At 60.3% G+C, this 113349-nt stretch carries 104 protein-coding genes, 2 tRNA genes and 11 pseudogenes (1 of these 117 only partly in view); 66 read left to right on the top strand and 51 right to left on the bottom strand.

Translation table 11 applies throughout. From position 1 onward, the window contains the following. On the top strand, positions 1 to 856 hold the 3' portion of the coding sequence (locus tag AC0L2C_RS02810) for a cation diffusion facilitator family transporter (RefSeq protein WP_473522644.1). 74 nt of this gene lie to the left of the window's left edge; only the last 856 of its 930 coding nucleotides appear in the window; the start codon falls outside the window, past its left edge; its stop codon occupies positions 854 to 856. A gap of 309 nt (positions 857 to 1165) precedes the next feature. On the opposite strand, the gene AC0L2C_RS02805 is transcribed toward AC0L2C_RS02810, so the two are convergent. Further along, on the bottom strand, positions 1166 to 2275 hold the full coding sequence (locus tag AC0L2C_RS02805; protein ID WP_473522643.1) for a hypothetical protein: 1110 nt from the start codon (positions 2273 to 2275) through the stop codon (positions 1166 to 1168). Between the two features lie 111 nt (positions 2276 to 2386). Here AC0L2C_RS02805 and AC0L2C_RS02800 point away from each other — a divergent pair, with 111 nt between their 5' ends. The 3 genes and pseudogenes from AC0L2C_RS02800 to AC0L2C_RS02790 all read left to right on the top strand — a co-directional run bounded on the left by AC0L2C_RS02800 (position 2387) and on the right by AC0L2C_RS02790 (position 3992). Next, a complete protein-coding gene (locus tag AC0L2C_RS02800; protein WP_473522642.1) occupies positions 2387 to 2824 on the top strand; it encodes a DsrE family protein in 438 nt (145 codons plus the stop codon). Between the two features lie 137 nt (positions 2825 to 2961). Then, a pseudogene (locus AC0L2C_RS02795) lies at positions 2962 to 3637 on the top strand (SDR family NAD(P)-dependent oxidoreductase). A gap of 46 nt (positions 3638 to 3683) precedes the next feature. Further along, the gene (locus AC0L2C_RS02790; protein WP_473522785.1) at positions 3684 to 3992 is read left to right on the top strand and encodes a putative quinol monooxygenase; all 309 of its coding nucleotides are present in this window, start codon (positions 3684 to 3686) and stop codon (positions 3990 to 3992) included. A 40-nt stretch (positions 3993 to 4032) separates the two neighbouring features. On the opposite strand, the gene AC0L2C_RS02785 is transcribed toward AC0L2C_RS02790, so the two are convergent. Continuing rightward, on the bottom strand, positions 4033 to 4398 hold the full coding sequence (locus AC0L2C_RS02785) for an endonuclease domain-containing protein (protein ID WP_473522641.1): 366 nt from the start codon (positions 4396 to 4398) through the stop codon (positions 4033 to 4035). A gap of 98 nt (positions 4399 to 4496) precedes the next feature. Continuing rightward, positions 4497 to 5657: pseudogene (locus AC0L2C_RS02780) on the bottom strand (IS4 family transposase). Between the two features lie 308 nt (positions 5658 to 5965). Here AC0L2C_RS02780 and AC0L2C_RS02775 point away from each other — a divergent pair. Then, positions 5966 to 6580, top strand: coding sequence for a transposase (locus AC0L2C_RS02775; RefSeq protein WP_473522640.1), 615 nt, complete (start codon positions 5966 to 5968; stop codon positions 6578 to 6580). After that, positions 6532 to 6975: a transposase gene (locus tag AC0L2C_RS02770; protein WP_473522639.1), complete on the top strand. Its 444-nt coding sequence runs from the start codon at positions 6532 to 6534 to the stop codon at positions 6973 to 6975. The genes AC0L2C_RS02775 and AC0L2C_RS02770 overlap by 49 nt, the downstream gene beginning before the upstream one ends. 195 nt (positions 6976 to 7170) lie before the next feature. Here the strand turns inward: AC0L2C_RS02770 and AC0L2C_RS02765 are convergent, their stop codons facing one another. Next, complete coding sequence (locus tag AC0L2C_RS02765; RefSeq protein ID WP_027154393.1) at positions 7171 to 7485, bottom strand: YMGG-like glycine zipper-containing protein; 315 nt, start codon at positions 7483 to 7485, stop codon at positions 7171 to 7173. Between the two features lie 326 nt (positions 7486 to 7811). Here AC0L2C_RS02765 and AC0L2C_RS02760 point away from each other — a divergent pair, with 326 nt between their 5' ends. From AC0L2C_RS02760 to AC0L2C_RS02730, 7 genes are all read left to right on the top strand, one after another. Beyond that, positions 7812 to 8627 (top strand): hypothetical protein, encoded by an 816-nt coding sequence (locus AC0L2C_RS02760; protein ID WP_473522638.1) that lies wholly within the window; start codon positions 7812 to 7814, stop codon positions 8625 to 8627. A 185-nt stretch (positions 8628 to 8812) separates the two neighbouring features. Next, a complete protein-coding gene (locus AC0L2C_RS02755; RefSeq protein ID WP_473522637.1) occupies positions 8813 to 9052 on the top strand; it encodes a hypothetical protein in 240 nt (79 codons plus the stop codon). 486 nt (positions 9053 to 9538) lie between these two features. After that, entirely contained in the window at positions 9539 to 9856 is a 318-nt protein-coding gene (locus AC0L2C_RS02750; protein ID WP_287065145.1) for a phage connector family protein, read from the top strand. Then, complete coding sequence (locus tag AC0L2C_RS02745) at positions 9853 to 10026, top strand: hypothetical protein (protein WP_288142232.1); 174 nt, start codon at positions 9853 to 9855, stop codon at positions 10024 to 10026. The genes AC0L2C_RS02750 and AC0L2C_RS02745 overlap by 4 nt, the downstream gene beginning before the upstream one ends. Beyond that, positions 10026 to 10415, top strand: a complete 390-nt coding sequence (locus AC0L2C_RS02740) for a hypothetical protein (RefSeq protein ID WP_288142233.1) — start codon at positions 10026 to 10028, stop codon at positions 10413 to 10415. Before AC0L2C_RS02745 ends, AC0L2C_RS02740 begins: the two co-directional genes overlap by 1 nt. 20 nt (positions 10416 to 10435) lie before the next feature. Further along, positions 10436 to 10861: a hypothetical protein gene (locus AC0L2C_RS02735; RefSeq protein ID WP_288142234.1), complete on the top strand. Its 426-nt coding sequence runs from the start codon at positions 10436 to 10438 to the stop codon at positions 10859 to 10861. A 309-nt stretch (positions 10862 to 11170) separates the two neighbouring features. Further along, positions 11171 to 11533: a VanZ family protein gene (locus AC0L2C_RS02730; RefSeq protein WP_287065151.1), complete on the top strand. Its 363-nt coding sequence runs from the start codon at positions 11171 to 11173 to the stop codon at positions 11531 to 11533. Between the two features lie 338 nt (positions 11534 to 11871). On the opposite strand, the pseudogene AC0L2C_RS02725 reads toward AC0L2C_RS02730, so the two are convergent. Next, positions 11872 to 12692: pseudogene (locus AC0L2C_RS02725) on the bottom strand (reverse transcriptase domain-containing protein). Between the two features lie 264 nt (positions 12693 to 12956). Here AC0L2C_RS02725 and AC0L2C_RS02720 point away from each other — a divergent pair. From AC0L2C_RS02720 to AC0L2C_RS02700, 5 genes and pseudogenes are all read left to right on the top strand, one after another. Then, a pseudogene (locus AC0L2C_RS02720) lies at positions 12957 to 13304 on the top strand (transposase); the annotation flags it as partial. A 1368-nt stretch (positions 13305 to 14672) separates the two neighbouring features. Further along, complete coding sequence (locus AC0L2C_RS02715) at positions 14673 to 14963, top strand: acyltransferase family protein (protein WP_473522636.1); 291 nt, start codon at positions 14673 to 14675, stop codon at positions 14961 to 14963. Continuing rightward, positions 14924 to 15901, top strand: coding sequence for an acyltransferase family protein (locus AC0L2C_RS02710; protein WP_473522635.1), 978 nt, complete (start codon positions 14924 to 14926; stop codon positions 15899 to 15901). Before AC0L2C_RS02715 ends, AC0L2C_RS02710 begins: the two co-directional genes overlap by 40 nt. A gap of 17 nt (positions 15902 to 15918) precedes the next feature. Beyond that, entirely contained in the window at positions 15919 to 16620 is a 702-nt protein-coding gene (locus tag AC0L2C_RS02705; RefSeq protein WP_288142236.1) for an SGNH hydrolase domain-containing protein, read from the top strand. A gap of 163 nt (positions 16621 to 16783) precedes the next feature. Further along, the gene (locus tag AC0L2C_RS02700; RefSeq protein WP_473522634.1) at positions 16784 to 18601 is read left to right on the top strand and encodes a right-handed parallel beta-helix repeat-containing protein; all 1818 of its coding nucleotides are present in this window, start codon (positions 16784 to 16786) and stop codon (positions 18599 to 18601) included. An 18-nt stretch (positions 18602 to 18619) separates the two neighbouring features. Here AC0L2C_RS02700 and AC0L2C_RS02695 read toward each other — a convergent pair whose 3' ends face one another. Together AC0L2C_RS02695 and AC0L2C_RS02690 are read right to left on the bottom strand one after the other, a co-directional pair. Further along, positions 18620 to 19285 carry a class I SAM-dependent methyltransferase gene (locus AC0L2C_RS02695; RefSeq protein ID WP_288142237.1) on the bottom strand — a complete coding sequence of 222 codons (666 nt, stop codon included), beginning with the start codon at positions 19283 to 19285 and terminating at the stop codon, positions 18620 to 18622. A gap of 250 nt (positions 19286 to 19535) precedes the next feature. After that, entirely contained in the window at positions 19536 to 20915 is a 1380-nt protein-coding gene (locus tag AC0L2C_RS02690) for a hypothetical protein (RefSeq protein WP_473522800.1), read from the bottom strand. A 24-nt stretch (positions 20916 to 20939) separates the two neighbouring features. Here AC0L2C_RS02690 and AC0L2C_RS02685 point away from each other — a divergent pair, with 24 nt between their 5' ends. Then, positions 20940 to 22049 carry an acyltransferase family protein gene (locus tag AC0L2C_RS02685; RefSeq protein ID WP_287065258.1) on the top strand — a complete coding sequence of 370 codons (1110 nt, stop codon included), beginning with the start codon at positions 20940 to 20942 and terminating at the stop codon, positions 22047 to 22049. A gap of 190 nt (positions 22050 to 22239) precedes the next feature. On the opposite strand, the gene AC0L2C_RS02680 is transcribed toward AC0L2C_RS02685, so the two are convergent. The 10 genes and pseudogenes from AC0L2C_RS02680 to AC0L2C_RS02635 all read right to left on the bottom strand — a co-directional run bounded on the left by AC0L2C_RS02680 (position 22240) and on the right by AC0L2C_RS02635 (position 32067). Next, the gene (locus tag AC0L2C_RS02680; protein ID WP_353685252.1) at positions 22240 to 23415 is read right to left on the bottom strand and encodes a glycosyltransferase family protein; all 1176 of its coding nucleotides are present in this window, start codon (positions 23413 to 23415) and stop codon (positions 22240 to 22242) included. Further along, on the bottom strand, positions 23346 to 24128 hold the full coding sequence (locus tag AC0L2C_RS02675; RefSeq protein WP_473522633.1) for a methyltransferase domain-containing protein: 783 nt from the start codon (positions 24126 to 24128) through the stop codon (positions 23346 to 23348). Before AC0L2C_RS02675 ends, AC0L2C_RS02680 begins: the two co-directional genes overlap by 70 nt. Positions 24129 to 24147: 19 nt before the next feature. Continuing rightward, a complete protein-coding gene (locus AC0L2C_RS02670; protein WP_128248005.1) occupies positions 24148 to 25419 on the bottom strand; it encodes a lipopolysaccharide biosynthesis protein in 1272 nt (423 codons plus the stop codon). Further along, positions 25401 to 25580: a hypothetical protein gene (locus AC0L2C_RS02665; RefSeq protein WP_128248006.1), complete on the bottom strand. Its 180-nt coding sequence runs from the start codon at positions 25578 to 25580 to the stop codon at positions 25401 to 25403. The genes AC0L2C_RS02670 and AC0L2C_RS02665 overlap by 19 nt, the downstream gene beginning before the upstream one ends. Before the next feature lie 145 nt (positions 25581 to 25725). Next, the gene (locus tag AC0L2C_RS02660; RefSeq protein ID WP_128248007.1) at positions 25726 to 26499 is read right to left on the bottom strand and encodes a glycosyltransferase family 2 protein; all 774 of its coding nucleotides are present in this window, start codon (positions 26497 to 26499) and stop codon (positions 25726 to 25728) included. A 30-nt stretch (positions 26500 to 26529) separates the two neighbouring features. Beyond that, a pseudogene (gmd, locus tag AC0L2C_RS02655) lies at positions 26530 to 27610 on the bottom strand (GDP-mannose 4,6-dehydratase); the annotation flags it as partial. Between the two features lie 107 nt (positions 27611 to 27717). Further along, positions 27718 to 28995 (bottom strand): sugar transferase, encoded by a 1278-nt coding sequence (locus AC0L2C_RS02650; RefSeq protein WP_473522632.1) that lies wholly within the window; start codon positions 28993 to 28995, stop codon positions 27718 to 27720. A gap of 39 nt (positions 28996 to 29034) precedes the next feature. After that, positions 29035 to 30354, bottom strand: a complete 1320-nt coding sequence (locus AC0L2C_RS02645) for a UDP-glucose dehydrogenase family protein (protein ID WP_128248010.1) — start codon at positions 30352 to 30354, stop codon at positions 29035 to 29037. A gap of 139 nt (positions 30355 to 30493) precedes the next feature. Continuing rightward, complete coding sequence (gene nusG / locus AC0L2C_RS02640; RefSeq protein ID WP_287246604.1) at positions 30494 to 31021, bottom strand: transcription termination/antitermination protein NusG; 528 nt, start codon at positions 31019 to 31021, stop codon at positions 30494 to 30496. 461 nt (positions 31022 to 31482) lie between these two features. Next, positions 31483 to 32067, bottom strand: a complete 585-nt coding sequence (locus AC0L2C_RS02635; protein WP_287065171.1) for a biotin transporter BioY — start codon at positions 32065 to 32067, stop codon at positions 31483 to 31485. A 125-nt stretch (positions 32068 to 32192) separates the two neighbouring features. Between AC0L2C_RS02635 and AC0L2C_RS02630 the strand changes: the two genes are divergently transcribed. After that, the gene (locus AC0L2C_RS02630; protein WP_473522631.1) at positions 32193 to 33101 is read left to right on the top strand and encodes an MBL fold metallo-hydrolase; all 909 of its coding nucleotides are present in this window, start codon (positions 32193 to 32195) and stop codon (positions 33099 to 33101) included. A 35-nt stretch (positions 33102 to 33136) separates the two neighbouring features. On the opposite strand, the gene AC0L2C_RS02625 is transcribed toward AC0L2C_RS02630, so the two are convergent. The 5 genes from AC0L2C_RS02625 to AC0L2C_RS02605 all read right to left on the bottom strand — a co-directional run bounded on the left by AC0L2C_RS02625 (position 33137) and on the right by AC0L2C_RS02605 (position 37840). Then, positions 33137 to 34051 (bottom strand): phosphorylase family protein, encoded by a 915-nt coding sequence (locus AC0L2C_RS02625; protein ID WP_287238842.1) that lies wholly within the window; start codon positions 34049 to 34051, stop codon positions 33137 to 33139. 14 nt (positions 34052 to 34065) lie between these two features. Continuing rightward, positions 34066 to 34764 (bottom strand): ABC transporter permease, encoded by a 699-nt coding sequence (locus AC0L2C_RS02620; protein WP_473522630.1) that lies wholly within the window; start codon positions 34762 to 34764, stop codon positions 34066 to 34068. 85 nt (positions 34765 to 34849) lie between these two features. Next, entirely contained in the window at positions 34850 to 35737 is an 888-nt protein-coding gene (locus AC0L2C_RS02615; RefSeq protein ID WP_287238837.1) for an ABC transporter permease, read from the bottom strand. Then, positions 35734 to 36771: an ABC transporter ATP-binding protein gene (locus AC0L2C_RS02610; RefSeq protein WP_287238835.1), complete on the bottom strand. Its 1038-nt coding sequence runs from the start codon at positions 36769 to 36771 to the stop codon at positions 35734 to 35736. The genes AC0L2C_RS02615 and AC0L2C_RS02610 overlap by 4 nt, the downstream gene beginning before the upstream one ends. Before the next feature lie 28 nt (positions 36772 to 36799). Beyond that, a complete protein-coding gene (locus AC0L2C_RS02605) occupies positions 36800 to 37840 on the bottom strand; it encodes an ABC transporter substrate-binding protein (RefSeq protein WP_287395077.1) in 1041 nt (346 codons plus the stop codon). 146 nt (positions 37841 to 37986) lie between these two features. On the opposite strand from AC0L2C_RS02605, the gene AC0L2C_RS02600 reads away from it, so the two are divergent. Next, positions 37987 to 39036 (top strand): LacI family DNA-binding transcriptional regulator, encoded by a 1050-nt coding sequence (locus AC0L2C_RS02600; protein WP_287238831.1) that lies wholly within the window; start codon positions 37987 to 37989, stop codon positions 39034 to 39036. An 88-nt stretch (positions 39037 to 39124) separates the two neighbouring features. Here AC0L2C_RS02600 and AC0L2C_RS02595 read toward each other — a convergent pair whose 3' ends face one another. Both AC0L2C_RS02595 and AC0L2C_RS02590 read right to left on the bottom strand, forming a co-directional pair. Beyond that, positions 39125 to 39910 (bottom strand): DUF1499 domain-containing protein, encoded by a 786-nt coding sequence (locus AC0L2C_RS02595; RefSeq protein ID WP_287238828.1) that lies wholly within the window; start codon positions 39908 to 39910, stop codon positions 39125 to 39127. A gap of 75 nt (positions 39911 to 39985) precedes the next feature. Next, positions 39986 to 41614 (bottom strand): fatty-acid--CoA ligase, encoded by a 1629-nt coding sequence (locus AC0L2C_RS02590; protein ID WP_287065187.1) that lies wholly within the window; start codon positions 41612 to 41614, stop codon positions 39986 to 39988. A 196-nt stretch (positions 41615 to 41810) separates the two neighbouring features. On the opposite strand from AC0L2C_RS02590, the gene AC0L2C_RS02585 reads away from it, so the two are divergent. Together AC0L2C_RS02585 and AC0L2C_RS02580 are read left to right on the top strand one after the other, a co-directional pair. After that, positions 41811 to 42167 (top strand): hypothetical protein, encoded by a 357-nt coding sequence (locus AC0L2C_RS02585; protein ID WP_023797902.1) that lies wholly within the window; start codon positions 41811 to 41813, stop codon positions 42165 to 42167. A gap of 164 nt (positions 42168 to 42331) precedes the next feature. After that, positions 42332 to 42721: a DUF427 domain-containing protein gene (locus AC0L2C_RS02580; RefSeq protein ID WP_287246289.1), complete on the top strand. Its 390-nt coding sequence runs from the start codon at positions 42332 to 42334 to the stop codon at positions 42719 to 42721. Positions 42722 to 42817: 96 nt separating this feature from the next. On the opposite strand, the gene ppdK is transcribed toward AC0L2C_RS02580, so the two are convergent. After that, positions 42818 to 45496 carry a pyruvate, phosphate dikinase gene (ppdK, locus tag AC0L2C_RS02575; protein ID WP_287065191.1) on the bottom strand — a complete coding sequence of 893 codons (2679 nt, stop codon included), beginning with the start codon at positions 45494 to 45496 and terminating at the stop codon, positions 42818 to 42820. Positions 45497 to 45984: 488 nt separating this feature from the next. Between ppdK and AC0L2C_RS02570 the strand changes: the two genes are divergently transcribed. After that, positions 45985 to 46059 (top strand) — tRNA-Gln (locus AC0L2C_RS02570). A gap of 123 nt (positions 46060 to 46182) precedes the next feature. Here the strand turns inward: AC0L2C_RS02570 and AC0L2C_RS02565 are convergent. From AC0L2C_RS02565 to AC0L2C_RS02555, 3 genes and pseudogenes are all read right to left on the bottom strand, one after another. Continuing rightward, a pseudogene (locus AC0L2C_RS02565) lies at positions 46183 to 46896 on the bottom strand (helix-turn-helix domain-containing protein); the annotation flags it as partial. A 1142-nt stretch (positions 46897 to 48038) separates the two neighbouring features. Further along, positions 48039 to 49307, bottom strand: a complete 1269-nt coding sequence (locus AC0L2C_RS02560; RefSeq protein ID WP_287065193.1) for a cation:proton antiporter — start codon at positions 49305 to 49307, stop codon at positions 48039 to 48041. Positions 49308 to 49577: 270 nt separating this feature from the next. After that, positions 49578 to 49697: pseudogene (locus AC0L2C_RS02555) on the bottom strand (SLC13 family permease); the annotation flags it as partial. Position 49698: 1 nt separating this feature from the next. On the opposite strand from AC0L2C_RS02555, the pseudogene AC0L2C_RS02550 reads away from it, so the two are divergent. Beyond that, positions 49699 to 49845 (top strand): annotated as a pseudogene (locus AC0L2C_RS02550) (transposase); the annotation flags it as partial. A 293-nt stretch (positions 49846 to 50138) separates the two neighbouring features. Next, on the top strand, positions 50139 to 50456 hold the full coding sequence (locus AC0L2C_RS02545) for an MlaD family protein (RefSeq protein WP_128248024.1): 318 nt from the start codon (positions 50139 to 50141) through the stop codon (positions 50454 to 50456). A gap of 64 nt (positions 50457 to 50520) precedes the next feature. On the opposite strand, the gene AC0L2C_RS02540 is transcribed toward AC0L2C_RS02545, so the two are convergent. The 6 genes from AC0L2C_RS02540 to AC0L2C_RS02515 form a co-directional block, all read right to left on the bottom strand. Next, positions 50521 to 51084: a DUF995 domain-containing protein gene (locus tag AC0L2C_RS02540; RefSeq protein ID WP_128248025.1), complete on the bottom strand. Its 564-nt coding sequence runs from the start codon at positions 51082 to 51084 to the stop codon at positions 50521 to 50523. Between the two features lie 132 nt (positions 51085 to 51216). Beyond that, positions 51217 to 52161 (bottom strand): glycoside hydrolase family 26 protein, encoded by a 945-nt coding sequence (locus AC0L2C_RS02535; protein WP_128248026.1) that lies wholly within the window; start codon positions 52159 to 52161, stop codon positions 51217 to 51219. A gap of 15 nt (positions 52162 to 52176) precedes the next feature. Then, complete coding sequence (locus AC0L2C_RS02530; RefSeq protein WP_128248053.1) at positions 52177 to 52683, bottom strand: DUF995 domain-containing protein; 507 nt, start codon at positions 52681 to 52683, stop codon at positions 52177 to 52179. 165 nt (positions 52684 to 52848) lie between these two features. Next, positions 52849 to 54693, bottom strand: a complete 1845-nt coding sequence (locus AC0L2C_RS02525) for a glycosyltransferase family 2 protein (RefSeq protein WP_128248027.1) — start codon at positions 54691 to 54693, stop codon at positions 52849 to 52851. Then, on the bottom strand, positions 54690 to 55676 hold the full coding sequence (galE, locus tag AC0L2C_RS02520; RefSeq protein ID WP_128248028.1) for a UDP-glucose 4-epimerase GalE: 987 nt from the start codon (positions 55674 to 55676) through the stop codon (positions 54690 to 54692). Before galE ends, AC0L2C_RS02525 begins: the two co-directional genes overlap by 4 nt. Further along, on the bottom strand, positions 55676 to 56689 hold the full coding sequence (locus tag AC0L2C_RS02515) for a UDP-glucuronic acid decarboxylase family protein (RefSeq protein ID WP_287065199.1): 1014 nt from the start codon (positions 56687 to 56689) through the stop codon (positions 55676 to 55678). The genes galE and AC0L2C_RS02515 overlap by 1 nt, the downstream gene beginning before the upstream one ends. Before the next feature lie 544 nt (positions 56690 to 57233). Between AC0L2C_RS02515 and AC0L2C_RS02510 the strand changes: the two genes are divergently transcribed. Next, the gene (locus AC0L2C_RS02510; RefSeq protein WP_287065201.1) at positions 57234 to 58373 is read left to right on the top strand and encodes a helix-turn-helix domain-containing protein; all 1140 of its coding nucleotides are present in this window, start codon (positions 57234 to 57236) and stop codon (positions 58371 to 58373) included. 19 nt (positions 58374 to 58392) lie between these two features. Here the strand turns inward: AC0L2C_RS02510 and AC0L2C_RS02505 are convergent, their stop codons facing one another. Then, the gene (locus tag AC0L2C_RS02505) at positions 58393 to 60165 is read right to left on the bottom strand and encodes an SLC13 family permease (RefSeq protein WP_128248030.1); all 1773 of its coding nucleotides are present in this window, start codon (positions 60163 to 60165) and stop codon (positions 58393 to 58395) included. 279 nt (positions 60166 to 60444) lie between these two features. Here AC0L2C_RS02505 and AC0L2C_RS02500 point away from each other — a divergent pair, with 279 nt between their 5' ends. Together AC0L2C_RS02500 and AC0L2C_RS02495 are read left to right on the top strand one after the other, a co-directional pair. After that, on the top strand, positions 60445 to 61014 hold the full coding sequence (locus AC0L2C_RS02500) for a peroxidase-related enzyme (protein WP_128248031.1): 570 nt from the start codon (positions 60445 to 60447) through the stop codon (positions 61012 to 61014). A 97-nt stretch (positions 61015 to 61111) separates the two neighbouring features. Further along, complete coding sequence (locus tag AC0L2C_RS02495; RefSeq protein ID WP_128248032.1) at positions 61112 to 61330, top strand: rhodanese-like domain-containing protein; 219 nt, start codon at positions 61112 to 61114, stop codon at positions 61328 to 61330. 44 nt (positions 61331 to 61374) lie between these two features. Here the strand turns inward: AC0L2C_RS02495 and AC0L2C_RS02490 are convergent, their stop codons facing one another. Next, positions 61375 to 61611 (bottom strand): hypothetical protein, encoded by a 237-nt coding sequence (locus tag AC0L2C_RS02490; protein WP_023797920.1) that lies wholly within the window; start codon positions 61609 to 61611, stop codon positions 61375 to 61377. Positions 61612 to 61722: 111 nt separating this feature from the next. After that, positions 61723 to 62844: a complex I NDUFA9 subunit family protein gene (locus AC0L2C_RS02485; RefSeq protein ID WP_473522629.1), complete on the bottom strand. Its 1122-nt coding sequence runs from the start codon at positions 62842 to 62844 to the stop codon at positions 61723 to 61725. A 422-nt stretch (positions 62845 to 63266) separates the two neighbouring features. Between AC0L2C_RS02485 and leuA the strand changes: the two genes are divergently transcribed. The 4 genes from leuA to AC0L2C_RS02465 all read left to right on the top strand — a co-directional run bounded on the left by leuA (position 63267) and on the right by AC0L2C_RS02465 (position 68594). Then, a complete protein-coding gene (gene leuA, locus AC0L2C_RS02480; RefSeq protein WP_473522628.1) occupies positions 63267 to 65003 on the top strand; it encodes a 2-isopropylmalate synthase in 1737 nt (578 codons plus the stop codon). A 182-nt stretch (positions 65004 to 65185) separates the two neighbouring features. Next, positions 65186 to 66958, top strand: coding sequence for a tetratricopeptide repeat protein (locus AC0L2C_RS02475; protein WP_128248035.1), 1773 nt, complete (start codon positions 65186 to 65188; stop codon positions 66956 to 66958). A gap of 87 nt (positions 66959 to 67045) precedes the next feature. Next, positions 67046 to 67849 carry an alpha/beta fold hydrolase gene (locus AC0L2C_RS02470; protein ID WP_473522627.1) on the top strand — a complete coding sequence of 268 codons (804 nt, stop codon included), beginning with the start codon at positions 67046 to 67048 and terminating at the stop codon, positions 67847 to 67849. Between the two features lie 124 nt (positions 67850 to 67973). Further along, on the top strand, positions 67974 to 68594 hold the full coding sequence (locus AC0L2C_RS02465; protein ID WP_023797926.1) for a hypothetical protein: 621 nt from the start codon (positions 67974 to 67976) through the stop codon (positions 68592 to 68594). On the opposite strand, the gene AC0L2C_RS02460 is transcribed toward AC0L2C_RS02465, so the two are convergent. Beyond that, positions 68584 to 69498 (bottom strand): metallophosphoesterase family protein, encoded by a 915-nt coding sequence (locus tag AC0L2C_RS02460; RefSeq protein WP_023797927.1) that lies wholly within the window; start codon positions 69496 to 69498, stop codon positions 68584 to 68586. The genes AC0L2C_RS02465 and AC0L2C_RS02460 overlap by 11 nt on opposite strands. A 53-nt stretch (positions 69499 to 69551) precedes the next feature. On the opposite strand from AC0L2C_RS02460, the gene AC0L2C_RS02455 reads away from it, so the two are divergent. Continuing rightward, positions 69552 to 70052, top strand: a complete 501-nt coding sequence (locus AC0L2C_RS02455; protein WP_031254497.1) for an NUDIX domain-containing protein — start codon at positions 69552 to 69554, stop codon at positions 70050 to 70052. Position 70053: 1 nt separating this feature from the next. Here AC0L2C_RS02455 and AC0L2C_RS02450 read toward each other — a convergent pair whose 3' ends face one another. Further along, complete coding sequence (locus AC0L2C_RS02450) at positions 70054 to 71043, bottom strand: glutathione S-transferase family protein (protein ID WP_023797929.1); 990 nt, start codon at positions 71041 to 71043, stop codon at positions 70054 to 70056. 311 nt (positions 71044 to 71354) lie between these two features. On the opposite strand from AC0L2C_RS02450, the gene AC0L2C_RS02445 reads away from it, so the two are divergent. The 6 genes and pseudogenes from AC0L2C_RS02445 (at position 71355) to AC0L2C_RS02420 (ending at position 76454) form a co-directional block, all read left to right on the top strand. Next, a complete protein-coding gene (locus AC0L2C_RS02445) occupies positions 71355 to 71891 on the top strand; it encodes a GNAT family N-acetyltransferase (protein WP_473522626.1) in 537 nt (178 codons plus the stop codon). 172 nt (positions 71892 to 72063) lie between these two features. Next, positions 72064 to 72825, top strand: coding sequence for a 3-hydroxyacyl-CoA dehydrogenase (locus AC0L2C_RS02440; protein WP_023797931.1), 762 nt, complete (start codon positions 72064 to 72066; stop codon positions 72823 to 72825). Between the two features lie 6 nt (positions 72826 to 72831). Further along, positions 72832 to 74022, top strand: a complete 1191-nt coding sequence (locus tag AC0L2C_RS02435; protein WP_128169354.1) for a CaiB/BaiF CoA transferase family protein — start codon at positions 72832 to 72834, stop codon at positions 74020 to 74022. A 38-nt stretch (positions 74023 to 74060) separates the two neighbouring features. Next, complete coding sequence (locus AC0L2C_RS02430; protein ID WP_473522625.1) at positions 74061 to 74822, top strand: HugZ family pyridoxamine 5'-phosphate oxidase; 762 nt, start codon at positions 74061 to 74063, stop codon at positions 74820 to 74822. 173 nt (positions 74823 to 74995) lie between these two features. Further along, positions 74996 to 75334: an ArsR/SmtB family transcription factor gene (locus AC0L2C_RS02425; protein WP_023797933.1), complete on the top strand. Its 339-nt coding sequence runs from the start codon at positions 74996 to 74998 to the stop codon at positions 75332 to 75334. 316 nt (positions 75335 to 75650) lie between these two features. Continuing rightward, positions 75651 to 76454: pseudogene (locus AC0L2C_RS02420) on the top strand (TrmH family RNA methyltransferase). A 29-nt stretch (positions 76455 to 76483) separates the two neighbouring features. Here AC0L2C_RS02420 and AC0L2C_RS02415 read toward each other — a convergent pair. Beyond that, a complete protein-coding gene (locus AC0L2C_RS02415; protein WP_473522624.1) occupies positions 76484 to 77632 on the bottom strand; it encodes a coiled-coil domain-containing protein in 1149 nt (382 codons plus the stop codon). A 148-nt stretch (positions 77633 to 77780) separates the two neighbouring features. Then, the gene (locus AC0L2C_RS02410; protein ID WP_023797936.1) at positions 77781 to 78389 is read right to left on the bottom strand and encodes a DUF1134 domain-containing protein; all 609 of its coding nucleotides are present in this window, start codon (positions 78387 to 78389) and stop codon (positions 77781 to 77783) included. A gap of 355 nt (positions 78390 to 78744) precedes the next feature. On the opposite strand from AC0L2C_RS02410, the gene chpT reads away from it, so the two are divergent. Together chpT and AC0L2C_RS02400 are read left to right on the top strand one after the other, a co-directional pair. Then, positions 78745 to 79374: a histidine phosphotransferase ChpT gene (chpT, locus tag AC0L2C_RS02405; RefSeq protein ID WP_287065216.1), complete on the top strand. Its 630-nt coding sequence runs from the start codon at positions 78745 to 78747 to the stop codon at positions 79372 to 79374. 247 nt (positions 79375 to 79621) lie between these two features. Then, a complete protein-coding gene (locus tag AC0L2C_RS02400; protein ID WP_128248043.1) occupies positions 79622 to 79990 on the top strand; it encodes a response regulator in 369 nt (122 codons plus the stop codon). A 120-nt stretch (positions 79991 to 80110) separates the two neighbouring features. On the opposite strand, the gene ctrA is transcribed toward AC0L2C_RS02400, so the two are convergent. After that, on the bottom strand, positions 80111 to 80806 hold the full coding sequence (gene ctrA, locus AC0L2C_RS02395; protein ID WP_006203583.1) for a response regulator transcription factor CtrA: 696 nt from the start codon (positions 80804 to 80806) through the stop codon (positions 80111 to 80113). A gap of 450 nt (positions 80807 to 81256) precedes the next feature. On the opposite strand from ctrA, the gene AC0L2C_RS02390 reads away from it, so the two are divergent. Continuing rightward, positions 81257 to 81634, top strand: a complete 378-nt coding sequence (locus tag AC0L2C_RS02390) for a flagellar export protein FliJ (RefSeq protein ID WP_029349790.1) — start codon at positions 81257 to 81259, stop codon at positions 81632 to 81634. A gap of 414 nt (positions 81635 to 82048) precedes the next feature. On the opposite strand, the gene sciP is transcribed toward AC0L2C_RS02390, so the two are convergent. Next, positions 82049 to 82324, bottom strand: coding sequence for a CtrA inhibitor SciP (gene sciP, locus AC0L2C_RS02385; protein ID WP_006203587.1), 276 nt, complete (start codon positions 82322 to 82324; stop codon positions 82049 to 82051). Positions 82325 to 82597: 273 nt separating this feature from the next. Between sciP and mnmA the strand changes: the two genes are divergently transcribed. Continuing rightward, positions 82598 to 83788 (top strand): tRNA 2-thiouridine(34) synthase MnmA, encoded by a 1191-nt coding sequence (mnmA, locus tag AC0L2C_RS02380; protein ID WP_473522623.1) that lies wholly within the window; start codon positions 82598 to 82600, stop codon positions 83786 to 83788. Positions 83789 to 83844: 56 nt separating this feature from the next. Here the strand turns inward: mnmA and AC0L2C_RS02375 are convergent, their stop codons facing one another. Further along, positions 83845 to 84810: a Gfo/Idh/MocA family protein gene (locus tag AC0L2C_RS02375; RefSeq protein ID WP_473522784.1), complete on the bottom strand. Its 966-nt coding sequence runs from the start codon at positions 84808 to 84810 to the stop codon at positions 83845 to 83847. Between the two features lie 329 nt (positions 84811 to 85139). Between AC0L2C_RS02375 and AC0L2C_RS02370 the strand changes: the two genes are divergently transcribed. The 4 genes from AC0L2C_RS02370 (at position 85140) to AC0L2C_RS02355 (ending at position 87236) form a co-directional block, all read left to right on the top strand. After that, positions 85140 to 85216 (top strand) — tRNA-Met (locus AC0L2C_RS02370). A gap of 276 nt (positions 85217 to 85492) precedes the next feature. Continuing rightward, positions 85493 to 86272: a DNA-methyltransferase gene (locus AC0L2C_RS02365; RefSeq protein WP_473522622.1), complete on the top strand. Its 780-nt coding sequence runs from the start codon at positions 85493 to 85495 to the stop codon at positions 86270 to 86272. Between the two features lie 242 nt (positions 86273 to 86514). Continuing rightward, positions 86515 to 86955, top strand: a complete 441-nt coding sequence (locus AC0L2C_RS02360) for a hypothetical protein (RefSeq protein WP_473522621.1) — start codon at positions 86515 to 86517, stop codon at positions 86953 to 86955. Next, the gene (locus AC0L2C_RS02355; RefSeq protein WP_473522620.1) at positions 86952 to 87236 is read left to right on the top strand and encodes a hypothetical protein; all 285 of its coding nucleotides are present in this window, start codon (positions 86952 to 86954) and stop codon (positions 87234 to 87236) included. Before AC0L2C_RS02360 ends, AC0L2C_RS02355 begins: the two co-directional genes overlap by 4 nt. Before the next feature lie 164 nt (positions 87237 to 87400). On the opposite strand, the gene AC0L2C_RS02350 is transcribed toward AC0L2C_RS02355, so the two are convergent. From AC0L2C_RS02350 to AC0L2C_RS02340, 3 genes are all read right to left on the bottom strand, one after another. Further along, complete coding sequence (locus AC0L2C_RS02350; RefSeq protein ID WP_287065227.1) at positions 87401 to 87961, bottom strand: DUF1003 domain-containing protein; 561 nt, start codon at positions 87959 to 87961, stop codon at positions 87401 to 87403. Positions 87962 to 88050: 89 nt separating this feature from the next. After that, positions 88051 to 88956, bottom strand: a complete 906-nt coding sequence (locus tag AC0L2C_RS02345) for a DMT family transporter (RefSeq protein ID WP_287065229.1) — start codon at positions 88954 to 88956, stop codon at positions 88051 to 88053. 324 nt (positions 88957 to 89280) lie between these two features. Beyond that, positions 89281 to 89772, bottom strand: a complete 492-nt coding sequence (locus AC0L2C_RS02340) for an inorganic diphosphatase (protein WP_473522619.1) — start codon at positions 89770 to 89772, stop codon at positions 89281 to 89283. Positions 89773 to 90286: 514 nt separating this feature from the next. Here AC0L2C_RS02340 and AC0L2C_RS02335 point away from each other — a divergent pair. Further along, positions 90287 to 90526, top strand: a complete 240-nt coding sequence (locus tag AC0L2C_RS02335) for a hypothetical protein (protein WP_287065233.1) — start codon at positions 90287 to 90289, stop codon at positions 90524 to 90526. A 300-nt stretch (positions 90527 to 90826) separates the two neighbouring features. Here the strand turns inward: AC0L2C_RS02335 and AC0L2C_RS02330 are convergent, their stop codons facing one another. Further along, entirely contained in the window at positions 90827 to 92086 is a 1260-nt protein-coding gene (locus AC0L2C_RS02330) for an MFS transporter (RefSeq protein ID WP_473522783.1), read from the bottom strand. A gap of 338 nt (positions 92087 to 92424) precedes the next feature. On the opposite strand from AC0L2C_RS02330, the gene AC0L2C_RS02325 reads away from it, so the two are divergent. The 13 genes and pseudogenes from AC0L2C_RS02325 to arcC all read left to right on the top strand — a co-directional run bounded on the left by AC0L2C_RS02325 (position 92425) and on the right by arcC (position 107992). Further along, positions 92425 to 92991 (top strand): recombinase family protein, encoded by a 567-nt coding sequence (locus AC0L2C_RS02325; RefSeq protein WP_473522618.1) that lies wholly within the window; start codon positions 92425 to 92427, stop codon positions 92989 to 92991. 60 nt (positions 92992 to 93051) lie between these two features. Further along, positions 93052 to 93498 (top strand): annotated as a pseudogene (locus AC0L2C_RS02320) (cation efflux transmembrane domain-containing protein); the annotation flags it as partial. A gap of 126 nt (positions 93499 to 93624) precedes the next feature. Beyond that, positions 93625 to 94260 (top strand): VIT family protein, encoded by a 636-nt coding sequence (locus AC0L2C_RS02315; protein WP_473522617.1) that lies wholly within the window; start codon positions 93625 to 93627, stop codon positions 94258 to 94260. A 536-nt stretch (positions 94261 to 94796) separates the two neighbouring features. Beyond that, positions 94797 to 97058: an Orn/Lys/Arg family decarboxylase gene (locus AC0L2C_RS02310; RefSeq protein ID WP_473496017.1), complete on the top strand. Its 2262-nt coding sequence runs from the start codon at positions 94797 to 94799 to the stop codon at positions 97056 to 97058. Continuing rightward, positions 97055 to 99418, top strand: coding sequence for an ornithine decarboxylase (speC, locus tag AC0L2C_RS02305; protein ID WP_287246231.1), 2364 nt, complete (start codon positions 97055 to 97057; stop codon positions 99416 to 99418). The genes AC0L2C_RS02310 and speC overlap by 4 nt, the downstream gene beginning before the upstream one ends. 32 nt (positions 99419 to 99450) lie before the next feature. Beyond that, positions 99451 to 100791, top strand: a complete 1341-nt coding sequence (gene potE, locus AC0L2C_RS02300; RefSeq protein ID WP_473522616.1) for a putrescine-ornithine antiporter — start codon at positions 99451 to 99453, stop codon at positions 100789 to 100791. 183 nt (positions 100792 to 100974) lie between these two features. Further along, the gene (locus tag AC0L2C_RS02295) at positions 100975 to 101769 is read left to right on the top strand and encodes an amino acid ABC transporter substrate-binding protein (protein ID WP_287246229.1); all 795 of its coding nucleotides are present in this window, start codon (positions 100975 to 100977) and stop codon (positions 101767 to 101769) included. A gap of 143 nt (positions 101770 to 101912) precedes the next feature. Continuing rightward, on the top strand, positions 101913 to 102770 hold the full coding sequence (locus AC0L2C_RS02290; protein ID WP_473522615.1) for a TorF family putative porin: 858 nt from the start codon (positions 101913 to 101915) through the stop codon (positions 102768 to 102770). A 302-nt stretch (positions 102771 to 103072) separates the two neighbouring features. After that, the gene (locus AC0L2C_RS02285) at positions 103073 to 104356 is read left to right on the top strand and encodes an amino acid permease (RefSeq protein WP_473522782.1); all 1284 of its coding nucleotides are present in this window, start codon (positions 103073 to 103075) and stop codon (positions 104354 to 104356) included. Between the two features lie 60 nt (positions 104357 to 104416). Continuing rightward, positions 104417 to 104779 carry a hypothetical protein gene (locus AC0L2C_RS02280; RefSeq protein ID WP_473522614.1) on the top strand — a complete coding sequence of 121 codons (363 nt, stop codon included), beginning with the start codon at positions 104417 to 104419 and terminating at the stop codon, positions 104777 to 104779. A 13-nt stretch (positions 104780 to 104792) separates the two neighbouring features. Then, the gene (gene arcA / locus AC0L2C_RS02275) at positions 104793 to 106019 is read left to right on the top strand and encodes an arginine deiminase (protein ID WP_287242168.1); all 1227 of its coding nucleotides are present in this window, start codon (positions 104793 to 104795) and stop codon (positions 106017 to 106019) included. Between the two features lie 32 nt (positions 106020 to 106051). After that, positions 106052 to 107053 (top strand): ornithine carbamoyltransferase, encoded by a 1002-nt coding sequence (locus AC0L2C_RS02270; RefSeq protein WP_128245725.1) that lies wholly within the window; start codon positions 106052 to 106054, stop codon positions 107051 to 107053. 3 nt (positions 107054 to 107056) lie between these two features. Then, positions 107057 to 107992 (top strand): carbamate kinase, encoded by a 936-nt coding sequence (gene arcC, locus AC0L2C_RS02265; protein ID WP_473496011.1) that lies wholly within the window; start codon positions 107057 to 107059, stop codon positions 107990 to 107992. Positions 107993 to 108036: 44 nt separating this feature from the next. Here arcC and AC0L2C_RS02260 read toward each other — a convergent pair. Then, positions 108037 to 108360 (bottom strand): annotated as a pseudogene (locus tag AC0L2C_RS02260) (alcohol dehydrogenase catalytic domain-containing protein); the annotation flags it as partial. 764 nt (positions 108361 to 109124) lie between these two features. On the opposite strand from AC0L2C_RS02260, the gene AC0L2C_RS02255 reads away from it, so the two are divergent. Beyond that, positions 109125 to 109814, top strand: a complete 690-nt coding sequence (locus AC0L2C_RS02255; RefSeq protein ID WP_473522613.1) for a recombinase family protein — start codon at positions 109125 to 109127, stop codon at positions 109812 to 109814. Between the two features lie 85 nt (positions 109815 to 109899). Here the strand turns inward: AC0L2C_RS02255 and AC0L2C_RS02250 are convergent, their stop codons facing one another. Further along, on the bottom strand, positions 109900 to 110247 hold the full coding sequence (locus AC0L2C_RS02250; protein WP_473522612.1) for a nucleotidyl cyclase domain-containing protein: 348 nt from the start codon (positions 110245 to 110247) through the stop codon (positions 109900 to 109902). Between the two features lie 776 nt (positions 110248 to 111023). Here AC0L2C_RS02250 and AC0L2C_RS02245 point away from each other — a divergent pair. Continuing rightward, positions 111024 to 111209 carry a hypothetical protein gene (locus AC0L2C_RS02245; protein ID WP_128186764.1) on the top strand — a complete coding sequence of 62 codons (186 nt, stop codon included), beginning with the start codon at positions 111024 to 111026 and terminating at the stop codon, positions 111207 to 111209. A 734-nt stretch (positions 111210 to 111943) separates the two neighbouring features. Here the strand turns inward: AC0L2C_RS02245 and AC0L2C_RS02240 are convergent. Next, positions 111944 to 112162, bottom strand: coding sequence for a KTSC domain-containing protein (locus tag AC0L2C_RS02240; protein ID WP_287246223.1), 219 nt, complete (start codon positions 112160 to 112162; stop codon positions 111944 to 111946). On the opposite strand from AC0L2C_RS02240, the gene AC0L2C_RS02235 reads away from it, so the two are divergent. Together AC0L2C_RS02235 and AC0L2C_RS02230 are read left to right on the top strand one after the other, a co-directional pair. Then, a complete protein-coding gene (locus AC0L2C_RS02235) occupies positions 112161 to 112370 on the top strand; it encodes a hypothetical protein (protein WP_473522611.1) in 210 nt (69 codons plus the stop codon). The two genes, AC0L2C_RS02240 and AC0L2C_RS02235, sit on opposite strands and share 2 nt — an antisense overlap. Before the next feature lie 178 nt (positions 112371 to 112548). Continuing rightward, complete coding sequence (locus AC0L2C_RS02230) at positions 112549 to 113103, top strand: DNA-3-methyladenine glycosylase (protein WP_287246220.1); 555 nt, start codon at positions 112549 to 112551, stop codon at positions 113101 to 113103. Positions 113104 to 113349 lie beyond the last annotated feature (246 nt).

Here is a 113349-nt window from a genome sequence, read left to right as displayed (position 1 = left end):
CTTCGTCGTGCTCGGCCTGAAGCTGGCGGCCTGGTACGTCACCGGCTCCGTGGCGCTGTATTCGGACGCGCTGGAATCGATCGTCAACGTCATTGCCTCTGCCGCCGCCTATTGGGCGATCCAGGTCAGCCACAAGCCGGCCGACCAGGATCATCCGTTCGGCCACCACAAGGCCGAGTATTTCTCGGCTGTTTTGGAAGGCGTGCTGATCGTGCTGGCAGCCCTGCTGATCCTCAACGAAGTGTGGTGGTCCTTGCGGCACCCTGTCCCGCTCGAACAGCCCTGGACCGGCCTCGCCATCAACGGCGTCGCGACGGTGATCAACGCCTTCTGGGCCATGACGCTGATCCGTGCCGGCCGTGCCGAAAAATCACCGGCACTGGTCGCCGACGGCAGGCACATCATGACCGACGTGGCGACCTCGGTCGGCGTGTTCATGGGTGTGGTCGGCGCCGTGCTGACCGGCTGGCAAGTCCTTGATCCCGCTCTTGCCGTCATCGTTGCGCTGAACATCCTGTGGCAGGGCTGGCACGTCATCGGCTCGTCGATGAACGGTCTGATGGACCGCGCCGTCGACACGCAGGAGCACATGCGCATCCGCGACATCATCTCGGCCAATTGCAAAGGCGCGCTGGAAGTCCACGATCTGAAGACGCGGATTGCCGGCCGCGCCACCTTCATCGAGTTCCACCTGGTCGTCGACGCCGACATGTCGGTGGGCGCCAGCCACGTCATCTGCGACCGCATCGAGGATGCGCTGAAGGCGGAAAACCGCTCGGTGCGCGTCACCATCCATGTCGAGCCCGATGACGAGGCAAAACTGCCCAGGGGCACGACGGCCGTGCCGTTCGCGTGAGGCCTGAGAGACGCCGGCTTCCCTGCCATGACATCAAAAACGTCGAGCCGGTGCAGAACCTCTATGCCGGCGGGACAGCGCCCCCCTCTGTCCTGCCCTCCCTTTGCCAAAATATGTCATCTCCCCCACTTGGGGGGAGATCGGCCGTCTTCCCGGCTTTCGCCAATCTCTGATGGTGCAAGAGTGGGCGGGACGCTGAAGCCGCCAATCTCCCCCCTCGTGGGGGAGATGCCAAGTGGGGGCAAAGACGGCAGGACAGAGGGGGGCGAGAAGGATCGCTGCCGCCGCCATTCTGATCCGAGGATCCGATCAAAGCGCGCAGGCAGCCTGCGGCATCGGCTCCAGCCGATAGACCTTGTCGTCGGATGCGGTCTCGCCGTCGGCCGCCTTCGAGCACAGGTCGACGATCGGCAGGCTGCTGTTGGGGTTGGCCAGCATCAACGTGCCGTTGGCGCCGCGGCGCAGATAAATCTCCCTGGCCGCGATGTCGCAGGAAAAGTCGCTCGTCCTTGCGCTCGCCACACAGCGCCACTGGTCCGCTTCGCCGTCACAACTGTAGCTCTGCGTGACCCTGGCGGAATTCTGGCGCGTGGTGACGGAAACGACTATCTCGGCGCCATCAGGCCAGCTTGCCGTCTCGCCGTCCTTGGCGAAGGCGGCCAGTTCGATCGGGCCCCGGAAAACCCGGATGGTGTGGGTAAGCTGATCGGGATGCGAGCCGAGATGCGCGGCATCGTAGTCGCGCCCGTAGCAGAACGGCTGGTCCGATTTCAGCCGCTCGCGCAGCGGTGCTCCCAGCGCCGGATCGACCGGAGCGATGCGCGCGAATTCGGCCTTGCAGGTCTCACCCGGCATGCGGTCGAGCCGGAAGCCGTCGTCTTCCGTGCCGAGTGCCTGCCTGGCGAACTCCTTTTCGCCAAGTTCATCCTCGGCGCCGGCATCGAGATAAAGGTTGCGATGCACGCCGGAGACGATCAGCCGGCCTTTTTCGTCGACGTTCACCAGGGCCATGGTGCGGTCGCATTCCATGCCGCAATGGATCTCGCCCGACCGCGGATCACCCTTGCCGCACCAACCGCCGACCCATTCAGGCTTGTTGGCGCCGCGCACCGTCGTCGCCAAAAAACCGTTGTAGCCGGACGGAGCGCTGCTCGGCTCCTCGTTCGGAGGGCTGACCGGATCGCTGCCATAGTAGAAGAAAATCCGTCCCACCTTCTGGTTCGGGTGCACCTTGAGATGCGCGGCATCGTAGATGCGCCCGAAACAGGCATCCTTGCCGTCCGGGCTGAGTTCGGTGAGCTGAGGCGTATCGTCGGCAAGGGCCGTGCTGGCGACAGCGGCCAGCAAGGCGACAGCAAGTCCGGCGCCCACAATGGTCTTCCCCCCAATGGTCTTCCCCCCAATGGTCTTCGATATCATGTGCCCCTCCTCGCCCGACCCCTCTTTGCCCGACCACGACGCAACTTCAATTTATGCTAGGATCGGGGCCGAAGCCACGCAATTTGCGAGGACATACTGGAGAACGACAAAATGCGACGCCGCGATATTTTCCGCGTCGGCCTTGCCGGAGCCGCCGGTCTTCTCGGGCAGCGCCAGGTCAAGGCGGCGGCCGTGCAAGAGGAAAGGCAGAAGGTCGCCTATCACCTCAGCGACCTCGACAAGGTCGGCTTCGTTTTGGGCAATATCAAGAACCACTATGAGGGCACCGGCGGCAAGGTCGACATCGTGCTGGTCGTGCACGGACCGGCACTCGCCGCGTTCAAGTCGAAGAGCGCGTCGGCTGCCGTTTCCAGCCGTTTTTCCGGCCTGGTCCGCGACGGGCTGGCCCCGCATGCTTGTGCCAATACCATGCAGGGCATGGACGTTGCGCTCACCGATCTGCTCGACGGCTTCCATGCCGCCGAGACCGGCGGCGTCGTCAAGCTCGCCGAATTGCAGCGCCAGGGCTACGCCTATTTGCGGCCCTGAACCTCTACGGACTTGAACATGAGGGCGGCGAGGCCCTACGAAGAGCAGGAGAGTCCCGGAGGAATGCCAGCCACCACAACCACCCGTGTCACTTCCGCCCTTGTCACTCCCACTTTGGCGACCTCGCCGGCAAGGCGGTGCTGGTCACCGCGACCGGCATCGGGGCGGCACTTGCACTGGCCTACGCCGCGCAGAGATGCCGCGTCGCGCTGCATTACAATTCAAGTCGGCGAAAACCTGGCCAAAACCATCCGCAACGGCGGTGGCGAGGTATTCCCGGTCCAAGGCGATTTCTCGATCGCTGCCGATGTCGAGCGCGTCGTCGAGGACAGCGCGCAGCATTTCGGCCGGCTCGATGGGCTGGTCAACAATGCCGCCTCGGCCGCGTGCCTTTATGCCGAACAGACCGAGGCGCATTACGACGCGGACCTCAACGCCCGCTCCGTGCTGACCGCATCACGCCAGGCGATGCCATGGCTGAAGCGCCAGGGCGGCTTCATCGTCAACACCTCGTCGATCGCGGCACGCAATGGCGCCGGCGGCGGCGCCGGCCCTTGTGGCTCGGCTCGTCTCCAATGTGACCCGCGGCATGGCCAAGGAACTGATCGGCTCGCGTCAACGCGGTGGCGCCGGGCACCATCGCGACCCCTTTCCATGAGCGCTATTCGACCGAGGAGCAGGCCATGGTTGCCACCATTCCGCAGAGCCGCGCCGGCACGCCGCAGGACTGCGTCGGCGCCGTTCCTCTCCACCGCCCTGTTGAGCGGTTACATCACCGGCCACGAGGTGAATGGTGGCCAGTTGATGCCGTGAGCGGCGGCCTGCATACTTGTCGCAGCAAGCAACGGAGAAACCGGCACTGTATGGTCTGATCGGCAAGATGCGGGCGACGCGCGGCCAGCGCGACGCAATGATGGACGTCCTGCTGGCCAGCACTGGCGCCATGCCGGGCTGCCTGAGCTATATCATCGCCACCGATCCGGCCGATGCCGACGCGATCTGGGTGACCGAGGTATGGACCGACCAGGCAAGCCACAAGGCTTCGCTGCAATTGCCGCAAGTCCAGGCGGCGATTGCCAGGGCGCGGCCGATCATCGCCGGGTTCGAGTTCCAGGTGGAAACGCATCCTGTTGGTGGGTTTGGGTTGCCGGAGGCCAAGGCGGGATAGGCTGGGGGGACAGCGCCCTGGGCGCTGTCTCGCCGGCGTGTCAAGTCGTACCGGCGAGCCCTGCCTCGACCACAATATGCTGGCAGATATTGTCGATGTCGCGAATGACGTCGTCATTCAAGAAGCGCAGGAGGGTCCAGCCGTCCTGTTCAAGACGCTTTGTTCTTGCCTCATCGCCTGTATTGGCGTCGGCATGCTGCGAACCATCGACTTCGACGACGAGCTTCTTGTGCGGGCAAGCGAAGTCGACAATGTAACCGGCGATCGGAAATTGTCGGCGGAAGCCAAGCCCCATCAGGCGATGCGTGCGAAGCTCGTTCCAAAGCTTCAGTTCGGCGTCGGTCATGGCTTTGCGCATCGACTTGGCATTTGCGCGATTTCGCGGAGGCAATGGCGTGTGAGGCATTGGTCAATGCTCGGTCGCAATTGAGGTTGGTGCTCTACGGCGCCCCCCTCTGTCCTGCCGGACATCTCCCCCACTTGGGCAGGGCTGTCCGGGGAAAGTTATTCATATATGAAGGCCATCTGATTGGGAGAGGCTCGGTCTCTCGGTCGGCTTGGATTGACCGGTGGCGGCTTGGTGATGGTGTGCATTTTCAACCGCCCGAACAAGTATTGAGCGACCAGTTCTGTGAACCTCAAGATAGAAATAGGGACGCGGCGGGCGCGCGCGACAATGCGCAGCAGCGCAAAGGCGATCATTGCGGCCAAGAGTTGCAGGCGGATTGCATTGCCGTTGTTGCCGAGGAACTTGCGGATCTTGAGGTGCTGCTTGATCCATCGGAACAGAAGCTCGATTTGCCAGCGGCCTTTGTAGAGCCGTCCAATCTCGACGGCGGAGCGCTCCAGATCGTTGGTCAAAAGCGTGATAGTGTCGCCCGCTTGGCGCTGAACGCGCAGGCGACGCAGGCGCATCGGCAGCTTGCAAGGACCCTTGCTGACCTGGCTTACCTCACTGTCTTCCACAACCAGGAAGCCGTCGCCCTGCGGCTCGGCTATAGGGCGATCGCGCACCAGCGCCAGCCCCATGTTGGATTTGGGCCGCGTCACGAAGATCGATCCGGGTTCGGCGATCGCTGTCCACCGGCCATAATGGCAGTAGCCCTTGTCGAACACGTAGGTCGCTCCAGCTTCGATCGTGATCTGGCGACCGACCTAGGCGTCGTTGACGTTGGCGTCGGTGATGTCGAGGATGCGCGGACAGTCGGTCTTCGGGTCATAGACAACATGCACCTTCATGCCGCGGATGCGCCCGTTCGACTTGGCCCAATCGCACAGTTTGCCGAGCGGAATGGGGTCGAGTCGATCAGCCGCAGCATGGCTTCGCCCTCGCGCCGCGTTTGCCTGACGAGCAGGTTCGCCACCAGACCGAACGCCTCGGCAAAGACGGCGACCGGACGCCGTCTGTTGGCATCCGACAAGGTCGAACGCATCAAGGGACCGCTGCCCAGGTGATAATGATGTTGGCTGTTGGCGTTCCAGCCGGCTTCCAGGCCACGCAAGCCGCTGCTGCCGCAGGACTGGGCATAGATCAGCGCCACCAGATGATCCCAGCTTCTGAACGATTTGTGTAAGCATCCCGTGGTGGCGATCCACAATTGCTTGGAATTGACGCCGACCGATGCGTTCAAGAAGCTGCCCGAAGATGCTAGGTGCAAAGCGCATGCCCCGTTCCTTTTCTGAGTCTCGACAACCAGAGAGAAGACGGTCAAACCCCTTTTTACGGGGCATGCACATGTGGCATTTCGATTCACTCAAAACTTTCCCCGGACAGCCCTGCCACTTGGGAGGAGATTGGCCGTCGCCGCTGACTTCGCCGATTGCCAACGCAAGAAAGGGGCAGGCGTTGGTGTTCCCTGGAACACCCCTCATCCGGCCGCGGAGCCTGTCTTCGGGCTTGCCGGAGGCAAGACCCGTGGGCGGCCACCTTCTCCCACAAGGAGGGCTTTGCACAGAATCGGATTGGTGATTCCGTGGGCAAGGAAGAGAGGGAGATGATTCGGATGGTCGATCGTGTTCTTGGTCAACTGAGTCTGGCGGACGGGCTGGCGTGGTCGGATACGACGCAGCTCGACCAGATTGCGACTGTCATCGACTGGATGCCGATCCGGGCACTTCTTGGTCAGCGCAGCGGGCCGGGCAAGGGCAACACCAGCTATCCAGCCGAGACATTGCTGCGCTGTCTGTTTTTGGGCGTGTGGAACAATCTCAGCGACCCCGCCCTTGAGATGCAACTGCGCGACCGGCTGTCGTTCCGCCGCTTTGCCGGCTTCAGCCTGTCGGACCGCACGCCGGACCATTCGACGCTGTGGCGCTTCCGCGAAGAGCTGAAGCGCGACGGGCTGATTGATCGGGTGTTCGAAGAGATCACCCGGCAGTTTGAGCAGAAGGGCCTGATCCTCAAGCGCGGCACGCTGATTGATGCATCGTTCATGCGGGCCGCCGCCCGCCCACCGGTGAAGCCGAAGAAGGGTGAGGAGACGTCGGCGAGGCCATCGGCCGACCCCGATGCGCGTTGGGGACGCAAGGCAAAAAGACGGTGTTCGGCTATAAGGTGCACAACGGCGTCGACGAGGCTCACACGCTGATCCGGCGGATGCACTTCACCGATGCTTCGATCACCGACACCGAGCCGGCCGACACGTTGATCTGCGGCGACGAGGAGGCGGCCTATGGCGACCAGGCCTATTACACCCATGCCCGGCATGCCCGGCTTAAGCAGGCCGGCATCAAGGACCGGTTGATGCATCGGCCCAACAAGCACCATCCGCTGACGCCGCGCCAGAAGCAGCGCAACCGCCTGATCTCCAAGGTGCGGGCGGCGGTGGAGCGGCCGTTTGCGGTGTTCAAGCAGCGCTACGGCATGCGGCGGCTGCGCTTCTTCAACCTGGCGACCAACCGGACGCAGTGCGTGCTTGCCGGCTGCAGCTACAATCTGCAACGGGCGACCGCCGTTCTCTTCCCGGTGAGGAAGCCGGCATGAGGGGGCGGAGTCTGCCCAAAATCCGCCGAGGGGGGCCAATTGGGCCCCCGAGGCGGCAAAAATGCCCTGCAACCGGGCGAATGTGGCTTGATTGCGGTTCAAAAAACGCCCCATGCGCCATCTGCGTCAAACTTCGGCCCCCGTGCAAAGCCCTCACAAGGGGAGAAGGGAAGACCAGCGCCGGGGCTACGTGTCTCAATAATCGCCGCGGTAGTAGCGGTCGTCGCAGCGGGCGGTGTAGATGCGGCCGTAGCGGTCCTGATAGCGGCAAAGCTGTTCGCCGCGCCGCTGTGGCGTCGTCGCGCTGCCGACGACCGCTCCCAGCAGGGCGCCGCTGGCTGCGCCGATAACCGTGCTCTTGGTGTCGCGGCCCAGGGCCTGACCGACGAGAGCGCCGCCGGCGCCGCCGACCAGGGCCCCCGTGGTGGCTCTTTGCTGCCCTTCGGTCTGTGCACATCCTGCCAGTGCGGCAGTCACAAGCAGGGCGGCAATGGCTTTGTACATGGTCATCGTCTGATACTCCGTTGAAGCCTATGAACTAATACACTGGCTGGTTTTGCCAAGTGTTTGCCAAGTGCGGTTGCATTGCGGCGGAACCGCGGCAACCGCTTGTCACGAAATGCGACATGGTTTCTTTCGTCTTGACGGTGCGTGCCTCCGACTCTGAAAGATCGTATTCGAACAAGACGATAGGGCCAGGTTCTGTCGAAAAGAATCAGGCTGCGGCCGCAACGATTCCGCCGGCTCCAGCCGATCCCTCAACAATCCAATAACACGCCTGGCTGAACTGGCCAGTGCTCGTTTCCATTTGCAAACAACAAGAAGGAATCTTTCTCATGACAGATCTGGCAGACGCCGGGTCCGTGGTGGCGTCGCCACCGGCGGGCAACCTTGCAGGGCCACCGGCCGCCGGGGACAACGGGTCCGTCCCGCCGGCCGGCAAGTGCTGGTTTGACGGTCTTTCCGAAGGCAACCGCAAGCTCGCTGAAACCAAGGGCTGGACCAAGCCTGAAAACCTCGACCGGGTTCTCACATCCTATGCCGAGCTGGAACGGCAGCAGGGCGAAAGCCTGCGCATTCCGGCAGCGGACGCAGCTGCGGAAGACTGGGACAGGTTCCATGCCCGGCTGCCTGAGGCGATGCGTCCGCTGACATCGCCCGACAAGGTCGAGTACAGGCGCCCAGACGGGCTTTCCGAAAACTTCGCCTATTCGGACGAACTCGCCAACGCGTCGAAAGCGTGGGCGGTCGAGGCCGGCGCCACGCCGAAGGTGGCGCAGGCCTATCACGACCGCTTCGTCGGCTACATGGCCGGACAGGCCAAGGCGGCGGCAGACCATGGTCCCGAAAAGTGGAAACCGGTTTTCGCGGAAGATCATGGTCCAATTTCAAAGGGGGTTATTCGGCATCCACAGATCGGGGTTTTCGCCGGCCTCGCGTGCCAGTCGCCGGGGGGCCATGGCGGCGGCGTCACCGAAATGGTCGCCCGCCGGCATTTCGTCCCGCATGTGCCCGGCACCCGCTTCCTCGACGCGGCGACGGCGGATGAGTTTGCGACCGATGTCGAGTTGGCGCTGGCAGTGAACTGGGACCGCACGGCGTCGAGCGTCAAGCACATGACGTTCATCGCGCTGAAGACGACCGAGGCCTGATGAGGCAAGGCGAGGGCGGGGCGTCAGAGTCCCGCCCTTCTGGACGCCAGGTCGGCCGATGTGGCGAATCCCAAATTCACGCGCCGTGCTGCCCCAGGATTGTTGTTGTTGCACATTGATCAATCGCCGCCACCAAACGGTTACACAAGCGGGCGATGCTGCCATGTCTTTGCAATGGAGGAACCATGAATATGACCTACAAGGCAGTTCAGGATGTGCTTCGAAAAGCCGGCATTGTCATAAGCAAAAAGGGCGAGCTTCACCGCATCAACTTCTTCAGCGGCCTGGAAAACACCGCCTACTACACGACAAGCCTCGAAGATGCGCTTGAGCGGGGTTTTTCGATGGTGAGAGCTGCCGAAAAATTGCCAGCAAGCGCCTTTGCCAAGTCGCGCGTGCGGCCGACGAGCGCACACTTCGGCTGACGCCGCAGGATGTCATCGCCGCGTTGCGCGGCGATGTTGGGAAACCGCATACTATCAGGTGGCGCACGCTACCAGTTTCTTTTCGGTTGCAATCCTTGGCGCCCCCCTCTGTCCTGCCCTCTCTTTGCCAAAATTTGGCATCTCCCCCACTTGGGGGGAGATCGGCAGCTTCCCCGACAACGCCCTTTCTTCAACGTTGGCGATTGGCGAAAGCCAACGAGACATCCAATCTCCCCCCTCGGGGGGGAAATGCCCGGCAGGGCAGAGGGGGGCGCGACGGAACGCGACCTTTCCCCACCTACAATCCCTCCCCACAAATTCCCGATCCACACAGATGGCGGCCAAAACCATGGCCATCACCCCGCTCGACATCGCCAACATGGCGCTTGGCGTCCTCGCGAGGCGCCGGTCGACAGCCTTGATCAGGATGTCAAACCGGCCCGCCTGCTCAACCTGCAATTCGACCTGACCCGCGAGGCGGAGCTGATGAAACATGCCTGGGTGTTCGCAATCCTGGCGGCCGCCGTTGCCGGGTCCGATACCGGCAGTGGCGCGGGCACGCTGAACTTTGCCTATGAATTGCCCGTGGACTGCCTGCGGCCTTTGCCGCTGACCCACAATGGCGAGCCGGATGGCGTGCCGATCGCGTGGCGCCAGGAAGCCGGCTTGATCTATTGCGACCGGCCGGGGCCGCTGATCATCCGCTACGTCGCCAACCTCACCGATCCGAACGACTGGGACGCGACGTTCAGCTCGACATCAAGGCGAGCCAATACGGCTCGCAGCTGCGCCAGAACAATTTGACCACGCAGGCCGCGATCTCGCGCTTTTCCGGCAGGCAGGTGGCGGCTGACTCGATCTTCAGGGCAGGCGGCAATCTCGTGTCCGGCCTTTCCGGGCTGTACGACCCGAAGAAAGCGGTGACGTTCGGCAACAGCGGCTTTCCGCCGGCGCCCGGCGGAGGGCTTTACTGATGGCGACCATCCCCCTCCAGCTCGCCCAGCGCCGGCTCGACAGCGGCAGCGTGGTTTCCTATCCCGACAGCTCGCCGGTCGGCGCCGCGATGCAGGGCTTTGGCGACGAGCTCGCGGCCGTCGCCGAGCGTTTCCGGCAGCAGAAGCAGCAGCAGGATGCGTTCGACGCCGAGGTCATCGGCCGCAAGCTGAACGGGCAGATTGCCCAGGCCGAGAAAGAAGCGATCCAGAATGCGCCGGCCGACGGCCGCGGCCTGCACGACGCCATGTATGGCCAAGCGCGCAACGGTGTCGTCAAGCCCGGCCTATTCGACAAGATCTTCGACGGCACCGTACCAAAATGCCGGAAAGCGAACGCGCCAGCTTCATCAGGCAAAAAGAGGCGTTGAGGCTGGCCGGCTCGGCGCGCATGGCCGCGCAGCAATATGCGCGCCGCCAGGACAATGAGCAGGCCGAATGGTCCAAGGCGCAGGCTGCTATCGCGCAGAGCGACCCCGACGACACCGCGACGTTCGAGGCGATCAGACAGAGCGGGTTCGACTTCATCGCCAAGATGGGCAGCCCGGTGGCCCGGCAGCTGGCCGAAACCGGCTGGCGCAGCAACACGGCGAAGGCGCTAGCCCAGGCGATGCTCGCCAAGGACCCGCGCCGCGCTGCCGAAATGCTGGGTGCGGCGCCGGCCGTGCAGGCCGGTGACGGTGAAACCACAGGCGCTGATGGCACTGATCTGTCGGCGAAAAACCCGAATTGGCTGGCTTCGGGCGACGACCGCCTTGCTGATCTGACGTCCGACGACAGGGTTGCGCTCGCCCGGCTGGCCCCGGCGTCTCGGTGACGCAAAACTGATGTCCGCACCGGCGACCCGCCAGCTTCTTCTCGTTACCTGGCCTGTTGCGTTGCCGTCAGCCCACCGGCATCTTTAATGGCTTCTTCATGTTAGTGGGCTTTTTTATGGGAAAACCCAAAGCCCCTCGCAGGCATGGGGTCATTTCAGCGATAAGAGCGACGGCGGCCTTTCTTACAACACAGACTTGTGGTTCTGGATTGAAATTCCCAAGCGCTGATGCGATCATCGGCAAATCCACCTCGCAGGCTTCTCAGATGAAGGGCTGACCCTACCTTGTTGCGCCTAGATTCTTTTCCGATGCTGGCAAGGATCGTTTTTCCGATCACGTTGGCCGGCGTTCTCCTGCTCACGCTTCTGCCGGCGCGGTTCTTGCCGGAGCTCGGCACGGCCGTCACGCTTCACGACGACAAGCTGCAGCACGCCATCGCCTTCGCCGTGCTGGCGGCCCTGGGAAGCCTCGGTTGGCCGGAACACAGGACAAGGCTGATTGTTCTCCTCGCCTTTACCGGCGCGGCGATCGAGGTGCTTCAGGGGGCGCAACTGATCGGGCGCGATCTAGATGGGTTCGACTGGGTTGCCGACTGCGCCGGCATGGCGTTGGGACTGACAATCGCCGGGACAAGCAGGCGCGTTGGCAAGCGCGTCGGCGGATTGCCGTAGGTCGGTCGAGTAGAGGCGATGGTCGCCCATCGCCCCCCTCACAGATCCCGACGTGCAGTTTTCCCGCACCGGGCTCTTCCACCAGGTTACCCAACCGCATTCGCGCTTTAGCGCCAGTTGTGCACGATCCGCGGTGCCGGGAGCGGGACGCGCGCCAGGGTGGCTCTGAACCGGTCCCAAGGGAGCTTGGGGCGTTGCCCCCGCCGCCGAAGCACCCACAGCCACCCCCCGCGTAACCTGGAGATGAAAGCGTGTGATGCGTTGCCGGTGATGCCGAAGTAGGCGTACTGCCCACGCAAGACGGCGCCGAGCCACCGGGCCCGGATGGTGTCGTGCCGTCATTTCTTCATCTTCAGCCGCTGTTCCTTGAGTTTGCGGACCAGTCGCTTCCTTTGCGTCTTCCGTTTCACCATGAAACGCCCGCTCCGGCTCACCCCGCAGTGATGCGTGAAGCCGAGAAAGTCGAACGTCTCGGGCCGTTTCTCACCGCGCCGCTGCCGATTTGCGGCAGCGAACCGTCCGAACTCGACCAGTCGGGTCTTGCCCTCATGCAGGCTTAACCCAAACTTGGCGAGCCGTTCCGGCAGCGCGGCAAGCATCTTCTGCGCGTCGTCCCGAGCCTCGCATAGCAGCAGATAGTCGTCGGCAAAGCGGACGAGGCGGACATGCCGCCGCGCCTCCCGCCGCTTCCATTGCGCCACCCACAGGTCGAGCGCGTAATGCAGGTAGATGTTGGCCAGCAGTGGGCTGATCCCGCACCCTGCGGGGTGCTCTCCACGGTTTCGGCGTACACACCGTCCTCCATCACACCGGCCCGCAGCCACAGGCGAACCAGCCTGAGGATACGAGGATCGGCGATCCGAAGTTCGAGCATCCGTATCAGCCACGCGTGGTCCACGCTGCCGAAAAAGTTGCGGATGTCGACATCGACGATCCAATTGACACGCTCGCTGATGATCGCCGCCGAGACCATCCGCAGCGCATCATGGGCGCTACGTCCAGGGCGGAAACCGAACGAGTCGTCATGGAAGTCAGCCTCATAGATGGCGCTCAGCAGCTCGGCCGCCGCGCCCTGGACGATCTTGTCCTCGAGCGCGAGCAGGCCAAGCGGCCTTTGCCCCCCATCGGCTTTCGGAATGTAGGTTCGCAGCACCGGCATCGGCCGATACTGGTTCGCCTGGAGACGGGCATGGAGCGCGCGGAGATTGCTCTCCAGGTCCCGCTCGTAGTCCGCCACCGTCACTCCGTCCACGCCGGGCGCCGCCTTCCGCCTCAGCCGCCGGAACGCTCGTTCGAGCGCCGCGACGTCGAGATGGTAGAACTGCGCCGTGAAGCGGGTCTGGCGCGACTTCGCGGCCGCCTCGTTCACCCGGACGAGATGCGCGTGCAGGGGTTTCCAACTCTGCGTCTGGACCTGCCCGTTCTCGCCGAGGCCAAGGCCGATCTCGCCGCATGGCTTTCCAAATGGTCGGCCCGCTACCCACGACTGACGACATGGGTGGAGGAGACCATCGAGTACACGCTGACCTTCTTTCGTCTGCCACGCCAGCACCACAAGCATCGCAAGAGCACCAACATGCTTGAACGGCTCAACGAGGAAATCCGACGGCGCACCTATGTCGTGCGCATCTTTCCAAACTCACAGAGCTGCCTGCGCCTCGTCAGGGCGCTGGCCGCCGAAACCAACGAAAACTGGATGGAGGCCAACCGCTACATCAACATGGACGACCTGCGCGAGCACAAGAAGCTCGCCCTGCGGCAAGCCGCATGACCAGCACCATGGCCGCCCTTTTTGCAGAACTTGACGCACACAACCCAGCCGGAGCATGCGATGGGGCTTCTCAGGTTCTCATGCCATCCCTGCGAACGTGACCTGGTCTCCGACCCCGGCGGCCCGCGCGCTGCTCGCCAGTTGCGCAGCGCGCGGTGTTGCCTTCGGCAGGATGAACAGCCTCGGCGACCGCGACCAACCCATTACGTGGCTCAATACAGACCCCGTTCGCTTGCTATCTACGCTTAGCCCGTTCCGTTACCGGCGGCGGACCCAAGACTCGCTACCGGGCGCATGGCTAGCGCTTACCCGGGCGGGACTTCCACCCGCTGGACACCATGAACTTCCTGACGCACTCACCCCAAGGCGAAGCAAAGAGCGAAGCGAAGCGGCGCAGACCTTGGGATAACCGAGCTGCGGCGGATCAGGGTAAAAGCGTAGCGATCCTTCGCGCCCCCTCTGTCCTGCCGGACATCTCCCCCACTTGGGGGGAGATCGGCCGTCATCTCCGCTTTCGCCAACCACCAACCTTGCAAAAAGGACGCTGCCCGCGAAGCTGCCGATCTCCCCCCTCGTGGCCTCGTGGGGGAGATGTCCGGCAGGACAGAGGGGGGCGCGAAGGATCGCTACGCCAGGCGACGCGTGCGCTGCTGCAGATCGTCGGCTCGATCATCATCCTCATCGCCGTCTGGGCGGCCTCGGCTTTATGATCGGCCATGTGCTCGATCCGCTGACCGCCTATCTGGCGACCAGCCCCGGCGGCATGGACTCGCCATCATCGCCGCCGCCCACAGCATGTCGCCTTCGCCATGGCGCTGCAATCGGCCCGCTTCCTCGTCGTGCTGCTGGTCGGACTGAGCTTGGCGCGGCTGGTGGCGGGAAGTCTGAAGGAATAAAGGGCAGTCTGCGGTTGCAAAAAGACCTGCGGCGCTGTCACATAAATGGACCGCAATCTGCTTGCGGCCGCTGAACGACCAGCCCGGTCGCTCAGAATTGCGTCGGGCAGCATAGGAAACGCCAGTCGCCGGCCCACTTGCAGGGCTCCGAATCGAGATTAACGGCGCAAGTCGCCGAGGGATTGCGCGTCGGTGCTCCAGCCGGGCCTCGCCTCTATCACCTTGCAGCAGCGCGTCTATCACGCTTCAGTCAGGAGGTTGTTCGAAACGCCAGATAAGCTACGGTTCCAAGACTCGTCAAGTTCAGTCACGAGAATTCGACCCGCGCGAACTTCGTCCGCGCAAAATGCTCTCTCTCTCTCTCTCTCTCTCTCTCGTCCGCAGATGGTGATTATCGTAGCAGCTTAGAGTAGCGCCCCGGCTCTGGTTCTTTTATAGACGGGGTATTCCCCCGGGGACCTGAACATTTAACATGCACACCAGAGTCGGAAGCGCGGATTCGCACCTCATTGGCTATCGGGCGGACGTCGACGGCCTGCGCGCGATCGCCGTCATTTCGGTGATAGCTTTTCACTTGTCGAGATCATGGCTGCCGGGAGGCTATCTGGGCGTCGATATTTTTTTCGTACTCTCGGGATATCTGATCACCTTGATTTTATGGCGTGAGGCGCTCAAAGGGCAGTTCTCGACAATACGGTTCTATGAGCGCGGATCCGCAGGATCATGCCGGCTCTTCTCCTCCTGCTGTTTTTCACCACCATAGCCGCGATCGTCTTGCTGCTGCCTGCCGACTTGATCGGATATGGAAAGAGGATGCTCGCCACGCTCGGCTTTGTGGCGAATATCTATTTCTGGCGAGACACGGATTATTTTTCGAGGGCTGCAGAGGCCAAACCGCTTCTGCATGTCTGGTCATTGGGTGTCGAGGAACAGTTCTATATCGTTTTTCCCCTGCTCATTGCGGCATTTGCCCGCTTCTGGCCGCGCGCGACCTTCCCCGCAATCGCACTGCTCACTGTCCTGTCCCTGGCCGCCAATTGCCTGGCGCTCCGGATTGGCGGCGCATCGCCGGCATTTTTCCTGCTGCCGACCCGGGCATGGGAGCTCGGCACCGGCGCCATGGTAGCTCTTTTGCCACCCAGCCTAGCACCGCGAGGCACCACCGCCGGCCTGCTCGGATCGATTGGAGCTGTTGCAATCCTGATTGGCATCATCAACCCTCTTCAGACGTACGGTTCCATCCCGGTCGCGCTACCTGTGGTCATTGGTGCAATGTTTTTGATCGCCGCCGGTCAGGCTCAGCAATCGCCGGTGAACCGGTTGATAGCGACCCCTCCGCTCGTCTTTGTCGGATTGATCTCCTATTCGCTTTATCTCTGGCATTGGCCCTTCATCGTCTTCTCGCAATATTATCTCGTCCGCGATCTCAACATCGGTGAGATTATGATTGCCGGGGCGGGCATGGCCATCTGCGCCATTGTCTCATGGCTATACGTCGAGCGCCCCTTCCGCAGTCGGGCTATATCGGCACGAAGCGTGTGTCTGGCTGCTGCCGCCGGCGCCAGCGTGCTGGCGGCAATTGCGTCGGCGCTGATCTGGTCGAACGGGCTGCCCGGCCGCATCAGCGGTGAGGCCGCAGCCATCAATGCGGCTGTCGGAACCAACTATATCGTTGCCCGGTCCCAAATTTTCTCCGGATAGGCCAGTCTCGCGCCTGTGTGCTGAACCTTCCCTCTCGCAACCCTTCTGACGCAAAGGTTGTTTTGTTGGGCAATTCGCATGTACAAATGTATGCGCCTGTCTGGGAGTCCATATTTATCGAGAGGGAGTTGCCCGGCCTCCTGGTTCCGGCAAACGGCTGCCTGCCGACAGTGTCCGTCAACATCACGCGTGAGTGTATCGATGTTGCCGCTGGCAATCTGCATGAACTCGGCAAGCTTTCAAACGCCAAGACGGTGATCGTTGGTTTGACCTGGACGCATGCCGAGGACGGGCTGGTCGATGCGAATGGAAAGACGGTCGACAATCGGGACGACGCAGAACTCGTTCGCGGGCTCGACGATCTGATCGGCCGCATGCAGGGACTTGGCAAGAAGGTCGTTCTGATAGGCCCGATCGCCTACCCCGGCTGGGACCTCCCTTCCGAACTGAGCCGCGATCTCGCCTTCGGCCGGTCTCCTGAGAAACTGACCTATCTGCCCGCAGAGGAGTTCCAGCGGCAGTACGGGGCAATCATCCAGCATTTCGAGAACCGCAACAATATCGGCTTCGCGCGGCCCGACACGGCGCTGTGCGATGCAAGCCGATGCAACTATGTGGTGGACAGGCGATCCATATTCGCCGACGCCAGCCACATCGCCAAGGCGGAACTATTCCGCTTCCGCGCCATCTTCAGCGACGCACTGGCCACGCAACGCTGAGCTTTCTGTATCGATGGTCAGGCTCTCCACAAGGCCTTCACCTCGCCGCAATCTCGGTTCCTTGATGTCGATGTTTCGTTTGCTTGCCGTCAGGCTGGCGAGTGACGCTCGGTTGAAGACAGGCGCCGAATGCGGTGCGATTGCAGAAAGGCGCAAGCGCCGCATGCCACCGGATAACAAATTCTCCTCCACCCGCCGCCACCTGCTGACAGGAGCGCTTGGAACCGTGGCGGCCTTGGCGGCCGGATCTGCCGCCACCTCGCCCGTCGGTCAAGTCGAGCGTCCCCAGCCCAGATACCCGTACGCGCCAGGCGGCTTTGTCGTCTTCGGCGCCGACGGAACGGACGTAACCGCTTTCGTCAAAGCCATGGCCCGGATCGCGGCCATGGGAGGCGGGACACTGATGTTCCGACGCGGGGTCTACAACTGGTCCTCGGCGGACCTGAGGGCCCTGGGCCACCTCGGAATTGCAGTTCCGGCCAACTGCACAATCGACGGCAACGGCTCGGTCATCAACATCACCGGATCAGACCAGATCTTCTATGTCTTCACCGCCACCGACGTCTCCAGGGTCGCCGTCGCCGATCTGACGGTCATCGGCAATGGCATGTCGACCGGCTACAACACCGGCGCATTCATGAAGTTCGGCCTGAGCGCGGCTGCGACGGCAGGCGTCGACACTTTCACGCTGGACACCATCGAACTTCAAAACTTCAAGGCTCCCTGGTGGGTCTTCGTCCACAACGAAAGCCCCTCAAACTTCGAGATCCAGCACGTACGCGTGAACGGCCTGCGAGGCATTTCGCGGCCGGGCAACTCGCTGGACCCGACGAGCATCGGCGTCAACGCCGCGGTCATCGCCTTCGTCAGCATCGCGAAAGAGCCGGCCGACGCCGCCCGGGCGATCATCCGCAACGTGGTGGTGACCGACTTCTACGCAGAGGCGGCGCATATCAAGCAAGGCATCATCTTCGACTACAATGTCCACGACAGCGAGATGCGCGGCGCCGTGGTCCACAATGCCGGGCAGATGGGAGGCCATGACGACACCGGCTGCTATGCTCTACAGGTGTATGGCGCCAACAACCGCAATACGCGCATCTCGGATCCGGTTCTGATCTCACCACGCGATAATGGCGTCTATGCGGTCAACGGCTCCGGTCTGGTCATCCAGAACGCCACGGTGCGCGGACAGACCAGCACCGCCGACGCGACACTGCCCAAGGCCGGGATTTCCAGCAACAGCGTCCGGGACGTGGTGATTTCCGGAGGAACCTTCAGCGACAACGCCACCGATCTTTCCTTGGTAATCGGTGACACCGAGGCTAACGTCAGCGTCCAGAATGTGCGCTGCACCGGAGCCTCCAAGGCGGGTATACGGCTGCTAGGCGCCAAGGCCGGTGTCGGCGGTGCGACAATCACCGGGGCACGGGTCACCGCCGGCGCGACGGGGCTGGCGCTCTATTCGCCAAACGATATCATTCACTACGTCAATGATGTGCGGGTCGCCGATAGCGAATTCGCCACCACAAACCTCATCGCGGTGAAGATCTCCTCCTCCCCCACTCCGGCTCGCAACTGGAGCTTCAGCAACGTGACCTGTACGTCGCGCGGGACGCCGTTCCAAGCCTATCAATTCGGCGGGCGGATGACCATCCAGGACATGCGGCTGGTGCTGTCGGGTGGTGGTACGGCAGGGTATAGCGCCTTCCGCTGTTTTGGCGCCGGCACGATGATCGTTGATGGCCTGACCATCGCCGACCAAAGCTTGGGCACCACCATGGACACGCGGGACTTTTTCGGATCCCTGACGAACGTCCGCTCGGAAAATTCCACTACCCAGCCGGTCGCCGCTTCGGCAGGAACGGCCCGGCCGACATTTCCCGGCTTTCCAGGCGCTCGCATCCAGAACCTGGCGCCGGGTGCGGGCGGGCACCGCGAGTGGCAATGGCGGGATGGCGGATGGGTTGAGGTGGAGTGATCGGTGCGTGCTGCGCGACTACTTCCATAGATCAATTATAATGGAAAGCGGGCGTGGGCGGTCAGAGACGCGAGGATCCCTGTAGGACGTCCGCAACACCCGACCATAGGATTCGTCGACGGGCTTGATGATCGCGCTGCCGTCCGGGCCGTACCCCTCAAGCACGTCCCGTTTCGAGAACGGACTCGCGGATGCCAGCGCGGTAACGCTTTCATAGGTGGGGAACCATAAATGCCCGCCGCCGGTGACGACGCCATTTTCATATTTACCGCCACCGACAGGGTCGAATACGAAGCGATCCCCATCCTTGACCGAGCGATCCCGGTAAACATCGAAGCGATAGTCGGGCACGCTCATCCGGAACAAGCCGCCGGGCTTCAGCACGGCATGAACATACGCAAAAATCTGCGGCAGTTTCTCGTAAGCTACGTGTTCAAAAACGTCTTCCGATTGATAGATGTCGATGCATTCCTTCAGCGGCATCGGCTGGGTCACGTCGTGGTTGATATTGCGAGGCGACGGGCTGAACGGCGTCAGTCCTATGTGCGTATGAAACTGCGGAAGGTTGCGTGTCAGCCGGCCCGCATAAAGCTTGCCGCACGATCGCGCCATGTCCCAGGTTGCGATAGGAAGCCCCCAAACTGCCAGCCGTCTTTCGACCTCGTCGGCGATCTTTCCAAGCATGTACATCTCCAAAACCAGTCATCCGACAAAGGCTATCTTCGCCTGCGGTCTCTGTATCCTAGTGCACGTCGCCAAAGCTGCGCAGCGGTTCTGGGATGTTGAGATGTGTCAAGCAAAGGCAAGCGCACGCGTAACCCCCTAGGACGAACGCGCTTGCGCAACTTATAGCGCCAAAAAACGGACCCGCCAGCCCTTTAGAGTCTGAACTTCGGTTCGACCGTGACTGCAGCAGGTCTGGCGATCAGTTCCTTCACCGCAAAAGTCTGGATGGGCGCGCCTGTTCCCCGTAGGGCAAGCGCCAAGGCTTGCGCGGCATTCGAGGCGGTGGCGCACCATATGCTATCATCAGCACCATCATCAGGCCTCCGCCGGTGACGAGACTGGTGAAGAGCGACGTGTTTCCCATAGCCATAATGAAAGGGATCGAGACAGTCGCCGCGAACGGCAGCCTGTCGGGGGTGACGACCTTGTTTGCCAGGCTGAGAAGCACGCCGACAACAATGCCCATAATGACGACACCCATCATCCCATAGGCCGCTATTCCGTCAGTGGCCCAAAAATGGGAGTTGGCATTGAACCCGGTGCCGCCGACGAGGCGGGCGCCAACCACGTATCCAAGCGGCGCCTTGTACGGGTAGTCAACGATCAGGTTCAGGATGTTGGCATGCGACCAGTAGGTCAGCGCACTGCTGGAAAACACATCCGCATATACACCGGTCATGGCGCCCTGAATGCCGAGAGTCCGGATATAGATCAAGGTGACAATATCCATCATTGTGCCGCTAGGCTGGTAGCTGGTGGCTGCAAGAAGTCCGAGCACAAGCAACGCCAGCGCAGCAAAGCCGAATGCAAGTCGCGGTGCCGAAATGCGGCCTTTCACGAGCGCGAAAAAGTAAAAGCCGAACGTTACCACAATGATCACCAGCATTATCTTTCCCGCGAACGCCATAAACACGACAACCTGCCCTGCGGCACCGACTGCGATCGCCCATCGCCGTGTGCGGTCGAACAACCCAACCGCCATAAGATACGGGTTCATTGCATTCGAGAGCCATCCCGTCAGATACAGTGCGAGTGTGCTCGTCTGGGTTTCGCCGAACCGGGCGCGCTGCTCGTAGAGTTCGCTCATTCCGGAGAACGACATCATTCCCCTGTACGTTCCGATGTAGAAAATGATGGCAACCACATAGAACAAAAAAAAGACAAAGAAGAACGCGTTGGCTGGCAGCTGGCGAATGAGGGAATACGACTGGAATCGAATCATCTTTGGGATGTATATGATGAACAAAAATGATACAGTCAATGAAAGCACCAGTGACATCGCGTCAAAACTGATGTATCCTTGCATTGATACAATAAGAACAGAAGGTACAAATATAGTTAGATAGAGCATCCAGCAAAAAAAATCAGAATACCTTGTTATTGAAATAGGAAGGATAAAAGCGAATAAAGCGATTATACAGTAGGTAAGCTTCATTCGATCTTGATCGTAGACGTACGTGAAACCTATATAGTAGAAACTAACACCCCAATCGACATAGATATCCACGAACAAGACGACGTACACCGCCACCCAAAACAGGACGAACACCCGCGTGTAGCTAATATTCTGCGGTCGCAGGTATTCCAATTGCTCCATCTCCGTCGAGCTGATATGCGGCGTGTGTCACGCAAGCCTTACTGCCACCAAAAAGGTGCGTCCATAACTAATTCGTCCTCCCGCCCCTCATTCCTGGCGCTCGACTTGTTGCGGGCTGGAGCTGCGCTGGTCGTCATGATGGCGCATCTGAGGGGGTATTCGCTGCCGGCCTACGGTGCGCTGCCGGCCTCTGACAGAGGTTTGATCACCGCCCTTTTCTACACCGTCACCCGACCTGGGCATCCGGCGGTGATGGTGTTCTTCGTGTTGAGCGGATTTCTCGTGGGCGGACAAGTCATCCGTCACGTGCGGGACGGACGCTTCGATCTCCAGCGCTATGCCGTCGATCGGGCTACCCGGATATTCCTCCCGCTGGTCCCGGCGCTGTTGCTGACGGCCCTTGTCGCAATCAGCGTCGGCTCCGCCTTTCCGATCCAGGACATTGTCGCGCATATCGGTGGCCTCAACGGCGTCGTCGTCCCCACCGTGCGGGTGAACGCACCGCTCTGGAGCCTTGCCTACGAGATCTGGTTCTACGTCCTGATGGGCTGCGTTGGATACGCGTTTTCGCGACGCTCTCTGCCCGCCTGGTCGTTCGTCGGGCTCGGCGCCACCGCCTTGGTGTTCAGCGTCCTCGAAGCTCAATACTTGCTGTTTTGGCTGCTCGGAGCGCTCGTAGCCGCTTACCCGCCGCGATCATTGTGGGTCGCGTGTACAGGGCTGATAGCCTTCATAGGCGGGATTCTTGTTTCGCAGATGATCTCGGATGGCGGGCCATGGGCCGGATACGCAACGGGCCCGGCTGACGCGATCATGTGCGCTGGGCTCGCCGCGCTCCTCCCCGCCCTCTGTCACAAGCGGGTGAATCGCATCCTGGAGCCCGCAGCGTGGCCGATCCGGAGCTTGAGCGCGATGTCCTACTCGCTCTACATCTTTCACTATCCGGTGCTCGTCTACCTGACCGCCAACTATATGCCCGCGACGCCGGGATTGGGCGGAGGAGGCATCGGATCGCTGGTCATTAAGGGTGCCGTCTGCTTCGTAGTGTGTTTGATTTTCTATCTGCTCTTCGAGCGAAGGACGGTCGCCTTCCGCAATCGGATCAACGGCACGGTTTCGGCCTAACCCTCAACGCCTGTATCGGAGCGTATCGACGCCCCGAAGCAAATAGATTTGGCATCATCGCCCACCACTTTCGCGACCGCAAAGGTCCCCCTGGATACATGTCGGGGCGCGTCACCAGCTCCGCCGCTGCGCCCCCGGTGCAGTCGGGTTGCTACGCGTCGGTAGGCGGTTCGGCGATCGAATCATTCCGCTATACCAGCTCGAGAAACCGCTCAAATTGTCGCTTCTTGCTATATTCTTCACGAATCGCGCGGTGCCCGGCCGAACCGATCGCGTCCCAACTTCCATCATTCAATTGCCGTTCGATTCTTTCCGTTGCGTCCTGCGGCTGCTCATAGACGGCCATGGTTTCACCATCACGCATCGGTGCGGGATAGATACCGGAATCAGAGACCAGTAGAGCCCCAGCTCCCATCGTTTCGAAACAGCGCATGTTGCCACGGTCAGGGCCTGCCATGTCGATCGAGGCATTGACCACGACCTTGGCTCTTCCAAGCTGTTCATACATAGCGCGTCCGAACACAGGGGGAGCGCTGACGTTGCGGATCGCACGCGGGCGGCGTACCGCTTTCAGAGGACCGAACCAGCCAAGCGGCGTCTCGGCGAGTGGCGTGTAGCGGGACAGGTCCAAATGGAAAACAACGCGGCGGCGGCTAGCAAGACGTGCGACAGCTTCCAATATCTGCCTTCGGCGCTGGTGATGGCGGCTGTAGCCGCCGAAGAAAAGGACATCGATGTCCCTGTTGCGATTCGCGGCCACACTGTCGAGTTCCGGATCGTGAGCCGGGAAGAAGTGAGCGGTCCTGGCGCCCTGCTCCTCCCAAAGCTGTCGCATGGACGGAAAATTGCAAAGCACGAGATCATAGCCGGAAAAGTCAATCTTGCCTGGTGCGGCTCGCCAGGCAATCTTTCGCTTCACGTGCCCAGGTAAGCGGCTCACAAAAGCGGCGTCGTAGCGAAATGGGTCGAGATTGTAGAAGACATCCGTCTTGTGATGCTCGATCTGGGCAAGAAGGATATCGGCCAGCGGCGTGTCTGGACCAAGCCCGTTTTCGCGTGCCCAAGCCCGCTGCAGCGATTCGTCGTCGCCATTCGTAAAGAACGCCTCTGGATGACGGCCGAGTACCGGCAAAAGAATATGTGCTGCGCCGTAACGATCATTCAAGAACACGTCCTTTTGCTGTTCGAACCCGCTGATCTCCGCGACGAGACCGGCAAGTCGGGGTCGATAGCTTGAGGCGATCCCGGAGTTTTGAAAAATTTGCATGGCGCCGTTCTTATTGATCTGGTGTGTAGCTAGCGGGCGGGTTTTGTCGCGCTGATGACAAAACCGGAACAGAAGATGCGCCAGTTCAGGGCCGCGCAAAGATTCTCGAACAGAGCGACGGAAACGTAGGCCGGCAGGAAGAAAGCAAAATAATCGCTGGCACGGTAAAATGGCTTGGCGTCTACCTGGACGAAGCCTTGGCTGCGAAACACCTTCGCCATATCAGAGGGAGAGCAGTGGTCGAAGAAGGCCGGGTAGCCAGTAACACCGACTGCAGCCGGCCTAAGGTAGGGAATCAGCCATTTTTGCATAACGGGTCCGACGAGCCGCAACGCTACCGAATAGGGGTGCCACTTCGACGGGATATAGTGGTGCATCACGCCACCTGGTCTTAGCACCAAAAACATCGAACGCGCCGCCCCCCTGTTGTCCGGTACATGCTCCATCAATGTGATCGAAATGAGCATGTCTGCTTGAACCTCGACAGGCTGCTCGATGGACTGCACAACGAAACGATCATAGATGCGATAGCAGTCTGGCTTTTCCTCGATGTCGAGACCGATATAAGTGAAGCCCTTACCCCGCTCCAGAAGCGGCCGGTCGATCCCACCGACCTCAAGGATCGCCGATGGGCTGCGGCGCGCAATGTCGTCCGCAATACGACGTTCGAGCTCCGCTTTGTAGGACGGCGCGCCAAAAATTCCGGGAAAGCGGCGTTCGAGCCAGGCGGCGGCGCTCCTGTTCCAGCCGATAAATCTCTTGAGAACCACCGCACCACCTTTCCTGCCAACAGTTTTACTGGGAGACAGCATTACTTTGCTACCCTAAGCCTCATGCCAGGACCCGTTCGCCCTTTTCTGCCTGCAGGCTTACCGCTCTCGTTGCGCGGTCGCAGAATGCAAGGTGAAGAGCGTAGCTGACGGCAGTGGCTACACCGTACCAGATCATGACAGTTGTCGGATTGCCGACGCCCACCCAGCTGAGCCAGCCGAAAACAAACAGGGTGAAAATAAACCGACTCAACTCCCAGGTGAACTGAAGCGACTGACGGTCGACAACGACAAGAGTCATCGTCAGCGCAATGGCTACGAAACGCACATAGGCGATCGGAAATCCGATGGCGCAAAGCTTGCCCGCCAATGCCCAGTCGGCGCCGAAGACGAGGGGGACGACGCTTGCCGACAGCACCATTCCAATGAGCGTTGGCACCAGGCCGACAGCAAGAAGGTAGAGGAGCGAACGTCGAAATGCTTTGTTCAAACCTTGCTTGTCAGTACGATAAAGTGTCGAGAATTCACCGGTAAAGACCTGCGAAATGGCCAGCGCGATGATCGCGACGGGCATCAGGATGAACCGTTCGACGAGTGCATACTGCCCCGCGACGTTGAGATCGAACAGCGCCAGAAAGGCGAATGGCGCAACGGCCGCGCTAAGCGCGGACAAGAGCGCCCCCGGGAATGTGAGAAAACCATACTTCTTGAAGCGAACCGCCGTAAGTCTCATCGTTGCAACGGAGATGGGAGAGACCAGGGTCCGCCAGAGCTTGCCGCTCCCGCGCAAAATAGCGACACTTCCAACAATTCTTCCGAACGCGTCGGCCAGGACGAGGCCGATTCCAAAGAAAGGCAAGACCGCGCAGCCGAGCGCGCTGATCGAAAAGCCTACCGATTGCGAGATCTTCGAGCGGGCGCTGAGACCGTAATTGCGCTCGCGGATCGGCAGAAAGGCCAGCATTTGATAGATGCCAGCGACAATCATCGCGCCGGGCACGATAAAAATAATGTCCCGCAGAGGCGAAGCGCCACTTGGGATCAACAGATCGACCACGCCGGCGACAAGAAAACCCGCCACCCCGGTCAAAATGCACAGTCGAAACGTGAACTTCAGCAGGTTGTCCAAAACCCTGCCTGATCTTGCTCCCAAAATCGCGACCTCGTAGCGAAACGCGGAGAACATGATCGCCACGTTCATTATGGACAAATAGATCTGATATCGGCCAAACGATTCCGAATCGTATAAACGCGTCAAGGCTGGGAGAACTGCAATTGCAATAAGTTGCGCTACAACCGAACCTGACAGGACGGTCAGGATGCTTTTAAACATTCCGAACCGCCAAGTATTAAAAGGGGGACAATTTTTGCCTGAGACAAAGCCTGGCCGGCAAACGGCGGAACGGTCGGGGAGAGCCAATTTCCCGCGCTAGACAGCTCCGCAATGAGGTTCAGGAAATAAGCTCCGATCGGCTTTTTCTTGGGCTTATCCATCGGTGGCAACGCCACCGTGAATCGCGAGACTCGGTAGTCGCATGTCCCGATGCATATACATCTCGGGGCACACCCGCTAGGCATTCCGCGCCATAGTGCTCAATGAGCCGCCCGCCTCGACGACCCGCAACCGAGATTGCGGCATCTAAGCGAGATGATCCTTGCCAGAGTGCGGCTTTGAGAAAAATTGTCCGAGTTTGCGCATTGGCTTGGCAACGAGCGCGTAGTCAAGAGGACCTGATCCGAGCCAGCGGCGGCGTGCCCGCAGCGCTTCCAGGTTGTGCCCGATGTGGGAAGCAAGGCTTCGCGTGCTGGCCCCACCAACCATCATGTCCACCAACACGTGGCCGGTCGCAGCGGTCTGGAATCCGTGGAGTTCAACAGCTCTCAACATCCAATCATAATCCGATGCCACTTTGAGGCTGAGATCGAATGGACCGACCGCGTCCGCAACCTTCCGCCTGACGTAGAAGGTTGGATGGGCGGGCATCCATCCGGTCCGAAAGCCCTTGGCGGGTCGGGCCGCAGCACGCCAACGGCGTACGACCCGCTTGCCCAGATGGTCTTCGACAAAATCCAGGTCACCATGCACGATGTCGGCTGTTTCGAGCCCTGCGGATATCCGTCGCAGCGCTGTGCGATCGTGAAAGCAATCGTCTGAATTCAGCACGCCTACCGCGTCTCCGGTATAGAGACCCAGCCCCTTGTTGAGTGCATCATACATTCCGCTGTCGGGCTCGCTGATCAGCCGGATCTGGTCCGGAGGGTAAGACCGGACAATTGACAACGTCTCGTCCGACGAATTCCCGTCGATGACCACCAGTTCCTTGTCGCCATGATCCTGGGCCAGGAAGCTGTCGACCGAATGCCGGATCGTCGCCGCCGAGTTCCAACAGACGGTCAAGACAGAGATTTTCATACCGACCCAAACTTCACTACTGTGCCGCCACGCGAATGCGATCCTCGTCCAGGCGCCGATGTTCGGATTCCCGCCTTACCGTTTCGAGGTCGGACTGGATCATCTCCTGGACCATCGTGGCGAGCGACGTTGTCGCCTTCCACCCTAGAACGCGCTCCGCTTTCGAGGCGTCGCCGATCAGAAGCTCTACTTCTGTCGGTCTGAAATAGCGCGGGTCCACCTCGACCAGAACGGCGCCCGATTTCGCGTCGATGCCTTTTTCGTCGACGCCGGAACCGACCCACTCAATCTCAGTCCCCACCTCGCTGAATGCAAGCTCGACAAAACGGCGGACCGAGTTCTTCACCCCGGTTGCAAGAACGTAGTCGTCTGGCACGTCATGCTGAAGAATTCGCCACATGCCTTCGACGTAATCGCGGGCATGGCCCCAATCCCGTTCAGCCGACAGATTACCGAGATAAAGCTTGTCCTGAAGACCGAGGCTGATTGCAGCCGCCGCACGCGTAATCTTGCGGGTAACGAAGGTCTCGCCGCGCATCGGGCTTTCGTGATTGAACAGGATGCCGTTGGAAGCATGAATTTCGTAAGCTTCGCGGTAATTCACGGTGATCCAGTAGGCATAGATCTTTGCCGCCGCATATGGCGACCGAGGATAGAAAGGCGTCGTCTCCCGCTGCGGGATTTCCTGCACCTTGCCGTAGAGCTCGGAAGTCGATGCCTGGTAAAAACGCGTCTTTTTTGTCAGGCCAAGCAGCCGGACTGCTTCGAGGAGACGCAATGTGCCGATCGCGTCGGCATTCGCGGTATATTCCGCGGTCTCGAAGCTCACCTGGACATGCGATTGCGCGGCGAGATTGTAGATCTCGTCTGGCTGAACTTCCTGGACGATACGGATGAGGTTGGTGGCGTCGGTCATGTCGCCATAGTGCAGCGACAGCCTTACGTCCTTCTCATGCGGATCCTGGTAGAGATTGTCGATGCGACCGGTGTTGAACGACGAGGACCGTCGCTTGATGCCATGGACGTCATAGCCCTTTGCCAAGAGAAGTTCCGCCAGATAGGCGCCATCCTGGCCGGTGATGCCGGTGATAAGGGCGGTTTTTCTGGTCATTGTGCTTCTCCAAGGTCGATACGACGATATTTCTCAACGCTGATCAGCGTGTCTTTAGACATTACAATACCCATTCAAAAACTGGAGATGTGCGGGTTGCCGCTTTATCAACGCGCGCCAAACCCTGTCAGCATGGTCCGGATGGTCCGAAATACGATCAGCACGTCGAGCCACGGGGAGAAGTTTTTGATGTAGTAGAAGTCGTAGTGAAGCTTCTCCAGAACGTCGCTTACCGCCGCGACATGACCTTGATTGACTTGCGCCCATCCAGTGATGCCAGGCCGGACGATATGCCGGTATCGATAGAACGGCAGCTCGGCCTCATACCAGTTGGAGAGTACGAGTGCTTCCGGGCGTGGCCCGATCCAGCTCATTTCGCCGCGCAATATATTGATAGCCTGCGGCAACTCGTCGATCCTGGACGTTCTCAAAAAACGCCCGACACGAGTGATGCGCGCGTCGCCAATCTTCGTAATAGCCTCTTCCTTCTCGTCATTGGAAGCGCGACCGAGCTTCATCGTTCTGAATTTATAGACCTCGTACGGATTTCCCCGGTAGCCCATTCGCTTCTGTCTAAATAGCGCAGGTCCGGGTGAATCGATCTTTATGGCAATCACCAAAAACACTAGTAATGGCGAGAACACAGCAAGCACAAACAAGGCAGACAACCAGTCTATTGCCTGTTTCATTTTCAGATAGGCCTGATTTGGATTCAACGACCCCAATGTATTCTCAGACAAATGCTCGATTTCAACACGGCCTGTGAGCGATTCTCTTATTTGTTTCACATGATAGACTGGCGTTCCCGACAGCGCGCGGTCGGCGATGTATCGCTCCCACTCATCGGAAAGATCGGCCCGCAGATCAGCAACCACGCCGCTGGCATACTCGACAATTGTGTTGGGCGAATTAACTCTGTGCCAGCTCACACCTTCGATGCTCTGCAGCCGGTCGACATCCCCTCCCGGAATTATGGCAAGCCGGTATGAGTCCATCCGCCGCGTGGCTAGGCTCAAGCCAAAATACCACAAGGTCGATTGGATGAAGCTGGCTGCCGCTTGAAATCGACTATAATCGAACCTGAAAAAGAAGATGGTCACGAACACAAGGCCGTAGGTCAGGGCGAATGTGGGAAAGATGTAGCCAGCCGCGGCGACGCCGGGGAAGTTGCCGATCCGCTTGTAAAGCATGTAACCCGTGGTATGAGCGACGAATGCCGCAAAAATGGTGGCCTGCATGTTCGATGACCAGATTACGTGGGGATCGACCGACATCCTGATGAGAGCCGGCAGCAGAATGGCGAATATCAATCCGCCAAGCAGCTGAAACCGCATCCGAAGCAGGAGATGCCTGCGATTGGGCAGTTGGATGGTGGTGGTGTTCAAATTGCCACTCGCGAACCGGGTCCCACGAAAACCTGACATTCACCTGACAAGATGCCGCTCTCGGCCAACGCTCGAATAGGCTATGCCTTCCTTCACGACATCCTCACCTCGGTAAACGTTGCGAAGGTCAACCATCACTGGCATCGCCATGAGTGCACGGAGCCGCTTGAGATCCAATGACCGAAAGGCATTCCACTCGGTGACGATCACTATCGCATGGGAGCCGTCGGCTACCGCGTAGGCGCTGTCCCCGAATTCAATGCCGTCGATCAGCTTGCGCGCCTGCTCCATGCCGACCGGGTCATACGCCTTGATCGAAGCGCCCGCATCCTTGAGCGCCTGAATGATGGCTAATGAGGGGGCGTCGCGCATATCGTCGGTGTTTGGCTTGAACGTAAGGCCGAGGACGCCAATGGTCTTGCCGCGAACCGAGCCCCCGCAGGCATCGACCACTTTGCGCGCCATTGCCCGTTTACGCTGGTCGTTTATCGAGACCGTCGTTTCAATAAGCCGGATGGGACTTGCCGCGTCCTGCGCGGTCTTGACCAGCGCCAGCGTATCTTTCGGGAAACAGGAGCCGCCGTAGCCAGGCCCGGCGTGAAGAAACTTTGCGCCGATGCGATTGTCCATGCCGATGCCCCGCGCGACGTCCTGCACATCGGCTCCCAACCGCTCGCAGAGATCGGCAATTTCGTTGATGAAGGTGATCTTCATCGCCAGAAATGCATTCCCTGCATATTTGGTAAGCTCCGCCGTACGTCGGCTCGTATAGAAAATCGGCGCGGCATTCAGCGAGAGCGGACGGTAGACCTCGCCCATCACTGCCTTGGCCGCTGTCGAGTCGGTCCCGACAACGATGCGATCAGGCCGCTTGAAATCGTCGATCGCCGATCCCTCGCGAAGAAATTCCGGATTGGAGACCACCGCAAAATCGGCCGTTGGATTCTGCTCGCGGATAATTCGCTCGACCTCGTCACCAGTACCAACAGGCACCGTCGATTTCGTCACAACGACCGTAAATCCCTTCAGCGCCCGGCCTACTTCGGCCGCCGCGTCATAAACAAAGGATAGATCGGCAAAACCGTCGCCACGTCGCGACGGCGTGCCCACGGCAATGAAGACGACATCCGATTTAGAAACCGCATCCGCCAGATTGTCGTCGAAACGCAAGCGACCTTGCAAAGCGTTGGTCGTGACAAGTTCCTCGAGCCCTGGCTCATAGATTGGTATCTTGCCGCCCTTGAGCATGGCAAGCTTTTCTGGATCGCGATCAATGCAGCAGACCTGATGGCCAAAGTCGGCGAAACAGGCGCCCGAGACAAGCCCGACATAGCCGGCGCCAATCATTGTTATTCGCATGCCACGTACTCCCAATCGGCGCGGATGAGACGATCTCGCAGAGCGCGAGTCTTACCAACCGACGGCTACCGCACTCCCGGGTGAATCCCGAGAGCGGATACCATAACAATTTACATACCGCGCCGCCTTGATGGTGGCGCTACGCGATCGCGACGAGTTCCCTTGAATCCAGGTCGACAGGGATCTCGCCATTCATGATGGCAACCAGAACCCGGGCCCTTCCAGCCGGATCGAGCCGGTCAAGGCGACCGATCATCTCCGCGAAAGGGCCCGAAAGAATCCGAACCGAAGCGCCCGCAGTAAGGCCTCCACTGAAATCAAGCAAGCCGTCCTTGTCGGTCAGGGCAATGAACCGCTCCACCAGCCCCGACGGGACCGGCAATGGCCGCTCGCCCTGCATGATGAGGGAGCGCACACCGAACGTCCCGTTGACCGAGCGCCACCGCTGCAGCGCGACATCGAGGGCGATGAACATGTAACCTGGAAAATAGGCTGCCGGTCGCGTCTCGACGCGCCGGGCATGACGAATGGTCCTCTCGCAGCGAGGGATAAACGGGCGAAAACCCTGTATCCGGAGATGCCGTTCGGCGACGTCTTCTTTTCCCGGAAAAACGCTGGCGGCATACCAGCGCGCTGCGGCGCCGGTTGCGGGCCGCTGTGGCAACACAGTCGCCTTAACAGTTGTTTTTTTCGAGGTGATCACAAGTATCCTTCTCGGCGGTCTGGCACGGTCGGGGCAAGCGTTACGACAGCGCCAAGATACCAGCAAGCAACCATATCGCGAGAATCGATGCGGTTGGTCGAATCCTGTTAATTGTCCACTACTTTAGCTGCGCCTAAAAGTCATCGCGCCGCTTTCTTTTTTAGCTATCCAGCAGCGGTATCGAGCAATTGTGTCGATATGTAGCTGCCTGGTTACGCTGACTCGCGACGAACCGCTGGCTCTTCTGGTCCTTAATCAGTCGATTTGAACATAGTGTGACGGTGTCGTTAGCAAAGTGTTACCGACCGCTTGGCGGCGGCTTGCTTTGACGAGAACTCGAGGCAGGCCGTCGCTGAAACGGGACCCATTCCACGATCTGTGGTTGCGTGCTCGATCAGTGCCGCGCCCGATCTGTCGACCAGAGTTCAGGAGCGTTTGAGCAGCGACCAGACGGCCGGCACAAGGCTCGCCGCCAGGCCGACCTTGATCAGATCGCCGACGATGAACGGCACGACGCCGAACTGCCATGACTTTTCCGGGCCGATGAGCAGCGCCAGCCAGGCAAAGCCCATCGCCATCATGACGATTTCGGCAACCAGCATCGCGTTGAAAAGCTTGACCGGATGGCGATCCCAGCCACGATCGGCGGCCCAGCCAACGATCGCCGCCATGACCACGAAGCCGGCAAGATAGCCGCCGGTCGAGCCGAGCATGTAGGCAAGGCCGATGCCCTTTTCCGGCGTGCCCTGGAAGACCGGCAAGCCCATCGCGCCCTCCGCCATGTAGAGAAGCAGCGTGGCGACGCCGAGGCGCATGCCGAATGCAGCTGATATCAGGAACACGGCCAGGGTCTGCATCGAGATGTCGACCGGTCCGAGCAAAACCCTGGTCTTGGCCGACAAGGTCAGCACCAGTGTTCCAACGATCGCCAGTAAAAGCTGCGTCGCCAGGCGGGCCGCGCCCTTTTCAGGCAGAGCGAGAGAAACAAGCGGCGTCGTTGCAATTGCCATGGTCTTCCTCATTGCGGACTGCCGCAGATCGCGGCCTTGCGTTTTCCTATATTGGCTTCCGTGTTATGCGGCAATCGGTTTTGCCGACATCGGTTTTGCCGCCTCTGGAACAGGGCTGAACTGCCATGGCGCTGAAATTCGACACAGACTTCGACCCGGCCTACGGCCAGGGCGTGAAGGTTGCGCCTGACGTGGTTCGGATCACCGCGAAAAATCCCAGCCCGTTCACATTCTACGGCACCAACAGCTACATCGTCGGGCGCGAGACGCTGGCGGTGGTCGATCCCGGGCCGGATGACGAGGCGCATCTCAAGACACTGCTCGAGGTGATCGCAGACAGGCCGGTCAGCCACATTTTCGTCAGCCACACGCATCGCGACCATTCTCCGCTGGCAGCGCGGTTGAAGCAGCACACCGGTGCGATTGTCCTGGCCGAGGGTCCGCATCGGCCGGCGAGGCCGCTGCGCATAGGCGAAATCAACCCGCTCGACGCCAGCGCCGACACCGCCTTCAATCCGGATATCGCGCTTGCCGACGATATGGTGGTCGACGGCGACGGCTGGGCGATCAGAACGGTGCCGACCCCGGGCCATACCGCCAATCATGCAGCCTTTGCGCTGGAAGGAACCGGTACCCTGTTCTCGGCCGATCATGTCATGGCCTGGGCGACCTCCATCGTTGCGCCGCCGGACGGCGCCATGGCCGACTATATGGCCTCGCTGGAGCGGCTGATCGAGCGCGACGACCGCCTGCTGCTGCCCGGCCATGGCGGGCCGGTGACGGCGCCGCGCAGCTTCATGCGCGCGTTGAAGACGCATCGCAGGATGCGCGAGCAAGCGATCCTGGAGCGGATCAGAAGCGGCGACCGGACGATCAAGGAGATGGTCGCGGCGATCTATCGGGATACCGACCCGCGCCTGCACGGCGCGGCCGCGCTGTCGGTGCTTGCCCATCTCGAGGACCTGGTGGGGCGCGGCCTGGTGAGCACCGACGGCGACCCTGATGTCGACGGCATTTTCAGCCTGCCTGGCTAAGCTCCCGCCAGAACGCGCACTCCGCTCCTGAAAGCTCAGAACCGGCTGGAACGCTCTTCCGGTTGAGGCGACTTCAGACCCTGGCAAGAGCATTGCGGATTGACCGGAAGTCGCGCGGCGGTCTCCAGCGCGACAAGCGAGGCTGTCATCGAGAGATTGGGCAGCACGTCCTCCTGCAGCAATTTCTGGCGGTTGCGGTCCATATAGTCGTTAAAGCCCGCCGTGACGAACGCACAGGGCACGAAGCAGGCGCCGATCTCGCGCGCCAGGGTCGCCTCGGGGCCGATGGAGTGGTTGAGCACATCCGCCCCCATGCCGCGATACGCCAAAGCCTCGGCGGGCGTTGTCAGCCGCGGCCCATAGCAATGGGCAGCCACCAGCTGCTGTTCGATGCCATGGACGCGGGATGGCCACTGGCGGCGGGCCGTTTCGACCAGAACCGCCGCACATCTTGGGCATACGATCTGCTTGCCCGAACAGTCAAAACTCTGGCGATCCGGAAGCAGTGAAAACGGGGTCTGCGTCAGTTCGATGATATCGGCGGGCACCACCATGTCGCCGGGTTGGATCGCCTTGTTGACGGCGCCAACGGTCGAGCAGGCGAGGACTTGCCGCACCCCCGCTTGCATCAACACCCAGAACGCGCGGCGATGGCAGGAATGGTCGATATGGTCGCGGGGATTGCCGTGCGAATACATGCACAACGCCCGCTTTGCTCTGCCTTCGGCTGAAATCGAGGCATCGAACTCGAGCAACTTCCAGTTGTCGGAACGACCGAAAGGCGTTTCAAAACTCATGTCGCGCCGCAGCGTGCGCACGCCCTCGACTCCGACATCTTCCGGGAAGGCAAGCCCCCAGTTTGCCGACCCGGTGATGACGGCCAAGCCAACCTGAGGGATGTCAGTCGATTGATCCGCCGGAGCACCGGCCGCGTGATGATTTTGGGGCATGCTTCCAGTCTCGGTCAGGATTTTTGGCGAACGGCCACGATCACGACGACGACCACAACAATAGCGGTCCACAATGTCGAGATCGCCGCAATGGTCGGATCGATCTGATCGCGCAGCGAGATGAACATGAGCTTCGGCATCGTGCTGTTGCGACCACTTGCGACGAAGATCGAAATCACGGACTCATCGAGCGACGTCAGGAAGGCCATCAAGGTCGCCGACAACAGGCTGAGCCGAAGTTGCGGAACGATTATTCCGCCAATGGCCCTGGCCCAGTCCGCGCCGAGGCTGCGCGCCGCCTGAACCTGGTTCCAGTCGAAGCGAGCCAGGGCCGGCAACAACACAATGCACGCCACCGGAACAGCCAGCACCACATGTCCGACCAGCACACCGAACAGCGTTCCGACCAGACGTTGCGCCGCCAGCACAAAGAAGAGGCCGATCGCCAGCAGGATTCCGGGGGTGACCGAGGGGGTGAGCAGGACGCCCTGGATGGAAGCCGCGGTCTTGCCGCCCAGCCGATTCATCGAGATGCAGGCGAGCAGCGCAAAAGGCACCGCGATCAGCGCCGTCAATGTCCCGAGGATCAGGCTGGTCCTGAGCGCTGCCATCCACGTCGCCGAGCCGAAGAAGTTCTCGTACCAGCGCAACGAGTAGGCTTGCGGCGGAAACTCGAGGAGGCTGGACGCCAAAAACGAAAGCGGCACCACCACGAGCGTCGGCAACATCAGAAATGCCATGACCAGAGCAGCAAAGCTCCACAGGACGATACGGGCGAGCCTGTTTTGCGGATAGGCTTCAAGCATGGGAGGCTGCCGCTGCGTTCTGGGCCAGCAGGCGGCGTGCCGCCAGTAGCATCACACCGATCAGCGCCATCAGAACGAGGAGCAGAATGCCCAGGACGCTCGCCGATCCCCAATCCTGAAAGGTCGATAGCGCACGCTCGATCCGGGTAGAGAGAGGATTTACCTTGCCGCCGCCAAGCACCGCCGGCGTGATGAAGAAACCGATGGAATAGATGAGCACGATGACCGAGCCCGAGAAGATGCCGCCGGCCGAAAGCGGCATTATGACGGTGCGGATGACCTGCCCGAGCGTGGCTCCCATGCTCGCTGCCGCGCGAACGAGGTTTGGGTCGATATCGCGCATCGCGGCATAAACCGGCAGCAGGAAGATCGGCAGCATGTAGTGAACCATGCCGATCAGCGTTCCGGTGAAGTTATAGACCAGCGGCAAAGGCTCCGCCGTCAGGCCAGAACCAGTCAAAGCCGCGTTGATCAGGCCATCACGCCGCAACAGCACGAGCCAGCCATAGGTGCGCACCAGGATGGCGGTCCACAGCGGCAGCATGACGAAGGCCATCAGCACGTTGGCCACCCTTGGCCTGGCGCTGGCCAAGGCGAGCGCCAGCGGGGTGCCCAGAAGAATGCAGATCGCCAGCGTGCCGAGGGACAGTTCGAGGGTGGTGACGAGCGCCGACCATGTCAGTCCGCTCGAAAGCACTTTCGCGTAGTTGCCGACAGTGTACTCACCGCCTGTGGTCAAAAAAGATTGCCGGATGATCCAAAGGATGGGCAGTATCGCCGCCAATCCAACGATGATCAGCGCCGGCAGCGAAAGCGAAAGGAAAAACCGCCGCTCGCGGCGCGCATCCGCCAAGAGCGCTGGATCCGCGGTGACGGTCACGCCAGCGCTCCCGGTATCGCGTGAATCTTCGCTGCTGGTGCATAGGCGGTCATCCGCTGACCGGCGGCAAGCTCGGCGCAACCGCCGGCCAGCGCTGCCGGAATGCAGACAAGGACCTCCTGGCCACCGTCGAGCGCCAGCGTCAAAAGCCAGTTCTCGCCGCGGAACGCCTTGGCGCGCAGTGTTCCTTCGAGAGCCACTGCGTCTGCCCCGGCGAGCTTCGCATCAAGATGGAAGCTTTCGGCGCGAATCATCAGGGTTTCGCGTGACGCTTCGGCGCCATCGATCCTGCGCACCGAGCCCGGCGCCACAATGTTGGCCTCGCCCATGAACTCGGCGACGAAGCGGGTCGATGGACGATCATAGATCCGCTGCGGCGTATCGATCTGCTGGATGCGGCCAAAATTCATCACCGCAATCCGGTCAGACATGATCAGCGCCTCGCGCTGGTCGTGGGTCACGTAGATTGTGGTGATGCCCAGATCATCGTGCAGACGCCGGATTTCGTACTGCATGGTTTCGCGCAGATTCTTGTCGAGCGCCGACAGCGGCTCATCCATCAGCATCACACGCGGCTCGAAGACGATAGCCCGCGCCAACGCCACCCGTTGGCGCTGGCCGCCGGACAGTGCGGCAACATTGCGCTCCGCCAGGCCATCCAGCTTGACGCGGGCCAAGGTGGCAAGCGCCCGCTGACGCGCCTCCGCTCTCGGCGTCTTGCGCAGCGCCAGCGGATACGCGACATTCGCCAGGACGTTCATGTGGGGAAACAAGGCGTAATTCTGGAATACGATGCCGATGTCGCGTTTGTTGGGCGCCAGACGGGTGATGTCGCGATCGCTCAACAACAGCTTGCCGGAATCCGGCCGGACAAAACCGGCCAGAGCCATGAGCAGCGTGGTCTTGCCCGATCCCGATGGCCCCAGCAGCGTGAGGAACTCGCCAGCTTGAATGTCGAGCGAAACATCATCCAGTGCGACGTAGGACCCGTAAGCCTTGCTGACGCTGTCGATGGTGATCGGGAGCGACTTCATCATCTGCTCCAGCCTTGTCAGCCGAGACTCAGCGGGCCATCATCTCATCGAAGGCCTGTTGGGCAGCCTCGCCGTTCTTGACCCACCATTCCGAATTGGAAAACACCGAAGTGCCGGCATTTTCAGGCGCCGTCGCAAGCGTCTTCAGACGGTCCTCGGGAATCAGGCCACCCTCATAGGCCGCAGGATTGACCGGGCCATAGGCGATGAAATCGGTCAGCTTCGCAACACGTGCCGGCTGCGTCATCGCTGCGATGAGCTTCATGGCGGCTTCCTTGTTCGGCGCGCCCTTCGGCACCCCAAGGCAGTCCGTGCCGATGACCGAACCCTTGAACGTGTAGTCAGCCGCGCCGCCATCTTTTTTAACAGTCTCTGCGCGTCCGTTCCAGGTAACGACCAGATCCGCCTCACCATCCTTCAGCAGCTGCGCGGACTGGGCTCCCGAGGTCCACCACACGGCGACATCCGGTTTGATCGCTTCAAGCCGCTTGATGGCGCGCTCCAGCCCTTCCGGCGTGCTGAGCACGGAATAGACGTCCGCCGGCGCCACGCCATCGGAGAGAAGCGCGATCTCGATCGAGTCCTGCGCATTGGCGCGCAACGCGCGGCGGCCCGGGAATTTGGCAACGTCCCAGAACTCGGCCCAGGTCTTCGGCGGGTTGTCGCCATAGGTCTTGGTGTTCCACGACAGGACGGTGCCATAGGAATCGAACGGATAGCAGTAGTCGGACGCGGCACCCTCCGGCACGGATTTGGCATCGATGATCTCGTAGTCGAGCGGCTCCAGCAGCGACTGAGCGGCGGCCTGGGCGCCTTCCGGCGAGCCGAGGTGGATAATGTCGGTCGCAACTGCCCCCGAGGTGACCTGCATCTTCAAGGCGGCCAGGCCGTCGCTCAGCGTCTCCTCGCGAACATCATGGCCAAGCTCTTGTGCAGCAGGGCCCCACATGGCCTCTTTCATGGCGTTGCCATAATCGCCGCCTGCGGTCGTGATGGTGAGTGTTTGCGCATGGACGGGCAAGGCAGCCGAGATGGTGAATGCTGTTAAGGAAATGCGCAGCCAGGACATAGGTTCTCCTCCCCAACTTGATCAAATATTGCCTGAAATGGCTATTTATTTGGAATCGTAACGTTACGATTGCATCTGAATACGCAGGAGTCAAGCTGCTTGCGACGGGCGTTCGGATTGACCGGGATGTCGAATCCGGTAACGTTATGGCGGTCAGCAAGTCAGCCGGCGCTTTCGCAAATGAAGTCGGGCGAACAATGGCCAATCTAAAGCAGATCGCGGCGGAACTTTCCCTCTCGGTGACCACGGTGTCCCGCGCTCTGAAGGATGGGCCGGAAGTGCAGCCCTCGACCATAGCCCGCGTCAAGGAGGCGGCCAAGCGGGTCGGCTATCTGCCAAATCATCATGGCCGTGCGCTAAAAACCGGTCGAACGCTGACGCTGACGGCAGTGCTGCCGATGGAGACCCGAGACCATCTGTCCGATCTGTTGAAGCTGCCTTTGATCGAAGGCATGACGCTGGCGGCGCGAAAAGCTGGTTATAGTCTGTCCATCTATTCCACCACGCCCGACGACGATCCCGTCGAGAGTGTGCAGCGGCAGCTTCAGGCGCGCAGCACGGACGGATTGATCATCACGCGCCTGGTGTCGGGTGATCCGCGCGTCAAGCTGCTGCTGGATCAACGCATGCCATTCGTCGCGTTTGGAAGAACCGACCTGGACACCGCGTATCCTTATGTCGATGTCGACAATGAACAGATTGCCTACGAGGCAACCCGACGGCTCATGGACAAGGGCTGTCGGCGCATTGCACTGCAACTTCTGGTTCCCGAGGATCAGGGGAGTGCCATGCGTCTTTCCGGCTATGCAAGGGCAATGGCCGAGGCCGGTATTGCGATCGACCAATCGCTGATCGGTCATGGCATGTTCACCATGGAATCGAGCGCAGCCTGGTTCGATCGCTTGCTGGCTTGCTCTGATCCGCCGACAGGCTTGGCATGCGCCAACGAACTGGGCCTTCTGGGGGCGCTGCACGCTCTTGGCAAAAGAGGTCTTGCGCCGGGGAGCGACGTCCACATCGTAACGCGTGACAGCACGCGGCTGGCACGCTTCCTGCCGGCGAAGATCGAAGTTCATTCCGTCGATATGACGGCTGTCGGACGCAAGCTTATCGAAGTCCTGGAGAGCCGCATCATCAATCCGCTTGGGCCGGTGGAGACAATTTTGCTCAAGGGTGAATTCGAGCCTGGCCAATAGCCTGCCCGTAAACACAACCCTTGATTGTATCGGCCGCATTTCTGTGGCGTCAAAGCGATTCCGCTTGGCTGTAAAAATGCTCTGGACATCACTCGGCCGGGGCCGTGCCGACCTGGCCGGCGACTTCCTGATCCAGCTCGGCCAGGAAATCCACGATGCGGGCCGAATTGTCGCCAAGGTCGTAGCGGCCGTAACGCGAGGCCGAGCGCATGTCGACGATGACCGCATCGCCATCGTCGGTCACACGGATGGCGACGTCGGCGGGAAGGCTGAGGATGAAGCTCCTGGCCAGGGCGTTGATCGTCACCTCGCTCTGCCCGATCGCCCGCGGAAACGGCGCCGCAAGCTGCCAGTCCCGACGATCAAGCACGGTTTCGACTGCTTCCAGGACCCGATCGAAAGGCAGATTGTAGCTGCGTCCGGTGACAAGCGGATAGGTCTCGGTCTGCAGGCGCCGCTCGCCCGGGTTCGGTGACGAAAGCGCGTTCATATCACCGGTCCGGGTGCTGGTGTCGAGCACCGGCGGATCGTCGAAATCCGTCGAGATATCCCTGAGCGGCGGAGAAGTCGCTGCCCAGTAGGCGGCAATGCCAAAAGGAACAAGCACCAGCAGTGCCAGCACCGTGCCGACGGTGAGATCGCGGCCGCCACGGTCGCCGAAATTCCACAGTCTCGAAAAGGCAAATCCGGCGAACAGCAGCGCAAAGGCGGCAAGCAGCGCGACAATGCCGAGCACCCAAAGGAAGGCCGGCGTTTCAACAAGCTGATATCGGTGGCCGACGAGAACCGTCAGCAGAAGGACCGCCGAAAAAGCGCCTGTCCGCCGCGACCAGCCGGCCGCCCTCGACGTCTGTCGCTCGGGAGTTTTCATCATTTTCAGCACTGCTTCACCCCGGACCGGCGCTTAAGCCGTCCAGCGGCGGCTTGAAAGCGAAAGACGTCATGTCAGTCAGTCCGTCGGCAGGCGGTAGTCCCTGAACTGCCGGCGCAAGGTTGTCTTCTGGATCTTGCCGGTAGCGGTGTGGGGAATTTCGCCGACGAAGGCGACGTCATCCGGCATCCACCACTTCGCCACCTTGCCGTCCATGAAGGCCAGGATATCCGTCTTGGTCGGCTCCCGGCCCGGCTTGCGGACGACGATAAGCAACGGCCGTTCGCCCCATTTCGAATGTTGGATGCCGATGGCGGCCGCCTCCGCCACATCCGGATGACCGATCGCGAGATTCTCAAGCTCGATGGTCGAGATCCATTCGCCGCCCGACTTGATGACGTCCTTGGCGCGATCGGTGATCTGCATGTAGCCGCCTGGGTCGATATGGGCGACATCGCCGGTATCGAACCAGCCTTCTTCATCGAACTGTTCGGATCCGATGCCGCCATAATAGGCACGCGCGACGGCCGGTCCGCGGACTTTCAGGCGCCCGAATGTCCTGCCGTCCCAAGGCAGTTCCTTGTCGTCGTCGTCGGTGACCTTCATTTCGACCCCGAAAGGTGGAAAACCCTGCTTGCTCTGGACGTCGAGCCGGGCTTCGCCCTCAAGCCCGGCATAGCCCGGCTTCAAGGTACACAGCGTGCCGAGCGGCGACATTTCGGTCATGCCCCATGCGTGGATGACCTCAACATCGTAATTGCCCTGGAACTTTGCCGTGATCGCACGCGGGCAGGATGAGCCGCCGATAACGACCTTGTTCAGATAGGGAAGTTTCTTGCCGGTCTCCTCCAGGTACTGCAGCAGCATCAACCACACTGTCGGCACGGCGGCGCTGAACGTCACCTTTTCGATGTCGAGCAATTCATAGATCGAGGCGCCGTCCATCTTGCAGCCAGGCATGACCAGCTTGGCGCCGATCATCGGGCCGCTCTGGCCTAGGCCCCAGGCGTTGGCGTGGAACATCGGCACAACCGGCAGTATGGTGTCGCGCGAGGAGAGGCCCATCGCATCGGGCATCGCTGCAATCATGGCGTGCAGCACGTTCGAGCGATGGCTGTAGAGGACGCCTTTCGGATCGCCTGTCGTGCCCGAGGTGTAGCACATGCCGGCGGCGGTGTTTTCATCGAACGTCTTCCAGGTGAAGGCGCCGTCGGCTTCGTCAAGCCATTCCTCATAGGCAACAGCATTCGGCAGCGCCGTCTGCGGCATGTGCGCCTTGTCGGTCAGCACGATCACCTTTCTGAGCGATTTGACCGCTCCGGCGATCTTTTCAAGCAGCGGCACGAATGTCAGGTCGACGAAGATCGCCTTGTCCTCGGCATTGTTCATGATCCAGGCGATCTGCTCGGGAAACAGGCGCGGATTAAGCGTGTGATAGATCGCGCCGACACCCATGATGCCGTACCAGGCTTCGATGTGGCGCGCCGTATTCCAGGCCAATGTGGCGATGCGGTCGCCAAGCCCAAAGCCATCACGCTCGAGCCGCTCAGCGACCCGTAAGGCGCGGCGATGAATTTCGACGTAAGTGGTCCGGACGATTGGGCCCTCGATCGAGCGCGACACAATCTCGCGTTCGCCGTGCTGCCTGGCTGCATTGTCGATAAGCTTGTGGCAAAGCAGCGGCCATTCCTGCATCAGTCCGAGCATACTTCTCCTCCCATTGGTTTTCGTTCCCCCACTGGTTTTCGCTCCATTGTGGGACGAACAAGCGGATTGTCCAGACATGACCGGGCAGAAGCAGCGCATTGTTCGAAAAGGCAGGGAAAACCGCCACAATCCGGCCATTGTCGACATTAACTTTGATTAATGGTAGGGGTGTGATTGGCGAATGAAAGAGGTTCGCATGGACGCGCAGCTCGACGACAAAGCTCTCGAAGATTCGCTGGCCGAAAGCCTGGCCGATTTGGTGCCGGACGCCAAAACCGTTTCCGAGGACGAATTCGTCGAAGTCGTCGGCGGCGCCCTTGAGGCGGTCGGCGGCACGCTGCTGTTCAAGATGTGCGTTCAGAACGAAGGCGAAAGCCAGCACGTCGCCGCGGCTTGCGTCGGCGATGGCGGCAACCGCCAGTTCCTGCTTCTTACCTTGCCGACCGGCGGTGGTGCGCTCAAGGTCGAAACCGCGTCGCGAAGCACCAATCCTGTCGCCGGTATCGCCGCCGCATATGCCGGGCTGATGGACGCCTTTCAGGCTGCCGCCTGATCGGTCATCAGCCCTGATCGGTCATCGGCCCTGATCGGTCATCGGCAAGGTCGATTTGACGAGAGATCCTTCAATGCCAAAAGGCGATGGAGCCCCCGCATTCGACAGCGCCCTTGCATAGCGCGCACGCCCTACACACCTTAGGTCGTGCAAGGAGAACCGTCATGGACCATATCGCCAATCCGTCACCCGGCTTTCAGCGCAACCCGGATAAAGTCATTACCATCGAGCCCTACAGCGGAACTGTGACCGTACGCGCCGGCGACGCTGTCATTGCCTCGTCCAGGAGGGCCAAGGTGTTGACCGAATCCCCCTACCCCGGGATCCTCTACATTCCATTCGAAGACATCGATTTCGACCAGCTTCGCAAGACGGACTCGTCGACTCATTGCCCATACAAGGGCGATGCAAGCTATTGGAGCGTGCTGCCTGCCGCGGAAGCAGGCAAGGATGCGATGTGGGCCTATGAGCGGCCTTTCGACGAGATGATCGAAATCCGCGATCACGGCGCGTTCTATCCCAACAAGGTGACGGTCGAAGCCAAACCAGCCTGAGCAGGGCCAGCCTGAGCAGGGCCAGCCTGAGCAGGGACGGCTCGCGGCCTGCCCGCCGATCATTCGCTGGCACGGCCATGGCCGATGCCGGCCCCCTTACCCGCGACCGTTCTTTGCAGCCTGCACCGCCGCCTGCGCGGCAGCAAGCCTGGCGATCGGCACGCGATAGGGCGAGCACGACACGTAGTCGAGGCCGATCTCCTCGCAGAAATGGATCGACGCCGGATCGCCGCCATGCTCGCCGCAAATGCCGAGCTTGATATCCGGCCGCGTCGCCCTGCCTTTTTCGGCCGCCATCCGCACCAGTTCGCCGACGCCCTCGATGTCGAGCGACACGAACGGATCCTGCTCGATGATGCCCTTCTGGCGATAGGTCTCCAGGAACGAGGCCGCATCGTCGCGTGAGATGCCGAAGGTGGTCTGGGTCAGATCGTTGGTGCCGAAAGAGAAGAATTCGGCCGCCTCGGCGATGACCTGGGCGCGGATCGCGGCGCGCGGCAGTTCGATCATCGTGCCGGTAAGATACGTGATCTTGACGCCGGTTTCCTCCATCACGCTCGTGGCGACGGCATCGATCCGCGCCTTGACGTAGTCGAGCTCCTTCACCAGACCGACGAGCGGCACCATGATTTCCGGGACCACCAGCGCGCCGGCCTTCCTGCCGGCTTCGACGGCGGCCTCGAAAATGGCGCGCGCCTGCATCTCGGCAATTTCGGGATAGGAAACCGCAAGCCGGCAGCCGCGATGGCCAAGCATCGGGTTGAATTCGTGCAGGGCTTCGGTGCGCTGCCTGAGCTTGTCGGGCGACAGGTTCATGGCGGCGGCGACTTCGGCCACCTCTTCCTCGGTCTTGGGCAGGAATTCGTGCAGCGGCGGATCGAGCAAGCGGATCGTCACCGGCAGGCCGGCCATGATCTCGAACAATTCGAGGAAATCCGAGCGTTGCATGGGCAAGAGTTTTGCGAGCGCCGTTCGCCGGCCCTTTTCCGTGTCGGCCAGGATCATCTCGCGCATGGCAACGATGCGGTCGCCCTCGAAGAACATGTGCTCGGTGCGGCAAAGCCCGATGCCTTCGGCGCCGAAGGAACGCGCCATGCGCGCGTCGAGCGGCGTTTCGGCGTTGGTGCGCACCTTCATGCGGCGCACGGCATCGGCCCATTCCATGATGGCGGCGAAATCGCCCGAGAGCTCCGGCTGCAGCATCGGTACCGCGCCTTTCAGCACCTGGCCGTTGCCGCCGTCGATGGTGATGATATCGCCCTTGCGGAACGTCGATCCCATCGCCATCAGCGTGCCGGCCCTGTAGTCGACGCGCAGCGAGCCGGCGCCCGACACACAGGGCTTGCCCATGCCGCGCGCCACCACCGCAGCGTGGCTGGTCATGCCGCCACGCGTAGTCAGGATGCCTTCCGCCGCATGCATGCCGTGGATGTCCTCGGGACTGGTCTCGATGCGCACGAGGATCGCCTTGCGGCCTTGCGTCTTGAGTTCCTCGGCATCGTTGGAGGAAAACACGATCTCGCCGGTGGCTGCCCCCGGAGATGCGGGCAGACCGATGCCGATGACATCGCGTGCCGCCTTCGGATCGATGGTCGGATGCAGCAACTGGTCGAGCGAGGCCGGATCGATGCGGGCGACCGCCTCCTCCTTTGAAATGAGCTTGTCGCGCGCCATTTCGACGGCGATTTTGAGCGCCGCCTTGGCGGTGCGCTTGCCGGACCTGGTCTGCAGCATCCACAATTTGCCGCGCTCGATGGTGAATTCGAGATCCTGCATGTCGCGGTAGTGCTTTTCCAGACGGTCGGAGATGGTGACGAAAGACTGAAACGCTTCCGGCATCAGCTTCTGCAGCGACGGCTTGTCGGAGCCGGCGGCAATGCGCGCCGCCTCGGTGATGTTTTGCGGCGTGCGGATGCCGGCGACGACATCCTCGCCCTGCGCATTCACCAGGAACTCGCCATAGAGCATCTTTTCGCCGGTCGACGGATTGCGGGTGAAGGCGACGCCGGTGGCCGAGGTCTCGCCCATATTGCCGAAGACCATGGCCTGGACATTGACCGCGGTGCCCCAGCTTTCGGGAATGTCGTGCAGGCGCCGGTAGGTGATGGCGCGGTTGTTCATCCAGCTCGAAAACACGGCGCCGATCGCGCCCCAGAGTTGCTCGTTCGGATCTTGCGGAAACGGCTTGCCGAGTTCCTCCTCGACCTTGGCCTTGTAGAGCGCGATCACGCCCTGCCATTCGATGGCGCTCAGTTCGGTATCGAGTTCATGGCCGAGGCCGCCCTTCTGGTCTTCGAGGATTTCCTCGAACACCTCATGGTCGAGGCCCATGACGACATCGGAATACATTTGGATGAAACGCCGGTAGCTGTCATAGGCAAAGCGCGCGTCGCCTGAATCGGCGGCCAGTGCCTCGACCGTCTCGTCGTTCAGGCCGAGATTGAGCACGGTGTCCATCATGCCGGGCATCGAAGCGCGGGCACCGGAACGCACCGACACCAAAAGCAGTTTTGAGGGATCGCCGAAGCGGCGCCCGGTCAGCCGGCCGATGTGGTCAAGCGCGACCGCGACATCTGCTTCCAGCGAAGCCGGGTAGGTGCGGCCGTTGGCGTAATAGGCGTTGCAGACCTCGGTGGTGATGGTGAAGCCCGGCGGCACTGGCAGCCCCAGGCTGCACATTTCGGCCAGATTGGCGCCCTTGCCGCCCAGGAGATTCCTGTCGCCGGCACGGCCTTCCGCCGCGCCGTCGCCAAAGGTGTAGACCCATTTGGTCATGCTTGCTCTCCGGTTGCAGGAGATTGAAAAGATTGACGAAGCCGAAGTTCCGCCGTGTCCCTGCACGAGCGATAGGATGCTGCAGTGCGAAAGGCAAGCCGTCGGCAAGCCAGCCGGCTTCTACAATCGATTAAGAAAAAGCGATGACAAAAAGACTTGCGGCTCGGCGGCCAGTTGAAGAGCACAAAACAGGAACTACTGATAACGCCATGTGACTGACCGGAGAACTCGAAACGCTGGGCGCCGTCGAAAATGCCGGCGGCTCGATCGTCAAGCCGATCCTCTCATTCCCCGGCAGGCGGTTCCCACGTCGATCCGGCCGGCAATGAAATGACGGTTGGGGTGAATAGATGCCATCGCCCGACAGCAGACGATGATATGCGACGCCAATCTGCGGGAACCGGTGGATCAGTTCCGAGCATTCTCGGCATTGAGCTTTCCGTCGGCTCGTCCTATAAGGCCGCGCGCAGCGGGCATGCTGCGACTGTTGGGGCGTAGCCAAGTGGTAAGGCATCGGTTTTTGGTACCGACAATCCCAGGTTCGAATCCTGGCGCCCCAGCCAGACTGCACCGTGTCCAGCCCGGAGACATAGGTAACAGAATGTACCTAAGACATGGGTGACAACCTCGTGCCGAACGGGTTGTCGATGGTCTGCAATGTCCTCTGTTCAGGGTCGATATATCCCAGCAATCCCGAGCCTCAGCCAGAACACCGACAGCTTCGAGAGGTTATAGAGCCCGTTGGGCGAGGCGAAGGGCAGCCCGTTGTCGCTTCGGATGGCGAGCGGCAGTCCACATTCCTTGAAGAGGCGGACAAAGGCTTCGATGACCGGCTCTTCCTTCGTCGATTGAAGGGCTTCGCAGGCCAGCACATAGCGCGAGACCTGGTCGGTGACCGTCAGGGGGTAACAGTAGCGACCGTCGCCGAGCCTGAACTCGCCCTTGAAGTCGGTGCACCACAGATCATTGGGCGCGGCGGCTTGCGAAAGCGGCGTGCCCACGGCCTTGTTCGCCCGGTTCCTCTTGCGGGCCTGGCTCACAAGGCCGTGGCGGTCGAGCACCGCATGGACAGTGCTCCTTGCCGGTATCCAGACATCGCCGGCCAGCTTGCGCACCAACAGTTCGCGTATCTTCCTGGCGCCCCAGTGCGGCTTCTCGCGCTTGGTCCCGACGATCAGCCGCTCGATCTGCTCGGGCAACCGGTTGGCGTAACACACCGGCCGCCGTGAGCGGTCGCAGAGCGCCTCCAGCCCCTCGTCCTTGTAACGATTGAAGATCTTGTAGCCGGTCTTGCGGGAAATCCCGAACTCCCGGCACACCTCGCTCATGCCTTCCCCGTCGAGAAGGCGAGCCACGAAACGAAGACGTTCATCCATCACCGAACACTCTCTCCACGGCATCAACACCTCCGGCCAAAAGCCAAAAGTGTTACCTATGTGTCCGGTACAAAACGTCACCTATGTCTCAGGTCGGGCAAGAGCACCTTTAAGACAAACCGTCTGCAGCGCGTCGCGTTTGACCGGCCTCATGCGACTCGCTGTAGCATGTCGTTATCGCAAAACCGCGGCACACTTTTGCGCGAAATTGTCATGGACCCCGGTGCCAGTTCCGGCAGGCGGAAAATCTGCATATCCGCAAAAAGCTTTCCTAGGCGCGCTGCGGAGGCGCTGTTTGTTAGAGCTTGCCGAAGGCCGGGCCTCGGCCTCAAGGTAAAAGCATGGAAAAATCGGTCACCGCCATGCTGCGGACAGCCATTGTCGATGCGCTCTATCCCCTCAATCCCGATCGAGTTCCAGGATATTGAGAAGCTTTACTCCGTAACACGACAGTTCTGAAGCACCCAAAAGCCCGCGCCTGGCGCGCGGCCTTACTTCACGCCTGGACTATCGACCCTGCACGGACTGTACACTGGCTCTGTCCGGCCAAGAAAAGCCCGACAGCTGCCGACAAGCGATTGAGCCGTGGGAGTGTGCCGGCGAGCCGGCCTGCCAACTCAGCGGCCTATGTGGACGGCGGCATAGCGTCAGCCGTATCGTGACCCGCCCCGGCCCAGCGCCGGGCTCTTTGCTAGGATTACTCTTAAATTCGGTTAAAATCCGAGCCGCTATACCAAAGGGCGATGCCAATGATGACCAATGCGAAGTAAAACAGGGTGACGCGTGGTCTCCATGGGCATCTCAGAGGCCTATGGGCTGCCGAAGGACGCCGCGAAGCGCTGCGCCGGGTGTTACGGAGCAGTGCATTTGTATCCGGCAACCGAGGGCAGCGGAGCGTCTGTCCCACATTTTGGCCACAACAAGGCTAACCCTGGATGCCCTCACACGATCCACCCTGACGCGGTTGGATAGAAGGAGCCAGGCCCGACACGTCGAATCTGACGTTGGTAAACACGCTTCCCTCACTACCGACGATCCCGGTTAGATGTCTGACGGTGGGTCAGTTTGAAATCTGTCACGGAAGATAAGCTGCGCACGGAAGTAGTGGGGCGTGGATCGAAACAATAACGCGCCCTTCGCGTCATCGCCGGGGGTGGTCGCCGCTCTCACGGAGCTCGGGGCATCCTCAGCCAGGAGCGTGGTCGGCCGCGGTCCAACTGGTGCATGATGGGGGTCACCAAAACGCCATGCATAACAATTGAACTCAGAACGGCGAAGCAGACAGTTACCCAAAGAATTGTCGCACCCTCGAATTCAGCCTGCCCGAGCGCAAATGCGAGGTAGTAGAACGATCCAAGGCCGCGTATTCCAAAAAAAGCAATCACGGCCTTCTCGCGTGATGACGTCTGAAATCCGATCAGCCCAACCCACGCCGCGAGCGGGCGCACAACGAACAGCACCAGGGCGGCCGTGACGATCACCTGCCAACTCAAGGCGCCAAAAATCGACCCTTCTGCAATGGCTGCCCCAAAGCAGACCAGCAGGACCATCATCAGCAATCGCTCAATCTGCTCGGCGAAGTCGTGCAAGCTCTCATGGTACTGGTGCTGCCGCTCGACGGACCGTAGTGCAACGGCCGCGACGAACACCGCAAGGAAGCCGTAGCCGTGAAGCATTTCGGTCGAGCCGTATGCAAGGCAGGTGATACCGAGCGCAACAAAGCCGTCTCTCGTCTCTGACAAACCCGACCGTTTTGGCAGATGAAATGTCAGATAGCCCATGACTTTTCCGCCCAGCCATCCAATGCCGACGCCTGCGGCGATCCTCCAGAGAACGTCAACGGCGAGCCAGTGCGTGAAGAAAGGCTCGCCGGACGCACTGGACAGCGCAATTGCAATGGCGAGATAGACGAACGGAAACGCCGCTCCATCATTGAGCCCGGCCTCGGAGGTGAGAGCAAAACGGACGTCATCCTCCTTGCCGGATTGAGGTGGACCAACCTGTATGTCGCTTGCCAGAACAGGATCAGTTGGCGCGAGAGCTGCCCCCAGCAGAAGTGCGGCGGCAAGGCCAAGCCCGAGAACTGACCAGCCGAGAAATGCAATTCCTGCGATCGTTAGAGGCATGGCAATGCCGAGAAGGCGCCATGACGACTCCCAACCCCGCCAACTCACCGGCCGGTCCAGCTTCAGGCCTGCCCCCATAAGGGCGACGATGACAACCAACTCTGTGAGGCGCTCGGTTAGTACCCGGTTCTCGAGTGGGTTCACCCCTACGAGTACGAGCGGAGAGAATGGCGACCAAACCAAAAGCAACCCGATCCCGATGCAAACCATTGGCAGCGAAAGCGGAAGCTTCCTGAGAAGCATCGGTAGCCAAGCTGTGAGGAGCACGATCGCTCCAAAGACCGCCAAGAGGAGGGCCTCGGACTGCATGTCGGCTTAGGCCGTTGAACGCATGTTCGCGCCAACCTGCTTCCAACCCGAGCGCAAACAGGCACCCCTCCAATATTCGCCCGCCATATGCTTCCCCAACGCGTCGCTCGACCGACGCTATCCTAACACGGACATGGAGCCGCTGTCCGCGCCTAAGGGCAGATCACCGTCAGCGGCGGCCGGCGGCCTGGATGCGGAGGCGCTTCGCGGCTTTATGCCCTTCGAAGTCGGCAGCTAAAGTTCGAGCAGGATTGATCCGTCCGCCGCATATTAGCTCATTGGCCAAACGATCATAAGCATCGGCACAGCCACAATGACGACGAGGAACGATAGCGGCAGTCCCAAGCGTGGGTAGTCGCTGAAACGGTAGCCGCCCGGCCCCATGACGAGCCACCACAAGCACCTGAAATCCACCAACATGCAGGAGCGCCTCAACGAGGAAATCCGCCGCCGCACCTATGTGGCGCGCATCTTTCCAAACTCACAGAGCTGCCTGCGCCTCGTCAGGGCACTAAACTGGATGGAGGCCAACCGCTAGATCAACATGGACGACCTGCGCGAGCACAACAAGCTCGCTCGACGCCAAGCCGCATGACCAGCGACATCGCCGCCCCTTTTTGCAGAACTTGACGCACACAATCTGCTTGAGAAGACGACGTGGAATTTCGCATCCATCGGCGGACGCGCCGCCGGCCTCATTTTGGTCAAATCGCCCCACTTGAGGCATGAGGAATGCAACATTTTGTCTAAATTTATCAAGATAGTTCAAACCAGAACCTAAAGTCCTGTGTGTACAACGCACTCCAGAACAATAACATTGGAGGCAAGCACATGACGTTTTCTACTGCGCATCGGAACCGTTTTAGAAGAGTGGCGATTGCAGCGATCGGGCTTGCTGTTTCCGTAGCTCTCGGCGCAAACGCGCAAGCAGGCGAAATGCGTAAGCCAGAGGGAGAGACACGGTCTGTCTACCTTGTCAAATATCGGGTTAACAACGATGTTCGCTACAACAAGAAACCCGTCGGCAAGGTCGTTAAAATATCAGCATCCCGGTACTTGAACAGCAACCCCTATGTCTGCACTCCGAGCGGCTTTGGTCAGAAAGCGCGTTGCTACACGCGGAGGGTCTCGAATCAGCCAGGCGTTTAATGTTGGATCTGGTTTTGACAGAAGCCGCCGCGCCTGAAGCCGCGGCGGCTCCGTTTTTGCGCAGTTATCGAGAATTCGCCTTGAGATGCGAAACTTCTTTGCTTACCCGATTACCTTTGACCAGTTTGCGCGCCTCATCGTCCCGGCGAGCGGGATTGTGACGAAAGACATACCATGTCCCACCGATGAAAGGCTTCTGATAAACGACGCCATGTTTTTCACGGTGCAGGAAACATGTGATTGCACCGCTTCTTGCCAGACTCCCTTTCGCTACTTTGCTGGTCCAGAGAGCGCGCATGCACAGCTTGCCCCCATTGGTCGCATACCAGTTTCCCTCCGCATAGGACCATGCTGCCCGTTTGCGCGACCAAGCGGCGAACGGCTTCCTATTTGCAGAGAACAGCCCGCGAGCAGTTGTCTCCGCAGAATAGAACCCACCGCCGTTTTGCCATTTCCAGGTGCGGCCGGCATAGAGCTTTTCAACCGCTGAGGCCTTCATCGGCGTCGCGGCAGCGGCGCGTTTTTCTATAGCGTCGCCCGCCGGTTGTTTGGGAGCGGCGTAGGCATTGCCTGCAAGCAAGACCACAAACAGCACCGCACTTGAGATAATCGAACGGATCGAAAACATTTTACTTCCTCTCCACCAAGGCAATTCCAGTAAGACTGCGTAAGAGTCCTGCGTTGGAACCGAATAGAAATAAAGCGATGGAGCGGTTCGGCCATCTGGTGAAAGCCGAACCACTCTGTCGAACGACTTGGATCAGTCCAGCGGATGGTTGGCCACGCGCCAATCGGGCCGGCCAACCTTTCTTGGCCATGGATAGACTTCAAGATCGTTGAAGTAGACAACGGCTGTCATGTCCGGGAACTCGGCATGCGGCTTGTTTGCTTCCGCGGCCCAGTCACGAGCATATTCGTCGTTACCTTCGTAGCCAAGCTCCGCAATGGCGATTGGTTTGCCGAAGCCCGTCACACGGTCATAACCCGGCTTTGTGCGCTCCACAAAAGTCGTATCACGACCGACCTCCAGCTTGTCATAGGGCTGATAGCCAAAGACGGACAGACCGATAATGTCGACATACTTGTCGCCAGGATAGAAGGCTTCCAGTCCTTCTTCTCCTTTCGGTGACCACATGTATTGGGCCGACGGAAGATGCTTGCGGCATACGTCGATGACATGCCTGTAGGCGTTCACATAACCTTCAGCATTCCAGAAAGCCCAGGTGAATTGCCCGTCATTATCTTCCATTTCCTGCGCCCAGCGGATAGTTACGGGGCTTTTCAGCTGCGCCGCCGCAGAGCAGACCGCTGACATATTGGCATCGTAGCGCCCGCCCAAAATCCCGGCGAGCAAATCCTCAGGACCTACACGCCAGTCCCGCGCCCAGGACCACGGCTCGACCGTGATCAACAGGGAACGTCCACGCTCACGCGCATAGGCATCTGCGGCGCTGAGCGTTGCCAGATCCACATCTTCCCAGGGAAGAAAAAGATGTTCGATTTTTGAGTTGGAATCGTTGGTATAATCCGCGTGCGGATCGTAGGCGCCGGGGGTTACGGAGTCAGCCGTGATGATGGGACGCTTGTCCCGAAACTGATTGCGGCTGTCGACACTCGCTCCCGACACGCCGCTGGCTGCATAGACACCACCGGAAATGCATAAGCCGCAAAGCAAGGCTGCTGATAGTTTAAAGAGACTTTTCATGGCCCCCTCCCTTTCTTACTGTTCAGATTGCTGTGCCGCACCAAGCGCGGCTTTGATGGCATCGAGTTGACGGGAAACCAGATCGGTGGACACTAGCTTGCTGGCCTCGTCGTCTTGGTGGACCTCGGCGTTACGGAACGCATACCACTCACCACCGGGCTCGCGCTTCTGATAGATCGTTCCATTATCGATGCGATGCGAAAAGCAGGTCTTGGCGGGAAATACACCCTGTTCGGAATGCCATGTCGCGTTGAGACACATCCAACCTGTCTCGGTGATGATCCAGCGGCCTTCCGCCCAGGATTGGCCCGTCTCACCGTCGGTCCATGCCGAAAAATGCCGGTTCGCGCCCACCATTCGTCCGGCTCCGCTGTCCCACTGCCAGCTCTTGTCTCTATAGAGATCGTAGATTTCGCCTGCTGTCATGCGACGTGCCCCTTCCGGCAGAACGGAAACCTGTGAGGAAGAGGCAAAGGCCGGTGCAGCAATGCAGGACACTGCCCAAGCGACTGCTGTCAGCATCCGGAAACCTGACAGCAATAGAGCCCTTTCAGATTTAGAAAGTGCCACCGGAACCTCCTGCCATCTCGAGATGAGCGGCGCCAGCCGTTTGTCCTCGATGGGCGTGTCCGGTCGCATGGACGTAGCTTGTTCCAATGGTTGCGATCTTCATGTGTTGATTGCCTTCTATCGCTGATTTGAATTGCTGGGAGCATTGCTGCGCCAACGTGGATTGAAGATGGTTTTGTGAACAGCGCGACCACCGACGCCTGCCCCGGCAATTGAGAAGCTGTCGTCGAACAGGGAAAAGCTTTTGGTTCCCCAGGCGAGCGCCTCGATGCCGTCGCGTCCACGCTCGACCGTGGCGAAGCTGGTAACCATCAAAAGGGCCATGAAACTGCTTGCCAGCGCGGGGCGATAGGCGCGGCTTTTCATCCGCACGTCATTCTCCCTGCCATGCTGCAGCAAGATCATGAAAATCAGCAGCAAGTAAAAGCAAGCATTGATGATGGCGAAGACGAAAAAGCCGCGCGTTTGATACGCATCCTGCACGAACACGACCGGCAGAATGGAGATCAGGACCACGAAGGCATACGGCGCCAGCACGCGAAACGGTAGCGGATCGACCTCGGACGTGCCTTTTGGCGTGACGCGAAAATCAACAAAGGATCCGGTCATCCAGTCACGGAACGCGGCAAAGGTTCCAGCCAGAACCCACGGCCAGCGCGCCAGCAAAAACAGCATCGCTTCCCAACTAAAAATCTTGCCGTCGATAGGCCGAAATGTGCGACTCGACCGCCACCAGAATGCCAAAAGCAGGATCATAAGCGACTGCGGCATGAAATGGAGCAGAAACTCTGGGTAAGTGACGTTGATGAAATTATCGCCTTGGACCAGCACGATCACGGGCAACAGGAATGTCAGAGCAAGAAAGAAGGCGTAAAGCGGGTACCAGAACTGCGAAAATAGGAATTGAACCTTCAAACGCAGCGGTAAGTTTCCGATCAGTTTTGGTGAGTATTGCAACAGGATCGTCACCAGGCTCCGCGACCACTGGAACTCCTGCGTTACAAGATCGGCAAACGTCCGGGGGCCGTCGCCATGGGCGATGGCATCAAGCGCGTGAGCCCCTCGCCAGCCATAGGCATTCATGAAGAGCGTTGTGGAATGATCCTCGGCGAGTTCTGGCCCCAGCCCACCGATTTCCTTCAATGCCGCAGTGCGCACCGCATAGTGCGATCCGATGCATACGGGCGCGAAGCCATTATTGTATCCGGCTTGCAGTGCCCCATGCATGCTCGCTTCGATGTAGAGGCGGCCACGCGCGGACCAGCTTTCATGTGCATTGCGATCGCAGATGCTGGGCGCGGAAACATAACCGATTGTCGGGTCGGCAAAAGGCCGCAACATGTTGTATAGGTAGTCCGGTTCGGGAACATGATCGGCATCGAGCTGCGACACAAAATCATATTGGTCGTAGCCATAATGATCGTAAAAGAAAGCCAGGTTGCCTTCCTTGCAGCGTGTGCGGCGAGGCCAGGACTGGCGATGGTAATCGGCGCGACTTTTGCGGGTGGAAACGAATACGCCATGTTCGCGACACCATGCGAGCGTTGCGGGCGATGGATCCTCATCGGCCAGCCACGTGTCGTGAGGCACGTTCTGGGCTAACATGGCCCGCAAGGTTTCGGCCACCACCTCAAAAGGTTCTGATGGAGCCTTGGTGACCACCATGGCAACGCGACTTCCTGCGGAAATACGCAGCCGTCCGTGCGGCCGGCGTGCATTGAAGAAAATGGTGATGAAGTAGACTGGCAAAAGCGTTATCCACGCCAGAAGCGCCGTCACCAGAATTGAGCCGACCATGTTGGTGTGGGTGGCTTCGAAAACCCACCATTGCCAGAAGAATGCGACGGCCATCGCCCACAAAACCGCACCCATAATGTACTCGACGCGCTTTCGGCCGGTGAAGACCGGCACCATCAGGGGTTCTTCCCTGTCAACGGACAGCGCGATGCGCGGCGTGCTCATGAGCGCACCTCGAGCCGGAAGAAGGGAGCCGCTGTGCGAATGATCGTATCGAGATCGGAATAGAGCGCCTGAAAGCCAAGTTTTTCGGCAGCGAGCGCCGGATCGGCATAAAGCACCGGAGGATCGCCCGCACGACGAGCGCGCATCTCGACCGGCACGTTACGACCTGTCAGCCGGCTGATCGCTTCGAGAATTTCCTTGATGGATGTACCACGCCCGCTGCCAAGATTGACGGCCAGATTGCCACCGCCGTTGATCAGATGTTCGAGCGCCAGCACATGCGCGCGCGCGAGATCCGCGACATGAATATAGTCGCGAATGCAGGTGCCGTCGGGCGTATCGTAATCCTGGCCATAGACTTCGAGAAAATCGATCCTGCCTGCAGCGGCCATCATGGCTCGCGGAATGAGATGTGTTTCTGGATCGTGGGTTTCGCCGATTTCCCCGTCGATATCCGCGCCGGACGCATTGAAATAACGAAGCGCCACGTAGCGCAGCGCATAGGCAGCCGAATAATCGGCAAGCATTTGCTCCGCGATGAGCTTCGTGCGTCCATAAGGATTGATCGGGCGCTGGCTCTCGCCTTCGCGGATCGGCAAGCGATCCGGAATGCCGTAGGTGGCGCAGCTTGACGAGAAGATGATATTGCGCGTTCCGCTTCTCTGGCAGGCGTCCAGCAGCGATTGGGTCCCGTTGACGTTGTTCTGATAATATTTTGCCGGTTTCTCTACGGATTCGCCGACATAGGCCGATGCAGCAAAATGGATCACCCCGATAGGGCGATACTCATCCATGACGTGGGTCAACCGCTCCGAATCAAGGATGTTGCCTTCAACGAAGGCGCCCCATCGGACGGCTGACCGGTGACCCGTGGATAGATTGTCGTAGACAATCGGATCATAACTCTGCCTGGCCAAAAGCTTGGCTGTATGGCTGCCGATAAAGCCGGCCCCACCAACGACAAGTACGTTCTTGCCGGACATCAGGCGGCCTCCGCCAGCTTTCCGGAGGGCTTCCTCAACTGCCGTTCGAAATAAGCGATCGTTGACTTCAGCCCATCGGCCAACGCCACGGTCGGCTCCCATCCAAGTTCTCTCTGGGCCACTGTGATGTCGGGCCGACGCTGGCGCGGATCGTCCACGGGCAACGGGTGATAGACGACTTTGGAGCTCGAGCCGGTCATTCCCACGATCTGCTCGGCCAACTCACCGACTGTAAATTCGCCGGGATTGCCGATGTTGACAGGCGTATGGATCGCCTGAGGGCTGTACATGAGCCGGTAGAAGCCTTCGATCAGATCGTCCACGTAACAGAAGGAACGGGTCTGCGACCCGTCGCCGTAAACGGTGATGTCTTCGCCCTTGAGCGCCTGCACGATGAAGTTGGAAACGACCCGGCCGTCATCCGGGCGCATGCGCGGACCATAGGTGTTGAAGATGCGCACGATACGGATGTCGACGCCGTATTGCTGATGAAAATCGTAGAACAGAGTCTCGGCAGAGCGCTTTCCTTCGTCATAACAAGAGCGCGGACCGAAGGAATTGACATTGCCCCAATAGCTTTCGGGCTGCGGATGCACATGGGGATCGCCGTAGACTTCCGAGGTGGAAGCCTGGAAAATCCGCGCCTGGTAATGTGCTGCCAATTCCAGAAGATTGAGCGACCCGATCACGTTCGTCTTCAACGTATGGACCGGGTCGGCCTGATAGTGCGGCGGTGAAGCCGGGCAGGCGAGATTGTAGATCTCGTTGACCGGCAGATCGAGCCGTTCCACGATATCGTGGCGCACAAAGCTGAACGTGTCGTAGTTCAGGAGGTGGCGCAAATTCTCAAGCCGCCCCGTGGAAAAATTGTCTACGCAGATAACAGAATGACCGTCTTGCAAAAGACGTTCGCACAGATGTGATCCGAGAAATCCGGCCCCGCCTGCAACAAGTACCCTCCGTTGCGAAGAAAGACCAGATTGCAACTTTGCAGACTGAAATGCGATAGTCACGGGAACACCTCATTCATTAGCCATCAGTGCCAAAATGAAGACATGTGTCTAGAATGCACTGAGACTTCAGGTTTTCTTTCTGAAGTGAATTTGATGATGTCCAATACCTCCCCGGTTCCTACGTTGCGATATCAGGGAATCCGGAAACTTTTCACAGTGTCCATTTTTGCAGCTGACCCGCCGCAGACATCGTTTTTTGATGGAGACGGTGGGCTTCAAGCGATTCGATTGCCTGTGCCGATGCTGCCAAAAGCCTTTATCTCGAAGCGAGCCAAGAAACCCATTCATGGTCGGTTCAGGATCGAGCCGCCAAGGGCTAAGCTTTGTTGACTTGATGCGCGATATAATTAATTGCTCTACAAGTAGGGATTCTTAAATATATCTAAGGATTTTGTTTATCTTATAAACAATACACTTCGGAGGTGACGTGAGGGGGTCGGAATGTGTCTATGCGGTCGGTCAGTTCCTCCCATGGCGATGACCGTGGCATATCTCCTGAAGCAGCGCGACATCGCGGCCTTCCGGGTCGAGGCTGGAGGCAGTGATGTCGGATAAGACGGTCCCACCTAACGACAGGGAGCCGACATCTGTCGAACGTCGCCGCTGGCCGCGCATGTCGCAGGATCCACTCGGTGAGGATGAGGTGGGGAAGGCCGTCCTGACGTCGTTGCGCTTTGAGACGGAAATCCTTCCACCAATCCAGCAGTTTGCTGCCTGGCGGAAGCATATGGCGATATTGATGGATTCGCGTCTGCCGAACAATGAGAATCCCGAGGATGGATTTGTCGTCCAGCAGGCGGTGTGGAATCTGGGCGGCATGCTTTTGTTGCAACAAACCGTTCCGGCCTTCAGTTACGAACGCTCGCCAGACGCGGTCCGGTTCAGTCCAATCGACCATTGGCAGATCACCGTTCTCCGCGCCGGTCGCACCTGGACCGGAGTTGACGGACGTGTCGCGCAAAATGAACCGGGCATGATTGAAATCCGCTCGCTCGGGCATCCGTTTAGCGGGCGGGCGCTGGCAACAGAGTCGATCAGCCTGATCGTTCCCGTCGATCTGTTTGCCGATGGAGGTAGCTTGCCGGCGGCGAGCAACAACGTCGTTTTGGGTGGACACCGGGCCAAACTGCTGATCGATCTTATGTCAAGCGTTGAAGCCAATCTCGATCGCTTCACGCAAGACGACCTTCCTAGAATCAAGGACCGTTTGCGGAAAATGGTATTCGACGCGGTTATACCTTTGGTGGATCGCGATGACGGCAACGATCAGATCTCACAAATCGGATTGATGACGCGGGCGAGACGCTTCATTTCGAGCAATCTTGCCTCGCCCGACCTGACACCGGATGCTCTCGCCCGGGAACTGGCGACCTCGAGGACACGGCTCTATGAGCTTTTCGAAACGTCCGGCGGCGTTGCGAATTACATTCGTCGACGACGTCTATCCGCAGCTCATGCAATGTTAGCGGATCCTTCCGACACCCGAAAGGTCGCCGAAGTTGGTCTAGCAGTCGGCTTTGATTCAGCGGCGAATTTCAGTCGAGCTTTCACGCAGCAGTTCGGCTATAGCCCGAGCAACATACGCAAGCAGTCGTCCGAAGACTATACGTACCCGGATAGGCAAACAGATAAGAAGCCCAAGGTCACATTCGAAAGCCTGCTGCAAACACTCGGCCTCTTTTGAGGATGGCGAGGAGCATATATTAGCTCATCGGCCAAACGATCATGAGCATCGGCACGGCAACAATGACGACGAGGAACGATAGCGGCAGTCCCAGGCGTGGATAGTCGCTGAAACGGTAGCCGCCAGGCCCCATGACGAGCGTGTTGCACTGGTGGCCGATGGGGGTGAGAAAATCGCAGCCGGCGCCAATGGCGACTGCCATCAGAAATGCTTCCGGCCGGTAGCCGAGATCGCCGGCAAACGCGGCGGCGATGGGCGCCATGACCAGAACGGTTGCGGCATTGTTGAGGAATGGCGTAACGGCCATGGCGGCGACAAGGATGAGCATCAAGGCGCCGGGCGCCGGAAGAATGGTTCCCAGTTTGGCAAGCTCGCCGGCAATGATGCCTGTCGCCCCCGTACTGCGCAGCGAATCGCTCACTGGAATGAGAACGGCGAGCATGACGAGGATTGGCCCATCCAGCGATTGGTAGACGTCCCGGACCGGGATGACCTTGAAAAGCACCATCCCGACCGCGGCCGTAAAGAAAGCGACGGAGACCGGGAGCAGCCCGAGCGCAGTCGCCACCATGGCGAGAGCAAGGATCGTTACCGGCACAACACCTTTGCGGACGCTGCCAAGCAGGATAGCCCTTTCTGCCAGCGGCAGGCAGCCGAGTTCACGCAGTATCTCGGGTATCGTCGCTGCATTGCCCTGCAGCACGATGACGTCGCCCAGCCTTAGCTGGATTTCGGCCAGCCTGCGGTCGGGGCGCTCGCCGTGACGGCTGACAGCCAGGAGGTTGACATTGAAGCGGTGATAGAGGGCAAGGCGCTGGGCCGTCCAGCCGATCAACGGGGAGTTTTCACCGATGACGGCTTCGATAGCGACCAGCTCGCCGGCCGTGTCATCCCCGCTGGCCCTGCTGCCCGTAACGCTGAGCTTGCCCTGGGAGACGAGGCGATCCAGCGCCCCAGGGTCGCCCTCGAGCAGCAGAATGTCGTTCATCTTGAGGACAACGTCGGGCAGTGGCGTCATCCGCATGGTCCGGTTGCGCAGGATCGATGTCACGATAGCATCGCCGCCGGAAAGCTTCATGAGGTCTGCGACGGTTTTGCCGAGCACAGTGGAATCGCGGACAATCCGGGCCTCTGTCAGGTAATTCTTGATATCGATGGCTTCATTCACCGACCCGCCGAGCTTTTCGCGCACCGGCAAAAGCCAATAGAAAGACACCAGGAAGATCGTTCCGGCGGCGGCCAGCGCGGCTCCAACAGGTGTAAAATCGAACATTGTGAAGGCGGTGCCGGTCAGTTCCTCCCGCACCCGCGACACAACGACATTGGGAGATGTCCCCACCTGCGTCATGAGTCCGCCGAGCAGCGACCCGAACGCCATAGGCATCAGGAATATCGACGGTGAAACGCTCGACCGGCGCGCGAACTGGAAAGCTATCGGGATCATGATCGCGAGCGCACCGATATTCTTTACGAAGGCAGACAGGATCGTGACCACGATGACCAGCAGCGCCAGTTGCGAGCGAACGCCCGACAGGTTCGGAGCGAACCGCCTGATGGCGACTTCCATGATGCCCGAGCGTGCGATGCCTGCGCTCACCAGCAGGGCACTGCCGACAATGATCACGATATCGTCGCTGAACCCGCTGAAGGCCTCGTCAAAAGGCACGATGCCAACCGCGAGTGCGGACAACAGTGCCGCGGCTGCAACCAGATCATATCGATACCGACCCCATACGAGCGCCGCCATCATTATGAAGATAACGGCGAACGACAGGATTTGCGGCGTAGTCATGTCTTCGGATACCCCGCCGCTTGTGCGGCTGATCAGAACGGCCAAACCGCCCTTTTGTTGCTTTCGCTGGTCACGGTTTTGCTACCACGGTTCCGTGCCTGCCAATAAGCCCGTGTCGAGCAATGTTCCTGACTTTCGCAGCCATGGTCCTGGGGCGGCGCCTTTCAACCTGGCCGGCGCGCGGCCGTTCCGACTTCAGCCCTTCCATGAGGCTCGCAGAAAAGCCTTCGACGGCCTAAAGCTGGTTGCATTAACGGCCGTGCAAGGGAGAGAACACAGATGACCGCGCCCGCCATAAGCCGCTTCCCCGTTCCCGAGATCGCCGGCCTTCCCGACGACATCCGCGAACGGATACTCGCCGTGCAGGAGAAGTCGGGCTTCGTGCCCAACGTCTTCCTCGTGCTTGCGCATCGGCCGGACGAGTTCCGCGCCTTCTTCGCCTATCACGACGCGCTGATGGACAAACCCGGCCCGATCACCAAGGCCGAGCGGGAGATGATCGTCGTGGCCACGAGCAATGCCAATCAGTGCCAGTACTGCGTGGTGGCCCATGGCGCGATCCTGCGCATTCGCGCAAAGAACCCGCTGATCGCCGATCAGGTGGCCACCAACTACCGCAAGGCCGACATAACCCCGCGCCAGATGGCGATGCTCGATTTCGCCATGAAGGTTTCCGCGCGCGCCTACGAGGTCGGCGACGCGGACATCGCCGACCTCAAGATCCATGGCTTCACCGGCGAGGACGCCTGGGACATCGCGTCCATCGCCGCCTTCTTCGCCATGTCAAACCGGCTGGCCAACGTCACCAGCATGAGGCCGAACGACGAGTTCTACGCGATGGGGCGCTGACCATGCCGAAGGGATACAAGGACCTGCTGGCCGACGCCGATGCGGTCGTCCGCTCGGTCGAGGCAGCGGATATGGCGGGTTCCATGCGCCGCGCGGCATGCTCGAATTCTGGATCGATCCCGAAAGCCCCTACCACAAGCCGAAATTCGCCGAGCCCAGGACCTTTGTTTTTTACTGCGCGTCCGGCTGGCGCTCGCTGCTCGCCGCCAAGATCGCGCAGGAGATGGGACTTGACGCGCGCAGCCTGCGCGGCGGCTTCTCGGAGTGGAAGAAGCGCGGCAATACCGTCGCCGAGAAACCGAGGAAGGACAGCTAGGCGCGACGACCGGCACCGTCGCTTGCCACTGGGAATGCGGGCGATCAAGGCGCGCGATCGGTCAGCGCGCTTGCACCTTCCTCCGCGGCGCAATGTGCGCAGCAGTAGATGATGTCATCTTGTTCGACACCATGTCCGATGATCCGGCACCCGCAATGCGGGCAGAGCGGCGCAAGTTTCTGGATCGCGCATTCGAAGCTGTCGAACGTATAGCTTTCCTCAGCCAGCGTCACTTCGAAAGCCTTGTCGTAGTCATTCCCGCATTGATCGCATCTGGCCATGGTTCTTTTCCTTCTTCCTCATTGGTTCAAACTCGACCAACCCGCCGCATGGCGATAGGTTCCCGGCAGGATCGTAGAGTCCTGCCAAGCAGGAGACGAGCCCGAGCAGCCTCACGCGCGCCGTTCGATCAAGCGGATCACCTCCTCGATGTCGCGCGGCGCGATGTCGAGTTCCTTCAGGCCCGGCGCGCCGATTGCGGCCACATTGTCGTGCCGCATTAGATCGACCTGGTTGCGCGTAATCGGCGCTCCCGGAAGGAGTTCCGCGACGCCGGCCAAGGCGTCCCACGCCGCAAACGGCACCGGCATCAGCCTGATGTTGGTGCCGAGCTGTCGGGCGATATCCCGCAGCAGTTCCTTATAGGTGTAGATGCGCGGGCCGCCGAATTCGAATATCGATGAGGCCTTGTGGTTTCGCCCGCCGATCAGCCGACTGACTGCGTCTGCGACGTCTTCCACATAGACCGGCTGAAGCCGTGTGCTACCATCGCCGAACAGCGGATAAACCGGCAGGAGACGTATCAGCCTGACAATCGTCGTGAGGAAAACGTCGTCAGGTCCCGTCATGACGGCGGGACGCACAATGATGGCGCCGGGAAATGCGCTCGCCACCGCCTCTTCTCCGCGCCCACGTGCCCTGATGTAATTCGAATCCGATTGAGGATCGGAACCGATCCCCGAAATATGGACGAACCGGTCGACCTCGCCAGCGCGCGACGCGGCGGCAAGTTCAGCTGCGGCTTCCACATGCACCCGTTCAAACGTCTGGGCGCCCTGCTCGACGTAGAGACTGACGGCATTCACGATCGCCTGCGATCCGGCAATGGCCGAGCCGATCGAGGACGCATCCAATATGTCCGCCACGACGGCTTCTGGCGGCCTTGCCGTCGAGGAAAAAAACTGGCCAACCCGAGCCGGGTGGCGGGATGCGGCGCGGACGGTGGAACCCCTTTCCAGGAGCCGCTTCACGATCCGGCGCCCGAGAAAACCTGTCCCGCCGAACACAGTGACGATCCGTTCTGTGTTGAGATCGTCAGGATCCATTTGCCTCGCCAATCCTTGGCTTTGCGTGCCCGCCGAGCGCCTGCCGCCGGCGTATAAACCAGCCCCTTCGAACATCGGGGACGGTTCGAGAACAACGCAGGAAAGCTTTTTGTTCCAGTCGGCGCCGAGTTCGATCGAGAGACGGCCGATGTCGCTATGGACGGCGAGTGTTCGACGCTGGGTTGCCATGCTGTCCGTTTCATCCCCAGCCTCCATGCGCTGGCAACAAAACCGGACAACTCACGTGCTACCTAATCCGGACAACTCATCTGCTTACGACACTGTCGTTCGGCCCCACTTGCCTCGCTTTGGCTGCTCCTGTATGAAAACCGCCATGACCAACCGCGCCACCTCCGTCGCTTCCCGTCAGACCGGCTTTGCTGGCGAGACCGTGCGCGCGCTTGCTTCCGCTCTGCTGCTGCTCGGCCTTATCGGCGATCGCCGGGTTCGCTGAAGGAGCGCCCGGCGGTCGAACCGCCGCTCACGCGCATGCTCCTTGGCCAGTCTCAAAATTGGCAAGTCACATCTAGCGAATGAACATCTGGTAAAGGCGCCGCTCGGCACCAAATCCGCCTGAAGGCGGATTCCGCGAGCCGCCGGGAGAGACGACAATGAACGCACGAGAAGAGATCCGCTCAGACAGCGGGGAGATAGGCAAGGATGCCCGGGGCATGCCGGAGGCAGCCCGCAAATACCAACCTTATCCGACCGTCGGTCTCACCGACCGCGTGTGGCCTTCGAAAGTCATCGACAAGGCCCCGATCTGGTGCTCGGTCGACCTGCGCGACGGCAACCAGGCGCTGATCGATCCGATGGGCCACGAGCGCAAGGCGCGCATGTTCGCCCTGCTCCTCGACATGGGCTTCAAGGAGATCGAGATCGGTTTCCCGTCGGCCTCGCAGACCGACTTCGATTTCGCTCGCTGGTGCATCGAAGAGGGCAATGTATCAGACGATGTCTCGCTGCAGGTGCTGGTGCAGTGCCGGCCGGAACTGATCACCCGCACTTTCGAGGCGCTGCAGGGCGCCACCAACCCGATCGTGCATTTCTACAATTCGACCAGCGAACTGCAGCGCCGCGTCGTCTTCGAGAAGGACGTCGCCGGCATCAGGCGGATCGCCACCGATGCGGCCAAGATGATCACCGACATGGCAGCGAAGGCCGGCGGCTTCTATCGTTTCGAATATTCGCCGGAGAGCTTTACCGGCACCGAGCTCGAAGTGGCGCTGGAAATCTGCAACGCCGTCACCGAAATCATGAAGCCTACGCCGGAAAACAAGCTGATCATCAACCTGCCGTCCACGGTCGAGATGTCGACACCCAACATCTATGCCGATCGCATCGAATGGATGTGCCGCAATCTGGACAACCGCGAGAACCTGCTCATCTCGCTGCATCCGCACAACGACCGCGGCACCGGGATCGCCACCACCGAACTCGGCCTGATGGCGGGCGCGGACCGCGTCGAAGGCACGCTGTTCGGCAATGGCGAGCGCACCGGCAATGTCGACATCGTCACGCTGGCGCTCAACATGTACACGCAAGGCGTCGATCCCGAGCTCGATTGCTCCGACATCAACCGGATGAAGGACGTCTACGAATATTCGAACCAGTTGAAGATCCCCGAGCGCCATCCCTATGTCGGCGAGCTCGTCTACACCGCCTTTTCCGGCTCGCACCAGGATGCCATCAACAAGGGCATGAAGGCGTTGCGCAAGGCCAACACGCCGTACTGGGAAGTGCCCTATCTGCCGATCGACCCGGCCGATGTCGGGCGCAACTACGAGGCGATCATCCGCATCAACTCGCAGTCCGGCAAGGGCGGCATCGCCTATGTGCTGCAGGCGGACTACGGCCTCAATCTGCCGCGTAACCTGCAGATCGAGTTCAGTCAAGCGATCCAGGCGATCACCGACGCCGAAGGCAAGGAGGTGCCGGCCAAGCGCATCTACGAGCGCTTTCTCGAAACCTACGTCGATCAGCCCGACGCGCGGCTGAAATTCCTCGACCACCACACTTATCCCGACATCGAGATCAAGGGGCGGCGCGCGGTGGAGGCGATCATCCTCGACAGCGGCAAGGAGGTGACGATATCAGGCTCCGGAACCGGCCCGATCGACGGCTTCGTCGACGCGCTGTCGCGCCATGTCGGCGTGCCGATGTCGGTGCTCGACTATTCGGAGCACTCCATGCAGCGCGGCTCGAATGCCTCGGCCATCTCCTATGTCGAGATGGAGCATCCCGGCGGCAAGCTGTTCGGCGCCGGCATCAACACCAATATCGTCGCCGCTTCGCTGGAAGCCGTGGTTTCCGCCGCCAATCGCATCGTCGGCGGAAAGGCCGACTAGAGGAGCTGAGCTGGAGCAAGATGACCCCGGATGGTATCATCCTGCTCCAGTCTTTCGCGCCATTAACCACCGGAATATTATCCGGTGGGGTACGCGATCGCATAATGGATGCATGCTTGTATGGCAGTGCAGGCGCTATATGATTGCGTCTTAACCTGTGCCGACTTCGAGAGGATCGACACTTGCAGCATGCCACGCCTGCCGCCCCCGCAGTGCGCGAGACGCTGGAGCGATTGCTAGCCAGCGAAACGTTCGGGAGATCCGAACGAGCGCGTAAGCTGCTTCGCTATCTGGTCGAGCGCGAGCAGGCAGGCGAAGCCGACAAGCTCAAGGGCTTTTCCATCGCGATGGATGTTTTCGGCAAGGACGGCGATTTCGATCCGTCGACCGACGCCGTGGTGCGGGTGCAGGCGGGCAGGCTGCGCGAGCTTCTGCAGCATTACTTTGCCAATGAGGGTGTTGCCGAGCCGATCCGCATTGCCATTCCGCGTGGCGGCTATGTTCCATCCTATGAACTCAACGCGATCCGCCTGCCGGTCGAGCCGGCGTCGGCGGAACACGTCGAAGCGGCGGCCACCTTGCCGGAATCGCCCGAAGAACCCGTCATGGCCGCACCTGCCGCATCGTCCCCCGTCGTTCGCCAGCCGGCACCCTCGCTGCTGCGTCATCTCCAGTTCTTCTGGCTGGCGATCGCTCTGGTCATCGCCATGCTGGGGGTGCTGATCCTTCGTCAGGGGGGCAGCGCATTGCTGGCCGGAAGCGATGCCGCGCCGACGATTGAAAATGCGGTGGCAACCGGCAGCATTGCGCCATGGGCTCCGGTTGAAAGCCTTCCGCTCGTCTACATTGCTGTGAAAACCAACAGTGCCGAGGCTGCCCGCGTCGCCGCATCGCTGCGCGCCGGCCTCAGCCGCTTCGACACGGTCACCTTCATCGGTCGCGATGCTGACGGCCCGCCCGATCCGGTCGCCGATGCGATCAGCTTCGTATTCGATGTCTTGCCGGGGCCAACGGCAGGCGATGTCACGCTGGAGCTTCAAAGCGTGGCGACCGGGCGGGTCCTGCTGTCACGCAACTTGACTGCCGCCGACAGCACACCCTCCACCGTCGAGGACAGTGTCGCCGGCATTTTGAGTTCGGCCGTTCCGGCTCCGGGCGCGATCTACAACTATATCGAACAGAGCGGCCTTCAGACCGGCCTGACCGAATGTCTGCTGCTCAACGACAAATACTATCTCGACCAGGGCGCCAAAACCCATGAGGCTGCCTATCGCTGCCTCGAAATCCTGGTCGATCGGGATGCGAAATCGTCGCTCGTCTTTTCGGAGCTGGCGACCCTGCATCTCGAGGCGGGCACAGATCACTACGCCTATCCAGCCGGCGCAACGATCGAACAGGCGATGTCGCTGGCCCGTCGCGCCGTGCAGATGGGGCCGACCAGCCCCTATGCCCACCGTGCCTATGGCTATCTCAATTCCCGCCTCGGCAATTCGGAGGAATCGATCCGCTGGATGCGCAAGGCCTACGAACTCAACCCTTACGACCTCAGCATGGCGGCAGCTTATGCCTACGGGCTGATTTTCGCCGGCAGGTACAGGGAGGGAACACCGATCCTTGCTCACGCCGCCGAAACCTCCAGCGCCCATCCGACCTGGTGGGATTACGGGCTTTTCGTCGGCCAGTTCATGGCTGGCGATATGAACAAGGCCGCGCTTGCCAGCGATGCGCTGCAAGCGACGCCGACGAAATCGCACTATCTGGCTGCGCGGCTGATCACTGCCAAGGCCGCCGGTCGCGATCATCTGGCGCACGAACTTTTGGACGAGTTGACGGTCAAGTTCCCGAAATTCGCTGCCGATCCGCGCGCGGCTTTTGTCGAGCGGAGATACCCCGCCGATCTGACCGAGCGGCTGGTCGAGGCTTTGCGTGCCGCCGGGCTCGGCAATGCCAGCTAGTCCTTGCGACCAGCACGGCCGATCGCAAAAACTTGGTACAAGACGCAATCCAGCCACATCCGAATTCGCATAAAACCATAGTATTTCATGATTTCATCGCTTTACGTTGCCGAACGGGGCGCCGGCCCGAAGACGGTTGTCTTTCTGCATGGCTTCGGCGGTTGCCACGGCGACTGGCACGAGGTGATTTCGACACTGGCACCTGGTTCACGGACACTGGCCTATGATCTTCCGGGCCATGGGCTGTCCCTCGATTTCCCGGGTGGCGGCCCGGCCAGGACAGCCGCCCGGGCTGTTCTGGCAGACCTCGCCGCACGCAGAATCAGGAGGGTGCATCTCGTCGGCCATTCGATGGGCGGGGCGGCGGCTGTGCTGATGGCACTGGCCGAACCCGCAAGGATAGCCTCGCTGACGCTTCTGGCGCCGGGCGGGTTTGGCACTGAGATCAATGGCCCGCTGTTGCGCCGTTACGCAGCGGCAGCCGGCAAAAGTGAAATTCGCGCCTGCCTCGCCGCCATGTCCGGACCGCAAAGCCCGCCCTCGGAGCGCATCGTGGATGTGCTTGGCGCAATGCGCGCGCGTCCCGGCCAGTTGCACAAACTTGTCGAGATCGCAGCCGCCATGACCAGGGACGATCGGCAGGGCGTCATCCCGCACGAACGGCTCGAAACACTGGATATGCCGGTGATTTTGGTCTGGGGGACCGATGACGCGGTGCTGCCCTTCAGCCAGGCCGATGGTCTGCCGGCGCATTTCCACCTGCACCACGTGTCGGAGGCCGGCCATATGCTGGTCGAGGAAGCGCCCGGCCTGATCGCCGAGATCGTCCGCCACAACATGAAACGCCGCAGCAGGCCGCTTCGTCCAAACTCCGCTCCCGCAGCGGGCTGATCCCTGTCAAAGCGCGGCTTCGGGCCGGATTTTGCAAGCCGCCTATCGATCTCGCAAGCGCATTTTGCTGCATTTTGCCAACGACTATGTTAATTCGGTGTTAACCAAACGTGAGGCAACGCCGATGAAGGATGCAGCCGAGACCATAAGCCAGGCCGACGAGTCGCGAAAATTGTCGGACGCCATCCGCGACGTGAAAAACGCTTTCGCCGACCGCGACGACGTCGTGGTCGACATGCGCGAAGCGCATCGCATGCGGCTCGAATTGCTTGCCGCCGAACTCGCGCCGGTCTTCGCCGACGTGCCCGCCGACATGGACAATTTCGACTTCGCCGTCTCGTCCGGGCTGCAGCCGCGCCTCTGGATCGACGCCGTCAGCCATGTCGCCATGGGGCGCGACCGCCGCACCTATCGCTTCCTCAAGGACACGCGCATCGGCCGCGTGGTGCTCGCCGAATCGACCGAGATGAAACCGGTTGCCGATCAGGTGACGCGCTACGTCGCGGAGCGCGTCATCGAACGCCAGAGAATGCTGGAAGGCGGGGTCGAGCAGGCTGCCGGCCTGAAACGTGCCTTGGTCCCGGAAGCCGAGCCGCCGCTGCGATCCGTCAAGCGCCGCAAGCGTTGGTCAGCCTTTCTCTCCGGTCTCGGCCTGATCGCTGCCGGCGCCCTGGTCGGGCTGGCGGTATCGATCGTGTTGTTCTGGGACCGCCTCGTTGCGATGGGACTGAGTTTCACGCCATAGCGTCCGCGCCAAGCTCCACAACCTCCAGATCGGCAGGCGGGATGGCCGGCCCGGTCAGGCCACGTCGCGTCAGCCTGAGCCGCCAGTTGCCTATTTCACCATCGATCTCCAGCAGATTATATTGCGCCGCTGGACGCCTGCCGCCTGGCGCCTGCCCTGCGGCAGCGACGCCGACCACTGGAATTTTGGCGCCGCGCCCATTGATCGAGAACAGCGTCGGCTCGTGCGAATGGCCGTGCAGCACAAGCTCGGCCCCGTGCCGCTGAACGACCTTTTGGAAGCGGGCAATGCCGAACAGCCGCTTGGGCTGCGAAACGGCGCCGCGCACCGGCGGATGGTGGATCATGATCACCCGGAACAGCCCGCGTTTGGCCGTGGCATCGAGCACGTCCCGCAGTCTTTCCGCCTGGTCTTCCAGAAAAAAGCCGTTGGCCATGAACGGAGCCGTCGCCCGCGCCGTCGTGACACCGATCAGCGCGACGTTGCCACGCACGCGCAGATAGGGAAAGGCTTCGCGGTCGACCGGCGTATTGACGCCGTCGCCGGTCATCCACGCCGTCCACGACCGGCAGGACTTGTCGAAAGCACCGGGCACATAGGCGTCGTGGTTTCCCGGAACGACCGACACATCGTCGGGGGAGCCCAGCGTCTCCAGCCAGTGCTTGCCCATCTCGATCTCGCCATCGAGCGCCAGATTGACCAGATCGCCGGTGACGGCAAGGTGATCGGGTGCGCTCGCCTTGATATCGGCGACGATGGTGTCGATGACGGCGTCGCGCATGTGGCGGCGGCGATTGCGCTGCCAGTTGACGTAACCGACCACCCGCTTGGAGGCGAGATCGCGATAGGTTACACCGGGAAGCGGTCCCAAGTGGATATCGGAAATATGCGCGAGCCTGAACATCCCTCCTTCATAAGCGACGCACGCGCTGCTTTCCACCCACGGTTTCGTGGGTGATGATGCGGCCCGATCCGGAGCAAGCTTTCCGCCAGACCGGCTGGCCGGGTCTCAGGGCAAGGCTGTTTCATCTGTACTTCGTGCTGCGGCGGCCGATGACGCTTGGGGTGCGTGGCTTGATCCACGATCGCACGTCCAGTTCCGTCTTCCTCATTCGCCATACCTATGTACCGGGCTGGCAGCTTCCCGGCGGGGGCGTCGAGCTGGGCGAGACGATGATCGAGGCGTTGGCGCGCGAGCTCTCCGAGGAGGGCAATATTGCATTGACCGCGCCGCCGGTGCTGAAATCGATGCATTTCAACCGTCGGGCCAGCCGCCGCGACCATGTCGGCCTCTATTTGGTCGAGCAGTTCAATCAGACGGCGCCGAAGCTGCCGGACCGCGAGATCGCCGCAGCCGGCTTCTTTCCGCTCGACCGCCTGCCGGAAGCAACGACGCCGGCCACGTTGCGGCGGATTGCCGAGATTTTCAGCGGCGCGGCGGCATCGCCCTTCTGGTAGATCACGCTGCCTTCCTGAACCGCGCCCGATCATGCGGCGCCGCGTAGTCCAGTTCCGGCCCGACCGGCACGATGTGCGTCGGGTTGATCGTTGCGTGGCTGCCGTAATAGTGCGCCTTGATGTGGTGCAGGCTCACCGTGCCGGCGACGCCCGGGACCTGGTAGAGGTCGCGCAGATAGTTCGACAGGTTCGGATAGTCGGCGATGCGGCGCAGGTTGCACTTGAAATGGCCGACATAGACCGGGTCGAAGCGGACCAGCGTGGTGAACAGCCGCCAATCGGCCTCGGTGATGCGGTCACCGACGAGATAACGCTGGCGAGATAGGCGATCCTCGAGCTGGTCGAGCGCCGCGAACAGTTCACCAAACGCTTTCTCATAGGCCGCTTGCGTGGTGGCGAAGCCGGCGCGATAGACACCGTTGTTGACCGATGGATAGACCAGAGCGTTGACCGCGTCGATTTCGCCGCGCAGTGCTTTCGGATAAAAATCGAGGCTGGCATCGCCCCATTTGTCGAAGGCTGAATTGAGCATCCGAATGATCTCGGAGGACTCGTTGCAGACGATTGTCTGTTCTCGCCTGTCCCACAGAACCGGCACCGTCACGCGGCCGGAATAGGCGGGATCGGTCTTGGTGTAGATCTGATGCAGGAAGTCGAGGCCGTAGAGCGTATCGCCGGTGGCGCCGTCCTCGGCCACGAAGGTCCAGCCGTTGGCGCCCATGAAATGATGGACGACCGAGACGGAAATCACGTCCTCGAGCTTTTTCAGTGCCCGAAAGATCAGCGTCCGGTGCGCCCAGGGACAGGCAAGCGAGACATAGAGATGGTAGCGGCCCGGCTCGGCCTTGAAGCCGCGCGTGCGGCCTTCGGCGGGCCTGCCGTCAACCGTGACCCAGTCGCGCCATCGCGACTGCGCCCGCACGAATTCGCCGTCGCTCGCCTTGGTGTCGTACCCGCTGTCCTGCCATTTGCCGTCGACCAGCAATCCCATGTGATGTCCTTTCCTCTTCGTAGGGATGTAGGCACAAACCGACGATGCGGAAATCGCCAGGCGTTGAACAGTTCGTCAATCGCCCGGTGCGGCAGACGAATGACGGCAAACGAAGGCGGCAAACGAATGGCGGCAGCAAACGGCCGATTGCAGTGGCTGAAGATTGGTGCTAGCGGAAAATCCCGATGCTTGACTTTGCCTTGATCCGGTTCGACCGACGACGAAAGGGCGCCCGCGCTTGATGAAGCGCTGACTGGCGAACGCTGCCGTTTGCAGCAAACCTTTCCCCGTCTACCCGGAACGCAAAGACCATGAGCCTTGCCGACGTGAAATACCTGCCGGAAACTCCGGCGCATGACCCCGAAATCGAAACCATCAACGACGAAGCCTTCGGGCCGGGCCGTTTCGTGCTGGGCGCCTACAAGATCCGTGAGGGCGGCCCGCATGAACGCGCTCTGTCCTTCGTGGCCGTCGATGGCGATATCGTCGTCGCCTCTGTGCGCATGACGCGCATCGCGGCCGGCGCCGGCCGCGCGCGGATGCTCGGACCGCTTGCCGTGCGGCCGGCCTACAAGAATCTCGGCATTGGCCGCCGGCTGGTGGCGATCGCGCTGGAGGCCGCCGCCAAGGCCGGCATGCCGGCGGTGATGCTTGTCGGCGACGAGCCCTATTACGGCCCGCTCGGCTTCAAGAGAATCCCGCGTGGGCAAATCTCCATGCCGCGCCCGGTCCATCCTGACCGGCTGTTGTCGCATGAGATCGTGCCGGGCGCGATGGCACGGCTGGTGGGGGAGGTTTGCCACGCCGATCAGGCAAGGATTGCCGCGCAAATCGCCGCGATGGCGTGACCATCCGGATGCTGTTGCGCCATACTGTCAGGCTTCGTAGCATGTTGCCGATGGTGCATATCGCCCAAAAGTGCGCAGCGGTTTTGGGTAACGAGATGCAATAAAAACAGAGATTTAAAGCGCTTCGATTGAGTCCGTTCAGTTCGACGCGCTTTAGATGGAGGACGCCGACATGAACCCGAACGGCCAGATTGCGATCGTCACCGGTGGCGGCTCCGGCCTCGGAGAAGCGACGGCACGTGCACTGGCCGCAAAGGGCGCCGGCGTTGCCATCCTCGACCTCGGCATCGAGCGTGCGGCGAAGATCGCGGCCGATATCGGCGGCATCGCCATCCAATGCGACGTAAGCAGCGCCGACGGCGGTGCTGCTTCAGTGGCAGAAGTGGTAAAAAAGTTCGGCGAACCCCGTATCCTGGTCAATTGCGCCGGCATCGCCATCGGCATGAAGACGATCGGCAAGGACGGTCCGCACCCGCTCGACCAATACCGCAAGGTGATCGAGGTCAATTTGATCGGCACCTTCAACATGATCCGCCTCGTCGCCGACCGGGCCGCGAAGCTTGAGCCGCTGGAGGGCGGCGAGCGCGGCGTCATCGTCAACACGGCATCGGTCGCCGCCTATGACGGTCAGATCGGCCAGGCGGCCTATTCAGCCTCCAAGGGCGGCGTCGTCGGCATGACGCTGCCGGTGGCGCGCGATCTTGCCCGGTCGGGCATTCGCGTCTGCACCATCGCGCCCGGCATCTTCAAGACGCCGATGATGGCCGGCATGCCGCAAGAGGTGCAGGATACGCTCGGCGCCGCGGTGCCCTTCCCGTCCCGTCTCGGCGAGCCTTCCGAATATGCAGCCCTTGTGCTGCATATCATCGAAAACCAGATGCTCAACGGCGAGACCATCCGCCTCGATGGCGCCATCCGCATGGCGCCGAAGTAGCCGACCATGAGTGCCGAAGTCGCCCTTCAGGCGAAGACTGGCCCGCTCGCCGGCCTGACGGTGATCGAGATGGCCGGGCTTGGACCGGTGCCGCTGGCCGGCCTGATGCTGTCGGAGATGGGCGCCGAGGTGCTGCGCATCGAGCGGGCTGGGTCGAGCCAGCCGTTTCTGGCGCTACCGGACGAATACGACATCGACTGTCACGGCCGCTCCATCCTGCGGATTGACCTGAAGCGCTGGGAAGGCGCCGAACTGGTGCTGCGCCTTGCCGAAAAGGCCGACATGCTGGTCGAAGGGTTTCGTCCCGATGTCATGGAGCGGCTTGGTCTCGGGCCGGATGCGGTTCTGGCGCGCAATCCGGCCCTGATCTACGGCCGCGTGACGGGTTTCGGTCAGGACGGTCCGCTATCGGGACGTGCCGGCCACGACATCACCTACCTCGCCTATTCGGGTGTGCTGCATGCCATCGGCCAGCAAGGCGGGCGGCCGGTCCCACCGCTCAATCTTGTCGCCGACTACGGCGGCGGCGCCATGATGCTGGTCGCCGGCGCACTGGCCGCCCTGTTTGAGCGCTCGCGCTCCGGCAAGGGTCAGGTGATCGACGCCGCGATGACCGAGGGCGCTTCAATGCTGGCGACACCTGTGCACGCCCTGATGGCGGCGGGCCTGTGGAGTGACACGCGTGGCACGAACCTGCTCGATTCCGGCGCGCCCTTTTACGACACCTATGAGACCGCGGACGCACGGCACGTCGCTGTCGGCTGCCTTGAGCCCCGGTTCTTCGCCGAATTCGCAAGACTGCTGCCGCTCGACCAGATTTTTGTACGCGGCCAATACGACAGGTATTTGTGGCCGCAGATGCGGGCCGCCATTGTCGATCGGGTCGGGCAAAAGTCACGGGACGACTGGGACCGTCTCTTTGCTGCGACCGATGCTTGCGTCGCACCGGTCTTGTCGCTGCGGGAAGCCAGGGATCATCCGCACAATCGCGCTCGCAACGCCTTCTTGAAGTCGGGTGCGCTTGAGCGCCCCGCCCCAGCGCCGCGCTTTTCGCGCTCCCGGCCGACGCTTGCCGCCATGCCGGCCGATCACGATTGTCAGGCGGCGACGGTGCTGGCACGCTTCGGTCTTTCGGAAAGCGAGACTGAGGCCCTTTTCAAATCTGGGGCCCTTGTCAAATCCCGTGTGATAGGTTGATAACTGGAGAGCAAAGATCAGCTTAGGACGGTGTGGATTTGAACGATCGGAAGAAGGACGTGATCCGCGAGACCGACGCCGAAGCGATCAGGCTGGCGAAGACGCTGATCCGCAGTGCCCGTTTCGGCGCGCTGGCGGTGATCGAGCCCGGCACCGGTTCGCCGCTGGCCAGCAGGGTTGGTGTCGCCACCGATATCGACGGCACGCCGCTGATCCTTGTATCGATGTTGTCCGCCCATACCGGCGCGATCCTTGCCGACCCGCGCTGTTCGCTGCTTGTCGGCGAGCCCGGCAGGGGCGACCCGCTGGCGCACCCACGGTTGACGCTCGTCAGTCGGGCGGCACGGCTTGAGCGTGGATCCGACGAGCACGCCGGCGCCGAACGGCGCTATCTCAACCGCAACCCCAAGGCGAAGCTCTATGCCGGCCTTGGCGACTTCTCGATCTTCCGCCTGGAGCTGGAGCGCGCCAGTCTCAACGGCGGCTTTGGCAAGGCCTACCTGCTCGAACGCGCCGATCTGGTCACGACCGCGCCGATCGTCGAAGAGCTTGCCGCTGGCGAACAATCCGCCCTCGACCATATGAATGCCGACCATAGCGACGCAATTGCCGTCTACGCGCGCCACTTCGCCAAGGCGGCGGGCGACGGCTGGGTCGTCACCGGCTTTGACGCCGAAGGCATGGACCTGGCATTGGGCGACGATATCTGCCGGGTGTTCTTTCCCGAGCCATTGAGGACGGCGCGCGAGCTCAGGCATGTTCTGGTCGACATGGCAAAAACCGGCCGAGTGGCGGATTAAACACAGTCCGACAGTTAATCGCGCCGGGTCGAAAGCAAGTCTTGAGGTTTGAGCTAGATGTTCTACGCTTTCCCGGTCGCGTTGAATCGCCAGCGCAAATTCGCAAGTGAGCCTATGGAATCAGACGCTATTGCCCCCATAGCGCCGGAGGAGCAGGAAGGTATGGGGGATCGATGGTCTCGAAAAAGCTAATCGCCAATGCCGAATCAGCGGCCTCGTTTCTGACGCTGATGGGCAACGAGAAACGACTGTTGATCATGATCCACCTGGCCGAAGGTGAAATGTCCGTCGGCGCTATCGCCGAAAAGGTTCTGCTCAGCCAATCCGCCCTGTCACAGCATCTGGCCAAACTGCGGGCGCTCGATCTCGTCGAGACCCGGCGCGACCGGCAGATGATCTACTATTCCTGCAAATCCGATGCCGTGCGCGAACTTCTCACCACGCTGGACGGGGTTTTCGGCGAGGGTGAGCTATCGCAGATGGCATACCGCTCGCGTCGCTCCGGGACTTGACCGGCCAATGCATGTCGCCCAAAGCCGGCACATGCATAAGATAAGAACTGGTCCGAGCGCCCCTTGCCTCGCTGACGACTCCTAATGCATGTCGCGCAAAAGCATGCCCGTGCAGCGGTTTTGCGATAGCGACATGCATAAACAACAACCTAAAGCGCGTCGCGAGAGGTCGGTTGAGGTCGGTCGAACGCGACGCGCTTTTGAGCGACTTGCGTCCACTTGGACGCAGAAGGTACGCTCTGACACTTTGGATCCACGCGTCGTGCTGTCGCAAAACCCACCACGATCGGGCCGATGCGGGTCAGTTGAGGCAAGCATGCGCAGCATTCGTATCGACGACCCGCAAGACCCGCGCGTCGCCGCCTATCTCGACATTCGCGGCGCGATCTTGCCGGCCGGCAGGGTCGTTTCGTTGCCGAAGGCAAGGTGGTGCTCGAAATGTTGCTCGCGGCCAAACGCTTTGCCGCCGAATCGGTGCTGGTGCTCGAAAACCGGCTGGCAGGCCTCGACGCAACCCTGCGCAAGGCGCCCGCGGACCTTCCGGTCTACGTGGCGGCCAGCGAGGTCATGGACAGGATTGCCGGCTTTCACATGCATCGCGGCATATTGGCGATCGGCCGCAAGGGCGAGGCGCAGCCTGCAGAGGCCTTGCTGGATGCCCTGCCCGCCCGCGCGTTGATCGTCGTGCTGGTCGGCATCGCCAACCATGACAATATGGGCTCGATCTTTCGCAACGCCGCCGCCTTCGGCGCCGATGCCGTGTTTCTGGACGCGACCTGCTGCGATCCCCTGTACCGCAAGGCGATCCGCGTTTCGGTCGGCGCCGCGCTGAAAGTTCCTTTTGCCTCCTTCGCTGAGACCGTCGGCTTTACCGCGGCGCTCGATCGGCTGGGCTTCGGCCAATTCGCATTGTCGCCGCGCGGACAAACCGACATCCGCGATGCGAAAAGGACCGAACGGCTGGCACTCTATCTCGGCACTGAAGGCGAAGGCCTGCCCGAGATGCTGCTCGCCCGCCTGCGGGACAGTGCGGATCGATATGACAGAAGGCTTCGACAGCCTGAATGTCGCCGCCGCGTCAGCCATCGCCTTGCATCATTTCTCGGCAAGCAGGACCTGAGCCGCAGAAGTCAGCATCACTGCCTTGGCTCAATGCCCCGATTCGGCCTGCTGCAGCGCCCGCACGCGATCGGCAAGGCTGCGTTCACCGCTTCCTGGTGGGTTGGGTGCCGCAAGAACCTTTGCGATCGGCGATTCCGGCCCGTCGAGCTTCGCCGTCAGGGCTACGACCTGCGCCGCCAGGTCGCTCATCTGCTCGCGCAACGCAGCGCTGGCGCCTTCGGATCTGGATGCCGCGTCGGCGGCAAGATCCGTTTTCAGCCGCTTGTTCTCGCTGGCCAGTGCCGTCAATCTCGCCTCCAACTGCTCCCGGTCGCTGTCGAGCCTGGCGATAGCGTTTTCCATATCGCCCTTGACGGCCACATCGGCCTGACTGCCTTGCGCTCCGACGAGACGCACCGCCGCCGACGCATTTTCCACGCTTTCGCTTTTCAGCTTTTCGCGAAGCCGCGCGATTTCCTTTTCGCGGCGTTCAAGCTTGTCCTCTCGATCGGCAAGCGTGGCGAGCAGGCGCTCGATCTTCTTGTCCAGTTCGCCGGTCCTTCTCTTCTCGGCTTTCAACGCGTCTCGCGCGGCCTTGCTCTCGGCCGCGATCTCCTGTTGGCGCCTGTCCGCCTCCTTGCGCTGACCGCGCAGCACTGAAATATCATCGGCCAGCTTTTGCAATTCGGATTCGCGCGCCACAAGTTCGATCTGACGGCTGCTGGAAGAAAAGCTGGCGTCGTCATACATGTGCTCCAGTTTTTTCAGCTCGAGCACACGCTTTTCCAGGGCATCCTCGGTTTGAGCAAGCCGATCCGACAAAAGCTGCAACTGGTCTTTGCGCTGCCGAAGGTCTTCGCCCTTGACCTCGAGCGCGGAAAGGGCCTGTTCCTTGTCCTTCCTCTCGAGCGCCAGTTCCTTCAGTGCTTCGCGGCCACGGCCGATCTCGACAAGCTGTTCGGCCGATTTCTCGCGCAACGCCTTGACGCTCATCTCAAGCCGACGTGTCGCCATGGCGAACTCGGCGCGGATGCGATCCTTCTCCGCCTGGATCTCGGCCAGCGTCAGCGGCATCGAGCCCTCGATGCGTTTACGCGTCAGCATCACGGCCCGCCGCCAGATGGCCGGGGCAATCATCAGCGCCAGAAAGCCGGCGCAGAGAAAGCCGAGGACAAAGAACAGGACCGACTGAACCAAGGTGACTATCCGTTATGAACGGCAAACAACCGTAAGGGACTGTGCCACGTTCGCATGACGGAATTCCAGTGCCGCGGCAAGGGTCTGCCGCAGCATTGTTCAGACCGTCGATCCTGGAAACAATCGCGGTGACGAGGCAACCGCTTGCTCAGAATGGATTCCAGGTGGCGCGCTGGGTAAGCTTGAGGTAGCCGAGATTGACGCCAAGCCGGGCGCCGACGCCGGTACGGATCGGCACCAGCAGCACATTGTTGTTCTTCATCACGTTGAAGCCGACGCCAGCCACGAGGTAGGCGGAGCCGGCAAGGCCGCCGAAACGATTGTAGAGGCTGTTCACATCGTCGAGATTATAGACCAGCATCATCACCCGCGAGCCCTCGCCGCCAAAATCCCAGCCGAGAGACGGGCCCTGCCAGAACACTTTGTGATCGCCGGCATTCTTGGTGTAGAGTGTGCCTTCACCATAGGTCAGGCCACCGATCAGGGCGCCCGAGCCCTCCTCGCCAAGCAAATAGCCATTGGGCAGGCCATAGGAGGAGAAAATCTTCTCCACGACGGTGGCGAGCCCGCCCGACGTCGCACCGAAGAATTTATGACCGGAATCGACGATCTCCTGAGCGGTGTACTCCTGGGCCCGCGAAGGCGAGGTTGAAAAGACGACAAGGCCCATGAGAGCGATCGCCATCGAGAAGACACGGAGAAAACTCCGGTCTGTGAAGACACGGAAAAAACTCCGGTCGTAGTATCGGGAAAACATGCTTCCAATCTCCGTCAGGGAGCACTTTCGCCGACGCCTCGCATCCGTGCGGCTCTTTGGCGGCCGTTAAGGATGACTGTTAAGGACAAACTATGCCGTAATCCTTTTTCAACCATTAAGCTTTCACATGAGATGGCGGTTAGTAGGCTGGTTTCGCGCTGATTTCGCGTCGGCCCGCAGTATCCGCACCCTGCGTGAACACACCATTTTCGATAACGACAATTCCGGATTTGTTGCTGCACGCTCAGGCGCTGTGTATTCAGTAGGCCTTGGGAGAGCGAGCGTGATTCGTGTGGGCAGGCGTGATCATTGATCGCCCGGCCATTTCCAGTGAAATTTGCAGGGACTTTCGCCGATGGCCGAGCTTTTCACCCTTTCCGCACCCGATCTCGCCGCGCTTTTGTGCAGCCGGGTCTGCCACGACATCATTTCGCCGGTCGGCGCCATAAACAACGGGCTTGAGCTGCTCGACGAAGGCGGCGCCGACGAAGACGCCATGAGATTGATTCGCCAGAGCGCCAGAAACGCTTCGGCCCGCCTGCAATTCGCCCGCATCGCCTTCGGCGCAGCCGGTTCTGCCGGCATGATGATCGACACCGGCGATGCCGAGGCCGTTGCGATCGCCTTCTTGAAGAACGAGAAGCCGGAACTGATCTGGAATGGAACCCGTGCGCTGCTGCCCAAGAACAAGGTAAAGCTGCTGCTCAACCTCATTCTCGTCGCCAACGCTGCCATTCCGCGTGGCGGCAAGCTTACGGTCACGCTTGAAAACCTCGACACGGAACCACGCTTTGCGCTCGCCGCGAGCGGTCCGATGCTGCGCGTGCCGCCCAAATTCCTGGAGCTCCATTCCGGCAACAAGCCTGAAGAACCGATCGACGCGCATTCGGTGCAGCCCTACTACACACTGCTTTTGGCGCGCGAGGCGAACATGACAATATCGATCCACGCGACCGCAGAAGAAATCGTTCTCTCGGCTGCTTGAAGTTACTAAGAAATGATTGAAAAGAACAGATAAGAGTTTTTAGACAATATTTACTGCGCCCTCACGGTGGAATGAAATGAGCCATCCAGGCTAGTTCGGCCGAAGCATCGGTCAAGAAGTTTCCGTAAAAGCTGTTCTTGCAAAAATTTTACCTATCGGCTTTTCAGCTTCTTTACCGGATTGATCCTACGGTGCCTACCAGACCGCGACGCTGCCGGATTGCCGCATGGCAAAGAGGGCTCGAAAAATGAAACGCTGCATGTTCATCGACGATTCGAGCGTCATCAGGAGGGTTGCAAAGCGCATCCTGGGTGGTTCCGACATGCTGGTCATCGAAGCTGCCAGCGGGCTTGATGCGGTTGAGATGTGCACTGCCGACATGCCGGATATCATCATTGTCGACGGCGCCTTGCCGGACATGCAGGCCGAGGACGTCATTCGCCGCGTACGCGCCATGGAAAGTCCGATACAACCCCAGATCCTGATTTTGCTGGTTGAGGTCGACGTCGCTTCGATCATGCGGGCAAAGCGCGCCGGCGCCCAAGGCTATCTGCTGAAGCCGTTCACTCGGCCGCAACTTCTCGAGCGCTTCCGCACCTTGAGATTTGCCGGCTGATTCGCCGCCGCTGGCGCATGGCCGCGGAAATCGGCTCTCCAATATCTGCGACATAAAAACGCAAAATCCGGCCGAAGCCGGATTTTTGTCGGAAAAATCGATCGGATCGGCGTCGTCAGCTCAGGCGCTGACGCGGATATCTTCCGGCTCGCGCAGCACATAGCCGCGACCCCAAACCGTCTCGATGTAGTTCTGGCCGCCGGAAGCAGCGTCGAGCTTCTTGCGCAGCTTGCAGATAAACACGTCGATGATCTTCAGTTCCGGTTCGTCCATGCCGCCGTAAAGGTGGTTGAGGAACATTTCCTTCGTGAGCGTGGTGCCCTTGCGCAGCGAGAGCAGCTCCAGCATCTGGTATTCCTTGCCGGTCAGATGCACGCGCTGGCCACCAACCTCGACGGTCTTGGCATCAAGGTTGACCACCAGGTCGCCGGTGGTGATGACCGACTGGGCATGGCCCTTGGAACGCCGCACAATGGCGTGGATGCGGGCGACCAGTTCGTCCTTGTGGAACGGCTTGGTCATATAGTCGTCTGCGCCGAAGCCGAGGCCACGTACCTTGTCCTCGATGCCGGCCATGCCGGAGAGGATAAGGATCGGCGTCTTCACTTTGGAGAGGCGAAGTGTTCTCAAGACCTCGTATCCCGACATATCGGGGAGATTGAGATCGAGAAGGATGATGTCGTAGTCGTAGAGCTTACCTAGATCGACCCCTTCTTCGCCAAGATCGGTCGTATAGACATTGAAACTTTCCGATTTCAGCATCAGCTCGATGCTCTGTGCGGTCGCACTGTCATCTTCTATCAGCAGAACACGCATTTCATTCCCCTTTTCTGCTGCCGGACCATTTCACGACCCGTCCAGGACCGGAGCAGTGATTGCCTGAGCAGAGGCTGCCATCGAATGGTTAACAAAACCTAATTCCGTGCCGTTGACGGTACCAGATTTTTTAACCCCTTTCTACACCTTATTGAATCTAATAGCGAATCTCAGAACAAAACCGCTAATGCAAAACATTAATAGGCCAGACTAAGTGACTCCAGGGACTCGCTAGCCGTGCTTCCGCATCGGGGCCGGAATTTTTACCCGGCCTTAAGTCCTGAGCCGTATGATTAACAATGCCCGTAAACGAATGGTTACCGCCGGCAAAAAACTTTAGGAATTTGTTTCCCATAGTTCTGGTAAAGTCGGTGGAAGCGGGTCGAAGCCTGAGTTTGCCAGGCGGATTAGACGATATGTGCAGGTGTGCGTTTCCAGGAGTACCGAATCATGAAGTCACGTGAAAACCTCGTTCGGCTGAAGCAGTTTCAGGTGAACGAGAAGCGGCGGCAGTTGCTGCAACTCGACATGATGATCGCCGAATTCGAGCGCATGGCTGTCGAACTCGAACTCCAGATCACTGCCGAAGAAAAGAAAGCCGGCATCACCGACATCAACCATTTTGCCTATCCGACCTTCGCCAAGGCAGCACGCTTGCGCCGCGACAATCTCAGAAATTCGCAAAGCGACCTCGCCCAGCAGCGTAGCGTTGCCGAATCACTGCTCGGCGAAGCCGAAGCGGAGCTTTCCAAAGCAGAAATGCTCGAATCGCGCGACACCAAGATCCGCGACGCCGAGACCGGCGGCCGCAGCGCCATGATCGGCTGAAAACAAGGCTTTAAGGCCGGTCAGCGCCCAGCGATGGGGGCGTTGCTCATCTCGAATGTCGCCGCTCATTGGTCGAGCAACTGCCAGTTTCAGGCCTACGCTGCAAAAATCTCTTTCACGTTCCGCGATCGCCCGCACCTGGGCATCCTGATGTCGGGCGCAGGCGATTCCGGCCAGAACCTATCTGACTGAGCAGCCCACCGGTTCTGGCAGAGTTCGGCTCGGGGCCGACCGCGCAGGCTTGTGGAACGCGGCAAGGTCGACGCGAAAATGCTTGCTCCAAGAAGCAGGCGCTGCTCATGCCTTTTGCCTGCCCGATCGGCAGGTGGTGCTGACCGTCTGAAGCAGAGAAACCGTTGCGGCAAAGCAAAAGGGCGCGGATTGTCGCGCCTTTTTGACTTCCTTGAACCAGCCCTAATGCCGATACTGCTGGATGCGCGTCGTGCGCAGGCCGGCAAGGCCATATTCATCGATCGACGCCTGCCAGGACAGGAATTCCTCGGTGGTCAGCTTGTAGCGCTGGCATGCCTCCTCGAGGCTCAAAAGCCCGCCGCGCACCGCCGCCACCACTTCGGCCTTGCGCCGGATAACCCAGCGACGTGTGTTCGTCGGCGGCAGATCGGCAATCGTAAGGGGGCTGCCGTCAGGCCCGATAACATATTTGACGCGCGGTCTAACAAGATCGGTCATCGTACTCTCTACTAAAAACTCAAAGACCCAATCCCCACCACATTACCGCCACAGCTTTAAAATTTGCCTAAGCGATCCCTAATAGCTAGGTAAGGATCATGAACGCCGCGTTAGTCTTTTCGTCGGCATTTGAGGCATCTGCCCAGCAAGCGCCCGAATCCGTTCAAAAAAATCGGCCGGTTCGCGAAGCTGGCGCACCCGGAAAGCTTGACCTATATTCCGGCCATTGGCATTCAGCGCCGTCATCCAGGCGCCGTGCAGAACGAAAGAACCATGAACAGCCTCGACCTTCCCGGACGCCCCGAAGAGACCCGCATCGTTGTCGCCATGTCGGGCGGCGTCGATTCGTCGGTCGTTGCCGGCCTTTTGAAGCATGAAGGCTATGATGTCGTCGGCGTCACGCTGCAGCTCTACGACCATGGCGCGGCAACGCACCGGGCCGGCTCGTGCTGCGCCGGCCAGGACATCGACGATGCCCGCCGCGTCTCCGAGACGCTCGGCATTCCGCATTATGTGCTCAATTACGAGGAGCGCTTCCGCAAGGCGGTAATCGACCCCTTCGCCGAGAGCTATGTGGCCGGCGAAACGCCGATCCCTTGCGTTTCCTGCAACCAGACGGTGAAATTCGCCGACCTCCTGGCGACCGCCAAGGAACTCGGCGCCGAGGCGCTGGCCACCGGCCATTACATCCGCTCCGGCGCCAACGGCGCCCATCGCGCGCTGTACCGGCCGGTCGACGCGGATCGCGACCAGAGCTATTTCCTGTTCGCCACCACACAGGCGCAGATCGACTACCTCCGCTTTCCGCTCGGCGGCCTGTCGAAGCCGCAGGTTCGCGCCATCGCCGAGGAAATGGGCCTGACGGTCGCTGCCAAGCAGGACAGCCAGGACATCTGCTTCGTGCCGCAGGGCAAGTACTCCGATATCATCGCCAAGCTGAAGCCGACTGCTGCCAATCCGGGCGACATCGTCCATATCGACGGCCGCGTGCTCGGCCGCCATGAAGGTATTTTGCGCTACACGATCGGTCAGCGCCGCGGCATCGGCATTGCCTCGGGCGAGCCGCTCTACGTCGTCCATCTGGACGCCGACCGGGCCCGCGTCGTCGTTGGCCCGCGCGAGGCGCTGGAAACCCACAAGATCTATTTGCGCGACATGAACTGGCTGGGCGACGCTGCGCTGTCAGATATCCCGGCCGCCGGGCTGGAGCTTTTCGCCAAGGTCCGCTCGACACGCCCGCCACGCCCGGCTGTGCTGCGTCACAACGTCGGCATCACTTCGGTGGAACTGGTCGACGGCGAGTCCGGTATCGCGCCCGGCCAGGCCTGCGTGCTCTATTCCGACGACGGCAACCAGGCCCGCGTGTTCGGCGGCGGCTTCATCGAGCGTTCCGAACGCGGCGCCGAGGCCGAGGCGATGCTGACGCGGCTGGCGGCCCGGCCGGCGCAGATTCCCGCCGAATAGACGATAATCCCGATTCTATCGGGATGGATCAGGCTCTGATACAGCCGCACGTTCTCTCAGGAAGACGATCCGGTGTGGGCAACCGTGCCAGCGGTCAGGATACGCAGCACCCTGATGGCTTCCTCGCCGCTGGTACGCGGTTCTGCCCGCGTCTCGATGCACCGGATGAAATGCTCGAGCTCTCGCGTCAGCGGCATGCCCTCGCCCACTGCCACGTAGGACGGCTCGTTGGTGGTGAAGGCCCATTGGCCGCTGTCTTGCCACACCGCGTGGCGGTAGACGGCGAGCTTGCGCTCCCACGGCTCGACATCGTCGAACACCGCCATCGCCTTAGTGCCGACCACGGTCAGCCGCCGTTCGCGGTAGGGATTGAGCCGCGACGCGAATAGGTGGCTGCGCAGACCGTTGGGAAAGCGCATGTGCAGATGCGCGAAATCGCTGAGATTGTCGAGGAGCGCAGCCCCTTCGCCACGCACCTCGATCGGCTCCGTGCCGGTGATGGCCAGGATCATCGACAGATCGTGCGGCGCCAGATCCCATAGCGCATCGTTCTCGGTGTGGAATTTGCCGAGCCCGAGCCGGTGCGAATGGATATAGCGGACCTCGCCGAGCTCGCCATTGTCGATCAGCGCCTTCAACGTCTCGAAGGCGGGATGAAAGCGCAGCACATGACCGACCATGAAGACGCGGCCATTGTCGACCGCCGCCTTCACCGAACGCTCGGCATCGGCCACCGTCAGCGCGATCGGCTTCTCCACCAGCACGTCCTTGCCGCCCTGGACGGCGCGCACCGCCATATCGGCGTGGAACTGCGGCGGCAGCGCCATCACGATGGCGTCGATGTCGCTGCGCACAAACAGCGCCTCCGGCTCGATCGCCAGGCAATCCTGCTCACTGGCGAAACCTTCGGCGCGGGCAGGGTTGACGTCCGAGACCGCGTGCAGCGCGCCGAGCGCCTTGAGGGTGCGGATGTGGTTGCTGCCCCAGTATCCGCAACCGAGGACTGCAATGCGCGGTTTCATCATTCCAACTCTAGAATTTCGTGGCCGAGACATAGCGGCGCGCCCCGCCGAACTCAACCCGGCATTTCTGTGCCCGATTATCTGCCCGGCAAAGCTTTTCGGCCATCAGAGCTACGTGCGTGCGCCTGGACACATAAAGTACGTCTCAAGTCCGTGAACCTTGGCGAAGCGACAGGATGCCATAAAGTGTGGCGCCAGACCGGCTGCATCGACACCGGCTGCATCGATGCTTGACAGGCTTGGCGTCCCAACCTTATATCCGCCCGACCTTGGCGAACGCTTCGACATGCCCTCTGATTTGAGGCGGATTTCGGGCCTTTCGCCGCCCTGGCGGGGTAGCTCAGTTGGTTAGAGCACGGGAATCATAATCCTGGGGTCGGGGGTTCAAGTCCCTCTCCCGCTACCACTTAATTCTTCCACAATGTTCTCTGCATGGACTTCGCGGCCCCGAAACCCCGCAGAACAGCAGGCCCTTCGGCCAAAAGCTGTGGAGTCGCTGTAGTGGTGAGAGCGACTCATTTGCTCTCTGTCGGCCGATATTCTCCAAAGCTGGGGAGTGCGCCTTTTTACTCCCTAGCTTTCCCCCATTGAAATCACAGGGTTGTCCGGCTCGAAAGCTGGGGGTCGTTTGGTGCAATGCCGCTATACGGAGAACACACAAAGCAAACCAACTGGTGACCAATTGGTCACCCTGCCCGGCGATGTCTGGCTTTTGGGCAAGCACCGGCTTATCTGCGGCGACAGCACCAATGCTGAGGATGTCGAGCGGGTGCTTACCGGCGTCAAGCCGCACCTGTGCGTTTGCGACCCTCCATATGGCGTCAGCTACGATCCCTCATGGCGAGAGCGGTTCGGCGATGGAGAAGGTCTCGCCAGAGGCAAGGTGCTCAATGACGACCGCGCCGACTGGCGGGAAGCATGGGCGCTGTTTCCGGGAGATGTGATGTATGTCTGGCATGGCGCCCTTCATGCCGCCACGGTCGCTTCAAGCCTTGGGGCCACCGGCTTTGCCGTCCGCGCGCAGATCATCTGGGACAAGACCCGGCTGGTCATCGGCCGCGGCGACTACCACTGGCAGCATGAGCCGGCCTGGTATGCGGTCAGGAAGGGCAGGAAGGGCCACTGGGCGGGTGATCGCAAGCAGACCACCGTCTGGGCCATTCCGCATCGAAAGTCCGACACGGGCCACGGCACGCAAAAGCCCGTCGAATGCATGCGGCGCCCCATCGAGAACAATTCCTCGCCAGGCCAGGCTGTTTACGAGCCCTTCTGCGGCTCTGGCACCACCATCATCGCTGCCGAGATGACTGGCCGCTGCTGTCATGCCATCGAACTGAACGCAGCCTATGTCGACGTCGCGGTGCTGCGCTGGCAGGCGTTTACAGGCAGCATGGCAATCCTGGAGGGCGACGGCCAGAGCTTTGCCGAGGTAAAGCTTGAGCGGATCAGGACCAGGCCATGACCACCAAGACAGCAATCCTGCAGGCCATACGCCACAAATGTCTGGACTGCTGCGTCTATCAACCCGCCGAGGTTCGGGAGTGTCCCGTCAGCACGTGCGGTTTGTGGCTGTTCAGGTTCGGGATGGACCCCGACCCAGCCGCACCCGCGGCTTCGCCAAATCCCCCGTGTACACGGACCCTTCGGGGCAAGACATGCCTATCTCGAAGGCGAGGCAGCACATCGGAAACGGAGAGAGCTGAGATGGCCCGCCCCAGCCATCAGCCCGATGCTTTTCATCGCCGCCAGGTAGAGGCGCTGGCAGGCTATGGTGTTCCGGAGGCCGAGATTGCCGGCATGGTCGGTGTCGATCCAAAGACGCTGCGCAAGCACTATAAACACGACTGGCCTTTGGCCACACCAAGGCCAATGCCAAGGTGGCGGAGAACCTCTTCCGCAAGGCAACGGGCGAAGGTCGTGAAGCGGTCATCGCCGCGATCTTCTGGCTCAAGGCACGCGGCCGCTGGAAGGAGACCTCGGTCATACGAGCACTCAGGCCTGGACGGCAAGCCGATCGAGCAGGTGCATGAGATCCGCCGCATCATCCTTCGCGCTCCGGATCCTGCAAGCTTGGGCAAGTCTCCTGCCCGCACGCCGCCAGCGAACAATCTCGTCACCTTCTGGGACGCGGACCGGGCCAAATGAACCCCGATATCGAAGCTCCTCTGGAAAACCGGCCACTGAACTCCCGGGTGGAGGCGCTGGCCGGCTTCGGGCTTAGCACGGCCGACATCGCCTGCGTGCTCGCCACAGACGAGCAGGACCTCAAGGCGACCTACGCCCATGAACTCGAGAGCGGCGCCATCAAGGCCAACGCACGGGTTGCTGAAAGCCTTTACCGCAGAGCGACCGGTGAAGGTCGCCGTCACCGCAGCAATTTTCTGGCTGAAGACCAAGGCGCGCTGGAAGGAGACCTCCATCCATGAGCTAGAAGGAAAACTGGACACATCAGTGACCTTCGTTACCACCTATGAAGACAGCAAGCTTCTGTAGGGCGGCATTGCCGACAGTAGCGATCTGTCATTCCGACTGTCGTTTTGATTTCGAGTTCGACCCAAGCCCGAAATCAAAATCAACCGAAATCACGACACTAGCGCTGGTCCAGCTTCTCCGCAGTCTCCCGCTGCTTCGATTCGATCTCGTCCAGCACTGCTTCTGGCGCGATGTCCCTCTTAATCTCGCCAACTTCTATATCGCTTACGGCTGGTTTTACATTCAACCGATCCGCTATCGAATCGACAAGCCCAATAAGCTTTGTGAGTTCGTGCTCCGTCAGCAGGCTCACCTGAAGGTCCAGATCTGCCCGCTTGTCTGCGGCAGCTGACATCCGGTTTTGGCTGATCAGTACAAAGGTCGAGAGGAATATGGCCTCGACGGAAGCTACCATAGCCAATATCACGAATGTCGGATCAAATGGCGGAGTGATCGGTATCCAGCCCAAGTTCGAGACGATCCAGCCGCCATACACGGCCAAGTGAAGGTACACGAAACGCATACTGCCCGTAAAAGAGGTAATCGCCTCAGCGATTTTCTCTTCCAAAGTTGCCTCGCTTGCTTCCTTCGCCCGGCGCTCCTCAATCGCTTGGATATTGCGTTTCAGTGCTTGGCTGAGTTCATGCGGAGGTGGCGGAGGCAACGTTGGAGAATCCATGGAACACCCGTTGGATAGCTATCGGTCCTGCCACTCTGGGCAACGTACAAAATCACGGTTATTCGACTTTGTTCCCGACTAGAGCCGCTTCACCTCGCGGATCTTAGGGCGAACAGCCCCGCTCCGCAGATCAAAACTGCGCCGAGAACGGTGGTGATCTTCGGCACCTCGTCGAAAAACAGCAGCCCCCAAAGTGGAACCCAGACGATGGCCGTGTACTCGAAGACGGCAACGTTGCCTGCTGGGGCAAGGCGATAAGCCTGGGAAAGCAATGTCATTCCGGCAGATGCGATCACACCGCAGCCGGCCATCAGCAAAGTGTCCTGGAGCGTAGGCCAGACCCATGGGCGCGTGAGGAAGGCAAGACTTGGATGATTGGCGTCTTCAAGGCCGCCCAAGCTCACAAGCGCCGCCAGCGCCGGCGCGCCGGTGAGGAAGGCCAGGTTCTGATAGAAGGTGATAACCGCGGCGACCTCGCTGTCGCCAAGCTTCCTCGCCAAGACCTGGGCCGACGAGTACAGAGCAGCAGCCAGGAGGGTCAACGCAGCTGCCCATTCGAATATAGCAAGACCCGGTTGCAGCGTTATGATGACGCCGAGCAGACCAACAATGAGCGCGATCAGGGTTGCGGTGTGAGGCCGCTCTCCGAGGAAGAGAATCCCGAGACCTGCAATGATAAGCGGGGCGACGAAAAAGAGTGCGACAGCATCGGCCAGAGGAAGCGCTGCGATCGAGAGATAATAGAAGAGGTATGCTCCAAGCGAGATTACCGCTCGGATGGCGAGCAGCCCGGCTCGCTTTGAGAAAATAGACCGTATTCTGGCGGTCGCGCCGACCAGCACCAGCAGAATGGGCAATGCGACGATTGATCGAACAGTCATCGCTTGCGTAACGGGATAGGTGTCCGAGAGGCCCTTCAGGATCACGTCCTGCAGTGAGAAGACGAGAACGCCCAGGCAGAGAAAGCCAGTGGCTGCTAGGGACTTGTTCTGCATGGGTACGTCCTAGTGAAGGGGCGCAGCTAGCTTGGCTAGGGCCGAGCTCGATAGGGCCTGCACAGCCGCACCTGTAATCCACACTGACGTGAACGTTTGTCGCGAGATTGCGTTCTGGCCGCAGACTTAGGGGCATGCTCATCGGAATTGGAAGTTGCATCCGCGCGGCTGCGCCTCTGTGGCGGGCGCGATAAGGAAGCAACGTGCTGACAAAGGATGGATATCTGCACTGGAGGAGAAAACTCGGCGCCCTGTGAAAGTGCCGCCACCGGCGTCCAGGCAGCCTTGTGTTCTCAAGCTACATTCTTCTCATATTGGGAGCGCTCAGAGACCGGCGGCTCGCTGTTTCCGCTCGAAAGTTCTCATGGCCCGATGGATGTTCCGGAGAGCTTGGCTGGAATCGTGCCAGCCTTCGAATTCGATTTGTTTGTCGGTGCCGGACACCGACGCGAGGAAAAACTGCTCGATCTCGGATCGCAGACGATCCGGAATATTCTCGCCAAGGAGAGACTCGCTATGGGCGTCTTGCTTGTGCGGGCAAAATACAAAGCGATCGTTTCTCACGGTCTCGCCGTTCTCCGTTTGCATGACACAAAGGGCCGCCAGCAGATCGCACTTGATGACAACACCGGGAGCGCTGGTGGCCTCATGGATGACCAGGCCGTCGAGGGCGTCGCCATCGTCGCCCAGTGTAGAAGGCAGAAAGCCCCAGTCGTACGGGTAGGCCAGGCCCGCTGGAAGCGGCCGCGTATATTCGAAAAGCTTCTTCTTGGGCTTGTAAGTCAACTTTGCTTCGGCGCCACGCGGTGTTTCCACGACCACCCTGATCCGACCCTTCGATGTAGTCGTAGGCAGTGTCAGATAATTCGCCACGTTTGGTCCTCGCCAGGCCATGCCAATGGCTCTAGGCTTCTCTAAGCAGCGGATGGCCGATTTGTTCCCAACGTGCCTACCCGGGTCTTCACGAAAACCGGTGCGGATTGGACGCGCAAATACACTTGGCTCATGCGAAGCCGCCAGAGAGCTTGAGATCGAGAATGCGATCCTTGGCGGCCAGGCTTCAGAAACACGCCGGTCCACCGCCCAAAGAGTTGAAGAAAGGGCCGGCGACGCAATGAGTACAGCCAGAGGTGGTGAAGCTGCGCATCAGGCATCTCTGCGGCGAGCATGGCCATATCCGACATCGTTCTATGCCGGGTATCAGCGAACGTGAAACGGCTTATTATTCGTCCCAGCCGGCGGACACGGCCCATACCCCCGCCGGTTAGGCTCGGCGGTCGGTTGCCGACTCCCGCAGCGGCTGTCGGGCGACCATCTCAGCGAGGATGCAGTGGAAGCGCCAGAGACGATCCAAAACGCCTGGGCCGGCCTTAAGCTGGTTCGCATGGCTATTGAACAGACCTGCCCGGCTGGCGTGTTGCCGAGCGAGGAAGCTGTCCTGCTGCTCTATGGTCCTGAGCCGGTCCATAAGGGCGAAGCGCTGGCCAAAGCGATAATTGAAACGGTGGAAAAAGCTGACCCGTTGCCCACCGCATTGATCCGTTACCGACCGGCTAGGGCAGCTCGATGATTTTCAGAAATGGGCCAAGAAGGCCGTCCGGACAGTCAGGGATCTGAACGCGAAGCGGCCGCCGCACAGCGATCTCTTCTGGAAGGACGAAGCAAGGGATCGCCTCCACAAGGACGGGTTGACTCAGACCACGATTATCGAACGCCTGGAAGCGTTCGGGGCGCCGGACTTTTCAACAATATCGGCCGAGATAGGACACTCCACTGTAGGGAGCGGCTGTGCAAAGCGCACAATCTACAGACGGCGGCAAGCGACACAGCGACGCATTCCCGACGGGATTGTCAGACTTGCCGCCTGGTTTCACTCTGCGGCCGGGCCGGTTCGTGGATCCAGCCGCAGCGCTTCAGGCGTCCCAGCCTGCTCGACCGGCAGTGTCCTGAACGCCTCCTTGGCAGCCTGCGATACCGGAGCGCGGCTCCTGATGCTGACCAGCGCGTATACGGCGAGCAGAGTGTGCGCGAGAGCGGTAGCGAGGAACAAGCTCTCGGGCCGCATCTCGGCCATCAGCACGGCCCCCAGCACCGGCCCGACCATCGTGCCGAAGCCATAGAACAGCAGCAGACCGCTCGACACCTTGACGAACTCCTCTGGACGGGCGCGGTCGTTGGCATGTGCCACTGCGACCGAATAGAGGGTGTAGGCCAGGGCACCGTAGGCCGCGGTGGTAACTATGACCAATGCGGCCGACCGCGGCTGGAGGACGAAGACGAGGAGCGCGAAGACGGCCGCTCCGACCGCCGCACCGGCCAGCACATGGCGGCGGTCGGTGATATCGGACAGCCGGCCCACCGGAAACTGGAGAGCGGCACCGGCGAGAACAACTGCGCTTGCCATCACTGCAATACCCGTGTTGCTGATACCGATGCGGGCACCATAGACGGCTCCGAGCGTTCCCCAGGCTCCGTTGGCAACGCCGGTCAGGAAACAGCCGATCAGGGAGAGCGGTGAAGTGGCATAGATACGTTTCAGATCGAGGGCGACATCCTCTAGCGGTTTTGGCGTCGCTGCCGATGACACTGCCGTCGGGATTAAGGCGAGGCAGAAGAAGATCCCGGCGACCATGAACAGCGACGCGTTCCTCACGTCTCCTAAGACGACGATCATCTGGCCGGCCACGAGCGAGGCATATGAGACAATCATGTAAAGGCCGAAGACGGTGCCCCGGCTCTCATTGGTCGCCTTCTCGTTTAACCAGCTCTCGACGATCATGTAAGCGCCGGCCATCACGAAGCCAGTGAAGGCGCGCAGAACAATCCATACGTACTGGTCAACCATCAGGCCGGTGAGCAGCGCGATGATTGCGCCAGAAGCCGCAAAGGTGCCGAATGCGCGGACGTGCCCGATCTGGCGGACAAGCCGAGGTGCCAAGATGCAGCCGGCGACGAAACCGCCCGCCCAGGCGGTTCCGAGTAACCCAAGGGACGCAGTCGAGAACCCCTCCGCCTGCCCGCGCAGCGGCAAGAGCAAGCCATGCAACCCTGTTGCTGCAAGCAGGAAACCCGTGCCGCGAAGAAGCGACAGGATGGGGCGGTAGCCGAGAGGTAAGAGGTAACCTAGCATCTTCCGATAGGGCACAACAGCTTTGGTGCCCCCACTAAATTGGCCGCGCCCGCCTAATGTCAACGCATGAGGCCTACATCGGTCCGCTTTCCCCCTTGAGCGGTCACTGCCGCCTCGCGATAAGAAGGTCCACTTGGGGTCAATTTACGTATAACGCTTGTGATGGCTTCTCATCCCGATCGCTCGGGAGTGCGTCTGATGGAGGAAACCGGCTGGTGCGCCCTGCTACGCTCGCCGTAACCGGAAGAATTGCATAATCAACCACTTAGAAGTTGATTCTCATTCGCCTGTGAGCAAACTGCAAACGGTGGTTTGCAGTTTGAACAGGAAACAGCAGCATGACGAGCGCGGTCGCCTACTATCGGGTCTCGACACAGCGGCAAGGACGTTCAGGCTTGGGCATCGAGGCCCAGCGTGCCGCGGTCGCCCGCTTTGCCGAGGCCGAGGGAATGATCATCCTCCAGGAGTTCACCGAGATCGAAACCGGAAAGGGCGCGGATGCTCTTGATCGACGGCCGCAATTGAATGCCGCCCTCGCCCTTGCCCGCCAGGCCAAGTGCCCGGTCGTCGTGGCCAAGCTCGACCGCCTGTCGCGAGATGTCGCCTTCATAGCCGGCCTGATGGTCCAGCGCGTTCCTTTCATCGTCGCCGAACTTGGCGCCGATGCCGATCCGTTCATGTTGCACCTTTACGCCGCGCTCGCCGAGAAAGAGCGGCGAATGATCTCGGAACGAGCCAAGGCCGCCCTCGCCTCGCGCAAGACCACTGGCATGAAACTCGGCAACCCGACCAGCACCGCTGAGGCCGCGGCGAAAGGCCGGAAGATGTCGATCGAAGAAGCCGACCGGTTTGCCCAGACCGTGCTACAACCCCCTAATTGGGTTCTGTATTCAGCAATTGCGTGAGCGACAACTAACGCAGCACAAGACTGGTTCGGCTCTCCGCTCGTAAGCTGATTGAGATAGATGTTCAGCGAACAAGGTTTCCTCCGCACCTCGATTTTTGCAACGGTTGCCGTCGCGGCCTTTGGAATTGTCTTCGGCCTGTTGTCGGGCTCGTTCTCGATCGCTTTTGACGGCGCCTATTCTCTTGGCGATGCGGGGATGACAATCCTGGCTCTTTGGGTATCCAGCCTCATTGTAAGATCGGCGAAGACCGATGCATTGTCCGGCAGGCTGCGCAATCGCTTCACGATGGGATTCTGGCATCTGGAGCCTATCGTGCTTGGCCTCAATGGCATCCTCCTTATTGCCGTTGCAAGCTACGCCCTTATCAACGGGGTAATCACCATTTTACACGGGGGCAACGAACTGCGCTTTGGCATCGCGATTGTCTATGCCGTTGTCACCCTCGCGGTCTGTCTGGCAATGGCGTTAATAGGCACGCGGGTAAATAGGAGTCTGCAGTCGGATTCTCCAGATGGATAATGACGCAGCCGGCATCGTAAAATCCGTCCCATGGCACAGTGATGACGCACATCGCGGGCCACGACTTGTTCTTCGGGGTAGACAATGGGCGCTGGGCATCTGGGTGCATCGATGCGAGTGCTCGAACCTATCGAGCGGATTTCCGAAGTGCTTTTCGGCCTTATAATGGCGCTTACCTTTACCGGCTCGATGAGCGTTGCAGGGGTGGGCCGACTGGAAGTGCGTACAATGCTGGTCGTCGCGATCGGCTGCAATCTGGCTTGGGCTCTCATCGATGCAATCATGTATCTCATGGGGTGTCTTGCCGATCGGGCAGCAGACCAGCGCACCATTGCCAAGGTGCACCAGGCTGCCACACCCGAAGAGGCACGGGCGGCAATAGCTGACAGGCTGCCTTCGCTGGTGGCGTCGGTATTGACGCCTGCCGATCTCGACAGGGTGCATTCCACGCTGTCGAAGGTCACGACGGCGAAAACGCGGGCAGGACTCAAGAGAGAGGACTGGCTAGGCGCCGCGGCTGTTTTTGTTCTGGTGTTCGGCTCTACGATGCCCATCATTGTTCCGTTCCTGCTTGTGCAGGATGCCCGAACTGCGCTTCGGATCTCAAACTCAATCGCCATTGCGATAATGCTGATCGCTGGTTACGCGTTCGGACACCTGGTAGAATACCGGCCGTGGTGGACGGCCGGTTCCATGGTTTTGCTCGGTTGCCTGTTGGTTGCGCTGACCATCGCGTTAGGCGGTTGAGGGACCGCGGCTGGTCGGCTGCACACGTGCTGTTCTGTCGGACAGATCGCAGCGGGCGAACCCGACGCTCCAACCTGCGGCATCAACACCGTGCCATGGCCTGTTTCCTCGATTGCCGTAACTTTCGCCTCGTTCCTTGTCAGGTCCACCAATTCGTGCCAATCTAGCAGCATGAGGGCGTAGATACCGGGCGACCCGCGGCCAAAGCTGCCATTCGCCACATAGCGTTGAGATCGTCAGCGCAGCGAACGCCGCCGCGACTACGATCTCTGGTTAACTTCAAATCTATAGCACCAAGACGCCAACGTTGTTAACATAGTTTATAGCCAACCGCCTGCTAGACCTCTATCAGGCTTGCAGATACGCACGGCTGCTGCTGTCGGCGTGTAGTACAATGCCGATGAAGGTCAAATTCAGGATGCATGTACCCTTCACATCACTCTATTTCTGCGATAAGCTTGAAGGTTATATCGAAGATTATCTCGAAAATTAGCTCGAATCTCACCGAAATCTTGGGCCCCAGGGTGGGTTAAGCCATGCGTGAAGTTCAAGCATTCCCAATTGCGATCATCGACGAAGACTACGAGGGCAAGAGCGCTGCCGGTCGCGGGATGCAGCAACTTGCTGCCGCGATTGAGAAAGAGGGCTTCCGCGTAGTCGCGGGCCTCACCTACAAGGACGCCCGGCGGCTTGCCCAAATCTTCAACAATGAGTCCTGCTGGCTGATCTCAGTCGACGGCTCGGAGGATGCCGAGACCCGATGGCAGGTGCTAGAAGAGGTCTTGGCGGCCAAGCGCAGTCGCAACGATCGACTGCCAATCTTCCTCTTCGGCGACGAACTCACCGCCGAGATGGTTCCGACCAGGGTCCTGAAGCACGCCAATGCCTTCATGCGGCTGTTCGAGGACTCGCCTGAGTTCATTGCGCGGGTCATCGTGCGCGCGGCGCAGCTCTACCTCGAGCGCCTTCCACCGCCGATGTTCAAGGCGCTCATGGAATACACTTTGCAGGCCAGCTACTCCTGGCACACGCCTGGTCACGGCGGTGGTGTGGCTTTCCGCAAGAGTCCGGTCGGTCTGCTCTTCTACGAGTTCTTCGGCGAAAACACCTTGCGGTCCGATATCTCCGTATCGGTCGGCAAGCTTGGATCGCTCCTGGACCACACCGGTCCCATCGCGGAGGGCGAGCGTAACGCTGCGCGAATCTTCGGAGCGGACGAGACATTGTTCGTCGTGGGCGGTACATCCACGGCCAACAAAATCGTCTGGCACGGAACCGTTAGCCGTGGCGATCTGGTTTTGTGCGACCGTAACTGTCACAAGTCGATACTGCACTCATTGATCATGACGGGTGCAACGCCGATCTATCTTGTGCCGTCCCGTAACGGCTTGGGCATCATTGGTCCGATATCCAGGGACCAGTTCACGCCACAGTCGATCAAGAAGAAGATCGCGGCGAGTGAGTTTGCCAAGGAGACCGACGGCAAGGTCCGCCTGATGGTGATGACCAACTCAACCTATGACGGTCTTTGCTACAATATCGATGCGGTAAAGCAGACCATTGGCAATTCTGTCGAGATACTTCATTTCGACGAGGCTTGGTACGCTTACGCCAATTTCCACGAATTCTACGATGGCTATCACGGCATCTCGTCGGCCAGTCCTGCGCGTTCGGCCAACGCGATCACCTTCGCAACCCACTCGACACACAAGCTGCTGGCTGCCTGGTCGCAGGCGTCCATGATCCACGTACAGCATGCCGAGAAGAAGCGGCTGGACATGGCCCGCTTCAACGACGCGTTCATGATGCACACCTCGACCTCGCCGCAATACGGCATCATTGCTTCCTGCGATGTCGCCGCGGCGATGATGGAACAACCTGCAGGCCGGGCTCTCGTGCAGGAAACTATTGAGGAGGCGCTCAGCTTCCGCCGCGCAATGGCGGCCGTCAGAAAGCAGGTCCACGGTTCATGGTGGTTCGACGTCTGGCAGCCTGATGCCATCGCTGAGCTGCCTGCCGGGACAAGGTTCGAGTGGGTCCTGAAACCAGGTGATCCTTGGCACGGCTTCGAGGGTCTGGCTGACAATCATGTACTCGTGGACCCGATCAAGGTCACCATCCTCAGCCCGGGCCTGTCGGCGAATGGCTACATGCAGGAACATGGCATCCCTGCTGCCGTGGTCGTCAAGTTCTTGTCGGCGCGACGCATCGAGATCGAAAAGACAGGACTCTATTCTTTCCTGGTGCTGTTCTCGATGGGAATCACCAAGGGCAAGTGGAGCACGCTGGTGACGGAGCTGCTCAATTTCAAGGAACTATACGATGCCAATGCGCCTCTGAAGGGTGTGCTACCGGCGCTCGTCGACGCGCATCCGGGGGCTTATGGAAAAATGGGCCTCAAGGACCTGTGCGATCAGGTTCACAAGATCTATCGCGAAGACAATCTACCCAAGGCGCAGCGCGAGATGTACACGACGTTGCCCGAGATGGCGATGCGGCCCTGCGATGCCTATGAAAGCCTCGTGCGCGGCCGTGTGGAAAGCGTTGAGATCGACGCGCTGATGGGACGAACGCTTGGCGTAATGGTGGTGCCGTACCCGCCAGGCATACCTTTGATCATGCCTGGTGAACGTATCACCGAGGCAACCAAGTCGATCTACGACTATCTGCTCTACGCTCGGGACTTCGACAAGAAGTTTCCAGGCTTTGAAACCGACATTCACGGGCTGCGCTTCGAACCTACTACGGAGGGAAGACGCTACCTGATTGACTGCATTGCGAAAGGGGTAGCCAAATGATCCCTCGTGACGTCAGATCCCCGACTGCCGCGATCCCATTCCACAAACTACTCAAGATCGTCGCGATCGTTGACGACAGCAATCCCCTGACGAAGAATTTGCTCGAGCAGATCGCAGCCGATGGCTTCGAGATCGAGATCTCTGACAGTCCCAACCGCGACGTTTCCGAGGATGCCTCCGTCGGGGCCTACATTGCATCCATCGACGGCGATCGACTCGAAGGTGCGCGCAGCCTGGCGAGGGCGGTGAGGGCAATTGGGTTCCGTACGCCGCTGTGGGCGCTGGCCGATGCGCACCAGCTCGCTGACATGGCGGTACTCATCCAGACGGGCGAGGTTGACGGCTATATCTACCTCGGTCAGCAGACCCCGGCCTTCTACGCCAAGCAGGTGGTCGCCAGCCTGCTGATGTACGGAAAGACGCTGTTGCCCCCATTCTTCGGGGGGTTGATGGCTTATGACGGCGAGGCCAACATAGCCTTCGACTGCCCGGGACATCAGGGCGGTCAGTTCTACCAGAAGTCCCCGACCGGCCAGCTGTTCTTCAAGCATTTCGGCGAGAACATCTTTCGCAACGACTTGTGCAACGCCGATGTTGATCTCGGAGATCTCCTCATTCACGAGGGCCCGGCCGTAGAAGCACAGCGCTACGCCGCACGGGTATTCGGCGCCGACAAGACCTACTTCGTCCTCAATGGCACGAGCACCTCCAACAAGATCGTGGCAAACGCCGCTCTCAAGCACGATGATCTGGTTTTGTTCGATCGCAACAATCACAAATCGCTACACCAGGGCGCACTGGTCCAGGCCGGCGCGATCCCCATCTTCCTGCCGACCGCCCGCAATTCCTTCGGCATGATCGGCGCCGTCGACTGGAATGCTTGGGACGAAGACTATCTCCGCGAGCAAATCCGCACCAATCCTCTCGTAAAGGATCCTGACCGGCACAGGGCGGAACGCCCCTTCCGGCTCGCGTGCATTCAACTCGCAACCTACGATGGCACCGTCTACAATGTCCGCAAGGTCATGGAGAAAATCGGTCATCTCTGCGACTACATCCTCTGGGACGAAGCGTGGATCGGCTACAATGCCTTCCACCCCCTTTTCGAAGACCATAGCCCCATGCGCCTGGAGGACCTTGGGCCGCAGATGGCGGGTCTTTTCTCCACTCAATCCGTTCACAAGCAGGGCGCGGGCTTCTCGCAGGCATCGCAAATCCACAAGCGCGACCAGCATATCAGCGGCCAGCGCCGGTTCATCGAGCACAAGCGGTTCAACGAATCCTTCCTGATGAACGTGTCGACGTCGCCGTTCTATCCGCTGTTCGCCTCGCTGGAGGTAAACGCGAAGGTGCACGAAGGCAAGGCCGGCGAGATGCTTTGGGATCGTTGCATCGCGCTCGGGATCGACTGCCGCAAAAAGCTGCGCGAATTCTGCCGATTCTACGAGGATAACGGCGAGGGCGACGAAGAGAAATGGTTCTTCGACCCGTTCGTACCCGACAAGGTGACGATCCGCGGTTCCGCTATAACCCCGGACGTTGAGGCTGCTCCATGGGAGAGCCTTCCCACGGACGTGCTTAAGCGCGAGCAGCAATGCTGGAATTTCCATCCGGAGGCCACGTGGCACGGCTACTCAGGCTATGTGGACGGCTATGCGATGGTCGATCCCAACAAGCTGGCGCTGGTGACGCCTGGGATTGATCGGAGGACCGGCGACTATTTGAACTTCGGCGTGCCCGCGACGGTTGTGGCCAACTATCTGCGTGAACAGCGCGTCGTGCCGGAAAAGTGCGATCTCAACAGCATACTCTTTCTCATGACACCGGCGGAGGACGAGAGCAAGCTCAACACGCTGATTGCGAAACTGGTCAAGTTCAAGAACCTATGGGATCGCGATGCGCCGCTGCCCGAGGTCCTGCCGACCGTGTGCGCGGCTAACAGCCAACGCTATGCCGGCTATACGATCCGCAAGATCTGCAATGAGATGCACGACTTCTATCGTGCGGCCAACGTCAAGGGACTTCAACTGCAATGCTTCAGGGCGTCCAGCTTCCCTGAACTCGCGATGCCTTCCAAGAAGGCTTACGAGGCGCTCGTCGCGAACGATGTCGACTATATACCTCTGGCCAACATCAAAGACCGGATATCGGCCACGCTTGCGCTGATTTACCCGCCTGGCATCGGCGTCGTCGTGCCCGGCGAACGCTGGGACGAGAGAGCCCGTCCGATGCTCGACTACTTCCTTGCTTTCGAAGAATCGTTCAATCGGTTTCCTGGATTCAACTACGAGGTTCAGGGCGTTTTCCAGGAAAAGATCGACGGCCGTATTAAGTTTCACACTTACGTGGTCCGTGAATAACGGCCAGGGCGAGGAACTGGGGAGGACTGGCTATGCCTGAACAGCCGAAACGAATGAACTTGGTCCAGCTGACCTTCATCGTCGCTGTGAATATGATGGGGTCCGGCATCATTATGCTGCCGACGAACATGGCAAAGGTTGGTGCGATATCGCTGCTGTCCTGGATTGTGACAGCAGTGGGATCGATGGCGATCGCGTACGGGTTCGCGCAGGCGGGCCTGTTTAATCAGCGTCCTGGCGGCATGTCGGCCTATGCCGAAGATGCTTACGGGAAGCCAGGCTACTTTTTGGTGTTCCTGCTCTACTTCCTTTCGCTGGCCATTGGAAACGTGGCGATTGGCATCTCCGCCGTCGGCTACCTGGCCGGCTTCTTCCCGGTGCTTTCGTCGACCCCGATAGCAACCTGCATCGGACTTATCGCACTGCTTTGGTTGACTACCGTTGCAAACTTCGGCGGCCCGAGCGTCACAGGAAGGATTGGCGCGATTACGGTCTGGGGCGTGATCATTCCAGTTGCCGGAATATCCATCATAGGCTGGTTCTGGTTCAGCTCAGAGACCTTCGCGCAGGCATGGAATCCGAACGGGCTTTCGCTCGCGGAAGGCATGGGATCGAGCATTGCCCTGACGCTATGGGCCTTTCTGGGCATGGAATCGGCCGCGCAGAATTCGGCTGCGGTGGAGAACCCGAAGCGCGACGTCCCGTTGGCATGCCTGTTCGGGACCTTGGGCGCGGCGGTAATCTATATTCTATCCACGACCGTGATCCAGGGCATCGTGCCAAACGCCGACCTAGCCCAGTCAACGGGCCCGTTCGCGCTGGCATATGCGCAGATGTTCAATCCGTTTATCGGAAACATTGTCATGGCGCTCGCAATTCTTGCCTGCCTCGGCTCGCTGCTCGGCTGGCAGTTCACGATCGCCCAGACCGGAAAGTCGGCTGCCGACGAACGCATGTTCCCCGCATTCTTTTCCCGAGTAAACAGCATGGGTGCGCCGGTCACAGGAATGATCGTTCTCGGCGTCGTGCAATCGCTGCTGGCACTGATGACGATCTCGCCTACGCTGAGCGAGCAGTTCTCGGCTCTAGTGAATCTCGCGGTTGTGACGAACGTGATTCCTTACATAATCGCTCTGTCTGCGCTCATAATGATGATGAAGACCGCCAACATTGCCGGGACAAAGTACCGGGCAAATGTCGCTGTTGTTTTAGTGGCCATGCTTTACAGCACCTATGCTCTCTACGCATCAGGGCACGAGGCTGTCATGGGCGGCATGCTGGTGACGGCGCTTACCTTTATCATTTGGGGCTTTATCGCGCCTCGCTTCGCGACCAGGCAGCGCGAGGCGGTCGAACCAACCACGGCCCCTTGACTGCCGGGGAGCAAGGCCCTCGAGAGGAGACTAAACATGCAATGCGCCCAACAGTTTTCATTGCGGCATCATAGCCACCGGCAGACCTTGCTAGTCCTGGCAGTCGCGTTTGCGTTGGGGCTTTTGTATACGGTTCCATCCCCGGCCGCCACGCTGGACCGCATCCGCGAGGCGCACAAGCTCTTGCTCGGCTACCGGCCGGACGTGCGGCCGTTCTCGTTCGCGGAGCAATCGGGTGGTCCCGCCGGCTATTCGGTTTCGTTGTGCCAAAAGATTGCCGAAGAGATCAGAGCCGAGCTCAATCTTTCTGACCTGGAGATCGAATGGGTGCCTGTGACTGTCGGGGAGGGTTTCGATCCAGTCGTGCAGGGCAAGGTCGATCTGCTGTGCGGACCGGACGCGGTCACCCTTGAGAGACGAAAGACTGTCTCGTTCTCGATTCCGATCTATCCGTCCGGAGTAGCCGCGATGCTCAGGGCGGATGCTCCCCCGGCTCTGAGGGATGTGCTGGAGGGCCGCCCTCCGTCGGGACCGATCTGGCGCGCCTCGCCGGCTCATATTCTCGAGGAGCAGACCTTTTCCGTCGTGGCCGGCACGAGCGCGGAAACCTGGCTCTCAGAGCGCCTCAAACACTTTCAGATTCCCGCGGAGGTCGTTCCAGTCGAGAGCTTCGAAGCCGGCGTGCGTGGCCTTCTGGAAGGCGCCACGGATGTCTTCTTCGGGCCCCGGCCGATCCTGGTGGAGACCACAGCGGAAATTGAAGAGAAGGACAGCTTGATGATTTTGCAGAGGTTCTTCACCCATGAGCCCGTCGCGCTCACGCTGGCAAGGAACGATGACGATTTTCGGCTGTCTGTCGATCGTTCGCTCAGCCGGCACTTCAGGTCCAGTGAGTTCCAAGACACCTACGCGAAATGGTTCGGCGCGCCGGACGAGGCGGTCCTGACTTTCTTCCTTCAAAGCGCATTGCCGGATTGATGGCGCTCGGAGACATGATCTGGTACAATAATAACACAAGGATACGCAAATGCGGTGATGCGGTATGGCTGCCGTGTTTACACCATCGTGCAGGGGCGTATTCTGGAATGGGTGGCTTGAAAACACGATTACAGGGGAACGACATGGCCGTATTTGTTCGTAACATTTCCCGTACTGTCTATGCCACAATATTCTCACGATCAATGGTTGCAATTCCTTTCATACTGCTGTCAGCAAACACGCAGGCAGTTGAGCAGGAAATCGCGCCCACAGCTCCCCCTCCGCCGCCTCTCGCGGCCACTCCGGGGGTCCCCTTCGACGTTGCGTTTGGCATCGCCTTGACGACCGACTATGTTTCGCGCGGTATAACCAACTCCAACAGCGAACCTGCAATCCAAGGCTATGTCGAGCCTAGTATCGAACTACCGACGATAGGCACGGCATATGTGAATGTGTGGTCGTCCAACGTCGACTATGGCGAAGGTTTTGAAGGAGCAGAGATCGATGTCGCCGCGGGTATCAGGCCGGAATTCGGTCCGCTGTCGCTCGATCTTGGTTACGTTCACTACTTCTATACACCGGAGCATGTTAGCCCCGATTATGGGGAAATTTTCGCTAAGGCCGACTACAACGTCGAAGACATGTTCACTATTGGCGGCCGCGTATTTTTTGCTCCCGACTTCAACCAGAGTGGAAATACAGCTACCTGGGTTGCCGGCGGCGTGAGGGTACCTTTGCCGCATGACTTCTCGGCGTATGCTGGCATCGGCTACCAGTTCATCGATGATCCCGACGCATTCGAGCAACTCGCATGGATGGCCGGCATCTCGTACAGCTGGAAATCGCTGACCCTCGATGTTCGTTACTGGGGCACCGATCTTTCCGACGAGGGCTGCACGGCTCGTAGCGGCTTCTCCGATGGTTGCGATGACAGGGTGGTGGCGACCATTTCCTTCGATACGAGCTGGTCGGCGGTGAGGGACTGGTTATCTGACAAGTAGCCTGTCTGCTTTGACAGAGGCCTAGCAAGTCGCAGTTTTGGCGGCATCTGGGTAAGCGGAATCGACAACACGTCGAAACAGTCAACGCGGTTGGATGAGCGGAACTTCGAGGTTCCAGGCAGGCCCGAGCGAAGGGCGATCATCGTACTTCAAGGTCTTTGAACCGGCACTGTGACCACTGCTAGCAGGGATTGAGCGCTTCCTTGACAACGCAAGCACCGGACCCGACCAAAAGTGCACCTGCCGCAGGGCCTGCAGTTGCTGTGGCGGAGCACGGTCTCACGACTGGAAAAAGCCTTGGTATGGCGGCGTGTACGGCTATCGTGGTCGGCAACATGGTCGGGTCGGGCTTCTATCTGTCGCCAGCGGCCCTCGCTCCCTATGGCAACCTCGCCATTGTCATCTGGATCGTGATGGGTGCAGGAGCGATCTGCCTCGGCCTGACCTTCGCGAAACTGGCGCGATTGGCGCCCGCAACCGGCGGACCCTACGCTTACACCCGCTTGGCTTACGGCGACTTCCCTGGCTTTCTGGTTGCTTGGGGTTATTGGATATCGATCTGGGCGTCACTGCCAGTAATCGCCATTGCCCTAGCCGGTTCGGTCGTCGACCTGTTCCCGATTCTGCGGGGGAGGACGATGATCGTTGTCTTTACCCTCGGTGCGATCTGGGTTGTGGTCCTGATCAATCTGCGAGGTGTCAAAGCTGCCGGCCTCGTGTCTCAGGTAATGACTTACGCCAAGCTGGTGCCGTTCGGTGCAGTAGCTGTTATTGGTCTGCTCTACATAGACACGTCGCATTTCAGCGAGTTCAATCCGAGCGGCCAACCGTTGCTGCAAGCCACTGCCGCGCTGGCGCCGCTGACCATGTTCGCCTTCCTTGGGCTTGAATCTGCGACCGTCCCGGCTGGCGACGTTCGCAATCCCGAGCGCACGATTCCTCGTTCGACGGTGCTGGGAATTGTGATCGCGGCGACCCTCTACGTGTTCGGAACGATTGTGGTGATGGGCGTGTTGCCGCGGCACGAACTCGTCCATTCGCTCTCGCCGTTCTCCGATGCAGCCCGAGCGATGTGGGGGCCTGCAGGCGAGATTTCGATCTCCATCGCCGTGATCCTGTCATCTATCGGCGCCCTTAATGGCTGGACCTTGCTGATGGGGCAGGTGCCGATGGCGGCAGCGCGCGATGGGCTATTCCCACCCTTGTTCGGCAACCTTTCGCAGCAAAACGTGCCGGCGATCGGAATCGTGGTCTCGGCCGTGTTGGCGACGCTGCTCATTCTCGTTCAGGCCATAGGCGCGGAGGGCTTCTCGGCGTTCTACAATCTGGTCGTCGGCTTGAGCACGATGGCTGCAGTCGTCCCTTACGCGTTCTGCGCACTAGCCGGCAGCCTGGTTTCAGCTCGCGTCAGCGGCGGCGTGCATGTTCCCCGTGTGACGATCGTCGAGATCGTAGCCTTCCTATTCGCCATCTTCACGCTCTACGGCTGCGGGGCAGAGCCCGTTCTTTACGGACTGGTGCTCTTGCTGTTGGGCATTCCTGTGTTTGTCTGGCAACGACGGCGCACAGGCGCGATTGCCATGTAGGAACAGATTGTAGAATGTATGAGCTTGCGAGACATCTTTTCTTCAACGGCGAACGCGCTGGTGTTTTCGAACGTTCTGGCCTCGATCCTCGTCGCGATGAATTTTGCACAAGGGCTGGTGGGCGCGTTCAACACCATCATCCTGCTTGCGGTGATGTCGAGCCTCCTGCCCTACGCGCTCTGCTCGCTCGCCGAGCTTATGATCCTGACTCGGACTGGCCGGACAGTGGCTGGCGCCGGCGTCACCAAGGTCGCGATACTGGGCGGCGTTGGCTTCACCTATTCGCTCTGGGCGATCTACGGCGGGGGGGGCCCAAACAGTCTTTCTCGGTTCCTGCTCATTCTCGTGGGAATTCCCATTCACGTCCTGATCAAATGGCGCAATGCCCGCGCCGGAGCCCACGGGGCCGCCGGTCTCAAGTAAGGGAGGTTCGACTATGCAACTCGGTGTTCATTCGGAAATCGGCAAGCTCCGCAAAGTGATGGTGTCGCGCCCGTCGCTGGCGCACGAAAGGCTGACGCCGGGTAACTGCCACGATCTCTTGTTCGACGACGTGATCTGGGTGCAGAAGGCACGATCCGATCATGCCGACTTCGTACTCAAAATGAAGGACCGCGGCATCGAGGTTTACGACATCCAGGACCTGCTGACGGAAGTCTTCGACACGGTGCCGGAGGGTCGTAAGTTCGTTCTGGACCGGAGAATAACGGACAATCAGGTCGGTCCCACGCTCTCGCGAATCCTGCGACCATGGCTCGACGAACTGGACGGTCATGCCCTCGCGCGGCACCTGCTCGGCGGCATTGTGCGCGATGACCTACCGGCCGACATGGTGACGCCCATCATGCAAGAGGTGCTGTCAGCGAGCGAGTTTATGGTCCGGCCTGTCCCGAACGCGCTGTTCCAGCGCGACCCGTCCTGCTGGATCTATGGCGGAGTGACCTGCAATCCGATGTTCTGGCCGGCGCGCCAGCCCGAGACGCTTTATCAGCGGGCCGTCTACAAGTTCCATCCCCTTTTCACGAAGAACGAATTCGAGATCTGGTGGGGCGACAGCGACGAGGACTGGGGCAATACCAGCATGGAGGGCGGCGACGTCATGCCGATCGGCAAGGGGGTGGTGCTGATCGGCATGGGCGAGCGCACCACACGGCAGGCGGTGAACCAGGTCGCCAACCGGCTGTTCGCCAAGCAAGCCGCCGAACGCGTTATCGCCTGCGTCATGCCGAAATCGCGGGCGGCGATGCATCTCGACACGGTGTTCACCTGCCTCGATCACGACAAGGTAACCGCCTTCCGCGAGGTAGTCGATGAGATCAACTGCTTCTCGCTGCGTCCAGGCGGCGATGCCGGTCTCGAAATCCATAAGGAGAACAAGCACCTGTTCGATATCTATAAGGAGGCGCTCGGGCTCGACGACCTGCACGTCATCGGCACCGGAGGCAACGCGTTCGAGCAGGAGCGGGAGCAATGGGACGACGGCAACAACGTCGTCGCGCTCGAGCCCGGGGTCATCATCGGCTACGACCGCAACACCCACACCAACACGCTGCTGCGCCGCGCAGGCGTCGAGGTCATCACCATCGGAAGCCAGGAACTCGGCCGCGGCCGCGGCGGTGGGCACTGCATGACCTGCCCGATCCTGCGCGACCCTGCCTACTGAGCCTTCGCCAACCAATTTCAGGGAGAAACATCATGGCATTCAATCTCAAGGGCCGCAGCTACCTCAAGATTGCGGATTTCACCCAGCGCGAGATGCTCTACCTGCTCGACCTTTCGCGTGATCTCAAGCGTGCGAAGTACGCCCGTTCCGAGCAGCAGGCGCTGAAGGACAAGAACATCTGCCTGATTTTCGAGAAAACCTCGACGCGCACCCGCTGCGCGTTCGAAGTCGCCGCCCACGACCAAGGCGCCCACATCACCTATCTCGATCCGGGCGGCAGCCAGATCGGCCACAAAGAATCCATGAAGGACACCGCCCGCGTCCTCGGGCGCATGTTCGATGCCATCGAGTACCGCGGCTCCGGTCAGGGATTGGTCGAGGAGCTTGCCCAATACGCCGGCGTGCCGGTCTATAACGGCCTGACCGACGACTGGCACCCCACCCAGATGCTCGCCGATATGCTGACCATGGTCGAGCATGCCGACAAGCCGCGTACCCAGATCTCGTATGCTTTCCTAGGCGACGCACGCAACAATATGGGCAATTCGCTGCTGATGTTGGGCGCGATCATGGGCTGCGACGTGCGCATGGTGGCTCCGAAGGAGAACCAACCGCATGAGGATGTGCGCGAGATGGCGGCCAAGCGCGCCGCCGAGACCGGCGCACGCATCACCATCACCGACGACGTGGCGAAAGGCGTTAAGGGGGTCGACTTTGTGCACACCGACGTCTGGGTGTCGATGGGAGAGGCAAAGGAAGTCTGGAAGAGTCGGATCGAGCTGCTGACGCCGTACCAGGTCAACATGAAGGTGATGAAGGCGACCGGCAACGCGAACGCGAAGTTCATGCACTGCCTGCCGGCCTTCCACAACACCGACACCAAGGTCGGCAAAGAAATGGCCGAGAAGTTCGGTATCACCGAAATGGAGGTAACTGAGGAAGTATTCGAGAGCCCGATGAACATCGCCTTCGAGCAGGCGGAAAACCGCATGCATACGATCAAGGCGATCCTTGTCGCCACGCTGGGGGCCTGAGCCATGGGACGCGTGGTGGTAGCACTCGGCGGCAACGCGCTTTTGAAACGCGGCGAGGACATGACCGCCACGAATCAACGCAAGAATGCCAAGGTCGCAGCCGAAGCCTTGGCGCCGCTATGCCTGGTGCACGAGACCGTCATCACTCACGGAAACGGCCCGCAGGTCGGACTGTTAGCCCTCCAGGAGATCGCTTACGAGGGCGAAGACTCTCCGTTGGATGTGCTCGGGGCAGAGACCGAGGGCATGATCGGCTACATGGTCGAACAGGAACTCGGCAACATCCTGCCGTTCGAAAAGCCGATCGCTACGATTCTGACCATGGTCGAGGTCAACCCCGATGATCCTGCGTTCAAGGACCCGACCAAGTTCATTGGAAAGGTTTACACCGAAGAGGAGGCGAAATCGGAGGCGGCGGCGAAAGGTTGGCAAGTCAAGCCCGACGGCAAGTATTGGCGCCGGGTCGTGGCCTCTCCGCTGCCACAGCGCATTTTCCAGCTCCGCCCGATCAAGTGGCTGCTTGAAAAGGACGCGGTGGTGATCGCCGCCGGCGGGGGCGGCATCCCGACGATGTATGAACCGGGCAAGGAGAGGCATCTGATCGGCGTCGAATGCGTGATCGACAAGGATCGTGCCTCGGCCCTGCTCGCTAAGGAAATCGGGGCGGATTTTTTCGTCGTCGCGACCGACACGGATGCTGTTTATCTCGATTGGGGCAAGCCTGGACAGCGCGCGATTCGCTCGGCTACGCCCGACGCGCTCGACGCCTACACCTTTCCTGCGGGCTCGATGGGGCCGAAAGTCGAGGCGGCGCAGGACTTCGCCCGGGTAACCGGTGGACGCGCCATCATCTGTGCCCTGCCGGATGTGCCCGCCGCGGTGCGAGGTGAAAAAGGTACTACCATCTCCGTCGATGCTGGAGACATTGTCTTCGGCTGAAGCGGGCAGTGCCGCCGCCACGGGGTACATCGGCGGCCCGACCATGTACGTTCGCAGACCGAAAAGTTCTTGCGCTTGCACTGGTCACATTCCCCGCAAATGATGGTGAAGGGAACGACGATGCGGTCTCCCTTCCTAAGCGCGCCGTTTACCCCGGATCCAACTTCCACCACCTCACCCATCATTTCGTGGCCCATAATGTCGCCTGGCAGAATTGCCGGAATGAGGTTGTGATAGAGATGCAGGTCCGAGCCGCAGATCGCGCAGCTCGTCACCTTGACGATGACGTCGCGCGGGTCCTCGATTTCGGGATCGGTAACCTCATCGCAACGTATGTCTTCTTTTCCATGCCAAACCAGCGCTCGCATGCTTAATCTCCGTAGGCCCGGTTCGCGGCGTCATGAGAGCGAGCTCGGCCGCTTTCCTTCAGGCTGCGAATTGGCTTTCCGGGGTCCAACCGCGAGGCAGCATCCATGTATCGGGTTGGATGCAGGGACACTGCCGGCTTCACTCGAACTCGCGCGCTATGCCGCTTGGCCCCTACTGGCCGGCGTGGCTGTCGCACTGGTAACCGCTATCCTGATGCGTGAAACCTACCCCGTGCAAGCGCCCGCCCCAGTACCGAACCATGTTTGACCGTGTAGTGGCCTTGCTTCGGATGATCGTGGGCTTCGCATTGCTGTGCGGGTTGGTTTTCTCTCCGACGCCTGCCGCAGCACAGAAACATCAACCGATTCGGGTGGCATCGGGGGTGCAGTATCAGTTCCTGGAGAGCTGGGATGTCGACCGGCTGAACAAAATCCTTCAAACGGACGCGCCTGGATGAAAGCGTACGCCAGGGAGGTGAGCGACGAATTTTGCAACGGTTCGACTGACTGAACGTCCGCTTCCGAGGTGAATTGGGCGGCGGGAAGGTCCGGTCAGGGTCAATTTACGTCGTAGAACGCTTGTGATGGCTTCTCATCCCCGTCGCCTAGTCCGGAGTGCGTCTGATGCAGGAAACCGGCTGGTGCGCCATGCTACGCTCGCCGTAACCGGAAGAATTGCATAATCAACCACTTAGAAGTTGATTCTCATTCGCCTGTGAGCAAACTGCAAACGGTGGTTTGCAGTTTGAACAGGAAACAGCAGCATGACGAGCGCGGTCGCCTACTATCGGGTCTCGACACAGCGGCAAGGACGTTCAGGCTTGGGCATCGAGGCCCAGCGTGCCGCGGTCGCCCGCTTTGCCGAGGCCGAGGGAATGATCATCCTCCAGGAGTTCACCGAGATCGAAACCGGAAAGGGCGCGGATGCTCTTGATCGACGGCCGCAATTGAATGCCGCCCTCGCCCTTGCCCGCCAGGCCAAGTGCCCGGTCGTCGTGGCCAAGCTCGACCGCCTGTCGCGAGATGTCGCCTTCATAGCCGGCCTGATGGTCCAGCGCGTTCCTTTCATCGTCGCCGAACTTGGCGCCGATGCCGATCCGTTCATGTTGCACCTTTACGCCGCGCTCGCCGAGAAAGAGCGGCGAATGATCTCGGAACGAGCCAAGGCCGCCCTCGCCTCGCGCAAGACCACTGGCATGAAACTCGGCAACCCGACCAGCACAGCGGAAGCTGCAGCGAGAGGTCGGAAGATCTCGATCCGGGAAGCTGACAGATTTGCCCAGACCGTGCTGCCGATCATCGCCTCCATCCAGCAGTCCGGCACCACCGGCCTGCGTGGCCTGGCCATCGCCCTGAACAATCGAGGCGTCCGAACAGCGCGCAACGGCCGATGGCAAGTTTCAAACGTGCGCAACATTTTGGCGCGGCAAGCTTCTGCAAACTTGCTTTTATAGGCGGGAATTTGCCAAGGGGGCGCCAGGACAATGGATTGAGTCGCAAGCAATTGACCGGGGGACGCAAGCGAAGCAATGCGTGCCGCTATGTTGACGGTCGATCCAAACAGATCACCCGCCCGGCGAATGACCGGCCCAGGTTCAGCGCGGCCCGCGTCAGCGGCAGGCGCGGTTCTTTTCGGCATGCCTGCAACAGCGCTCCAAGCGCCTGGATCGCTAACTCCGGCTCCGGAAACGAGAGCATCGCTTCATCCCCGATCCACTTGATCGGAGGCTCGTAGCCAGCAAGCGCCTCGCGGACCATGCTCTCGAAAATCTCGAGCACATCGATTGCCGCTGCATCTCCATAAACGTCCGCGATGGCGCTAAAGCCTGCAAGATCGATGAATGCAACCGTAGCCGAAGCGCCGGCGGAACTCTGCGTCTGGCTCAAATCCCTTTCCATGCGAAGTTATTTAACGCCGGTCGCACGGTCTCGCGAATCTCAGACGCCCAGCGGCGAGCGAGGAGGCGTCCATCTCGGCCTCAGCGTGCGCAAAGCTTGTAGCATCGCTCCAACAACCTCCGGGAACGTGCTGGCCATATCGCGGCAGAACGAAGCGTTCATTTTTGCAGAAAACCCCTTGACCTTCCAGTAACTGGAACCGCGGCGTTCGAACAGCGCGCAATGGCCGATGGCAGGTGTCGAACGTGCGCAACATTTTGGGGCGGCAAGCTTCTGCGAACCAAAGGTTCGTCCCATGCGCCGTGGCGGCCGACGCTACCGGTAAATATCTGGGTCTTGGCCTTCTACACTTCGTCTGCGGGGTGATCGGATCACTGCGGCTGTTAGAGTTGCGTCCGGGAAACGACAACAATCACCGTTGAAAGACAAGCAGTGCGACGGCGAGGCATGGGGAACCAGAACAACCGCGATCTGCAAAAGCGGCCATTTCGCTGAGCAGTTGCCTTCATGCCGGCGAAACGCATGCGCCTGGTGTTCAGTGCGAACAATAGCCCGCGTCCCACGAGGAAAGGACGCGGGCCGATCGGTGCATCTCCGATCTGCAGCCCATCGTTGGGAGGGAACAAGATTGCTGCACTTCCCGAACATTCATCTCAAGCATGTGTTCCAGAGAAAGCGAAATATGCCTGGAAAGTTTGCGCCATTGATCGCAACAAAACCCTCCCGCCGGCGTTCCGGTTCAATCCAAGTGCAAAAGGCTCACCATGGGCGAGGAAGAAAAGTCCGACCGCGACCGAATGACGGATTTCCAGGCGCAGTTCCTCGCCAAGGAAGCCGGAATAACTGAAGCTCAAGCGCGCGAGCTGATCGAGTTGATCGGCACCGATCGGGCATCACTACTTCGGGAAGCTCGGCTACTGAAAAGCCGGCTGAAGCCGCCGGACTCTTAGGAGCATTCACAATGCTATCCATATGGGACAATTTTGAATAGAAGCGGCTCGATTGAATGAGGGTCGCGCGCGAGCAGATATCGATGATCTTCGCCAGACGATAAACGATACCCGCCGCCTAATACTGGCACCCGTAAGCTGTTGGGTCGCATTGCCGCAGACGATACGCTGAGCAGTAATCAAGCGCCTAAAATCCCGCACCCCAAATCGCACAGCATTCCACGCTCGACCTTTGCACATCGGCCGTCGATTCACGCGGCCTGCGGAGAGGACCGCGGCTGATTGTAGGGCGCAGGTGCAGCGTGCCATCTACGACTTCTTGGTCTTCGAATTCCTCTTCGGTTTCGGTGCCGATGCAGCAGGGAGAGCAGTCTCGGCTTTAAGTCGTTGCTCCCGCAGCCGAGCCGTCTTTGCGTCTCGTGCGACGCGCTCAATGTCTGTTAATGCCCGCGCAGCATCCGACGTGCGCTCCTGTCGGTCGTATTTTTCTTTATCGGTTAAGCCTTGCCTTTCCCGCATTGTTGTACCTCGATCTTGTACGGCGCTTTTGTTGGCGCCCGAACGATTGTCGCCAGATCGTGTTCCCCCCAGACAACAAAAAGCCCGCCACACCTTTCGGCACGGCGGGCTATCAGTCGTTTGCACAGGGCGGGCGGGGATCGTAAGAAAATCCTACGCGCGCCGGCTGCGCTGCGTCCACCAATCGGCAGTTGGAATGTTTCAACAGCTTGCCGTCATCCCGCATCCTTGCCGGCCGCAACCTGACGGTACCGGAACTGATTCCGGATGTGCTCGTTGAAATAGCGGCCTTTCGCAAAGGCGGCTTTGAACGCGGCGAAGGTCTCCGGCGGCACTTCCTCAAATTCGTATCGTTTGCCGCTGGCGACGAACCACACCGAGAGGATTCTGCTGTCGGGATCGTAGGCCATTTTTCGTATCGAGGTCGATGGCATGATATGGCTCGATCAAAAGTCTTCAACGATCGCAGAGCCTGTCACGTTCCTTCGCGGTATTGCTCCCGAGCAGCGCACGAGGATTTTCTCCGGCCACCTAACGCATCGCGGCATCGCAAGCGCGGCAGCGGGCGCGGTCTTCCGGGTCTCTCTTTTCTACACCGGCAGCGAACTTCAACCTTCCAATCGCTTCGACCGCTTGGGCTAGGCGCTGTTGAATAGCCAATTCGACCCTCATACATAGGCGATCACACCTATCCGAGTTCAGCAGGAAGCGCAGCGATGCTGATGATCGCGAGTTTGGCCCTGGTGGATCGGCCTTTTGCAGCCGGAGCGGGAATGTTCTTGTTCGCCCCACGTTTCGGCGCGAAGATCTGGTACAGGCGTTGATCACGAACCGCCAGTTCTTTGCCCGAGACGCCTGCGTTGTCGCTCGCGATATGATTGGCGCCACGCTTCTTGTGCACGGCGTGGGCGGGATCGTCGTCGAAACGGAAGCCTATCGCGCCGATGACCCAGCCTCACACAGTTTTGGCGGTCGGACTTCGCGAAACAGCGCGATGTTCGGCGCCCCAGGAAGCGCATACGTCTATCGCTCCTATGGTCTGCATTGGTGCCTGAATGCCGTCTGTCTTCCCGGAAGTGCTGTCCTTGTGCGCGCAATCGAACCGCAATCAAAGCTCGACCTGATGCGGGCCAAACGCGGCGTTGATGACCTTCGATTTCTTTGTTCGGGCCCGGGTCGCGTTTGCCAAGCGCTCGCTGTCGATGCATCTTATGACGGGCTGCCACTGGACCAGCTTCCGTTCCAGTTCAAGCAGCCGCCAGAAGCCAGAGCCAGCTCCATCTTGGCGGGACGCCGGATCGGCATCTCCAAGGCTGTCGATGTCGAGTGGCGGTTCGGACTGGCAGGCTCGTTGTACTTGAGCCGCAAGTTTTAAGTTGCGTCTGCACGAGTAATTGCCTGGTGACGAGTTCGGGTAATCAGCAAAGTGCAGGGTCCCTACGCGACGCTAGTTTGGCCCGCGATTTCGTCTAGCTTCAATCAGGAGGCGATGGAGCCTAGCTTTCAAGTGATGGTCGGTTGCATGCTGGAGCGGCTGGACGCCAAGAGGCACCAGCTCCCGACCGCCCACGCCCAGAATCCCCGCCGGCCGGCCGCGCCAAAGTTAAAACGCAATCAGCCG

This window comes from Mesorhizobium sp. WSM4845 (assembly GCF_055811455.1).
This window is presented reverse-complemented; position numbering and strand designations above follow the sequence as displayed.

Bases quoted from the DNA above. Each gene is read 5' to 3' on its own strand.
- AC0L2C_RS02450 (WP_023797929.1), bottom strand. From the start codon at position 71,043: ATGGGATTGCTGGTCGACGGCAAATGGCAGGACAGCGGGTACGACACC.
- AC0L2C_RS02350 (WP_287065227.1), bottom strand. From the start codon at position 87,961: ATGGATTCTCCAACGTTGCCTCCGCCACCTCCGCATGAACTCAGCCAA.
- speC (WP_287246231.1), top strand. From the start codon at position 97,055: ATGATCCCTCGTGACGTCAGATCCCCGACTGCCGCGATCCCATTCCAC.
- chpT (WP_287065216.1), top strand. From the start codon at position 78,745: ATGGCCGAGCTTTTCACCCTTTCCGCACCCGATCTCGCCGCGCTTTTG.
- sciP (WP_006203587.1), bottom strand. From the start codon at position 82,324: ATGACCGATCTTGTTAGACCGCGCGTCAAATATGTTATCGGGCCTGAC.
- AC0L2C_RS02645 (WP_128248010.1), bottom strand. From the start codon at position 30,354: ATGCGAATAACAATGATTGGCGCCGGCTATGTCGGGCTTGTCTCGGGC.
- AC0L2C_RS02355 (WP_473522620.1), top strand. From the start codon at position 86,952: ATGAACCCCGATATCGAAGCTCCTCTGGAAAACCGGCCACTGAACTCC.
- AC0L2C_RS02400 (WP_128248043.1), top strand. From the start codon at position 79,622: ATGAAACGCTGCATGTTCATCGACGATTCGAGCGTCATCAGGAGGGTT.
- AC0L2C_RS02530 (WP_128248053.1), bottom strand. From the start codon at position 52,683: ATGCTGACAGCAGTCGCTTGGGCAGTGTCCTGCATTGCTGCACCGGCC.
- AC0L2C_RS02255 (WP_473522613.1), top strand. From the start codon at position 109,125: ATGACGAGCGCGGTCGCCTACTATCGGGTCTCGACACAGCGGCAAGGA.
- AC0L2C_RS02710 (WP_473522635.1), top strand. From the start codon at position 14,924: ATGCCGGCTCTTCTCCTCCTGCTGTTTTTCACCACCATAGCCGCGATC.
- AC0L2C_RS02545 (WP_128248024.1), top strand. From the start codon at position 50,139: ATGACGTTTTCTACTGCGCATCGGAACCGTTTTAGAAGAGTGGCGATT.
- AC0L2C_RS02600 (WP_287238831.1), top strand. From the start codon at position 37,987: ATGGCGGTCAGCAAGTCAGCCGGCGCTTTCGCAAATGAAGTCGGGCGA.
- AC0L2C_RS02485 (WP_473522629.1), bottom strand. From the start codon at position 62,844: ATGGCAACCCAGCGTCGAACACTCGCCGTCCATAGCGACATCGGCCGT.
- ctrA (WP_006203583.1), bottom strand. From the start codon at position 80,806: ATGCGTGTTCTGCTGATAGAAGATGACAGTGCGACCGCACAGAGCATC.
- AC0L2C_RS02465 (WP_023797926.1), top strand. From the start codon at position 67,974: ATGAAGGATGCAGCCGAGACCATAAGCCAGGCCGACGAGTCGCGAAAA.
- AC0L2C_RS02460 (WP_023797927.1), bottom strand. From the start codon at position 69,498: ATGTTCAGGCTCGCGCATATTTCCGATATCCACTTGGGACCGCTTCCC.
- AC0L2C_RS02535 (WP_128248026.1), bottom strand. From the start codon at position 52,161: ATGAAAAGTCTCTTTAAACTATCAGCAGCCTTGCTTTGCGGCTTATGC.
- ppdK (WP_287065191.1), bottom strand. From the start codon at position 45,496: ATGACCAAATGGGTCTACACCTTTGGCGACGGCGCGGCGGAAGGCCGT.
- AC0L2C_RS02240 (WP_287246223.1), bottom strand. From the start codon at position 112,162: ATGCCATCGACCTCGATACGAAAAATGGCCTACGATCCCGACAGCAGA.
- AC0L2C_RS02750 (WP_287065145.1), top strand. From the start codon at position 9,539: ATGAAACATGCCTGGGTGTTCGCAATCCTGGCGGCCGCCGTTGCCGGG.
- AC0L2C_RS02445 (WP_473522626.1), top strand. From the start codon at position 71,355: ATGAGCCTTGCCGACGTGAAATACCTGCCGGAAACTCCGGCGCATGAC.
- AC0L2C_RS02330 (WP_473522783.1), bottom strand. From the start codon at position 92,086: ATGCTAGGTTACCTCTTACCTCTCGGCTACCGCCCCATCCTGTCGCTT.
- AC0L2C_RS02700 (WP_473522634.1), top strand. From the start codon at position 16,784: ATGCCACCGGATAACAAATTCTCCTCCACCCGCCGCCACCTGCTGACA.
- AC0L2C_RS02505 (WP_128248030.1), bottom strand. From the start codon at position 60,165: ATGACTACGCCGCAAATCCTGTCGTTCGCCGTTATCTTCATAATGATG.
- AC0L2C_RS02245 (WP_128186764.1), top strand. From the start codon at position 111,024: ATGGGCGAGGAAGAAAAGTCCGACCGCGACCGAATGACGGATTTCCAG.
- AC0L2C_RS02410 (WP_023797936.1), bottom strand. From the start codon at position 78,389: ATGTTTTCCCGATACTACGACCGGAGTTTTTTCCGTGTCTTCACAGAC.
- AC0L2C_RS02755 (WP_473522637.1), top strand. From the start codon at position 8,813: ATGAATATGACCTACAAGGCAGTTCAGGATGTGCTTCGAAAAGCCGGC.
- AC0L2C_RS02270 (WP_128245725.1), top strand. From the start codon at position 106,052: ATGGCATTCAATCTCAAGGGCCGCAGCTACCTCAAGATTGCGGATTTC.
- AC0L2C_RS02785 (WP_473522641.1), bottom strand. From the start codon at position 4,398: ATGCCTCACACGCCATTGCCTCCGCGAAATCGCGCAAATGCCAAGTCG.
- AC0L2C_RS02440 (WP_023797931.1), top strand. From the start codon at position 72,064: ATGAACCCGAACGGCCAGATTGCGATCGTCACCGGTGGCGGCTCCGGC.
- AC0L2C_RS02435 (WP_128169354.1), top strand. From the start codon at position 72,832: ATGAGTGCCGAAGTCGCCCTTCAGGCGAAGACTGGCCCGCTCGCCGGC.
- AC0L2C_RS02740 (WP_288142233.1), top strand. From the start codon at position 10,026: ATGGCGACCATCCCCCTCCAGCTCGCCCAGCGCCGGCTCGACAGCGGC.
- AC0L2C_RS02625 (WP_287238842.1), bottom strand. From the start codon at position 34,051: ATGCCCCAAAATCATCACGCGGCCGGTGCTCCGGCGGATCAATCGACT.
- AC0L2C_RS02630 (WP_473522631.1), top strand. From the start codon at position 32,193: ATGGCGCTGAAATTCGACACAGACTTCGACCCGGCCTACGGCCAGGGC.
- mnmA (WP_473522623.1), top strand. From the start codon at position 82,598: ATGAACAGCCTCGACCTTCCCGGACGCCCCGAAGAGACCCGCATCGTT.
- AC0L2C_RS02585 (WP_023797902.1), top strand. From the start codon at position 41,811: ATGGACGCGCAGCTCGACGACAAAGCTCTCGAAGATTCGCTGGCCGAA.
- AC0L2C_RS02510 (WP_287065201.1), top strand. From the start codon at position 57,234: ATGTCGGATAAGACGGTCCCACCTAACGACAGGGAGCCGACATCTGTC.
- AC0L2C_RS02590 (WP_287065187.1), bottom strand. From the start codon at position 41,614: ATGCTCGGACTGATGCAGGAATGGCCGCTGCTTTGCCACAAGCTTATC.
- leuA (WP_473522628.1), top strand. From the start codon at position 63,267: ATGAACGCACGAGAAGAGATCCGCTCAGACAGCGGGGAGATAGGCAAG.
- AC0L2C_RS02605 (WP_287395077.1), bottom strand. From the start codon at position 37,840: ATGTCCTGGCTGCGCATTTCCTTAACAGCATTCACCATCTCGGCTGCC.
- AC0L2C_RS02390 (WP_029349790.1), top strand. From the start codon at position 81,257: ATGAAGTCACGTGAAAACCTCGTTCGGCTGAAGCAGTTTCAGGTGAAC.
- AC0L2C_RS02800 (WP_473522642.1), top strand. From the start codon at position 2,387: ATGCGACGCCGCGATATTTTCCGCGTCGGCCTTGCCGGAGCCGCCGGT.
- potE (WP_473522616.1), top strand. From the start codon at position 99,451: ATGCCTGAACAGCCGAAACGAATGAACTTGGTCCAGCTGACCTTCATC.
- AC0L2C_RS02525 (WP_128248027.1), bottom strand. From the start codon at position 54,693: ATGAGCACGCCGCGCATCGCGCTGTCCGTTGACAGGGAAGAACCCCTG.
- AC0L2C_RS02730 (WP_287065151.1), top strand. From the start codon at position 11,171: ATGCTGGCAAGGATCGTTTTTCCGATCACGTTGGCCGGCGTTCTCCTG.
- AC0L2C_RS02560 (WP_287065193.1), bottom strand. From the start codon at position 49,307: ATGCAGTCCGAGGCCCTCCTCTTGGCGGTCTTTGGAGCGATCGTGCTC.
- AC0L2C_RS02495 (WP_128248032.1), top strand. From the start codon at position 61,112: ATGCTCGAATTCTGGATCGATCCCGAAAGCCCCTACCACAAGCCGAAA.
- arcA (WP_287242168.1), top strand. From the start codon at position 104,793: ATGCAACTCGGTGTTCATTCGGAAATCGGCAAGCTCCGCAAAGTGATG.
- AC0L2C_RS02715 (WP_473522636.1), top strand. From the start codon at position 14,673: ATGCACACCAGAGTCGGAAGCGCGGATTCGCACCTCATTGGCTATCGG.
- AC0L2C_RS02285 (WP_473522782.1), top strand. From the start codon at position 103,073: ATGGCGGCGTGTACGGCTATCGTGGTCGGCAACATGGTCGGGTCGGGC.
- galE (WP_128248028.1), bottom strand. From the start codon at position 55,676: ATGTCCGGCAAGAACGTACTTGTCGTTGGTGGGGCCGGCTTTATCGGC.
- AC0L2C_RS02660 (WP_128248007.1), bottom strand. From the start codon at position 26,499: ATGAAAATCTCTGTCTTGACCGTCTGTTGGAACTCGGCGGCGACGATC.
- AC0L2C_RS02760 (WP_473522638.1), top strand. From the start codon at position 7,812: ATGACAGATCTGGCAGACGCCGGGTCCGTGGTGGCGTCGCCACCGGCG.
- AC0L2C_RS02325 (WP_473522618.1), top strand. From the start codon at position 92,425: ATGACGAGCGCGGTCGCCTACTATCGGGTCTCGACACAGCGGCAAGGA.
- AC0L2C_RS02290 (WP_473522615.1), top strand. From the start codon at position 101,913: ATGGCCGTATTTGTTCGTAACATTTCCCGTACTGTCTATGCCACAATA.
- AC0L2C_RS02580 (WP_287246289.1), top strand. From the start codon at position 42,332: ATGGACCATATCGCCAATCCGTCACCCGGCTTTCAGCGCAACCCGGAT.
- AC0L2C_RS02670 (WP_128248005.1), bottom strand. From the start codon at position 25,419: ATGTTTAAAAGCATCCTGACCGTCCTGTCAGGTTCGGTTGTAGCGCAA.
- AC0L2C_RS02735 (WP_288142234.1), top strand. From the start codon at position 10,436: ATGGCCGCGCAGCAATATGCGCGCCGCCAGGACAATGAGCAGGCCGAA.
- AC0L2C_RS02665 (WP_128248006.1), bottom strand. From the start codon at position 25,580: ATGGATAAGCCCAAGAAAAAGCCGATCGGAGCTTATTTCCTGAACCTC.
- AC0L2C_RS02500 (WP_128248031.1), top strand. From the start codon at position 60,445: ATGACCGCGCCCGCCATAAGCCGCTTCCCCGTTCCCGAGATCGCCGGC.
- AC0L2C_RS02685 (WP_287065258.1), top strand. From the start codon at position 20,940: ATGCGGCGTGTGTCACGCAAGCCTTACTGCCACCAAAAAGGTGCGTCC.
- AC0L2C_RS02765 (WP_027154393.1), bottom strand. From the start codon at position 7,485: ATGACCATGTACAAAGCCATTGCCGCCCTGCTTGTGACTGCCGCACTG.
- AC0L2C_RS02310 (WP_473496017.1), top strand. From the start codon at position 94,797: ATGCGTGAAGTTCAAGCATTCCCAATTGCGATCATCGACGAAGACTAC.
- AC0L2C_RS02345 (WP_287065229.1), bottom strand. From the start codon at position 88,956: ATGCAGAACAAGTCCCTAGCAGCCACTGGCTTTCTCTGCCTGGGCGTT.
- AC0L2C_RS02315 (WP_473522617.1), top strand. From the start codon at position 93,625: ATGCGAGTGCTCGAACCTATCGAGCGGATTTCCGAAGTGCTTTTCGGC.
- AC0L2C_RS02695 (WP_288142237.1), bottom strand. From the start codon at position 19,285: ATGCTTGGAAAGATCGCCGACGAGGTCGAAAGACGGCTGGCAGTTTGG.
- AC0L2C_RS02635 (WP_287065171.1), bottom strand. From the start codon at position 32,067: ATGGCAATTGCAACGACGCCGCTTGTTTCTCTCGCTCTGCCTGAAAAG.
- arcC (WP_473496011.1), top strand. From the start codon at position 107,057: ATGGGACGCGTGGTGGTAGCACTCGGCGGCAACGCGCTTTTGAAACGC.
- AC0L2C_RS02540 (WP_128248025.1), bottom strand. From the start codon at position 51,084: ATGTTTTCGATCCGTTCGATTATCTCAAGTGCGGTGCTGTTTGTGGTC.
- AC0L2C_RS02235 (WP_473522611.1), top strand. From the start codon at position 112,161: ATGATATGGCTCGATCAAAAGTCTTCAACGATCGCAGAGCCTGTCACG.
- AC0L2C_RS02610 (WP_287238835.1), bottom strand. From the start codon at position 36,771: ATGAAGTCGCTCCCGATCACCATCGACAGCGTCAGCAAGGCTTACGGG.
- AC0L2C_RS02490 (WP_023797920.1), bottom strand. From the start codon at position 61,611: ATGGCCAGATGCGATCAATGCGGGAATGACTACGACAAGGCTTTCGAA.
- AC0L2C_RS02455 (WP_031254497.1), top strand. From the start codon at position 69,552: ATGATGCGGCCCGATCCGGAGCAAGCTTTCCGCCAGACCGGCTGGCCG.
- AC0L2C_RS02425 (WP_023797933.1), top strand. From the start codon at position 74,996: ATGGTCTCGAAAAAGCTAATCGCCAATGCCGAATCAGCGGCCTCGTTT.
- AC0L2C_RS02375 (WP_473522784.1), bottom strand. From the start codon at position 84,810: ATGAAACCGCGCATTGCAGTCCTCGGTTGCGGATACTGGGGCAGCAAC.
- AC0L2C_RS02675 (WP_473522633.1), bottom strand. From the start codon at position 24,128: ATGCTGTCTCCCAGTAAAACTGTTGGCAGGAAAGGTGGTGCGGTGGTT.
- AC0L2C_RS02595 (WP_287238828.1), bottom strand. From the start codon at position 39,910: ATGATGAAAACTCCCGAGCGACAGACGTCGAGGGCGGCCGGCTGGTCG.
- AC0L2C_RS02360 (WP_473522621.1), top strand. From the start codon at position 86,515: ATGGCCCGCCCCAGCCATCAGCCCGATGCTTTTCATCGCCGCCAGGTA.
- AC0L2C_RS02470 (WP_473522627.1), top strand. From the start codon at position 67,046: ATGATTTCATCGCTTTACGTTGCCGAACGGGGCGCCGGCCCGAAGACG.
- AC0L2C_RS02805 (WP_473522643.1), bottom strand. From the start codon at position 2,275: ATGATATCGAAGACCATTGGGGGGAAGACCATTGGGGGGAAGACCATT.